Genomic DNA, 102,121 nt, shown 5'->3' with positions numbered 1-102,121 from the left:
ATGATGTCATGGCGGGTTTACCTCCTATATCCTTTATTTTGGTTGTTTGAGCAACACCAGTATAAAGGAGAGGTGCCCGCCTTTTTCATTATCTCTTTCACTTTACCTAAGTAAACGGAACGAAACTCTGGCCCATCTACAGGGCATAGTATGAAAGATATTGACATTATAAAATGTGTTCCAATTTTTAAATCTGTTACTGATATTGAATTACTGGTTTCTCAAGGTCAAATTAAAGTTAAAAAGTATGCAAAAGGTGAAACTTTATATAATCAAGGCTGTTTATGTAACTCTCTCGATATTGTCGTTACGGGCAGTCTTACAGCTTATTCTCTTACCGAGAGTGGTTCTTCAACAATAATGTTTGAATTTAAAAAGGATAGTATTATTGGCGCAAACCTTTTATTTGCCACTAATAATATCTACCCTCTTAACATATATTGTTCATCCGAATGTAAGCTTATCCATATAGAAAAAACAGTTGTAGAAAAATTACTTCACAATTATGATTTTGTAATGTCATACGTAAGATCATTATCTCAAAATGCTCTTGGGCTTAATCACAAAATCGCCATGTTTTCACGAAAAACACTTCGCCAGAATATTTATGAGTATTTATTACAACAATCGATTTCTCAACAATCGCAAACAGTGTATTTGCCTTTCAGCAAAAAGGAATTTGCCGATTATCTCGGAGTACAGCGCCCTTCGCTTTTTAGAGAATTAAAAAAAATGCAGTTTGACGGCATTATTAGCATTGATAACCGAAAAATAAAAATAGTAAAGCATATGTAAAATTATCTTCATCTTTAAGCACATACTTATAAAGCGAATATTGATTATTGCAAAAAATAATAAGTTTTGTTGCATTTGCAACATACTTTTGCAAAGATTAACAGTATAATAAATATAAATCGATTGGTAGTATTAATTGCTAAATATATTGAAATAATATTTGAGTTGGAGGTGTTAAATATTGATTGAACAAATATTTGAACTGGCTAGAGGCAATGAAAAAGCTGTTGAGAAAGTTGTATTTGACGAAAATGTAAATTATCTTCATATGATTTTTAATAAAGATGAAGGGCTTCCTGAGCATTTCTCAAATTCAAACGTTTATATGACAGTTATTAGAGGAAAGCTTTCAATAGGACTTAATGATCAGGAAATTCATGAGTATGAGGCGGGGACTTTATTAAAAATACCATTTCAAACGAAAATGAATGTAAAAAATTTATACCACGAAACATTGGAGCTTATTGTTGTAAAAGCACCAGCTCCCCAAAATTAAGGAGGAATCAAAATGAGTATGTTTTGTTATCAATGTCAAGAAACAGCAAAAAACACAGGTTGTACAGTGAAAGGTGTTTGCGGAAAGAATGAAGAAGTTGCAAAACTTCAGGATCTTCTGGTATACACGCTTAAAGGCATTTCAGATATTGTTGTAAAAGGAAAGGTTGATATTAATAATCTGGATAAGACTAATTATGAAGTTTTAAGCAGCTTATTTATGACTATTACCAACGCAAATTTTGACGACAGTCATATTGAAAATCAAATTAAGAAAATGATAGTGCTAAGAGATGAACTGAAAAATACTGTCAAAGTCAAAGATTTGCATGATGCATCAATATTCACAGTTGATTCCAGAGAAGCTATGCTTGAAAAAGCAGCATCTGTGGGTGTGCTTTCAACAGAGAATGAAGACATTCGTTCCTTGCGTGAAATGATTATTTATGGACTTAAGGGTATGGCGGCTTATGGCGAACACGCAAAGAATATTGGCAAAGAGGATTTAGACATTAATGCTTTTATTTACGAAGCATTGGCGGCAACACTAGACGATTCTCTTACAGCTGATGACCTTGTTGCATTAACACTCAAGACCGGAGAATACGGTGTTAAGGTAATGGCTTTGTTGGATGAGGCACATACAACGAGATTTGGAAATCCAGAGATTACCGAGGTAAATATCGGGGTAAGAAAAAATCCTGCCATTCTTATTTCGGGTCATGATTTAACTGATCTTGAGCAGCTTCTTGAGCAAACTAAGGGCACAGGTGTTGACGTATATACTCATAGTGAGATGCTTCCTGCACATTATTACCCTGCTTTCAAGAAATATGACAACTTTGCAGGAAATTACGGAAACGCATGGTGGAAACAGCTTGACGAATTCGTATCCTTCCGTGGCCCTATTCTTTTTACAACGAACTGTATTGTTCCGCCTAGAAGCGAAGAAGTAAGGGGCAGAATTTTTACTACTGGAGCTACCGGTTATCCTGGCTGCACACATATTGAAGCCGATGAAAATGGAAAAAAAGACTTTTCACAAATCATAGTACTTGCTAAGACACTGCCTTCGCCAGAAGAAATTGAGACGGGAAGCATTGTAGGCGGCTTTGCTCACAATCAGGTGATTGCACTTGCGGACAAAGTTGTTGAGGCTGTTAAATCTGGTGCAATTAAGAAGTTCTTTGTTATGGCAGGGTGCGATGGAAGAATGAAGTCAAGAGAGTATTATACAGAATTTGCTGAAAAGCTTCCAAAGGATACTATAATACTTACTGCGGGTTGTGCTAAATATCGTTATAACAAATTGAATTTAGGTGACATTGGCGGAATTCCAAGAGTACTTGATGCAGGTCAGTGTAATGACTCTTATTCACTAGCAGTTATAGCACTAAAACTTAAGGAAGTTTTCGGTCTGGACGATATCAATAAGTTACCAATTGCCTTTAATATAGCTTGGTATGAACAGAAAGCAGTTATTGTTCTATTGGCATTACTGTATCTAGGTGTGAAAAACATACATCTAGGACCAACACTACCTGGCTTCTTGTCTCCTAATGTGGCAAAGGTTTTGGTTGAGAAATTCGGTATTGCAGGTATTGGTACAGTTGAGGATGATATTAAGTTATTCATGTCATAAAATTAATAAATAAACAATATATAACTCCTGACAATTGATAGCCTTTGTCAGGAGTTGTTTTATAAACGGAGGGATACAGCATGGATAAAAAATCTGTTTTAATAAATGAAATGATTAAATATTATGCAAGTGATGTGAAAAGAATTAATCATTTTATGAAAGTATATAGCTTCGCAAAAACAATTGGAGAGATGGAGAAGGTAGATTGCTTAAACCAAGAAGTTTTAGAAATTGCAGCAATTGTTCATGATATTGGAATTAAATTAAGTGAGCAGAAATATAATTCGAGTTCAGGAAAGTATCAACAAATTGAAGGACCTGCTTTAGCAAAGGAATTACTTGAAAAGCTTGATTTTGAAGACACTATAATTTCAAGAGTGTGTTTTATTGTAGGACATCATCATACATATACAGCTATTGATGGCATAGATTTTCAAATTCTTGTTGAAGCAGATTTTTTAATCAATATATATGAAGATGAAATTTCGCAGGAAGAAATTTGTAAAATAAGAGACAATTATTATAAAACGGATGCAGGGATAAACTTTTTGAAACAAATGTATTTATCATAGTCTAAACTAAGAATTAAGAATACTTTTTGATATAGAAAAAATAAGAACACCCGCAAGATTTAGTGTCCTAGACTTTGCGGGTGTAAAGATATATAGTTTATGAATTATGATTCAAGAATTTTGCCATCAGTTGAAATTGTTATGACTTGCCAAGGAATGAGTTTTCCACTGTTTTGAAGGGCTGTCTTAACAGCATTTTCAATACCACCACAGCATGGAACTTCCATTCTTACTACTGTCAAAGATTTTATATTATTCATTTTTAGTATGGCAGTGAACTTTTCGCTGTAATCACCTTCATCCAGCTTTGGACAGCCTATAAGGGTTATTTTGTTTTTCATAAATTCATTGTGAAAATTGCCATATGCATATGCTGTACAGTCGGCTGCAATTAGTAGGTGAGCATTATTAAAGTAAGGTGCGTTTGGTGGAGCAAGTTTAATTTGTACTGGCCACTGGTTCAATTGGGTTTGTATTGTTGCAGATGTTTCTGCCTTGGTTTCACTAATAACATTACGCTTGAACGTTTTTGATTGAGTACCAGGACAACCACAAGCCAAATTTTCAGGTTGCTTATTTTCCATATTCATCTTTACCGCCGCCTCATCATATGCTACTGCTTCTCTTTCTTCAAAACTGATTGCATTGGTTGGGCAAGCCGGTAAACAGTCACCAAGTCCGTCACAATAATCATCACGAAGAAGCTTCGCTTTTCCGTTTACCATACCAATGGCTCCTTCGTGACAGGCTGTAACACATAATCCGCAACCATTACATTTATCTTCATCTATTTTTATTATTTTTCTAATCATTTTGAAGTCCTCCTTGTTTTTTATAGTATTAGTATAGTATAATGAACATAAGATGTCGGTTGCATTTGCAACATAAGAGGTGAGCTATGAAGAAATATCTTAAGCAACTACAAAATAATGAATTGTTCAATAATTTTAATTTGAATGATTTGGAAAGTATTTTAAATTGCCTATCTGCAAAGGTTAATTATTATAAAAAAAGGGATTTGATAATACAACAAGGTGCTCATGTTCACTATGTTGGAATAGTTTTGTCAGGTGGCATTCAAATAATAAAAGAAGATATCGAAGGTAATATCAATATTCTTTCTCATTTAGGTATTAATGATATTTTTGCAGAAGCATTTGCATATGCTGATATTTATGAATGTCCTATTACAGTGCAAGCCACTGAGAATTGCGAAATAATGTTTATTGATTGTAAACGAATCATCAAAACGTGTAATAATGCCTGTGTTTTTCATTGGAATCTGATAGAAAATATGCTTTCTATGATTGCAAGAAAAAATATAATGCTGAATCAAAAAATGGAGATATTATCAAAACGTACTACAAGAGAAAAGCTATTAGCATTTTTCAATACACAAGTTCAAATGAATCATTCAAAAAAATTTTCAATACCTTATAACCGAGAAGGACTTGCATTTTATCTTTGTGTAGATAGAAGTGCACTGTCACGTGAGCTATCTAATATGCGAGATGAAGGATTGTTAAAATTCAATAAGAATGAATTTGAAATTCTTTAAAATAAATTAGTTACTATTTTTTAAAAGATTATATTAAGAAGGAATTTTTTATGAAGGTTGGATTAATTAGATGTATGCAAACAGAGGATATGTGTCCTGGAACAACAGATTTTAAAGTCATTAAAGAAAAAAAGTGTGCATTCGAAGGAGTAGAAGGAGATATTGAGATTATAGGGTTTAATACTTGCGGAGGATGCCCTGGCAAAAAAGCAGTAACAAGAGCTGCAGAAATGGTTAAAAGAGGTGCTGATACAATAGTTTTGTGCTCTTGTATTACGAAAGGGAATCCCATTGGTTTTGCCTGTCCACACGCTAAGGAAATGAAAGAAGCAATTATTAAAAAACTAGGCGATAGTGTAACTATCATAGATTATACGCACTAAACGTAGCTTTTAATAAAATGATTACTTAATATTTCATCTATCCCCACAACCTTTAGGCTGTCAACAATATGTCTAAGGAACTTGCGTTATTTATTCTATAATATAGAAAAAATAAGGGTGAAACTCGGTCGAAGTTATTATAATATGTTACCTAAACGAAAGTGGGTTGAGTTGACATTATAAAAGTCCTCTCGAGCCATGTGGAGAGTGTTGCTTTATTACAAAAAAGATAACCTGCTCTAAAAACTCCTAGTTTTGCTAGGAGTTTTTTATGTGCGCCCAGCATGGGCGCAATCTAACGGGTGAAAGTCCCGAGTGCGGCCTGTAGCGGCAAGCACATAGCCAAGAGCAAGGGTGTCTATCGCGAGGTGGGATCTGAAGGAAGCTGGCGGCAAACCTCCGGTCTGACGAACAGGAATCACATCAGGCAATCTTCTGAGGGTAAGGCTGCATAACAAGTCAAAGCCCAATAGCTACACGAAATCAGAAGGTGTAAATGTGGCGGATATTTGGAAGCGTCGTATACCGAACGGTACGTACGGTGCTGTGGGAGGTCGGCTGACCAACTAGTTGCTTAGCCTCCTACCCGATTACCGCTTTTTGGATATAATTTAAGAAAATAAATATTAAACTAGAGATATTCTTAAGTTTTTAGTGAAAGGGGAGCTTTTTTGTGAATAGGATTAGTATTATTTGTCTCGGTGTAAAGGATATGGCCCAGTCAATTCGTTTCTACCGTGACGGGCTAGGTTTTTCTACTGATGTAACAGAAGATGAACCGAAAGTTATTTTCTTTAACACTACCGGAACAAAATTCGAATTATATCCATTGGAACTTCTAGCTGAAGATATCAATGAGATGAATCCGCCACAGATCGCTTCTGGTTTTGCAGGAATTACTTTAGCTTACAATGTGAAAAGTGAGGCTGAGGTACATGAAATTATGGATCTTGCAAAAAAAACAGGAGCAACTATAGCCAAAGAACCGCAAAGAGTTTTCTGGGGTGGTTATAGCGGTTATTTTATCGATCCAAATGGCTATTATTGGGAGGTTGCATATAATCCTTCTTGGTCATTTGACGAGAATGATATGCTTGTATTGTGAGTTTCTTTTAATATCTATTTCGAAGTTGCTCTAATCTCTACTTCGCTTTGAAAGGTTAATGAATGTACGAATATAAAAGTCATAATACAATGGCAATTATTGTGCTTCACGAAATATATGGTTTAAATAACTTCATTGAAGACGTGTGTGCAGAATTTCATGGGCAAGGATTTGATGTGTTTTGTCCAGATATGTTGAGACGCGATAATTTTTCATATGCAGAGACTCATGATGCGTATGAATATTTTGTTAGCAATGTAGGCTTTGACGTTTATAAAGAAATTGAAAGTTTAATAAAGCACTTAGCGCTCAATTATGAAAAAATTTTTATTATTGGATTCAGTATAGGAGCAACTATCGCATGGCGATGTTGTGAGAACGTGAAGTGTAACGGAATTATATGTTGTTACGGTTCTCGTATACGTGATTACCTTTTTCTGCAGCCATTTTGTCCGACTCTTTTGCTATTTGCAGAGCAAGATTCTTTTAATGTCGACAATATCGTCGGGGAGCTTCGAAAAAAGTCTAATGTAGAGATATTCAAATTGGAAGCATTGCATGGCTTCATGGATAAATATGCAGAGTGGTACAATTCAAAACAAACCCAAATATCAAATTTATATATTCATGATTTTATAAAAAGAAACATACAATAAGATCGCTTGTTGTTAAAAAAAGTTGATTTCAATAAACCTTTATTACTCTGGATTTCGTATTAACTTCAATATCGTTTTTGCATGTTACCCATACGGGAGATAATTTTTCAGCTTGTAATATAGCATTTTTAAGATCCAAATCACTAGCATCACTAGATTCTAAAATAGCTTCAAAATCAATCTTCTGAAGCGATAAAGGTTGAGCTCTATTTATCCCTATTGCTTTAATAGTGAATCCCGAGACATTTTTCCCCATTTTTCTCAATAAATACACAATAGTTGTACTTACACATCCGGCAAAACTCATAAGTAATAATTCGAGACCTTTATAGCCTTGTCCATCGCCTAAAGGGGGTAGGTAATCAAAAACAATCGGATGATTAGGGTTAGTTTTTGATACGCCGCTGAATTGAACTTTTTGATTTGTTAGTTTTACATTTACTTCCGACTGGTTATTATTCACATTAATCATCCTTTCATTATTAATTGCATTTGACTACCCAAATAAGATCTTTTGTAGAGATTTAAAAAATAACGATGGAGGTCAGAAAATGAATCTCGAAGAAAAATTCAAGATGTTACAGCTATGTTATGCTGCGGCCCTTGCTGATTCAACCTTACGATATAGCAACGAGGGGATATTAGAAAAAATCATGGGACAAAAGCGCAATGAACAAATGAAAAATGGAGCGATGTTGGCTAAGAAATTTAGTGTTCAAGATCCTAAACAAGCATTTGTAAATGTTCAAAATTTGTTTGGTTGTGCCAGTTGGAATTGTGAAGATATTGAAAATGGCTTTTTTGCAGTAAATATGAGCTGTATCTTGTGCTCTATGTGCAAAAAAACGGGAGCAAGTAGCCCATGTCAAATTTATTGCCTCTCACCGATAGAAGCGATGATTAAGGGCATTAAACCAAGTGCCACTTTTTCTGTTCGAAAAACGTTATGGAATGATGATAAGTGCTTTGTTACGGTAGAATTATAAATAATCAATTCAATTGTTTATTTTAAATTGAGTTACATTAAAGATTTTATGTTCGTTAAATTTAATATAGATATTATATTATCGCCTGAGACATTCGTCTAGGCGATTTTCTATTCTGGAACGATATAAAAAAATACATACTAAAATAAAAAGCTAGACGTATTTTTAACTTAGTTGTATATATTTAAAAATAAATAAACTTATGTCATTTCGTTAGGAGGCCTTCATGATAAGGCGAAGAGGGTACTGCTTGTTAGCTTTTTACGCGCTTTGGACATTGCTTATGGTACCTGGGATATCGAAGAGCTGGGCGGATACTGGGCCATTGCTTTTTGATGATGGGCAATCTCACATGGTTACTGACAATATTGTTACAAATACTGGCAGTGCACTCACAGTGAAGAATTCAAACACAACTGCTACGATGAGTGATTTGTCGATTACTGTATGGAGTACTGAAACAGGCATGGAACGAGGTCGTGGTGCATATGCTCGAGATAATGGCAGCATTATGCTTAACAACGTTGTTATTAAGAATTTGGGGCTTAATGGTCACGGCGTTGGTAGTTATTTTGGAGGCATGATTACTATGAACGGAGGCCGTCTCTATGTCACAAGTTTAGGGGGAGACGGAGCTCATGTGGAGAATGCCTCATCGTCGATTGTACTGAATGACGTTTCCATTGTTGTTAATAACAATTCATCGTCTAGTGAGGCTCTTTCCGTAATAGAAGGAACTATTACCATGAATAATGGAAACATTGTTACTACGGGAAGTGAAAATCATGCCGTGATGGTTACTTCTACGGGAGTAGCTTCCTTAAATAATGTTGCTATTCAGTCGGCAGGAATTGCTTTTTCATTATACGATGAGGGGCAGATTAGAGTTAGGGTTGATGGTCAATCTATTATTGGACGTGAGATGCTTTTCGACTCCTCTTATAGAAGAGGTATAATTAATATTGTTGCGGAAAATGGCAGTTGGCTTTATGGCATAACAAGAGTAGGTAGTGCATCGACAGGCAACATTACTCTCAACAGCAACGCCACATGGACAACCCCAGGCGACTCCAACCTTACAAATCTCATCTTCGGTTCCGGTCATTTCCGCTTTACTGCCCCAACCGGAGACACGTACCGAACACTGACAGTCCGCAACCTTTCCGGTAACAACGGCACCTTCCATCTCAACTCCGACCTACATGCCGGCACTTCTGACCGTGTCTATATTGAAAACAGTGCCAGTGGCAATCACTATGTGGCTGTGAACAATAGCGAGGGGAATAGTGGTGTTGTAAAGGTTGTCGACATCGGAGACAGTGCTACCAATACGGCTACCTTTGACGGAGGTAGTGATATCGGTATCTATCGTTTCGGTGTGGCACAAGGTTCGGCCTTGTCTTCTACTCATAGTGGGTTAGATGAGAGAGACTATTATCTCTACAATACCTATGCGCCATCGACGCCGGTTCGTGGCCTTATGAACGAAAGTGCGGCCATTCATTCTCTTTGGTACAGCGAAATGAATGACATCAAGAAGCGTATGGGTGAACTTCGCATGGGAAGTCAGAACAGCGGCGATATCTGGGCACGGACCTACGCAACGAAATACAGTGTAAGCCCATCTGGAGGAACAGACTACGATCAGAAGATTCATGGCATAGAAGTGGGGAAGGACCGTCCCCGAAGTTACAAAAATGGAAAGAGCTTTACCGGTTTTGTTTTGGGATATGCCGAAGCAGATAACAGCTTTACCAGCGGAGGTTCAGGAGATACAGAAAGCATCTATGCCGGGCTCTACCAGAGCTGGCTTCGAGATGACGGTTTCTATCTCGATATTATCGGCAAATACAACAGCTTCGATCATAGTTTTACCACCCCGGTACTTGGCGGCTCTTACGATAAAGGTTCTTTTAAGAACAGGGGATTCGGACTCTCAGCAGAAGTTGGCAGACACATCGATACGCGAGATGGTTACTTTGTGGAACCGCAGATGGAGGTCTCAGGCTTTTGGGCGGGAAGCGCCGATTACATCAGCGAGAATGGTCTTCATGTAGAGGCAGATCGAAGCCGTTCCCTTCAGCTTCGAGTTGGTGGCGTCTTCGGTAGACAGAGAGCCTGCGAATCAGGAGGCAGCCAGCAGCTATACGGGAAGGTGAGCTGGATACAGGAATTCGAGGGAGACAGCACGGTTCGGGTGGATGGCACAGGTTTTGAGACGACTCTTGAAGGAGACCAGGTGGTAGCGGGTTTTGGATTTGTAAAGGACACGCCGAATTACCAGATCTACCTCGATGCCGAAAGATCGTGGGGCGACACCACCAGTAAGGATTGGGGAGTCTCCCTAGGCTGTCGATGGAGGTTTTAGAGAAGTAGACTTAATCCGATAAAAGCAAACGTTATTTAAAGAGAGTTTATTACCTTGTTAAAGTCACTTAGATGTAACTCTAAGTGACTTTTTTTTGAATTTTATTATAAAATGGCATTTTGAATTTTTAATGTTTTTGGTAAAGAGAATTCTGAATGCATTAGGAGGTATTTTACGCGACATCTATATATCTTGATTACATCTAAATGACAACCACATTTCACTAATTATCATAAATTAAAGGGAGGAAGCTATGTATGTTTAAATCTATTCGCCATCAATTTATCCTCATAAATTGCACATTGGTAATCTTTGCAATAGTGTTGTCTCTTTCCGTTAGTTATTATTTGATATCTTCTGGATACGCAAAGAATATCCAACAGACTAATGCAATTTTAGCTGAAAGCTTAGCTGCGAATATAGCTCAGTTTATGCAGAATGCTTATAACCTTAATGCACAAGTTGCCATAAATGGAGACATGGTCAACGGCGATAAAGAAAATAAAAAAAGTATATTGGAACATATGGTGAAACGATATCCTTTTTTTCAGCTTCTTGCCAGTCATACTCTTAATGGGGATCAAACAGCTCGGTCGAGTGGTGTTTTAGCTAATCGAGCTGATCGTTGGTGGTTTAAAGAATTTATAAACAAAAAGAAATCCTATATTACAAAATCTTATTATTCTGTTGCTGGAAATATGGCCGTTACTACGGCTGTAAACGGAATGTATCGTGAAAATAAGCTAGTTGGCGTAATGATGGCAGATATTGAAACAAGTACACTTCAAAAAATGGTGGAGAAATATAACTTTGGAGCGGGTAGTTACGCATATCTTTTAGATGGTGAGGGTATTGTTGTGGCTCACCCAGATAAGGAGCAAGTTGCAGAGTTATTTAATTATAAAACACAGAAAAAAATAATATTAAAAAAAGACAGCCAAGGTCATATTCTAAGAGATATAAAAGGAAATGAATTGACAGAAGAAGTTGATTTTGCTATTTCTGCGACATTAAAAAACATTATTAACAAAGTTATTAACGGAGAAACGGGAGTAGGAGAGTATACAGATATTAATGGTGATGCCTATTTTTGTGCTTATAGAAGTGTTCCAATGCCAGGAAATTCTTCTCCTTGGAATTTAGTTATGGTTCAGAAAAAAAGCTCTGCATTAGCTTTTATAAATAATGTTGCGACAAAAAACATTATTATAGGAGTAGTTGTTATCTTGATTTCTGCTTTATTTTCATATTGGTTTTCTAAAAAAATCACTGGCCCTCTTTTTGTTTTACAACAAGAACTTTCAATACTTGCTCAAAAAGGTGGAGACTTAACGCAAGAGATTAAGATAGACAGTAAAAACGAACTTGGAGACTTGGCGAAAGCAGTGAATCAATTTTTAAGTAATCTTAGAATTATTATCTCAAAAGTGCGGCATCTATCAGGAGAGGTAGCTTGCGCATCTGAACGGCTATCGTTAAGTTCAGAGCAATCAGCTCAATCAGCCAATCAAGTAGCTGTATCAATTACAGAAATGGCACAAGGAGCTAAAGATCAGCGTGATGCAGCAAAAAATACTTTTGATGTCGTTCAAGAGATATCTGCGAGCATCCAACAAATAGCTATAGATGTAAATGAAGTATCTTCTCAATCAAAACAAGCGGTTAACAGTGCTGAGAATGGTGATAAAGCTGTCGAAAGAGCTGTTAGTCAAATGAATAGAATTGAAGAAACTGTTGATGTTTCCGCTAGAGTCATTTCAAAATTAGGTGATCGATCCAAGGAAATTGGACAGATTGTCAATACGATTCACAGCATTGCTGATCAGACAAACCTTTTAGCTCTTAATGCTGCTATTGAAGCTGCACGTGCAGGAGAGCATGGACGTGGTTTTGCTGTAGTAGCGGAAGAGGTTCGACAGTTGGCAGAACAGGCCCAAAAAGCGACCAAACAAATTTCTGATTTAATAGGCGAAATTCAGTCAGACACAGATGATGCCGTTCTTGCTATGAGTACTGGTACGAAGGAAGTCAGATTAGGTGCAGACGTTGTCTCTGCTACAGGAGAATCCTTTCGGGAAATCTCGCTTTTAGTAAGTGAAGTATCTCGCCAAGTTATAGAAATATCAAAGGCTATTGAACAAATGTCTGCGGGTAGTCAGCAAATTGTAGGTTCAGCTCAAGAGATTGATCAATTGAGCAAAACCGCGGCAAATGAAGCACAGAATGTCTCAGCGGCCACTGAAGAACAGTTGGCTTCTATGGAAGAAATAGCTTCGTCTAGTGAAGGATTATCTAAGTTGGCAGTAGAGATGCAAAGCGTCATTGAAAAATTTAAAGTTTAAGAGTCTTCTTCATGTCAACAAAGAACGTAGAAGCATTTTGTTTCTAAGTAAAGTATAATTATGGTTGATTAACACAAATTATTTAAAAGGGGAGATTTGTATTATTATGATGGATTCGGTTTGTTATGCGTAGCAAAGGCTATTGCATAAACAAATCGTAAACGTGGAATAGCCTTTGCTCAGTCCTAAATAGATAGAATAACGATTTGGGAGGGAGCATTGTGGGCTATATAAAGGCATCTGAGCGGTTGCCAAAAGGTTTACTAGATATTCTTCAAAACTATGTTGAAGGAGAATATATTTATATTCCTCGTAAAGAATGTAACTCTTGATGAAGAGAGCCATGAGATTAAATCTTGTGGCTCTCTTTTGTTTCAGAAACATGAAGGAGGTCTCTCTTTTACTCAATAGATGGTATAAAGAAACAACCCCACAGATAAGAGAGGAATGCAAAAATGAAAACCAAAAGAGAAGATTTGTTTACTAGGGAATTCTTGCTTCAAAACATGATGGGACCAAATTGTGTCAGAATTCTTGAAGAGCTTTTAGCTTCAGTAGAATTACATTCAGGGATGCGTGTTTTAGATTTGGGTTGCGGTATGGGTCTAACATCAATTTTTCTAGCAGGAATATACGATGTAGAAGTGTTTGCTACAGATCTATGGATTGATGCAACAGATAATTATGAACGGTTTAAATCTGTTCAGCTTGACCATAAAATTATTCCAATCCATGCAGATGCTCATGAATTACCCTATGCTAAAGGTTTCTTTGATGTAGTTATTAGTGTAGACGCATATCACTATTTTGGTGCAAAAAGGGGCTTCTTAGACGAGTATATAGTTCCTTTGACTAAGAAAGATGGCATTATAGCAGTTGCCATTCCTGGATTGAAAAAAGATTTTTTTAATGATGTTCCTGAGGTCTTAAAGCCTTATTGGCAAGAAGAAGATATGAATTTTTATTCAAGAAGTTGGTGGCATGCTTTATGGAGAGAGTCTATGAAGATAAAAATAGAACAAAGTCTGTCTTTATCTTGCCACAAAAAGGCATGGGAAGATTGGCTAGAGTGTGATAACCCATATGCCAAGAGGGATATAGAAATGATGAAAGCTGAAAATGGTCAATATTTTGACACAATAGGTTTAATAGCAACAGTAAAATAAGTAACGTATAGCTAACGATGTATATGAATAAAGTTAAAAGCCAAGGACAAGTTTTTTGTCTTTGGCTTTAATTTTTATTTAGAAACATATAGAATACAGTAAGATTAAATTCAGAGAAGATTGAGAGATTTCTATTTAATTTAAGGAGAGTATTGTTGTGTTCAAACGTTTGTGGACTTATTTTCTTTTTTGCATATTTTTGCCTCTATTTCTCCTGTTTTTTTATGTTTCTTTTGTTGAAGCTTCAACAGCTGATGATTTTAAAACATGGGAATATTGGAATAGCACCGGTTTGGATGCTATTCACGCTGCAGATGCCTATGCGCTTGGTTTTACAGGCAAAGGGATCACATTAGCGCTGGCTGATACCGGAGTTCTCTTTAGTCATCCGGAATTTTTTGGGAAAAATCCTCATTTGGAATACCCTATTTCGATGGATCCATGGGATTGGAATAAAAATGATCATGGAACGCATGTTGCGGGAATAATGGCTGCTAATAAAGATAATATAGGAATGCATGGATTGGCTTTTGATGCAGGGGTAGTCTCTTTACGCACTTCTTTTTCTGACAACGAATTAGGGTATCTGTATCCTAAAACGTATCTTATTGAAGACGCGAAGATTATAAATAATAGTTGGGGAACTTTTTCTGAATTCTATCTTGATGACGTTAAAACAGAGGAAGATAGAATAAATAATATAAATAAATATATTTCCATGAATCCTCTTTCTTCTGATTATTTTAGAAAAATGGTTTTGGATTACGATAAAGTGCTTGTTTTTGCTGCAGGAAATGATGGACACCTTGGTCCTTGTTATGAGGGGGGACTTGCATATTATTTTCCAGAACTAGCGGGAAACACCTTAAGTGTCGTAGCCTTTGATCCCAGTAAAAATACAAGTGATCCCGCTTTTGTTGCTAATTTTTCAAATCTGGCTCAAAAGGTTGAAGAAAATAGCATTGCTGCTCCAGGTGTAGATATCAATTCTGCTTATTCTGGTGGTACAGGTAGTGGATATATAAATATGAGTGGAACCTCGATGGCAGCTCCTTATGTAAGTGCAACTTTAGGTTTGGTGCAGCAGGCTTTTCCCTATATGAATGGAAAACAATTGGTTGATGTTGTTCTTTCCACTGCAAATAATCATTTTGATTTGCCGCGATATACACTCAGTCTTGTTACAAAATATGATGAAAACTATCGGCCTTTTATAGGAGGTGCAAATTTGCTCTATTTAGAAAATGTTCGTCCTTCCCCAGATCAAATAGAGCAGGATTTGCGCGATTACTATCAGGCGGCTGACTTTTTGAAACGCTATTTTCTGACAGCAGATGATTGGCTAGCTTGGGTAGAACCGCATATGAATATTTACGATAATGTTCAAAGAGAGGCAGTTTTTGGACAAGGCTTGCTAGATGTGGGGAAGGCTGTCCGTGGTCCTGGGCTTTTTAATGCCAGACGTCTATCTTCCCACGATATAAACATCCAATATGGTATTGCTCAAGCTCTCTACTCTATTGATACTCATGGGTATTATAGCGTGTGGAGCAATGACATAGGAGAAAAAAGGGCTATTACGGGGACATTAGCAGGGTTACCTGTCGGACTTAACAAAACTGGTAGAGGAACACTTGTTCTTACGGGAGATAATTCGTATATGGGAGTCAGTGTCGTTTCTGAAGGAGAGCTACAAATAGACGGTTCAGTTGTTGCTAATGTCTATAGCGAAGCAGAAGGAACCTTATCAGGAAGTGGTGTTCTTGAAAGTAATATGATTAACCATGGTACATTGCGCCCTGGGAAAATGAATCAGCCAGGTACTTTAACAATAAGAGGAAACCTAGAAAGCGATGGTGCTATAGAAGTAGTGGTAGATGCAGTGGAAAATGGACATCTCGTAGTTAATGGTTCTGCAGATATTGATGGGACTACTGTTCGTCCTTTAAGCCAATCAGCTTTACGTCCCAATAGCCGTTATCAATTTTTACGAGCAAGCAGCGGCATTTCCGGAGTTTTTGCTCCTAACCTTTTTTCCGCTTTTTTAGAGGCAGAAGCAGTTCACGATACACATGAGGCAGTGGTTTTTATTAATAAAATTGCCTCTCTTGATTCTTTGGCGCATTTAACACCTATTCAAAATGATGCAGCCTCTCGTTTGGAAGAGATGTTTATAACTTTCGAAGGTTCTTCTACTCAGAGGCAACTGGATCCTCTTTATAATTTATCAGATAAACAAGCTCGTCGAGCGTATGAGGAAATTTACGGGGGGGCACAAGCTTGTTTAATTACAATGACTCCCCTGAATGAAGTGTTGGGACAAACCTCCTTTTCATCACGGCGTATAAATTCTTCATGGTGGGGAGAACTGAGTAATGGTCGTAAGAAACTTGATAGTGATTCCAGGCTGGGATTAGGTGAATTGCGAACTAAAACCTTCAACGTTGTTGTGGGAAGAGATAACAAGGTTAATCAATATTGGCATGTTGGGAAGATGCTTGCTTACGGAGAAGGATCAGTAGACGGCTTATTCACATCTGGTGATGAAGAAGACTGGCGTTTGGGGTTATATGGAAGCTACCAAAAAGATTCTCTTCATCTACAGACATATATTGCTGGTGGAATGCAAAAGTATGATCTTTGCCGTAATATTTCAAGTTTAGGGCTTGAAGCTTTGAGTAATTATGACAGTAAAAATGCAGAGTTTGGAATTCATTCAAGATGGTCTTCTTCTAAAGGGGAATGCGAAGATTGGTATGTTCATCCATTTTTTTCATTCATCCTTTCTAAGTATTGGCAGGATGGATATGAAGAAAGTGGAGCAGGAATTTATTCGCAGAAGGTTAAAAGCTTAACAAATACGTATTCAACCGGTACTATAGGATTAGAATTCGCAAAGAGGACTAATGATAGCTATTGTCAATTTATTGCAGGTTATAAACGTGTATTATCTGGAGAAAATCCAGATCTTCTAGTTGCTTTTGCAGGCGCTCCTTCTGATTATTTTACTGTAAAGAGTAATGAACAAAGCAGAGACTGGCTTCTCCTATCTTTAAAAGGGGAAAAACAATTTGCGGATGATTGGATGATAGAAGGGAAAATTGAAACAGAGTTTTCTAATCGAGGTAATCAGAGAAAAATATCTCTTAAGATGGCTCATTTCTGGTAGATAGAGTGGTCCTTAAATAAAAAGTGAAATATATATAAAGATAAAAACGATTTTAAATATAAGAGTGTTATATTATTAACGATGATATCCATTCTTTTAGAATGTGGGGTAGGGCGTGTTGCAAAAAGAAGGTTCCACGTTTATAATGTGCTATCGGTGGCGCGGACATAGCTCAGCTGGTAGAGCATTAGCTTCCCAAGCTAAGGGTCGCGGGTTCGAATCCCGTTGTCCGCTCCATTTTTTGTGGAGCGGGCCTTCTTAGTAAAAAAAATCCCCTTTAAATGTAAATTTAATAGTTTAAATTATCATACTATAAACATTTTGATAATTTGTTAAGTTTGACACAAATTTTTATGGGTATTACAATAACTCAGGCTTTATGCTCAAATACAGCCTGCACTGATGAATACTTTGTTGAAGCAGGAAGGAGGTGGGTGGTATGGCGACGAACCTGGCTGATGAAATCAAAAAAGCAGAATCGGAAGCAAAGCAAATGGTTAAAGATGCAAAAAATGAAGCAGCTCGTTTAATCAGTGAAGCAAAGAATGAGGCTGAAATGCGAGTTAAAGAAACAAAACAAAAGGCCTTCAGACAATATCGAGACAATTTACAAAAAGTGGAGCAGGAGGCTGAAGCTAAAGCGGAGAAAATAGTCAAGACAGGTGAAGAAAGCGCGCAAGCTTTTCTAAATAGCCATCAGGGGCGAGTTAAAGAAACCGCTGCCTGGATTGCGGAAGAGGTGATGGCTAGATATGGCCGTGGCTAGATTTAACAAACTTGAACTTTACGTTCACAATTCAGTGATTGAGGATGTGCTGGCAGTCCTCCAAAAGTCAGGTTCCTGTGAAATTATTTCACGGCAGGAGCTTGATGATTCTGGGGATCATTTTTCATCTCGTTTGCAACATATTGATAACTTGCTCAGTGAAATACGTTTCCTTCTGCGTTTTTTAGAACCAAATTTTAATGATACGATTTCTCCTTTAGCTCGAGCGTTAGGAGAAAGACCGAATTATTCTGTTCAGGAGCTTATTAACCTTTCTGAAAAAACAGATATTCAAAAATGTGCAGAAGAAATGCGTACTCTTGAGCGTAGGCTTGTGGAAATTCATTCGGAAATTACTCAAATTGAGGGAACAAAATCTATTCTTTCAAACCTTACGGAGTTGCCGTATGCTCTTGATCTTCTTTCTAACGGAACCCAGTTTGTAAAAGGTTCTGTTGGGACAATGCCTGTTGACCATTTGGCCAGCTGGAAGCAGGCTGTTGGCGAAGTGTTAGGCGATAGCGGTGAATTTTTCATTGCTTCTTATGGGGAGAAAGAAAAGGAAACTTGGGTTGCTATTTTCTATCGAAGAGATTTAGAACAAAAAGTTCTGGATGTGTGTTCAAAATATTCATTTTCCCGCATTGATATTCCTGCTCATTTAAAACTCAGTGTTGGGGAAGAGTTAATCAGTCTTGATGCTCGCAAAGATGCTTTGGAGCGTGAAGAACAGGAAATTCAAGCTGTAGTAACAGAAAATGCTGAAAAGTGGGTTCCTACAATAAGAGCTCTCAGTGATTATTGGGGAATTCTCAAATCAAGACAGGAAGCGCTGATCAACGGTAGCTTTACGGATAAAACTGTTATCCTTAAGGCGTGGGTTCCTTCTTCTGCAGTTGAGCAATTGAAAAAGGACCTTGTTCCGTATCAGTCTGTTCTTGAGTTAGTTGTTTCCGATCCGGAACCAGAAGATGAACCTCCTACTCTTTTGGTTAATAAAGGGTTTTCCCTTCCTTTCGAAACCCTTACGAAACTTTATGGAGTACCACAATATGGCGAACTTGACCCCACCCCGTTTTTAGCACCATTTTTCTTCGTATTTTTTGGAATGTGTTTAGGGGATGGTGGGTATGGGCTCATAATGCTTGGATTTTTCGCATTTTTCATGAAAAAGTTTAAGCGCATGCCCCATGGAACTAAACAGTTCTTCAAATTGTTTATTTTCTCAGCCATTGCAACTATTCTTGTGGGATCTGTAACTGGTAGCTGGTTTGGAGATCTTATTGATGCTTTTGGTATGTTTAAGTTCTTACGTCCTCTCAAAAATATCCCAGTTTTGATTAATCCTATGGATGACCCGATGACAATACTTTTTGTATCACTGGCATTGGGTATTGTGCAGCTTTTCTTTGGGCTGTTTATTGCCTTTTACGATTGTCTGCGCAAAAAAGATTATATGGGAGCTTTTGCTGATCAGGGCGGATGGATAGTTTTCCTCACGGGACTCTTGCTCTTGGGAGGAGCTGCAAGCGGAAAATTATCTGGAGGTATAGGAGGAATCGGTAAAATCTTAGCAATTTTAGGTGCTGTAATTCTTGTGTCGACACAGGGTCGGGCAAAAAGCGGCATTGTACAAAAGGCCATTTCGGGTGTGCTCAGTCTTTACAATGTAACAGCTTACCTTGGAGATGTTTTGAGTTATAGCCGATTGCTAGCATTAGGTCTTGCTTCTGCAGCCATTGCGTCAATTATTAATATGTTGGCAGGTCTTGCTGGAGGTATCCCTTTTGTTGGTTGGATTTTAGCGTTGATTCTTCTTTTAGGTGGACATTTGTTCAGTGTTGCTGTTAACGTTTTGGGAGCGTTTGTCCATTCATTGCGTTTGCAGTACGTAGAGTTCTTCAGTAAGTTTTATTCAGGTGGTGGCAGAAGCTTTGCCCCGCTAGCGCTCAATACAAATTTTGTTTCTATTCCTGAGAAAAAAGAACCTTAGTTGCATATTAAGTTCAAAGAATGAGGGGAGTGTTTGTTAGTATGAATCTTCTCGGAATTATGTTGGCAGTTCTCGGTGCGGCATTGGCCGCTGGTTTTGCAGGTGCAGGTTCAGCTATAGGCGTTGGTATTGCAGGTGAAACAGGAGCCGGAGTTATGACAGAGGATCCTGGTAAATTCGGTCTTGTCCTTTTGCTTCAGGCATTGCCTGGAACACAGGGCATATACGGCCTTCTTATAGCGTTCTTTGCTATTTTAAAGGTAGGTCTTCTCGGTGGCGGGGCAAGCGTTAGCATTAACGTGTGGCAGGGCCTTGGCATTTTCTTTGCGTGCCTTCCCATCGCCATTGCAGGTTATTTTTCGGCGATTGCCCAGGGAAAAACATCTGCGGCTTGTATTCAGATGATAGCGAAAAGACCAGAAGAAACCGGTAAGGCTGTTATTTTACCGGCTATGGTTGAGACGTATGCTGTTCTTGCTCTTCTTATGAGCATCATCCTACTCAACGGCATTCAAATTTAGCCGTTGAGCCAGAGGTGAATAGTAATGTCTTTGGCAGATATAAAGGTAAAAATCGAGGCAGATGCAAAATTAGAAGCTGAAAAAATACTTGAAGTTGCAAAAGAAAAAGCAGACGAAGTCCGAAAAGCTGCTGAGGCAGAAGTTAGTAAGATTGAGTCTTCTTATAGTGATCGTTTTAGCGCTGAAAAACCCGAAGTCCTTAAACGCCGTGAAATCGTGGCTAACCTCGATGTGAAAAAAATAATGCTTGGGGCTCGGCAGGATCTTATATCTCATGCTTTTGATGGAGCTTGGCATGAAATGGCAAATCTTCCTGCGGAGAGGTATGTGGACTTTTGCGAGAAACTTCTTGAAAAGGCTGTAGACACTGGAAAAGAAACACTGTTTGTCTCAGCCAAAGAGAAGAATCTCAACGAAGAATGGCTGAATAAATATAACGAAAAACATAAGACTTCTCTTGCTTTTGACAAGGCAGCCTCCTTTATCTCTGGAGGATTTATCCTGAGAAAAGACGATATCGATACGAATTGTTCTTTCGATATGCTGATTAAATGGGTTAGAGAAGATATAGAGGCAGACGTTGCAAAACGGCTGTTCTCTGAGTAGACGGGAGGTGGGCAGCATGGCTACAGCAGTGCGGTATGGATATACAGTTGCTCGCCTGCGGGCTATGGAAAACCGCCTTCTCGATGATAGCGTGCTGCAGAGACTTATCGATAGTGGCGACTTGGATAGCGCAATGAAAGTTTTAGGTGAAACTGTTTATGCTTCCTGGTTTGCCGAGCTTAAGACAAACGCTGAATTTGACAAGGCAATAGAGTCAGAGCTTCTTTATGTTTACGATGAAGTTGCTAAATTTGCTCCTGACGCTAAATTAGTTGAGATATGCCGTTTGCCCTATGATTTTCATAACGTGAAAGTTCTTTTAAAAAGTCAAATTCTTCAACGTGAAGGAGAAGATCGCCGTTTTGAGCTTTTAACCCATTTAGGAAATATTCCTACTGACGACATGATTATGGCTGTAGAAAGTGAAGATTTCCGTTTGCTTCCTTATAATCTTCATTTGGCCTTTCCCAAGGCATTGGCCTTGTGGGAGCAGACACATAATGTGCTAGATGTAGAGTGTTTCTTAGACGGAGTCTTATTCCGAGAAATGTTGAAAATGGCCCGTGAACTGGATTATGAAACCCCGTTGTTGTGGGTACGCGGTAAGATTGACGCGGAAAATTTGCGGAATATGCTTCGTCTTAAAAGAATGGAAAAAGACACTACTGCTGTAGAACCGTATCTTCACGCTGGAGGCTTTGTTTCTGTTGAGAAACTTTTAGCTATGCTTTCTGAGCCAATAGAGAGCTGGACTAGGGTTCTTTCATATGCGGACATAGGGCAGGCACTTTCATTAATTCAGGATAGTTCTGATATGAATGCACTTCTTGTTGAGATGGAGAAGGTACTGGACGATTACATAACAGGGATTTTGAAAACAGCCAAATATGGTGCTTTTGCCCCAGAGAATGTCTTAAGTTATTTGTGGAATAAAGAAATTGAGGCTAAAAATCTAAGAATAGCCCTAGTTTCTGTAGCAAATGGCATGGATAAAGACCTGGCAAGGAGGTTGATGCGTCGTGGCTAATGAACTGAACCAACCAATGGCAGCCATTGGCGAATACGAAACAGTACTTCCTTTTCAGGCAGTGGGGGTTAAACCTTTCGTGATCTCTGAAGAAGATGATGAGAAGTTTGCAACTCTCCTTCTGAAATTAGCCAAAGAGAAGTATGCGGTTGTTTTTATACAGGAATTTCTTTTTGTGAAATATATGTCTGTTGTGGACAGTATTAATGAAGAATATCCTGTGAGCGTATTGCCTATTCCTGGCCTCAAGGGAGGTTCTGGAGCTGGGCTAGCATCCATCCGAAATAGCGTGGAACGAGCGGTTGGGATGGATATCTTTGCAGTGAAATAGACTTTTATGCTGGAGGCGATTTATTGTGGCCACGGAAAAGGTCATTAAAGGGACCATAGAAAAAATATCCGGACCGCTTGTTGTCGCAAAGGGTATGTATGGCGCCAGTATGTATGACGTTGTGCGAGTCGGTAATATAGGACTAGTAGGTGAGATAATCGAACTTAAGGGTGACCTTGCTTCGATCCAGGCCTACGAAGAAACATCAGGTCTTATGCCAGGCGAACCTGTTATCAGTACTGGGGCACCCTTGAGCGTCGAGTTAGGTCCAGGAATCATAGAGCAGTTTTACGATGGAGTTCAGCGTCCTTTGAACTTAATTGAAGAAGCGGCTAAAAGCCACTTTATATCTCGTGGTATCGATGTACCTGCAATCGATAGAAATAAAAAATGGAAATTTGAACCTCGCGTAAAAGCCGGAGACGCAGTTAAGGCTGGAGATGTTCTCGGTGTTGTTAGAGAAACAGTTCTTGTCGAGCATAGAATAATGGTTCCCTACGGTGTTGCAGGAACGGTTGCTGACATTAAAGATGGAGAATTTACTGTAGAAGAAACGGTAGCTGTCATTAAAAATAAAGACGGAAAGGAAACCAATGTTGCAATGTTGCAGCGTTGGCCTGTACGTAAACCTCGCCCAGTTGCGCGTCGTTTACCGCCCATTATTCCTCTTACCACCGGACAGCGTGTTGTAGACGCGTTTTTCCCCATAGCCAAAGGTGGAACAGCATGTGTCCCCGGTCCTTTCGGATCTGGAAAGACAGTTATTCAGCACCAATTGGCTAAGTGGGCAGAGTCGGATATCGTTGTTTACGTTGGTTGCGGCGAACGTGGTAACGAAATGACAGACGTTCTTCTTGAATTCCCTGAGTTGGAAGACCCTCGTTCTGGAGAACCATTGATGAAACGTACGGTTCTTATCGCTAATACATCGAATATGCCTGTTGCTGCCCGAGAAGCGAGCATTTATACAGCTATTACAATGGCTGAATATTATCGCGATATGGGATATTCAGTTGCTTTGATGGCAGACTCCACAAGCCGTTGGGCTGAGGCTCTTCGTGAAATGTCAGGACGTCTTGAAGAAATGCCAGGTGAAGAAGGGTATCCTGCATATTTGGGTACTCGACTTGCATCTTTCTATGAGAGAGCTGGTCGTGCTATTTGCTTAGGCTCAGACGGCAGAGAGGGGTCCGTAACAGCTATCGGAGCGGTTTCTCCTCCTGGTGGAGACCTTTCAGAGCCTGTTAGCCAGAATACATTACGAGTTACAAAGGTTTTCTGGGGACTTGATGCAAGCTTGGCTTATCAGCGACACTTCCCAGCCATAAACTGGCTTTTGAGCTATTCTCTTTATACGGATACTCTTGATAAGTATTGGGATACAAAGTTCGATGATGAGTGGAGTGGCTTACGAGTTGAAGGCATGTCTCTTCTTGAAGAAGAAGACCAGCTTAGGGAGATTGTACGACTTGTTGGAGTCGACGCTCTCTCTAAGGAAGAACGTATGGTTCTTGAGACTTCGAAATCTTTGAGAGAAGACTTCCTTCACCAGAATGCTTTCCATGAAATCGATACATATGCTTCTATGGAAAAACAGTTTAAGATGCTGAAGAACATACTGATATTCCATCATCTAGGCATGGATGCACTTAAACGAGGGGCGTCAATGGATGAGGTCTTCAACTTGCCTGTACGTGAGCAGATTGCACGTATGCGTTATGTTGATGAAAAAGAAATATCTCAGCTTGATTCTCTTGAAACGACAATGAAATCTGAGATAAACGCACTTATACCAGTGGGGGGCGATAGTGATGATGCTGCCTAAGGAGTATAGTACTATCACAGAACTGTCAGGCCCGCTCCTGGTTGTGGAAAAAACCAAGGATGTTCGTTACGACGAGCTCGTTGAGATAGAGCTAGCTAGCGGAGAAATTCGCCGTGGCCGTGTTCTCGAAATAACGTCTGATAGAGCTCTCGTTCAGGTATTTGAAGGAACAGATGGTATAGACATTAAGGAAACAAAACTTCGCTTCCTTGGAAAAGTACTTACCCTGCCAGTGAGCCGTGATATGTTGGGGCGCATTTTTAACGGACGAGGCGAACCTATAGATGGTGGAGCTCCGATTCTTCCAGATAAAAAGTTGGATATTAACGGTATGCCTATGAATCCGTTCTCTCGGGATTATCCTTCTGAATTTATTCAGACAGGAATTTCTACCATTGATGGAATGAACCCAATGGTTCGAGGACAGAAGCTTCCTATATTCTCTGGAAGCGGACTTCCTCACAACCGTATGGCTGCACAAATTGCTCGTCAGGCGACTGTTATCAGTGGACACGAAGATTTTGCCGTCGTTTTTGCCGCTATGGGTATTACATTTGAAGAAGCATCCTTCTTCATGGAAGATTTTAGAAGAACAGGTGCTATTCAGAGAACGGTTATGTTTGTTAACTTGGCAGATGACCCGGCAATCGAGCGTATTACAACACCTCGATTAGCGTTGACTGCTGCAGAGTACCTTGCTTTTGAGCAGGACATGCACGTCGTTGTTATTCTGACAGACTTGACGAACTACTGCGAAGCTCTTCGTGAAATTTCAGCAGCTCGTAAAGAGGTTCCTGGACGTAGAGGCTATCCTGGATATCTTTACACCGACCTTGCAACTATGTATGAGAGAGCCGGTCGTCTTAAAGGTAAGAAAGGGTCTATCACCCAGATTCCAATTTTGACAATGCCTGAAGATGATAAAACGCACCCGATTCCAGACCTCACTGGATATATTACAGAGGGGCAGATCATTTTGAGCCGTGGGCTTCACAGAAAGGGTATCTATCCGCCAGTAGACGTTATGCCTTCTCTTTCTCGTTTGAAAGATAAGGGCATTGGTAAGGAGAAAACACGGGAAGATCACGCTGACCTTATGAACCAGCTCTTTGCGGCATATGCACGAGGTAAAGAAGCAAAAGAACTTGCAGTTATTCTTGGTGAAGGTGCTTTAACTGAAGAAGATAAAGCTTTCGCAAGTTTTGCTGATAAGTTCGAGGATAAATACGTGCGCCAAGGGGAGTATGAAAATCGTACAGTGAAAGAGACTCTTGAATTAGGTTGGAATCTCTTAACGATGATCCCGGTGAAGGAACTCAAGCGTATTCGCGATGCTTACATTGAGAAGTATCTTAAACCGAGGCTGCACGAAGAGGAGACAAACAAAGAAGCAGTTTCTGCTACAGAGTAGGGGGTGACGAAGTATGGCTCGGTTGAACGTCAACCCCAACCGGATGGAGTTATCACGTTTAAAAAAGCGACTTGTTGTTGCGAAGCGCGGTCATAAGCTTCTTAAAGATAAACAGGATGCTTTGATTAAGGAGTTTCTTGAACGTGCACGTGAAGCCAAAGCTCTCCGCGAGGAGTTAGAGTCAGAATTGATGGCATGTTATCGCAGCTTCCTTCTTGCACGGGCACAGACATTACCAGTAATGTTGGAACAAGCTCTCATGATTTCTGGTACTCGCTGTAATTTGAGTGTTGCTAAGAAAAATGTTATGAGTGTTGTTGTTCCGGAATATGCTGTTGAACAGGAAGGAAATCCTTTTAGCTACGGTCTTGCCACAACGCAAGGAAGCCTTGATGTTGCTTTGGAACAGTTTTCAAAGTTGCTTCCGAGACTTATTACACTCGCAGCAAAAGAGAAAGCGATTCGTCTTATGGCTTCAGAAATTGAAAAAACAAGACGTCGTGTCAATGCTCTTGAACATGTTATGATTCCAAACTTCAACGAGACGATTCGTTATATAACGATGAAGCTCGATGAACAAGAGCGCTCGACTCTTAGCCGGTTGATGAAGATTAAAGATATCGTTCGCTCTCACTAGACCCAAGAAACAAAAGGAGCAGAGGTTATTATGCCTCTGCTCCTTTTTTATGCTTTTTACCTTATTTTATTGTGGTTTTCGATAAATAAAGGGGCCTGCAGATTCAAAACCTATGCTTCTATGTTCAAAAATCTGTTCTGTAGATCCGACTAATAAACAACCGCCAGGCCTTAGTGCCTTGAAGAATTTTTCATAAAGTTTTCTTTTAGTCTCAGCTTCAAAATAAATAACGACGTTTCTGCATAAAATTAAATCAAAATCATTCTTAAATCCATCTTCTATGAGATTGATACGTTCAAACGAAACACGCTTTTTAACGTCGTTTTTAATCTCTAATGTTTCACTGTCAATTGAAGTAAAATATTTTGTTATACGCTCTTGAAGGATATTAATGGTTTGCTTTTTTTGGTAAACTCCATTTTTAGCTATTTTTATAGCCCCTTCATCAATATCACTAGCCAGTACGTGTGGAGGACAACTTAATCCTGTTTCTGAAGACAAAATTGCAAGTGAATAAGGTTCTTCACCTGTAGCACATCCTGCACTCCATAGCTTTAATCGTTTTGACCCTCTCGTTTTTATAAGCTCTGGAATGATTTTTGTTTCTAAGTCTTGCCATCGTGGAAGATTTCTGAAAAACTCGGAGACGTTGATTGTTAAATAATCTAAAAATTCACGAAGTTTCTTGTCGTCTTTCTTTATGATTTCGTAGTATATTTCATACGATGTTACATCCCATCGCTGCATAAGCATGTGAACGCGCCGATGAATTTGATTTTTATAAGAATTAAGATCTAAACCTGTCATTGATTTTATTTTCTTTTTAAAGATGTCGTATTCAGGAGAGTCGTAATTTTTCTGTTCTGGCATAATGTCACCTCATAAGAATATTTGAGTTATATTAACAAATAATACTATATACCATAAACAGCATTCAAATAACAAAAAGAAGAAAAACATGCTAAAATAAGCCTTAAGGAGTATTTTAAATGGTCGCTATACTTTTATAGTGTAGAGGAAAGTCCGGGCTCCATAGGGCAAGGGCGCTGGATAACGTCCAGTTGGTGCAAACCAAAGGAAAGTGCCACAGAGAGATACCGCTTCTTTTTGAAGTAAGGGTGAAAAGGTGGGGTAAGAGCCCACCAGGTATCAGGCAACTGATATGCTTGGCAAACCCCGCCCGGAGCAAGACCGAATAGAGAGGGATGAGGCTGCCCGCTGACCTCTGGGTACGGTCGCTTGAGAAAAACCGCGAGGTTTTTACTAGATAAATGACCATTTTTCATACAGAACCCGGCTTATAAAGTGCTCCTTATTATTATAGTTTGATGAAAAATAAGCCCATAGAACCATTAAAAAGAGATTTTTATGGTTCTATGGGCTTATTTGTTATTTAGAAAGGGTGATAATGTGGGATAAAGTGGTAGAAAATGTCATAAAGTGGGAGGAATCCCCATGTTGGTGGGAACCTATGAACACAAGGTCGACTCAAAAGGTAGAACAGTTCTTCCTGCTAAATTCCGGCAGGAACTCGGCCAATGTGTGGTTGCCACTATAGGCATTGATCAGTGTGTATCTATTTATCCCATGTCAAATTGGTCAAGAGTTCTCGAAAAGTTGCAAGAACTTCCTTTCTCAAAAAGCAAATCGAGAGGACTTATGCGTGTAATGTTAGCAAGTGCCCACGAGCTTCCTATCGATAGTGCAGGCCGAATACTTATCCCACAGCTGCTTCGTGATCATGCATCTCTACAATCAGATGCTCTTTTTGTCGGAGTAAGTGATCATATAGAGTTATGGGATAAAGAACTTTGGAACACTTATAGCTTGCAGATCATGGAAGAGTTACCAGCAATAGCAGAAGAAATAGAGGGATTCTGATGATAGAGCATATTCCTGTTATGGTGAATGAAGTTATTGAAAAACTTAAAAATATAGAAGAACCGCACATTATTGTTGATGCTACGTTAGGGTTAGGTGGTTATGCCGAAGAGATATTAAAGGAATTTGCTGACGTTCAATTAATTGGTATCGACAGAGACAGAGAAGCACTTTCTTTGGCAAGGAAGAGACTAGAGCCTTTTTCTCACAGAGTTTCTACTCATAGATGCTCCTTTAGCTCTTTATCTACAGTGCTTATGGAAGAAAAAGTGAGGCCGGATGGAGTGGTTTTTGATCTTGGCGTTTCTAATTTGCAAATTAGCGTTCCTGAGCGTGGTTTTTCTTTTCAGAATGACGGCCCACTTGATATGAGGATGGAAGGAGTGCAGGAAGAAAGGGTGCTTTCTGCTGCTCATATTATTAATACTTTCTCAGAAAAAGATCTTGCAGATATCTTTTGGAAGTACGGAGAGGAGCGTTATTCAAGGCGTATCGCTTCTGGTATAGCTAGATTTCGGGATAAAAATGGACCAATAGAACGAACATTTCAACTCGTTGATGCTATCAGAGCTTCTTTACCAGCACCGGTGCAAAGAAAAATGGGTGGACATCCTGCACGTAAGGTCTTTCAGGCGTTGAGAATTTATGTGAACGATGAATTGCATGAATTAGAAGAGGGCCTTTCATCTGCTATAGATAATATTGCTCCAGGAGGAGTTATTGTCGTAGTCAGTTATCATTCTTTAGAAGACCGCATCGTTAAATACGCCATGAGAGAGTGGGCTAGTTCAGGTTTGGGAATACTTTTAAACCGCAGACCCTTAAAACCTACTGATGAAGAAGTTGAGAGAAATTACAAAGCGAGAAGTGCAAAGTTGCGAGCGTTCCAAAAAGTAGAGAAGGAGAGTTCTATTTAGGGGGAGGTGGACAGATCGTGTACGATACTCAAGCGTGTCAGCAGTTTTGTGAGTCGAGACGAAAAGTAAGTCCTTACTTTGTTTCTTTCATGTTCGTTATGGTTTTTTCTTTTGTGGGATTAGGCGTTTTAAGGCTTTATGCTACTCGTCTCGAAGGCCGTCTTCATGATATTAACCTTCAAATAGAAAATTATGAGATGCAAGAAGTGGATATGCGTCGTGATCTTTCCTCTCTTACGTCTCCAGAAGCTATCTATGGATATTCGCAGCAACATCTTGGCATGGTTGCAAATAATAAAACGGAAAAAGTGCTTGTTGCCATGACTAATCCTCTACACGGACAGGAGAAAAATGTTGCTTTTTCCCCTTCGCATAGAGGGCGTTTAGACTTTCTTTTTTCGCTATTCTCTTCACAAGCTACAGCGAAAGAGTAATTTAATTATACGAAAGTTTGGATAATAGCATGGACATAACGCGATGAAAAAAAACTTTTTTAAAGGACCTTGGCCTTGGGTTTTTCTGTTATTTATTGTTGTAATTATTCGTCTTTTTTATGTACATTGTTTACCTGATAAAAGAGTTGTACGCCAAGCTCAAAGACAATATTGGAGTGAAATACCGGTAAGTACAACTCGTGGCTCTATTGTCGATACACAAGGGAACCCCTTAGCATTGTCAGTGCCTGCTTACAGTTTCTTTATCGATCCTGCCTTCTGGGCCCCTTCTAACGCACAGGCACTAAAAAAACATCTTCCAACTAGCGTAATAAAAAAAATATCTTCACCTCTATCTGGACGCTTTCATTGGGTAGCAAGAAAGGTAAACCAGCAAGAAGCAGATGCTATGAGTGCTTTGAATTTGCCTGGCCTTTACAGAATTCAAGAAAAGAAGCGTATTTATCCACAAAATGTTCTTCTATCTCACGTTTTAGGCTTTTGCGATATTGATGATAAAGGCCTTAGTGGAACAGAATTTGTTTGGGATCAGTTTTTATATTCACCTCCAGGAATTCGATTTTTTATTAAAGATGCTTCTGGTCAGGCAATAGATGTGACAACAACACTATCGGACCTTGACAAAATAGAGCATAAGGGAAAGGTTGGCCTGACAGTCGACATGCGAATTCAATATGTAGTTGAACGTCGTTTGGAAGAGACAGTGAATATGCATAAAGCACGATGGGGAGCTGCTCTTTGTATGAATCCTCAAACAGGTGAAATATTAGCAATGGCAAGCGTCCCTAGCTTTAACCCTAACAACAGAAAGGACCTTCTTGATACCAAAAAACTTTTTAACAGTGTTATAGGTAGGGTCTATGAGCCTGGCTCGACTCTTAAGCCTGTTATAGTGGCGATTGCTCTTGAAAAGGGAGTAACTTATCCTTCTGAAATATTTAAAACTCCTCACAGAATCAAAGTAGCAGACGGTTCAATTTCTGAAGCAGGATATCATAATTGGGGAAAACTTTCTTTAGGGGATATCGTGGTAAAATCTTCAAATGTCGGAATGGCGCAGCTAGGGTTACGCATTCCTCCTTTTAATATGTATAACAGTCTTAGAGAGTGGGGATTTGGTCAACCTATAGGTGTAGAACTTAATGGCGTTGAATCTGGCCTTTTACCATCGCCGGAACAATGGAGGGGAGTTGTGCCTGCTAATATAGCGATAGGGCAGGGAATAGGTATGACTCCTTTGCATCTTTTAACTGCGACAAGTGCTATCGTAAATGGTGGAGACCTTTTGCGCCCATACATTGTTGCAGAAGTAACAGATAGCAAGGGGCGAGTTATATATAAGGGGCAAAAAGAGGTTATTCGGACGGTAGTTAGCCCTTCTATTGCAGCATGGGTAAGAAAAGTAATGAGAGATGTTGTTATTAATGGAACAGGCAAAAGGGCAGATACACAGGTGACGACATTGGCTGGAAAAACAGGTACAGCGCAGGTAGCGGAAAAAGGAGTTTATGCAAAAAATAAATGGGTGGCTTCCTTTATTGGATTCTGGCCCTATGAATCTCCTCAATACGCTATGCTCGTAGTTATAGGAGAGCCATCAAAAGGACGTTATTATGGTGGAGATGTAGCCGGCCCACTTTTTAAATCTATTGTTGAAGATATGGCTTTACTTAATCTATAGGAACTAGAATGAGTACGAAAGAGAGGCAGTATGTCCATGTCGAATTTGCAGCTTGTCCTTGAGACGTTAAAAGAAAAAAAACTTTTGAAAGAAACTCATAATGTGTCAGATTCATCAGTTGCTCTGCACGATGTATTTAATAAAGGGCAAGAATGTAAGGATGGCAGCCTTTTCTGTTGCATTAGAGGAGAAAAACATGATGGACACCAATATGCTGCAGATGCAGTACAAAGAGGTGCAGTTGCTTTACTTTGTGAATATCCCTTACCTTTATCAGTTCCTCAGATTATCGTGGAAGATGCTCGCTGGGCAATGGGATATGCAGCGGCAGCTGTCTATGGATTCCCCTCCAGGGAAATTTCTCTTTATGGCATAACAGGAACCAATGGCAAAAGTACATCCTCATATATGGTCCGTAGTATTTTAGAAACGGCGGGAGAAAAGTGCGGGCTTATCGGAACAATTCTATATTCAGATGGTAAAAGAGATCTTGAAGCAGACAGAACAACGCCAGAAAGTTGTGAAATACAACGTCTTCTTTCACGTATGGTAAAAAATGGATGTACAAGTGTTGTTATGGAGGCTTCTTCTCATGGGGCTATTCAGGGACGTTTGAACGGGTGTCTTTTTAAGAGCTTGCTTTTTACCAATTTAACCCCAGAACATCTTGATTATCATAAAGATATGGAGCATTATTTCGCTGCTAAGAAAAAAATTTTTGATGAATATGTCATAGACGATTGGTGTGGAGCTATAAATATAGACGATAAATACGGAGAGGCTTTGTTCTCAGCATTCCAAGAACGGTGTCTTTCTTTTGGTCTTAATGAAAATAAATGTCATGATATTACTCTCAACTCTTTTGAAATGTCTCTTTCTGGAATACATATGAATGTAGCTCTTCCTAACGATGAACATATAGTTTTGGGCTTGCCCCTTACAGGACGTTTCAACATATATAATGCTTTAGGTGCTATTACTATGTGCTATAAAATGGGATTTCCTCCTGATGTTATACAAAAGGGATTGGAAACAATGCCCCAAGTTCCAGGGCGATTGGAAAAGTACTTTTTTAGCAATAAAGTTTGTGGAGTTGTCGATTATGCCCATACGCCAGATGCTTTGGAAAACGTACTCTCTACATTAAGAGAGGTATGTCAGGGAAAGATCATTTCTGTCTTTGGACATGGAGGAGAAAGATACAGTGCCAATAGGCCCCTCTTAGGACAGGTTGCAGCACGTTTTGCAGATGTTATTATTGTAACGATGGATAATCCTCGAAGTGAAGACCCGTCACAAATAGCTGAAGAAATAGAAGCGGGAATTACGAATGTACCCACAAATCCTCCTCATTATCGAATTCTTGACCGTAATGAGGCTGTGCGTACAGCTCTTTCCATGGCTAAAGCGGGAGATGTTGTCGTAATTACTGGGAAAGGACCTGAACGTTTTATACTTATGCATGATCAAAAAATAGAATATAGCGATTCAAAAGCTATTCAGCAATGGGCTTTAGATGTGGGATTGAGGTGGAATTAGATTGAAATGGTTGCTATGGAAAGTTTCTGATTTGGCAGAGTCTATAGGCGTTTCATGGTGGGGGGACGACTTAAATTTGCCTGATCTTTTTTGTGTTGATAGCAGAGAGGTTTGTCCTGGTTCTGCCTTTGTAGCTATTCGAGGAAATAATCAAGATGGTCATGATTACATACAAGATGCCTTTAAACGAGGGGCAGTTCTTGTTATAGCAGAAAAAGATCGTTTCTCAAAAAATAATCTAAAAGAAGGGCAAGCCCTTATTGAGGTGGAAAATACAACAACAGATTTGGCTCGAATGGCACAGACGTATCTTTCAGCCTGTTCGCCTGATGAAGTTGTAGCGATAACTGGAAGTGTCGGCAAAACGACAACAAGGGAGCTTCTTAAAAAATGTTTTGAGGGGGCTCCTTTAGTTTATGGAGCTGAAAAGAGTTTTAATACTCTTATAGGATGTTCTCTCACAATTTTAGGCATGCCTGCGGGCACGTCTGTCCTTATCCTCGAAATGGGGACAAACAAACCTGGCGAAATAGAAGAAATGGTACGTTATTTTCCTCCTACAAGGGCTATTATTACTGAGGCTACATCCGCACATCTTGAAGGACTCGGTTCAATAGATGGGGTTATATCTGCGAAAATGGAGATTGCGAAAACGCCAGCTTTGAAAACTCTTATTTACAATGCTGATAACGATAAGCTCGCACATGCTGTTTCTCTTTCTTCAGGGAAGTATCGAAAAATTGGAGTAGGACTTCAAAGGGGTGAAGTTAGAGTTTTAGAAACAACTTTTGACCTCGTTGAGAATTTGCCTCGCTTAAAAACAACGATATCCACTATAGATGGTCATGTAAGTGATATATATAGCGGCTTATGGGGATCGCATAATTCCTTACTCATTGCTTTTGCTTTCGCTGTCTATCTTGAAATGGGATACCCTCGGGAAGAGGCTATAAAAAATTTGGAGACGATGAGTTCTCTTCCTGGACGAGGATGCGTATTTGCAACTCATAGGGGTGCTCTTATTATTGATGATGCTTATAATGCGAATCCATTATCAATGAAGGCTTCTCTTTCTACTTTTGCTTCTCTCGCAGTTGTGGGACGAAAGATAGCTGTGCTTGGAAGCATGAAAGAACTAGGGCTTGACGAAGATCAATTGCACGAAGAAGTGCTGCGAGAGACGTCTTTTCTTGATGCTCTCTTTCTTATCGGAGAGGAATGGCGTTGGGGATGGGAAAAATTACCAGAAATTTTGAGGAATAAGATCGTACTTCTATCTGCTATTCAGCCCTTTGCCAAGGAACTGGCTCAAATGATTGGGAAAGGTGACGCTGTTTTGCTCAAAGGGTCTCATATCCACAACCTTGAAAAAGTTGTATTGATTCTTATGGAGGAAACAGAGTCGTGATGTCGCTATTTCTCTTTGTCATTATTTTGATAAGTAGTGTTATTTTGGAAAAGGATTGGATTCAACGGTCTAGACGTTGGCATATGACACAGGTTCAAAAAGAGTATGGACCTCAACTTCATGTCGAAACGAAAGGAAAAACACCTTCAATGGGTGGCGTTATGTTTCCTGTTGCTTCTTTAATAGCTATAGTTCTTATGACTTTTATGGGCTGGGGTACATGGGGAAATCTTTTAAAACTCTGGGTATTGCCTTGGGGTGCAGCTTTAATTGGTTTTGCTGATGACTGGCTTAAATTTAAAAGTCGATCAAGTGAAGGCCTTTCGAGCCTTTCTAAACTTGCAGCACAAATATTACTTGTTATCCCATGGTCTGCGTTGATTGTTTTAAAGCATGGTATCTTTCTTTGGCCTGGAATGGGGCTCTCTTGGTGGCTTGCTGTTCCATTATTAGCTTTTATAACTATAGGAATGCTTAATGCCGTAAATGTAACAGATGGTCTTGATGGCTTGGCTATCGGAGCAACTATTATCTCCATTATCGCCTTTTTGGTATGGATTTCAGGCGATAATTTGGTGCGTGGGTGTGCTTTAGCAACTCTTGCCATGTGTGTTGCTTTTCTTTGGTATAATGCCAACCCGGCATCTGTTTTTATGGGGGATGTAGGATCACATTTTCTTGCGGGTATTCTTGTAAGTCTTTGTGTATTTAGTAATTTTCTTATAGCCATTGTCCCCTTGGGATTTTTATTTGGTATAGAAATTCTTTCTGTATCCATACAACTTATTGCTATCCATAAGTTTAAGAGAAAAGTTTTCAGAATGAGCCCTTTACATCATCATTTCGAACTTTTGGGATGGAGCGAGAATCAGATTGTTACGCGCTTTTGGCTAATACATAGTATAGGTGCAGTTATATTGATTAGTTTAATCTCTTTGTTATAGATAGAAATTTTCATTGATTAGGTGAAAGAAGGCACAACGATGACAGAGAATATTCAGCCTGTTGAGGGAAAAAATATAACAATTCTTGGTGCTGGAGTGAGCGGAAAGGGACTAGCTCAATTGGCTAAAACTCTTGGCGCGAATGTTTTTGTTACAGAAAAAAAGGATTCACTTCCATTTGGAAGCGAAGAAGAGTTTAAAAGACAGGGAATTCAATGGGAAGTCGGTAAAAATAGTCCCCGAGCCTTGGAAGCAGATTGTATTGTTGTAAGTTCTGGTGTTTCACCAGAAGTTCCGATATTGAAGGAGGCTCGGCAACGTAATATTCCTATCATCGGCGAAATAGATTTTGTGGCGCCACATATTAGAGGGAAAATAATAGGTGTTACGGGAAGTAATGGCAAAAGCACGGTAACAATGCTTTCGGGACATCTCTTGAATAAATATGGTTATAAAACGGCTGTGGCTGGAAATATTGGGAACCCTCTTTCTTTGTATACGAATCAAGATTGGGACTTTGTTGTTGTTGAATTGAGCAGTTTCCAGCTGTATTGGGCTCACCTTTTAAAAAGCCACGTTGCTATTGTTACTAATCTTGCGCCGGATCATATTGATTGGCATGGTTCCTACGAGAAATATATTGAGGCGAAATCAAATCTACTTCATTTACAGAATGCAGGGTGTTGGGCTGTTGTACAGAATAGAGATATTAAGGCTCTTAATGTTCAAAATAGATTGAGTGTTGCTTCTTTATATTGGTATAAAGAAACACCTGTCTTCGAAACAAACGCTTTTATCAGAATGGAAGAAAAGGGTGCCTGGCTTTCTTATGAAAAAGAACAATTACTTTTCGAATATAAAGATGTGCCTCTTATAGGACGACACAATTTAGAAAATGTTGCAATGACAGTTTCTGCTCTTTCTCTTGGCGGGGTAGTTTGTGAGAAAATTCCTGACCAGCTTGTTGATTTTGTCCCTTTGCCTCATAGATGCACTTTTGTTGCAGAGATAAATAGCGTTAGATATATTGATGATTCGAAAGGGACAAATGTTGCAGCAAGCTCAACTGCGCTAGCCTCAATACATGGATCTAAAGTTGTTATTCTTGGAGGACAAGGTAAAGGAGAGGATTATGCACCTCTCGCAGAAGTAGTTAAAAAAGAAGCACGAGTTGCCATAGTGCTTGGAGCAGAAAAAAGAGCGATTGTTTCTGCTTTGGAGAACATTGGTTTTACACAGTGTGTTGAGGTGGAATCAATGGAAGATGCAGTTAAAAGGGCAATGGAGCTAGCTCGTCCCGGAGAGACTGTACTTCTTTCTCCGGCTTGCACAAGTTGGGATATGTACCCGAGTTATAAGAAACGGGGTGAACATTTCCAGCACCTTGTCAAAGCGTATGGAGGATTGTTGTGATCGAAAAAATACCACGCGTAGATCCTCTTTTATGGATCATTCCCCTTGTCCTTAATTGTTTAGGGCTGGTGATGATCGTTTCTCTCACTTCTCAGGAGTCTATGGAAGTGTGGGGATCTCCATTTATTATTGGTTTTAAGCAAGTCCAATGGAGCTTTCTTGGGCTATGTGCCATGTTTACCATGTATTTATTACCGATAAGTGTTTGGAAAAGGATGAGCGCCCCTCTTTGGATTTTAGCTTTTTTTCTTTGCTTTTTAACGCTCATTCCAGGACTAGGGATTGAGGCAGGTGGGGCGAAGCGATGGGTAAGTGTGGGACCTGTTCAGTTTCAGCCCATAGAACTGTTGTCGTTCGCTACAGTTATTCATTTGTCCAAATGTCTATCACGCTCGGAAGAGACGGCTTCTCGGAAATTTTGGTTTATAACTATGGCTATGATTGCTTTTTCTGCGCTTCCGTTGGTTATGCAGCCTGATATAGGCGGCATGCTTCTATTATCAATTATTTGCATGGGAGTGCATGTAGAAAGTCAGGGATGGGGATATCCTCTTATTGTCGGAACAGGGGGGCTGGCACTTCTTTTCCCCGTCATTATAAAAGAAAGTTATCGTTTCCGTAGATATGTTGCATTTTTAGATCCATGGAAAGAACCTTTAGATAGTGGATTTCAGGTTATACAGGGGCTTGTAGCTTTCGCTAATGGAGGGCTTATTGGTGTAGGTGTTGGGAAAGGACTACAAAAAATGAACTATCTTCCTGCTGCTCATACGGACTATATTTTTGCGGCAATAGGGGAAGAATTTGGCTTTATAGGAACGTTTCTAGTTGTTTTTCTTTTTGCGTTCTGGACGTGGAGATGTTATAGAGTCTATAGAAATACTTCTGACTTTTTTATGAGAACGCTTCTATGGGGGCTTGTAATTTCTGTTTTGTTGCCCTTTTTTATTAATGTCGGCGGTGTAACGAAGTTGATGCCATTAACCGGTATGCCGTTGCCATTTGTGAGCTATGGGGGAAGTTCCTTGCTCATGATGTGGGTGCGAGCAGGCCTTATTGTTCGCATAACGAAAGAGATAGTAGGTGTACAGTCATGAAAAAAGCAGTTTTTGTGGCAGGAGGAACAGGAGGACATATTTTCCCAGCTGTTTCATTAGGTAATTGGATGAAAGAAAATATCGATAACCCTGTCGATATTACGTATATATGTGGATCAAGACTTTTGGAAAGAGAAATATATAAAGGTTGCGGGATAACTCCTGAAATTTTGCCGGTTGAAGGTTCTCCTCTTGGAATATTAAAGATGAGAAAAATCATTCATCGCACGTTGAGCCTTTTTTCGGCCTTTTTTAAGATGTTGCGTTTTTTGAGAAAAGATCGGCCGGATGTGTGTGTTCTTTTTGGAGGATATGTTTCTTTTCCTCCGATGTTAGCATGTTTGCTTTGCAAAGTTCCTGTAATAATTCATGAACAAAATTCTATAGCTGGTAAAGTGACACGAATAGCGAAAAAGCTTGGAATTCCAATCCTTGCGGGATGGACAGAGTGCTATCCTCTGGGAAAAAGTAAATTTAATCACGTAGGAATTCCAATTCGAAGATTTAAAATAGTTGACCGTGAGGAAGCTTGGAGTAAACTAGATACAGGGGTAGCTTTTCCGAAAGGCCCTATCGTTGGTGTATTAAGTGGATCTCTTACAAGTACCCCTCTCTTTCAAACAATATGTGAATTAGCAAAAGAGTCTGATCTTAACGATGTAACTTTTCTTGTCGTAGGCGGTAAGGGACGTTGCTTTGGAACAGATACCATTGTGGCAGTTGAAAGACAGTGGGATATGTCTATAATCTATTCGGTTGTAGATACTGTCATAGCGAGAGCAGGGGCATCTACCCTTGCGGAATTAATGGTTCTCGGTGTTCCTTCTCTTATCGTTCCGTGGCGTGGCGCTTCTGATGGCCACCAAGAGAGGAATGCAGCCTTATTTGAACAAATGACTGGAAATATTGTGTGGGATGAACATGCGTCCAAGCATGAACTTAAACAACATCTCATAGACTGTATAACAAAAGCTCACGATTGCATGAGGCTTAACGGGAGACGACCAGATAGTTATGAGAGTAACAGCAGTAAAAGGATCTGGGACGTTTTAATCTCGTTGACGCGAAGGGAGAGTCTGTAATTGGACTTAATGATAACAAATCTGAAAGGTATTAATCGAATTCATCTCATGGGGATAGGCGGAGCTGGTATGAGCGGACTCGCCCTCTTGCTGAAAGATCTTGGGTACGATGTAAGCGGGTGTGATATGAATTGGACATCCTATGTTGATAAAGTTATTCGAGATAATATCGGTTTTATGCTCCGTCATGGGAAAGAACATTTAGACGAGTTTTCTCCCGATCTTGTTATCTATAGCAGCGCAATTCCAGAAGATAATGAGGAGCTTGTTGAGGCACGAAATAGAGGAATTCGTACAGCTAAGAGAGGCGAAGTTCTGAGTTGGATTTTTGATGCTCAGTATGGAATAGGAATAGCGGGGACCCACGGAAAAACAACTACTTCTTCCATGATTGCTCTTATATTAGAACAGTCAGGGTTAAGCCCGACGTTGGCTATTGGAGGAGAGCTTTGTGACATTGGGGTAAATGCGAAACTGGGAGAAGGCCCTTATATGGTAGCAGAGCTTGATGAAAGTGATGGATCTTTTGAAGGTTTCCACCCTAATATAGCGGTTTTAACAAATGCCGATTGGGATCATGTCAATCACTATCCTACCTTTGAGAGTGTAATAGAGGCCTTTGGCAGATTTTTAGTCAATCCTAAAGATGATGGTGTTGTTGTCCTCTGTGGAGAGGATGTTGGGTTATCGCGAATTTTGGACCAAAACCATCTTAAAAATGACGTAATAACATATGGATGGGGTAACGCCTGGGATTGGGGTGCATATAACGTAGAACATGTTCCAGGTGGTGGCGTTTCTTTTTCTGTTACCAAGAATGGTAAATTTGTCGATGAGGTAGAGTTATCTGTATCGGGAGATCACAATATTATGAATGCCTTGGCTGCTTGTGTTGTTGCAGATCGTCTTGAAGTTCCATTCCCGATGATAAAAAAGACATTAAAAACGTTTAGAGGTGCTAAACGTCGTTTGCAATATATAGGTTCTGCTAATGGACTTGATGTTTACGATGATTATGGGCATCATCCTCGTGAAGTGGCTGCAACTCTCAATGCCTTGTCGCAGATGTTCCCAGATAGACGACTTAATATTGTTTTTCAACCCCATCGCTTTACTCGAACAGCTGCAATGTATAAGCAATTTGCAGATGTCCTTTCTCAAACAGACAGACTCTTTTTACTTCCTGTCTATCCTGCAGATGAGGAACCTCTTGAAGGCGTAGATTCTAATCTTATTTATACGGAATTACAACTTAGAGAATATAAAAACTGTGTTCTCTGTTCGGATATGTATGATGCTGTGGCCTTATTGAAAGAATCAACACATGAAGGAGATGTTGTCGTAACTGTTGGAGCTGGAGATGTTCCAGCAGTAGGAGAAATGTTGCTAGAGGAACTTGAGAAGCGAGTGGTTTAAAAATGAATCAAAGGGGCGTTACGTTTTTAGAAAAGGAAGTAGCAGGACAGGTCAAAAGTAGCTTTCCCCTTTCATCCTTAACGACATTGGGAGTGGGGGGAATAGCGGAAGTTTGCGTCTGGCCTTCTTGTGTACGCGATCTTATAACGCTTTCATCCTTAAAAGAAGAGAGCCCTGTTCGTATTATAGGAGGGGGCAGCAATCTTATTATCCATGATGGAATAATAGGAGGAGTAGTTGTTTGTACAAAGTATCTTTCGTCTTTCTCAGTGATAAGAGAAACAGATAAAGCGTTAATAACAGTAGAAGCAGGGGTTCCTCTTGCGCAACTTGTTAACTTTGGATTGAAATATGGCTTTGCGGGTTTAGAGTTTGCCGTGGGTATACCAGGTACATTAGGAGGGGCTTTGATTGGCAATGCCGGTGCACAGGGAGAGGCAATCTCAGATCTTTTGCAGTGGGTTGAGGTTGTTGATGAGCACCATCAGATCAGACGCTTAGATAAAAATGATATTTCTTGGGGATATCGTTATTCTCAGTTTAAGGAGCTCCATCACACTATAGCTTCTTGTTGCCTTATTATGGAAGCTGTTCCCCTGACTATTATCAGGGCTAGAACAGACGAATTTTTAAAAATGCGAAGTGCCCAACCGCATGGCTATAAAAGTGCAGGGTGTATTTTTAAGAACCCAGAAGGAACAAGTGCCGGAAAACTTTTGGATCAATGTGGGTGCAAAGGGCTAAAGGTTGGTGGAGCAGTGGTCTCTGAGGCCCATGCTAACTTCATACTTAATACAGGGGACGCTACGGCAACAGACGTATTGGCCTTGATTGAAAAGTGCCGTAAAATAGTTTTTGAGGAAACGGGTTATCTTTTAGAGCTCGAAGTTCAGCTTTTTTCGAGCTTGGAGTAGTGGGCAAGGGTGTTACGAGTGAAGCGGCTGCTTTTACTCCTATCTCTTTTAATGGGAATAGTTTATTGCATAGAAACTAATTTCTTGCTGCTCTCAGCGAAACATATCAAGTTGGAGCTTCCTGATCCTTATTCAGAACAGGTTTTTTGGAGCCATTTTAATTCTGATAATTTGCGTTTTTTCCCTGTTGTCTTTTTTTCGAGGGATGAGGTTATAGAAAAGATAGAACGAGAGATTCCTGTATATTTTAATATTAATATATATTCATTGAAAGAGATATACGTTTCAGCACGTCCACTTAATGTTTGGATTGTGCTTGTTCAGAAGGGAACCCATTGGTATTTATCAGAAGATGGTCGTATATGGGATGGTAAAAGTGTAGCGAGCAACTTCATTTATGGCGATCTTGTCCAAGCAGGTGTTCCTGTATGGCATTTAAATGAAAACTTTCCAATTCCTATTGATGGCATAGAAGAAAAGGGACGCTCTGTTTTTCGAAGTGCTCTTCCTCTCGATTCTTTGAAACAGTGGGTTGATGAAATAGAAAAAAATAGCTGGGGCGCGCCTATTAATAAAGTTAAGTTTGGTAGAAAAGCGGGTAGCTACAGCTTTGTAATTGAAGTAAAATGGAAGAAACGTTTAGTAAGCATTCTTCTTGATGAAGATACACAGCGGTGGCCTATCATTTCCAGAGCGTTGCCTAAAGTAATGAAAGATTTACCAGAAGGAAATGAGATGGTAGAGATAGATACAACCTATGGAGATAAGATAGTAGTTCGAACATTATAAAAGCTGATTGATTGTACGAAGGGAGCGGGAATAAAATGTACACAGAGCCAGAAATAATAGTGGGGCTGGATCTAGGTACGAGTAAGATAGCTGTTGTTGTCGCGGAAAGGGATTCCCGTTTCCAGGATGCCCAAATTATAGGTGTTGGTTATGCTCCTTCTTTGGGTATTCGCAAGGGACTTATTGTAAATCTGGAACAAGCGGTGCAGGCTGTTCGTATGGCCGTTCAAGATGCTGAAAAAATGGTGGGTTTCGAAATAGATGAAGCTACTGTAGCTTTCAGTGGTATAGACGCAACAAGTGTTACATCGCGAGGAATGGTTTCTTTAGGTCGTGTTCCCCGACAAGTTGGCGTCCAAGACATAGAACGGGTTATTGAAGCTGCACAAAGTGAGCTCGCAGTTCCTTCCAATAGAGTGACACTCCATACGATTCCAGTAAAATATTCCCTTGACGGAAACAGCGGCATTGATGATCCTCTTGGTATGACGGGAATACGCTTAGAGATAGAGTTACAGTCTGTAATCGTTCCCACATCAGTATTACAGAATATAATTAATTGTGTTGAAAGTGCGGGAATTACTGTCAATGGTCTCGTTATTAAATCATTAGCAAGCGCTCTTGGTTCGCTTACTGATGAAGAGACACGAACTGGGGCTGTTTCTCTTTGTATCGGTGGAGGAACGACGGGAGTTGCGCTCTTTGCCGATGGGCGTCCTGTCCGGTTGGCGGTTATACCTATAGGTGGAGATCATATTACGAATGATTTAGCCTATGTTTTAAAGATACCTATTAGTAAAGCAGAAATGATAAAACAGCAGATTTCTCTTCTTTCTGACGAAAATGAAGACGCTATAGAAGTGGAAACGCGAGGAAGGACAAAAGTTCTCAATGTTCCCGATGCAATAGATGTTATTTCGTGTCGTTTAGAGGAACTTTTTACAGAACACGTTTCAAAAAGTTTGGCAGATCAGAGTGTTCATATGTTCCCGGCAGGTATTGTCCTTTCTGGCGGTGTTGCTAAAACAGGAGGAATTGAGATTTTTACGACAGAGGTGCTCAATCTTCCAGTTCGTATCGCTGAACCTCTTGATAGTTTTCAGATGCCTCCTGGACGTAATGATTGCGAGTACACAACTTCATCAGGAATCATTAGGTATATTATAAATAAAGAGCGTAATCCTTATAGGTATATCGAAGCGCCAATTGAGGTTCTTCGATCGGGAGGTGTATCCGCTTACGTGGCGGCTCAAAGAGGAGGACACCAGAGAAACACAAAAAGCGCGAACGGAGAAGGCTTTCGCCATTTCCTCGAGATGGTGAAGAAATCGATGAAAGAACTTTTCTGACTTATAGCGGGGTGGATACGGAATGGAGCATGTATTTCAGATAGACAATGCGACACGGCCTAATAGAGAAAACATTAAAGTTATCGGAGTTGGCGGTGGCGGTGGAAATGCATTAAATCATATTATACGAAGTGGAATAGATGGGGTCGAATTTATCGCTGCAAATACGGATATGGCTGCATTGGGCCTTTCTGAGACTAAAACTAGAGTTATTTTAGGTAGAGAACTTACTCGTGGATTAGGTGCAGGTGCAGATCCAGATGTAGGTTCAGGTGCTGCGAAAGAATCTATTGAAGAAATTCGTCAACTTGTAACAGGTGCCGATATGGTCTTCCTTACAGCTGGAATGGGTGGTGGAACAGGTACGGGAGCTACCCCTGTTATAGCGGAAGTAGCTAAAGAAACAGGAGCTCTTGTTGTTGCTGTTGTGACCAATCCATTTTCCTTTGAAGGACGAAAACGAAAAAGTCATGCAGAACAGGGTGTAAGTTTCTTAAAAGAAAAAGTAGATGCATTGCTGGTTGTTGAAAACGATAGACTTCTTGAAATAGCTGACAAAAAGACAGGGTTGACCGAGGCCTTTAAACTGGCTGATGAAGTTTTGCGTCAGGCAGTACAAGGTGTAACAGACCTTATCTTAAAACCCAGTCTTATAAACGTGGACTTCGCAGACGTAAGGACAGTTATGAAAAATGCGGGCTCTGCTATTATGGGGATAGGAGAAGGACACGGAGATAGTAGAGCAGAAATGGCAGCAAAAGCAGCTATTAATAGCCCTCTTATGTCGACTCCTATGGATGGAGCCAAAGGTATTCTCTTTAATATAACTGGCGGAAGCGATATTGGAATTCATGAAATTCAGCAAGCTGCAGAAGTTATAAAAGGAAAAGCTGACGAAGATGCCACCGTAATTTGGGGGCATACAATTGATGATACGATGGAAGATCGTCTGAGAATAACGGTTATCGCTACAGGTTTTTCTTCGGGAAAAGGACAAAAAAGCGTACCTAAATCTGTCAAAAGCGTGACCGCTAACAAAACAGTTTCTCGGTCAACAAATGTTGTTTTAGAAGAAGCAGAGGTAGTTTCTGCTCCCGAGGAAGATCTTTTTACAATGAGCGGTGTCCCTAAGAATACATACGATATCCCTTCTATCATTAGGAGGTCTCAACGGTCATCAAAATAGCCCTCGTCAAAAGGGATATGTGAGTTCATTAGAATTGCGGAACTATACAAAACGGGCGGGGGTCTCTTTCTGATGGCTCTTGCTCGTTTTCTTATTGAGATTTAAATATTAGGAGGTTTTTTCATGTCAGCACGAGAGAATCGCAGACAGAGAGATAAAAAGCCTATGTTGCCCTTTGGAGATTTAATGCTTCCTATAATTGGTCTCATAGCAGTGGGGCTTTTAATTGTAGGGGTAAAATTTTTCTTTTTATCTGAACCGGCACGGGAACCGCATAAGCCAGTTGTTGTTCAAGAAAGTCCGGCGCCTTCGCAGGAGAGCGTACCAGTTGCAGCTGCGCCTGTTGCTTCTTCTCCAGCACCTGCTGTGCCAGAGCAGGTAGCAGCTCCCGTTACGGCTCAGCCTAATTCTGAAGGAACGGCAAAGACAACTACAGCAGCTACAAGTATAGTGGCTACTACAACGGAGCAGACAGAAAAGGTTGCACCACCAACAGGTAATAGCAACTGGGGCGTTCAGATTGGTTCTTTCAAAAGTTCAGATGCGGCAAATCGATTGAAAACAAAAGTATCTAAAGAAGGGTATAATGCTTTTGTATCCAAAGCTGTTGTAAAGAATAGTACGTATTATAGAGTTACGGTATCGGCAGGTAATCAGCGGAATGAAGCCGATAAGTGTGCAGCTCAATTAAAACAAGCAGGGTACCCTATCTTGGTCGTGCGTTTGCAATAATTTAATGAAGTAATTAAAGGAGTGACGATATGTCAGGTTTTGTAACAGATCTATCGAATCGCTTCGAGAGTATTAGTAGAGTTTCAGAGGTCCTACGTTTTCCGTGGGACCTTTCTTTTAGCTACAAAGACGTTCAAACCTCTTTGGGAAATATCGTAGCCAAAGATATTTTTTCCACTGTTATCTCTCCTCCGTATACGCGAAGTTTAAGAGATGGTTACGCTGTACAAAGCGAAGATATTTCAGGCGCTTCTTCTTCCTCTCCCGTTTATTTAAAGCTTGTGGGAGAAATTCCTATGGGGCAACTTCCGTTTCGGCCCCTTCATGCTGGTGAGGCAATGATTATTCACACAGGTGGAATTCTTCCTGAGGGAGCTGATAGCGTTGTTATGCTTGAATATACGGCAGAGAGCGGACCATGGGTAGAAGTACGCAAGGCAGCACAGCAAGGAGAACATGTGATTTTTAAGGGAGAAGAACTACGGACGGGGGAAAAGGTTTTGTCTCGTGGAGACCTCGTATCCTTTAAAAATTTGGGTATATTGGCGACTATGGGGCAAATATCAGTACCTTGTCTTGAACTTAGAATAGGCATTTTAAGTACAGGTGACGAAATTGTAGATATTTCTTCACCCAATCTCCCTCCAGGATGCATTAGAGATGTTAACAGTTGGTCATTATGGGGGTTACTCTCCGTTCAGGGTTTTCATGTTTCGCGATTAGGAATAATAAAAGATAAAAAAGGCGACCTTGAAAAGGCTATCCATGAAGCCCTAAATTCATTTGAAGTCCTTCTTGTTAGCGGAGGTTCTTCTGTAAGTGTCAGAGATTATTGTTCGGAAATATTAGAAACACTCCCTGACCCAGGACTAATTGTGCGTGGCGTGCGGATGAGCCCTGGCAAACCAGTCTTGATAGCTGGGTCGCTTCAAGAGAGGAAACTGGTTATGGGGCTTCCTGGCCATCCCCTTTCTTGTATGGTTGCAGCAAAGGTCTTACTTCTTCCCCTTCTGAATCGACTTATAGGTACTCAGATACAGCAAAGCTCATTTCTTTTAGAAACGACAACCGATATTATAGGTTCTACCGGCATCGAAAAGTTTTATCCGGCTATTCTTACTAATTCTTCAGTAGCTCCTTTATCTGCAAAATCTGGCTATGTTGGAATCTTAAAGGAATCCAGCGGACTTATACGATTAGATGAAAGTGTAGAAACAGTACGGCGAGGAGAGAAGGTGGAATTTATACCATGGTAAAGGATTGGAAAGAGCACATCCCCATGGAAGAAGCATGGTCGATTCTAAAAGAAACTTTTTCTCGAATAAAGAGAAAGAGAGACTTATCTGTCGATGTTTGTACGAATTACATATTAGCCGAAGATATTTGTTCAAGAAGAAACGTTCCTCATTTCAGTGCTTCTGCTGTGGATGGTTATGCCCTGGCCACGAAAAAAACCGCTACCGCGAGTATAGCTACGCCCGTTCATCTCGCACAGAGTGAGTACGAATGGGTTAATACGGGTGCGGAAGTTCCTCTTCAATATGATGGAGTTCTCATGATTGAAGATTCGTCATTAGAAGATAAAAATCTAGTAGTCTACAAAACGCTCTCAACTGGAGATAACATACGTCCCGTTGGAGAAGATGTGGCTTCTGGACAGATTATTGCTCGAGAGGGAGATTATATCTCTCCGCCGTTAGCAGCGCTTTTTCTTGCTGCCGGGTATTCGTCTGTTCCCGTATGGGATGTGCCTAAAACTCTTTTTATTCCTACTGGAGATGAGATTGTCTCTGGTGTAGATTGGCTCAGAAAGGGTGCTGTCTCAGGTAAAGTTGTCGAAAGCAATTCAACAATGCTGAAAGGGTATTTTTATCGTTGGGGGTTTCCTCTTGATATTGTGGAACCTCTACCTGACGATCCGAAAATTATTCGTGACACTGTTCTTCAAAACGTTGAAAAGTACGATCTCATTCTTATTGGTGCAGGATCGGCAAAAGGAAAGAAAGATTACACGTCTCAAATTTTATCTGAAGAAGGAAAGATGCTTTTCCATTGGTTACTAATGAAACCTGGCAGACCGGCAATGGCTGCAAATGTGAAGGGGACACCTATTATTGATTTGCCAGGATTTCCCATGTCAACTGCAGTGGTTGCTTGGTCTCTTGTTTATCCTCTTCTTAAGCTCTTATCAGAGGGCGATTTTGATGAAAACATAGTGCTTAAAGAAGCCCTAAACGCAAAAGAAGAGATAATGGAACTCCTTGCGCCATGCTCATCTGTTCCAGGTCGTAACGAATGGCTTCGGGTCAAGGCTGTATCCTTGCATGGAAAGAAAAAATTTTTTCCTCTTTCTTCTGGATCGAGTACAATGTGGGCTATGTCTGAAGCTGATGGTTTTGTTTTATTATCTCGGTCTGTGGCAGAGTGTCCAATTGGAACTGAACTAGTAGTTTGGTTAACTCGCAAAATAGATTGGAATCGTCGTCTTCTCTTTCAAGGATCTAACGACCCAGCTTTCGAACGCTTGGGTTCATATATTCGAAGACGAGGGGGAGAACTTGTATATCGTTCTGTTGGTAGTCTCGGAGGGCTCTCCGCTTTATCGAGAGGGGAATGTCATATTGCTGCATGTCACCTTCTTGATCCTGAAAATGGAACATATAATGATTCATATATAGAAAAACTCTCTCAGGGGAAAACGTGGATACGACGTTTGCTCTTTTTCCGACAACAGGGGTTACTTGTGAAGAAGGGGAATCCACTTGAAATTTTTGATATCAAAGATATTGCAGAAAAACAGGCACGTTTTATTAATCGTCAGCCAGGTGCAGGAACTCGCGTCCTTCTCGATGCCCTCTTGAGGGAGAATGGAATGAAAACGAAGGAAATTAATGGATATACTATTCAAGCAACGACTCATTTTGATGCTGCAAATCGTATTGCAGCTGGAGTTGCTGATGTGGCTTTAGGGATAAAAGCTGCTGCTGATGCTTTGAACCTTGATTTTATCCCCATAACAGAAGAACCGTATGAATTAGTCTATCCTGCGGAATATGAAAATCACCCTTGTCTCTTGGCTCTCCTCGATGCTCTAAATGATTCCCAATGGAAACTGCAGGTAGAAGAGCTGGGAGGCTATCGATGGAACTCTTAAAAGATCCCTTTGGAAGGATCTTACATTATATTCGAATTTCTGTGACGGATCGTTGCAATTTCAGGTGTCAATATTGCATGCCTAAAGATGGAGTATCATGGATAGACCATGGGCGTATTCTTCGATACGAAGACTTACTCTTCTTATGCCATGTTTTGAAAGATATGGGAGCTCAAAAAATCAGATTTACTGGGGGGGAGCCTCTAGTTAGAAAAGATTTTACCCTTTTCCTTAAAAAAGTAAGAGAGATGTTCCCATCAATGACACTCTCTTTGACAACCAATGGATCATTATTAGCTCCTTTAGCAGAAGATTTACTTTCTTTAAATCTGGAGAGTATCAATATTAGTCTTGATACGTTAAATCCCGAACGATTCAAGATGATAACATGTACTGGAAGTCTTAGCGAGGTAATACAAGGAATACAATCTGTAGCTGGACGTTCTAAAACTAAAGTTAAACTCAATACTGTTTTAATGCGAGGGATAAATGATCATGAGATTACAGAGCTTCTGGCTTTTGCATTAAAAGAAAACCTTTTACTTCGCCTTATAGAGTTTATGCCTCTTGATGGTGGGGTATGGAGCAAGGAACGTTTTATATCAGCAGATGATATTATACAATCTCTTCCGGAATCTGAACTTTGGAGAGAGGAAGCGTCAGAAGAAGCTATTAACGCAGGGCCTGCCCGATATTTAATCAATGAAGCTACCGGACAACGTTTAGGTATTATTGCTGCCGTGTCTCATCATTTTTGTGCTTCTTGTAACCGTCTTCGCATTACATCGGAAGGAGAAGTTTTGCCGTGCCTTTTTAGTGGCAAAGGAGTTGAAATACGGGATGCATTGCGTTCCAGAGATGAAGAGAAGACACGACAAGGTATTATTAAAGCCATTCGGCAAAAACCTCGTCGTTGGCTTGATATAGAATCTGGAAAAGAGCATATGTTTAGGATTGGAGGGTAATGGATAATGAAGACTTTTTCTCATCTTGATGAATTTGGTCATCCTCGCATGGTTGACGTGGGAGGTAAAAAAGTCACATTGAGGGAAGCACGTGCAGAGGGAGTCGTTCTTTTACCTTCTACGATACGAGATGCTCTTATTGCTGGAACGACAGAAAAGGGAGACGTACTGAAAATAGCAGAAATTGCTGGTATTATGGCTGTTAAGAAAACGTCAGATCTTATTCCTCTTTGCCATAATATAAGTCTTAACAAGGTGGATGTTCATTGCGAACTGATCGCTGAAGAAAGTCAAGTAAAGATAACATCCGTTGTTGCTGCAAAAGAAGTAACGGGAGTAGAGATGGAAGCATTGACGGGAGTGATGGTGGCAGCTCTAACTGTTTACGATATGTGTAAGGGTATTGATAAAGGTATGATAATACATAATATTCGATTGCTTCGAAAAAGTGGAGGCAAAAGTGGCGATTATCACTCGCCAGAGGGGGAACATGAATGAAACTTCTTGGAATTCTTAACAAAGATGATCATAGAGAGTACGGGATATGCTATGTCAATATGCGTGCTGACGGCTCATCTTCAATAAATGGAAATATATCAGATATTCTCATAACAAAGCCTGGATTGCTTCCTGAGATTCAAGGAGCGGCCTTTGTCCTGAGGGCTTCTCTTGACCAGGATTTGGAAGTGGGTAACATTCTTGCTTTCTCGGAAAGTGACGTTATTTTGCGTGTAGATGCAGAAGAGGCTCCTTCTCTATGGAAGCTTTCTGTTCAGCAGGGAGGCTTTATCTCTGTCTCTTCAGATATCCAAATGTGGAAACCACTTCATGTTGGAATTTTGACAGTAAGCGATAAGGCTAGCCAGGGGTTGCGAGAAGATACTGCCGGTCCGGCTTTGGCAAAGGCTGTCTCTCGTATTGGGGGGATTGTTGAGAAACAATATATACTCCCTGACGAGCAGAGTGAAATTGAAAAATTGTTGTGTAAATGGGTGGACGAAGCAGATTTGCATGTCATTCTTGTCACTGGCGGAACAGGTCTTTCTAGTCGAGATGTTACTCCAGAAGCTCTGGAATCTATTGCTGATAAGATAATTCCAGGGATAGGTGAATTTATGAGAAGTCGCACTGTCTATTACACTCCTCGTTCTATCCTTTCTCGGGGACTGGCTGTTACGAGAAAGAAAAGCTTGATCATAGCTGTACCAGGAAGCCAAACGGGGGCAGAAGAGTGTTTCGAAGCTGTGGCGCCTGTAATACGGCATGGGGTTGAAATTCTTCGGGATTGGGAGAAAGAATGTGGACATAAAAAATAATAGCGTTCAGCGCTGTCTTATTATTACGGGAATGTCTGGGGCTGGAAAATCTACGGCCTTAAATATTCTTGAAGATCAGGGTTTTTTTGCGATTGATAATATTCCTCCGGCATTGCTTCCTCAGCTTATGGGGTTGTTGTCGCAACATCGTGGAGCAGTGCAAGAAGGACTAGTTGCTGTCGTGGATATTCGTGGAGAACGTCTTTTGAACGATCTATTTTCTATTGTGGATGCTTTAAAGAGATCTATCTCCTTAGTTCAGGTGCTTTTTTTGGATTCATCGAATGAGAGCCTTGTTCGCCGTTTCGAAACGACACGTCGTCGTCACCCATTGGGGGATCATATCCCTATATTAGAAGGAATTCAACGTGAACGTATTTTGTTGGCCCCTGTCAGAGAGTATGCTGATGTAGTTCTTGACACATCTGGACTCTCTATCCGAGAGCTTAAAGAACGACTTATTTCTGAATTTATTCGGACTGAAGCATCATCTTCTGTCGTTTTTTCTTCTTTTGGATTTAAATACGGAATTCCCCAAGATAGTGATTTTGTATTGGACGTTCGCTTTTTAGTCAATCCACACTATGTCCCCCATCTGCGTCCGCTCAACGGTAAAGATTTAAATGTACAAAGCTATATTTTATCTTCAGATGAAACACAGCTTTTTTTAACTCGTTGTTACGAGTTTTTTGATTTTCTTATTCCCGTTTATTTGGCTTCGGGAAAATCACCGTTTCATATAGCCGTGGGCTGTACTGGAGGGCAACATCGTTCAGTGGCGACGGTCGAATGGCTCGCAAAGCATTTTAAGGAACAGAATGTACGATGCACAATTCGTCATAGAGATATAAATCGGAGTCAGGTGCGAGAGTAATGGATTGGCGCGTAGCATATTTTTTAGGATTACTTACTGCTTTTTTAACGATTTTTGTTCTTTCTTGGAAGGATAGATGGCCAGGGTTTCTACGCTCATCCCCTGTCAAAACTGATGTTATGGCGAGGGTAGTAGAGTATCGACTTTCTATGGGACCTCATATTGTTGCTTTAGGAGGAGGAACTGGTCTTTCTACTCTTCTTAAAGGATTAAAATCTTTTACTCGTAATATCACAGCAGTAGTTACTGTAACTGATGAAGGCGGGAGTTCTGGGCGCTTACGCCAAGAATGGGGAGTTCTCCCTCCTGGTGATGTTCGAAACTGTATTGTCGCTTTAGCTGAAAACGATAATGCCCTTCGGAATATACTTGATTTCCGCTTTGATCGGGGCGATCTTTCCGGTCATAGCCTTGGAAACCTTATCTTGCTTGCTGTAACTGAAATATCGGGAGATTTTCGTCTTGCTGTCGAGGAAATGAACCATCTTCTTGCTATCAGAGGCAGAGTTTTACCTGTAACCACAGAAGCGGTCTCCCTTGTTGCAGAGATAGAAGATGGTCAACTTCTTCGAGGAGAATTAGAAATATCATCGTGCAGATGTGGTCAAAAGGTTAAACGAATATGGCTTGAACCCTCCGATCCCCAGCCATTACCTGATGTAATTAGAGCTATTGATGAAGGGGATCTTATCGTTTTAGGGCCAGGTAGTCTTTTCACAAGTGTTTTACCGAATCTGTTGCTTCCCAAAATAGCACAGAAAATACAAGAATCGCCTTTGCCCAGAGTGTATGTTGCTAATTTAATGTCTCAGCCTGGAGAAACCGATGGTATGAACGTAGTGGAACATGTGGAATGGATCGAAAAGATACTTGGAATCGCTCCTAATTTTATCGTTGTTAACAATGGTTCCATTCCTGCACCTTTTTTAGAGGCATATTTGAAAGAAGGGGCTATCCCGTTATATTTGGATGATTCTCAAAGAGAGATACTGCTTGAAAAAAACTGCCAGATAATAGAAAGCAATTACGTAAAGGTCTACGAGGGATCGGTTGTACGTCATGATAGTCAGGCGCTCTCCGAGACGCTGATGCGAATATGTAGAGATATGAAAGAAGTGTAATAATGCTATGAAAACCTTGAGTGAAATAATGTGGGATGAATGGGTTTTCTCTCCATTGTCTAGTACTGATATAGATTCTGAGACGGCAGGAATCCTTTGGGGGCTTTTGACGGTGTATCCCGAAACTATGTCGCAGGGCAGGTTTGTTCTTTCTGGACGAAGACTTTGGGTCTTTAGGCGGCTTAGAAGAATTTGGGCGTCATCACGTTGGGGAAAAAGACTTGATTTATCATCGATGCTTAATGTCCCTGCTAATTTTCGTGGAAGCGTAACACTTCGGATTCCTCAGCCTATTATGAAAGAAGTTATCTTTTGGGGAGAAAATGCAAGGAAAAAGAGCGATTGGCAATGGATGAGAGGTGTTTGGGGCAATTGTGGCTCTTTGTATGTTCCTAAGACAGGTTATTACTTAGCTTTTCGTTTCAGGTTTTATAAAATAATGGAATTGGTTTTGTCCATATTGAAAAATAATCAATTCCCTGTAGGAAAACGTATTGTAGATGGTCAGTATGAGCTACTTTTACGCGATCAGGAAAAGATCGTAACACTTTTAAGTCACTATAAGTTGTTTGATACCTCTCTGAAATTGGAAGAAAAGGCTATCGTTCGGGCAATGCGCGATAAAGCAAATAGACTCGTGAATTGTGACGCATCAAATATTCGGAAGACATTGGAAGCTGCGGAATGGCAACTTGAAATAGCAAAGGTTTTCCAGAATGAAAGAATTTTAAATACGTTGCCTGAAACATTGAGAGAGCTTATTGAAGTTCGCATGCAATATCCTAGCGCAACATTGACTGAATTGGGTCAGATGTTATCTAAACCAGTCAGTAAAAGTACTGTTAAATATCGTTGGCAAAAATTGAAGACAATGGCTGAACAATTACCGCTCGGTATATAATACTGTAAAGTGGAATATAACATTTAAATACAATGAATGTATAGAAAGGGTGCTGTAAGATGAAAAAGGTTCGAGTAGCAATTAATGGATTTGGCCGTATAGGGAGACTCGCCTTGCGGGCGATGTATCAATATGACAAGGAGGGTCTTTTTGAAATAGTTGCAACAAATAGCCGTACTACACCCGAGCAACGAGCCTATATGTTCAAATATGATTCTATCCATCGTCGTTTTCCTGGCGAAGTCGAGGTTGATGGAGATAACCTTATTGTTAACGGTGACACAGTTAAGGTTTTAGCAATTAAAGATCCTGCAGATTTTAATTGGGGAGATCTTGGCGTAGATATTGTTATCGAGTCTTCTGGAGTTTACAAAGATCTTGAAGGCGCTCAGAATCATATAAAAGCAGGAGCGAAAAAAGTTGTTATAACAGCTCCTGGCAGTGGCGATGGAATTCCAACATTTGTTATGGGTGTTAATGAAGAACAATATAACCCCGCAAAAGATCATGTCGTTTCTAACGCATCATGCACAACAAACTGCCTTGCTCCAGTGGCCAGAATATTGAACGAAGAGTTTGGTATAGAACGTGGCCTTATGACAACAACTCATTCTTATACAAACGATCAGAAGCTTATGGATTCTTCACATAAAAAATTACATCGAGGACGTGCAGCAGCTCTTTCTATGGTTCCTACATCAACAGGTGCAGCAAAGGCTATAGGGTTGGTTATTCCCGAACTCAAGGGGAAATTGAATGGCATTGCTTTGCGAGTGCCGACACCTGATGTATCAGTTGTTGACCTTGTTGCTGAGCTTAAGAAAGAAGCTTCAGCTCAGGAAATCAATGAAGCCGTTAAAAAACGCGCAACAAGTGATATGAAAAAATACGTTGTTTACGAAGAGGATGACCTTGTTTCCTCAGATTTTATCGGAGATGAACACTCTTCTATTTTTGCAGCTCGCCATACAATGTCTATAGGCAATATGGTTAAAATTTTAGCTTGGTATGATAACGAGTGGGGATATACGTGCCGTTGTATTGACCTTGTCAATTATATGATTAAGAAAGGGCTGTAAAAAATGAAGTTGCGAGAATTTTCTCGTCAGGATGTTGAGGGGAAAAATGTTCTTCTTCGTGTTGACTTCAATGTTCCCTTAAAAGAGGGAGTAGTTTCTGACACAACACGAATCAGGGCACACGTGAACACAATTCGACAGCTTTTTGAGTGGGGAGCAAAAGTAACGCTTGTCTCTCATTTAGGACGTCCTAAAGGCAAAAAAGTTGAAAGCCTGTCTCTTATGCATATAGTAAAGAATGTAAAAGAGATATTGAATTGTCCCGTTATCTTCGTTAATGATTCCATCGGAGAAAATGTGCAGAAAGCTATTGATTCTGCTCCTAAAGGCAGTGTCGTACTTTTGGAAAATATTAGATTTTATCCAGAAGAGGAAAAGAACAATCTCGATTTTGCAAAAGAGCTTGCTGCCCCCTTTGATGTCTTTGTTATGGATGCTTTTAGCGCATCGCATAGAGCACATGCTTCAACAAGAGGGGTAATGGAGTATCTTCCTTCATTTGCGGGCAATTTGATAACTCGTGAAATAGAGATGCTCAGTACAGTGAGCGAAACTCCTGAAAAACCTTTTGTCCTCATTTTGGGAGGAGCAAAAGTTTCTGACAAAATAGGAGTTATCGACCATCTTCTTGAAAAAGCTTCCGCAATTCTTATTGGTGGAGGAATGGCATATACTTTCTTGGCTGTTCAAGGCAAGGGGATTGGTAAATCCTTATACGAAGAAGATAAGGCTGATTTTGCACAGCAAATGCTCACAAAAGCAAAAGAGATGGGAGTCGACATCGTTTTGCCAGTTGACACAGCGGTGGCGGAGTCTTTAGAGAGTGAACTTCCGCGAAAAGAAGTTTCGGTAGACGATATTTCTTTTGCAGATATGGGGTTAGATATAGGAACAAAAACAGCTGCTCTTTTTGCTAGCTATATTGAAAAAGCCAAAACTGTTCTTTGGAATGGTCCTATGGGTGTTTTTGAAAATCCGACTTTGGCAGAGGGGACCCGCCTTGTGGCAAAAGCGGTTGAAAAGTGTACAGAAAATGGCGGAATTACCGTAGTAGGTGGAGGAGATACGGCGTCTGCCGTTAAAAAATTAGGTTTTGCAGAGAAGGTTACGCATGTATCTACTGGCGGTGGAGCTAGCTTAGAGTTTTGTGAAGGAAAAGTATTACCAGGCATTGAGCTACTTTTAATAAAATAGAGAAAAGTTGTGACGCTATAGTTTTATAGAGACGGGATGCGTAAGCTCCCGTCTTTTTTTGAAAGGAGGAACATTTTTCTGTGAAGAAAATATATCTTTATGGCAACTGGAAAATGAATAATACGATCATAGAAACGAAAAAGTTTTTTACGGAACTCTCTGAGAAAATTTGTGAGGATGCTGTTATTTGTGATCAAATACATAGAAATTTTCTTGAGATTTGTATTTTCCCTCCATTCACCTTGTTGCAAACAGGTGCAAGTGTTCTTACACAAGGAGAGAACGATGGGATATGCTTAGGCGGACAAAATGCCTTCTATGAAGAAAAGGGTGCCTTTACTGGTGAGATTTCTTTCCCCATGCTTAAGGAAGTAGGGTGCAGCCATGTCATTATTGGTCATAGTGAACGGCGACACATCATGGGAGAAACAGATGAGATTGTTCATAAAAAATTAAAAGCAGCTCTTGGTCATAATCTATGTCCTGTGCTTTGTTTCGGGGAAACCCTTAAAGAGAGAGAAAAAGATATGACTTTTGATGTATTCAGACGACAGATTCAGAGTGCAGCCGAAGGTCTATCTCCCGAAGAGATTAAAAAAACAATTTGGGCCTATGAACCTGTTTGGGCTATTGGAACAGGAAGAACGGCAAGTCCGGAAAATGCTGAAGAAGCTTGTCTTTTTGCAAGAGAGTTACTTGCAGAAATAAGTGGAATTGACGATGAAATGGAATGCCATAGGGATATTCATATTCTTTATGGTGGGAGTGTCAAAGCAGCAAATGTGGCTAATCTTTTAGATCAGCCAGATATTGATGGAGCCCTTATTGGTGGAGCATCTCTTTCTGCTTCATCAATGCTAGATATTATTCATCAATCCCTTCATAGAGGTTAAAACAAAGCTCATAAAATAAGATCAGCAATCAGGGAAGAAGCTCAGGGGAAACCCCGAGCTTCTTTTATTATCCCCATCCCCTTTATAAGTTTGACATATAAAACATATTAAAGTATAATCCCCATTGTTTGATATATAAAACATTAAGGAGATGTTTTAGTTGCCTCTTCCAAACATTACATGTTTGCCACAGTGTTATCAGGTAGATGAAATTTTTGCTCATCATCTCTATGAATATGTAAAAGGCTTGCGGGCTCTTATTCTTCATACAACGTCGAGAGGGTATGAACAAGAGATAGTGCGCCGTCTTCAGAATCAGAATATCCCATACGTTATATACCCCGTAAATGACCATAAAATTAATGTGTTTTTTGGTCACCAAGTATGTATCGATGTCGTGCGTAAGATCAATAAAGTTTCGTTGCGTGATTACACAGACGAAGAGGATTTTATTTTAGGAACGATGCTTGGATACGATAGAGTTCTTCAATGTAAAAGGTATTTACAGTTAAAAGAAGATCGAGACGAGCTTATAGGTTAGGAGGAGTAGGTTATGCGAATAGGCATTTTTTATGGAACTTCCACTGGGCATACAGAAGAAGTGGCGGAACAGATAGCTTCTTTGCTTAAGAGAAAAGATGATGTCGTCTTGAAAAATGTGGCTGAAGCCAGAAAGGAAGATATGGAAGAATACGATTTTCTTATTTTAGGCACTCCTACATGGGGATATGGAGACCTTCAAGATGATTGGCTTAGTTTTATTGATGAAATAGATACTTTTGATTTTAAAAATACCCCAGTGGCTCTATTCGGACTTGGTGATCAGTGTGGCTTTTCTGATACTTTTGTTGATGGTATGGGAACAATATACGAAAGACTTTCTAAGAAAGGGGTAGCTATTCTTTCTTCTGGATGTTCTGTTGAGAGTTATGGCTTTAATGTTTCTAAGGCTGCTATACAAGGTGAATTTGTAGGCTTGGCAATAGATGAAGATAATCAACCCGATCTTACAGAAAAGAGAATTCAAGAGTGGGTAGAGCATTTGTATCAGGTCTTGGTGGCATGATTACATTGGATGAGATGAAGCCTGGCGAGCATGGAGTAATTCATAAAAACAGAGCTCGTGGTGTAATAGGACAGCGATTAATGGATCTTGGCTTTTTTCCTGGTGTTGAAGTTTTTGTTATCCGTAATGCTCCTCTTGTTGATCCTGTGGAGATAAAAGTAGATGGACATCACGTAACTATTCGGCATGATGAGGCAAGGTTTGTGGAGGTAGAGAAATAATGGGTCATGAAAAGATGCATGTTGCTTTAGCAGGCCAGCCGAATAGTGGAAAATCAACAATTTTTAACATGCTTACAGGTGGAAGGCAGTTTGTTGCTAATTACCCAGGTGCAACTGTATCTATAAAAACGGGAGCATTTTCATGGCAAGAGAAAAAGATTTCACTTACAGACTTGCCCGGTACTTATAGCCTCTCTTCATATTCTGAAGAAGAGCGTATAACGAGAGATTTTATAATTGATCAGTCACCGTCTTTAGTCGTAAATGTTATGGATGCTTCAAATTTAAAACGGCATCTTTACCTTACTTTTCAATTGTTGGAACTGGGGGCCCCTCTTTTAATTGCTCTTAACATGGTGGATGTCGCTGAAAAAAGAGGACTCAAAGTTGATGCTGACGCCCTTTCAAAAACCTTGCATCTTCCAGTTATTACAACAGTAGGTAGTAAGGGGCGGGGAAAAAATGAACTAAAAGATGGCGTTATTAAAGCTTTTGATTCAAATTTGGATCATGAACATTTACATATTGTGGATTATGGAGACTTGGAATCATATATTACTGATTTGTCTGCGAAATTACTGCAATCACAAATTGAAGAGAGTAAGGTCCCTCTTCGATGGTTGTCAATAAAGCTATTTGAGGAAGATGAAGTAGCGCAAAAGTTAGTTTCGAGCAACTTTAAAAATCCAGAAGATGTAAGAAATTATGTTAGCAAAATTTGCTCTGAGTTTGAGAGGAAATATGATGACACACCTCGAGGATTTATTGCATTCAGACGCCATCTTGCTGCTCAAAAAATAGAGAAGCGATGTGTTGTAAAAACAAAAGAAGTTTCTGTAACGTTAACTGATCGTATTGACAGATTGGTTTGCAGCCGAATTTGGGGGCCTCTTATTTTGGCTGGCATTATTTATCTTCTATACGAGCTCTCCATTGTTGGAGGGTATGAATTGACTAACTATATGGTGCCCTTGTTGGAAGGATTCCGTAATGCTATAGAAAAGTTTCTTCCCATAGGAACATTCTTAAGGGAGCCATTAATTAGATCTCTTGTGTTGAATGTCATCACAAGTATTAATTCTGTGCTCATTTATATTCCTATATTTTTAATTCTTTTCGCATTGATAGCGATTCTTGAAGACGTAGGATATATGCCGAGAATGGCCTTTATTCTCGATAAGCTTTTCAGACGTTTTGGATTGCATGGGCAGTCTACGTTACCTCTTATCTTGGGGGGAGTATTTGTTGGAGGCTGTGCTGTTCCTGGAGTAATGGCAACACGTGTTATTGCCGATGAAAAGGCTCGTTTAGCCACAATCCTTATTGTTCCTCTGATGAATTGTTTAGCTAAAGTTCCTTTATATACGCTTCTGATTAGCATCTATTTTGCTAAAGAAAAAGCGTTAGCAATGTTTTTTATCTCGACAATAACAATTATATTGGCTCTTTCCGTTGCCAAAATATTGACATTGACGCTTTTAAAGAATAGACCAAGTTCTCCCTTCGTTCTGGAGATGCCCCCATATCATATTCCGACTATCCGCGGTGTTCTTATGCGTTCTATAGAAAGAACGTGGCTTTTTGTAAGGAAGGTTCTCACGATTATCATGATTGTTGCTGTTGCTGTCTTTTTCCTTACAAATTATCCCTCTGTTGGTGAAGAACGAATAAACACTTACCAGAAAAGAGCAGAACAGATAAAAAATGTTTTTACAAGTAAAATCCAAAATACTCCTTTTGCTTCTCAATTTAAGAGAGATAAAGATATAACTCGTTATCTTGTTATTGAGGAACGTTACAAAAATCAAAAACGAGCTCTCTTTAAGGCTTCTGACGAGAGAAGAGAAAAATTTGAACAGCGATTTGCAGAACGGTACAGTGATGTTTATCCCTTACTCAATGCAAAAGGTAAAGATGGCAGAGCCTTAAACAAAGCTTTTAAGGTTATGAAGCGAGAGAGAGCATTGTTGCTTATGGATTTGCGTGACGAGACATTACATGGAAGTTTCCTTGGTATGGCCGGAAAGTTTTTAGAACCTGTAACTCGATTTGCAGGATTTAACTGGAAAGTTAATGTAGCTCTTTTAAGTTCGTTGGCGGCGAAAGAGAGTAGTGTGGCAACGTTAGGTGTTCTCTACCAACAGAAAGAAGATGGTCAGACTCTCGCGCAGCGTATGAAAGAACAGGAAAAGGGATTTACCCCCCTTCACGCCCTAGCTTTAATGATTTTTATGGCCATGTATCCTCCGTGCATTGCAACATTAATTATGGTTAAGATAGAAGCTGGAGGCTGGAAATGGGCATTTATAGCCTTAGGATATCCTATCCTTCTTGGAATGACATTAGCGACTTTAGTTTATAGCGGTGGAACCTGGCTTGGGTTGTCTGGAACACAAGGGATGTTTGTCTTTTATGCACTTGCATTAGTTACTGCATTTTTGTTGGGCAAAGTAAAAGGATCTGTCGTTGAGACAGATATAGACGAAAAAACTTTAAAAGGAAAGGAGGTGGCCAACCTATGAAACGGAAATTAGTATTAGGCGTGCTTTTAGCAGTAAGTGTTTTTGTTCTCGGATCAGTAGCCTTTGCACATACCCCTCTATGTTATTGTTACCTCAATGGAGATGGAACTATTACATGTGAAGGTGGTTTTTCTGACGGATCATCTGCAGCTGGGGTCGAAATGGCTGTGAAGGATACCAATGATAAAGTTCTCGTTGAAGGAAAAATGGATGAACTCAGCGAGTTTACTTTTGAAAAACCAGAGGTCCCATTTATTGTTATCTTTAATGCAGGTCCTGGTCATGTTGTAGAAATAAAAGGTGAAGACATTAAAGAGTAACGAGAGTAACAAAAATACTACAATTACAATATCGAAACTTCCAACCTGCAGAATGAGGATTTCCTCGTTCCGTGGGAGGAGGGCGAGCAATAAATAGTAAGGAGAGGAATGGAATGATATTGAAAAGAGCAACAAAAGTTTTGTTGACGTCACTTATGGTTTGTCTTTTTGCCCTTCCGGCTTCTGCCCATTTTCAGATGTTATATACGCCAGAAAGTGCTCTTAACAAGGGAGGAAACTTAGATTTTAAGCTTGTTTTCACCCATCCCTTTGAGGCAGGACATACTATGACAATGGGGCAGCCTGAATCGTTGTACGTAGTTCATAAAGGCAATAAAACAGATCTTATCAAAGAGATTAACCCTATTATCTGGACAAGTCTTACTAATAGTGGAAAAGCTTATAATTTAAAATATCGTTTAAAAGGCATGGGGGATTATGTTTTTTGTTTCGTTCCATCACCATACTTTGAGGCTCAGGAAGATGCCTATATTCAACAAATGACTAAAGTTATAGTAAACGTTGCAGGTATTCCTACTGATTGGGATAGTGAAATGGGTCTTCCTGCTGAAATTGTTCCACTTGATAAGCCTTATGCCCTTTGGACTGGGAATGTATTCAGAGGCATTGTAAAAAGTGAAGGAAAATCAGTCCCTTATGCAGAGATAGAGGTAGAGTATTTGAACCATGAGCCAATTATGAATGAAAATAAATTTGCAAAAGAGGCTCATGTAGAAGCTCCTCAGGATGCATTTGTAACTATGACAATTAAAGCCGATGAAAAAGGATGCTTTACCTTTGGGATTCCTCGTTCCGGATGGTGGGGATTTGCTGCGCTAGGCGTTGGGCCAAAAACTACACATCAAGATAAAGAATTGAGTCAAGATGCTATTATTTGGGTTCAAGCGCGGGATATGAAATAAAACTTCAGTAAAAAGATAAAGTATGTTATGTGTTGTGTGTAATATTGTAAAGCAGGACATATCTGATATATATATCCTGCTTTACGTTCTTTATTTACTAGCTTAGTGTTGTGTATCAACGTATGTGAATTGTGTATTAGCCCGAAGAATAAAAAATGCAAGATAAAAGAGACATAATTACGAATAAATTCGAGGTAATTTGAGAAAAAAGAGAAAACCTAAATTAAGGCGTAGATTCTTATATTCTTCATGTTTTACGCAACATAAGATACATTATATGACACCATGTAAAAACAACTTCTCTCTTATTTTGCTCCCGTAGCTTCTCTTTAATAAGGACGTAGATTCTCCTATATTCTTGTATGAACTATATTCTTGTATGAACAAAAGAAAAGACCCAAGATATATTGATATTGCTCTTGGGTCTTTTCTAGTTGGTTTAAAATAAATAGAATTTACTAATCCAAATATTCGTAGGAATATGAAGGACAATCTCCCCATACCTTTTCTAAATGGTAAAATTCCCGTCCCTTACGGCTGAAGATATGTATTACGAGGTTTCCTGCATCTATAAGGCACCACTGAGTGCTATTCCGGCCTTCTATAATTGATGACATTCCTTTTTTATCAAGGGCTTCTTCTGCGGCATTACGCAATGTCCCCATGTGAATATCAGAGTTTGCTGTTACGATAATGAACGTATCAGCAATTGTGGCTTTTTCCTCTAGATCCATTAATGTAATATCCAGTCCTCTCTTATCGGCCAAAGCATCCAGGACGAACATATACTGATTCATGAGTTCATTCTTTTCGCTCATTCTGCTACTAATCCCTCCCTGATCGTTTCTTTTTTATTTATTGTCGACTGACTTTAAATTATTTAATACTGTATCCTTGTCGTGTCCGAGTATAAGTGTTACATAGACGATTGTTTCATCTCCTTGAACAAGCTTGTTGGAAATTCCACAAATTTCACTGAGCACAGAAGCATTTTCCTGCGCCTGCTGTCCCTTTTTAATAGGATACATTATATTGGAATAATGATAATCGTAATGTTTTGCGTTGCCAACATAGGCGACATCAATTCCTGCTTTTTGAAATAGCGACGAAGCCGATTTGCTAAGTCCGGCCTGCCCATCTCCATTGAGAATAGCGATAGGCATGTTAATCTTTTTTATAAGGCTAACAATGTTTTCGTCACTTGCTGTTGTGACTGAGGTTGCAGAAGCTTCTGTTGCTTCAGATGATTCTTTTAGAGCATCTTTACCGGGTAACGGACCTGTAAGCAATGTAGATGTTGCAGATAGATCTCCCAACCAATAGCTAATATTAGAAATGTAGGCAGCTTTCCCAGGCAAGGTAAAAAATGCCAGATTCTCATGGGAAATATCTCGCATATATGATGTAAGTTGAACTGCTTGTGTCATGCTCATATTTGTGTTGACTAGGCCTAGAATTTCTTTTGCAAAGTCTGGGAGTTTGGGTAACATTTCAGGCGATTGAATTTTCCCTAAAACAGCTTTGAGAAACTGCTGTTGACGGTTTATTCGCCCAATGTCTCCAAGAGCATCGTTTCTGAAGCGGACGTATTCTAACGCGGTCTTTCCGTCCATGTGTTGAAGACCTTTAGGTATGTTAATGAATAATTTTCCCGCCTTATCGTTATAGTGCAATTTCTTCTCTACGTTTATGTCTACTCCACCTATCATATCTACAATTTTAGGGAAGCTTTCGTAGTTGACAAGAACGTAGTAGTTTATAGGGAGTCCCAGATAGTTTATAACTGTTTGCTGTAACAGATTTACTCCGCCATATGCGTAGGCATGATTCAATTTCTGCCAGCCATGTCCGGGTATTTGTACTCGCGTATCTCTTGGAAGCGACATAAAGCGCACTGTTTTGTTATCAATATCTATTGCAGCGAGACCTAATGTGTCAGAACGATGGCCTCCTTCAACATCATCAATCCCGACAACGAGAATGTTTATGTTTCCTGTCTCCTGGTCATACGAGATACTTTCTTTTATATGTTCAGGCTCTGGGGCTACTATATTTTGCAGCCGAAAGAATATGCCAGCTCCAATAGATAGAATGGCTAGTACAGTTATAATCGCAATTTTGGTGATCTTCATTGTCCTCACCGCCCAATCCTTTTATATAACCCTTTTTTGTAAATATAGCGTTCCACAAGTTCTGGAACGAGATAACGGATATTTTTACCGTTTTCTATTCGTTGCCGAATATCCGTACTGGAAATAGACAGAAGCGGTATTTCCAAAGGAACGACATGCCCGTTAAATTCCTCTGGTAACAATTCAGTGATACGTTCCAGCTTCCCTGATTGGTTGTATCCAGGTCGGTTTATAGCCACTATTTGGCAAAGCGTTGGAAGAACTTTATATTCTTTCCATGTAGTAAGGTTTAAAACAGCATCAAGTCCAGTAATAAAGAAAAACTGAACACTATCTGGGGCATACCAATGGCCCATTTCTCTTAAGGTATCTACCGTATGACTTGATTCCTTACGATCGATTTCAATTCTCGAAACCTTAAAATGTGCGTTATCAAGTGTTGCAAGAAGAGTCATCGTATAGCGATCCTCAGCTGAGGAAACACGTTTCATTCTTTTGTGAGGGGGATCTCCCGTCGGAACGAAAATGACTTCGTCGAGGTCAAGTGCGAAAAAACTTTCTTCAGCAGCTAATAAATGGCCATAATGGATGGGGTCGAATGTCCCACCCATTATGCCTATCTTTTTTGTTCGGATTATATGTCTGCCAAAAGTCACGCCGTTAATCCTCCGCTTTACTCTTGGACTTGTTCCGGTTCATATTCGAATTCAATATCGCCTATGATAACCGTATCCCCTTCTTGAGCACCCTCTTGTTCCAGAAGTTCTTCTATGCGGTACTTTTTCAGTAACCGGGCGAAATGGAAGAGTGCGTCTTCCTGTTCAAAATCGTAACGTTTTAATATTCGTTCAAGGTTTGCGTGAACAACTCTGTAACCACTTCCGTCTTCCATCTTGATTATGGTTGCTTTTTCGACTTTTTTCCTGAACGGCGGCGTTTTGATTTCTTTTTCCGGTTCTATCGTTTCGAAGAGCCTCGTTTCGCTGTGAGGTCTCGGATTTTCACGACATAATTCGACAAGGGCATTCATGAAAACCGTAATTCCTTCTCCAGAAAGGGCACTTGTTGTGTAATAAGGAATTCCCTTGCTTTTCATGAAAGATTCTACCACAGGGGCGTTTTTTTGCCCTTTTTCAAGGTCTACTTTGTTACCCACAACCATATAGGGACGTTCCAGAAGATCTTCTTTATATTCTTTGAATTCATTGCAGATAACTTCCCATTGACGAAGAACTTCATCGGAGGTACCTGAACTAAGGTCTAAAACATGAACAAGCACACGCGTGCGTTCAATATGACGAAGGAAATATATTCCTAAGCCTTTGTTGTCGTGAGCTCCTTCAATAAGCCCTGGAACATCAGCTACAACAATTCTTTCATCATCTACAGCAAGAATTCCTAGATTGGGGGAAAGAGTCGTAAAGGGGTATCCTGCTATTTTGGGACGAGCGTTAGAGATAGCTGCCAATAGGCTTGATTTCCCTGCATTTGGGAAACCTACAAGTCCCACGTCTGCTATAAGCTTAAGCTCTAGCCTTAAGTTGCGCTCTTCTCCTTCTTCTCCTTTTTCAGCGAAGCGTGGAACACGGCGAACTGCCGATGCAAAGTGCATGTTTCCACGGCCGCCTCGTCCACCTTGAGCAACAACAACCTGATCACCAGCCTCAACAAGGTCAGCTAATGGTTCTCCTGTCTCTTCATCATAGACTATAGTGCCACACGGAACATTTACAATAAGGTCTTTACCGGTTTTCCCGACTTTTTTTTGTCCCTGACCAGGCTCGCCATGTTCTGCAGAGAATTTTTTCTCAAATTCAAAATCTGTCAACGTATGAATACCATCTACGGCCTGAAGAATAACGTTGCCTCCGTCTCCTCCATTAGCTCCATCAGGGCCACCTTTGGGAACAAATTTTTCACGGCGGAAGCTTAGACATCCATTGCCTCCTCGACCAGCTTTAACTTTTATACGAACTAAATCTACAAATTTCATAATGTACCACCATCCGGGGTATTAATGAAAAACAAGGGCCTTACTATCAGGGCCCTTGTTTTTTTATACACTATAACGTTGCCAACAAAGTTGTTAGTAATGAAAATTACATGTTTTCTATTGAAACGAATTTCCTATCACCTTTTGTAGTGTACTTTACAACTCCGGCAGAAAGGGCAAAAAGAGTATCATCTTTTCCTCGTCCGACATTCACTCCAGGATGTACTTTTGTTCCACGCTGACGAACGATAATGTTGCCGCATTTTACTACTTCACCCGCATACTTTTTAATACCAAGGCGTTTGCTTTTGCTGTCTCGGCCGTTGGTTGTACTTCCCTGTCCCTTTTTATGAGCAAAGAACTGCAAATCAAAGAAACTGATGCGCATTATTTTTGCACCTCCACAAAATTTACATAAACACCATAACTTTCTGCGATTGCTTTAAGAGAAAAAACAATTGTTTCTGTTAATATTCTAATCTCTTTTGAATGAGATCTTGGCCACCCGATCTTCATAGTTGTACTTTCAGGGTCAACTGATAACGATGCACTTTCAATATGAGCAACGTCACTTACGCCGGTAGCCAAAGCTTGAATGAGCGCAGATACTCCTGCGCATACAATGTCTTTTCCCGCTTCTGCATATCCAGAATGGCCACTCGCTTCAACTGAAACGATTTCCCCCTTTTCTCTTATTACAGTGACGGTAATCATCGCGGGGAAATCTCAACGCCAAAAACTAGGCGTTGATGGAATCAATCTTGATTTCAGTGAAATTCTGACGATGTCCCCGCATTCTCCTGTAATTCTTCTTGCTTTTATATTTAAAAACAAGAATTTTTGGAGCTCGTCCATGACGTACAACAGTAGCGTTTACAGCTGCACCGTCTACATAGGGGGTTCCTACCTGAACATCGCTGTCGTTCGATACCATAAGAATTTTGTCAAAAACGACAGATTCGCCTTCATCAATATGAAGGGTCTCAACTCGCACTACATCGCCAGGCTCTACTCTGTACTGCTTTCCACCTGTTTCAACAATAGCGTACATAAAGAAACTTCCTCCTCCCGCTGGGTTTTCATTAGGTAGCTTTCGCTTTAAAACCCAACCCAAGCGTTATTTATACATAAGCTTAAGCATTGTACGGTTGTTCGAATCAGAAGTCAACTCTTGTTCTATAAGTTTTCGTGCATGATCTTGTGCTTCAGGAAGATATGCATTTCCAGAAAGCATTCGAGCGATTTCCAATATTCGATCCTTGCCGTTTATTTCTTTTATATAACTTTGATTTTCATGACGAGTGACGACAAAATGTTGATCAGCTAGTGCAGCTATAGTAGCTTCATGAGTAATAAGAATTACTCGGCACTTACATGAGAGTTCTTTGAGCTGATATCCTGCTAGTACTGCTGCCTTTCCTCCCAGTCCAGCCTCAACCTCATCAAAAACAAGAGTTTCCGGTAGCTGGTCTTCAGGAAGTGCAAGTTGCAATGCTAGAAGCAATCTACTTAATTCTCCACCTGATGCAATTTTCATAACTGGTGCTGGGGGCATTGTCCCACTTGCCATAAGAAAGGAAACATCATCGGCGCCGGAGCTTTTCATTTTTCCAAGATCAGTTAGTTTTATAGAAAATGAAATATCTTCCATAGCCATCTCTTTAAGTGATGCATTAACTGTTTTTTCGAGCTGAGAAGCTGTCAATTCTCTCTTTTTACGTAATTCCAATGCCAATCTGCTTGCTTCTTTTCTCAACGTTTTTGCTTCTTGTGCAACTTTTTCATAGTCTGCATAACTTGCTTTCAGCCATGTAAGATTAGCATCGGCTTCTTTACAATATATGATAAGTTCTTCAAGGGTTGTTACTTGTGCAATCCTTTTCAACTTACGTAACGTACCCAGCTTATTTTCTATTTTTTCACGTTCGTCAATAAGATCTTCCAGCGGCAATTTGGAAAGATGATCTGCCAATTTTTGTGAAAGTTTTTGTAAGTAAATAAGGGCGTCATTTCCAAGATCTTGATAGGCGCGTCCATCTTGACTTTCAGTAGATATGATTTGAGCTAAGTCCAAACATAATGTTTCGATGGCGTCTGCTAACCCCTCACCTGTTTTTCCCCCTGTTACACGGGCAAGAATTTGTTCTAACTTAGAGCGTTCTTCAATGCTTTTAGAAATTTCTTCAAGACGATTTTCCCAAAGTTCTTCACTTTGGGATTCTGGTGCGAGATTTTTGAAGACCTGAAGAATCTTATCTGCATTTTGATAGCGGTTGATAATATCTTTTTGTTTTCTTTCGATATTTCTAAGTTCTTTTTCTTTAGATACGGCCAGAGAAAAAAGAGATTGTAAATTGCATTTAATAGTGGCGATCCCTTCTCCCCCACAGCTGTCAAGAATATCTCTCTGCCTTTCTGAATCAAGAAGTTCAAGTTGTGCGAATTGACTTTGTATACGCAAAAGAGGCCCTGTAATACTATTAAAAAAAGAGAGAGGATATAGCTTCCCCTGGATATATGTTTTTCCCCGCCCATTGCGAGAAAAAACTCGCTTTATAAATAAATTCCCCTCTTCCGGAACAACTTCTTCTGGAAAAGAGAGAGAATCAGAACAAATGAACAATGCCTGAACTTCTGCTTCTTCTTCTCCTGCCCTGATTAGTTCAGTTTGTGCTCGTTTCCCGCTGGCAAACTCTAGCCCTCGTACTATGCTGCTTTTCCCAGCACCGCTTTCGCCAGTAATCGCAATAAAACGGCCAGTTAAACGTAAACGGGCAGTTTCAAGCCCCCCTATATTTCGTAACGAAAGCTCTTCGAGCACCAAACTCACTCCTTGTCTTCATTTCGTACTATTCCCTGTCCCCACTGTAGTTTTTCGTGAAGAAGGTCAAAGTATGTTCTTTGAGGCAAGACTATAACATTAACGAATTTATCTTTTGAGAGAGAAAGTTCAATACGATCTCCAGGTAATATTTCATATCCTAATTGTCCATCTTGGGTCAACATCAGATCTCGGTGACTCCCCTTGGGGATGAGATTTATAATGTCGTTTTCCCCCACGATTACAGGACGGGCATAGAGAGTGTGTGCGCAGATAGGAGCTAATACCATACAAGGAACATGAGGCGGAACAATAGGACCTCCAGCTGAGAGTGCATATGCAGTAGATCCTGTTGGTGTGGAAACTATAACTCCATCTGCAGGTAACATGTTAAAGTAATGGTTGCCAATACGGATCTCTATTGAAATGACTCGAGCGAAGGCTCCTTTTGTCAGAACGAGGTCATTAAGCGCATAAAGGGTATGCTTACGCCGCCCTTCTCTCCATATAATTCCTTCAAGAATCCGATGTTGCTGAAGGGAATAATCTCCCCGAAAAATTTGTTCAAGGTCTGATTCTGCTTCTTCAGGTTTCCCAGAAGCTAAAAAACCAAGATGCCCAAGGTTAATGCCATATAGGGCAATAGAGTGATTTAAGACATATCTGCTTGCACGCAAAAAGGTGCCATCACCACCGATAACAACGGCCATAGTAATACTACTTTTCCATTCGTTGTCAGGTGTGGCTTCCACCCCAAGAATAGAGCCTTCGTGAGGGGGAAAAAGAAAAGTCACGCCATTTTTTTTCCCCCATTTAAGGAGTTTTCTGGCCATGTCAAGGGCACCTTTTTTTTGGGTGTTGACGAGCATACCTATTTTCTTATCCATATGGTGTCCCTTCCCTTTCTATCCCTTTCCTTTTATTCGTTTAAAATGTGATGGCTTTCTGTTACAAGACTTTCAAAGTTAATATCTCTATTATTTTCTCTTGTTTTTCTGAGATAGAACAAAAATTCTATATTCCCTTTAGGTCCTTTTATAGAAGACCATGTTGCGTCAATAAGATAAAGCTGTGTTTCTGTCTCAATAAAAGCTGCAACTTCCTCAAGTATCTCCTGATGTATTTCTGCTTTTCGCACAATTCCACCTTTACCAAGGCGCTCTTTACCTGCTTCAAACTGTGGTTTCACTAAACATATTATACTTCCTTCTTTTGCTAAAAGTTTCTCTACAACAGGCAAAAGCAGTTTTAAAGAAATAAAAGAAGCGTCTATAGTAATGATATCTAATGGCTCTTCAAAGTCTTTTGTCTCTAAATATCGAGCGTTGGTGCGTTCCATAACAATAACTCTGGAATCATTGCGCAATTTCCATGCCAACTGTCCGTATCCAACATCAACAGCGTATACTTTACGCGCCCCACGAGAGAGAAGCACGTCTGTAAAACCCCCTGTCGATGCACCAAGATCCATGCAGACTTTATTAAGAGGATTTTCAGGAAAAACCTCAAGTGCTCGCAAGAGTTTATAAGCACCTCTACTGACCCATTCCGTTTCTTTAATCTTTATTTCTAATGGAGCGTCTACAGGAAGCAGCGTTCCAGCTTTCTCAATTCTTTCGTGAGAAGAAAAGACTCTCCCTTCAAGAATGAGAGCTTGTGCTTTTGCTCGAGTTGAGGCGAGTTTTCTTTCAACTATAAGTTTATCGACTCGTTCTTTTTGCATTTTTTTTATACCAGTTCACCACTCTTTGCGCTGTAAGGCCACAAAATTCTCTTTGTAAATGTACTGTTCCATGTGGCACATATATATCAGGTATTCCTATAGGAGCTACTTTTGCTTTATATCCGTGTTCTGCAGCTCGTGAAGAAATTGCTTCACCTATGCCTCCGTTTTTATACCCTTCTTCCAAAATGACAACAAACGTATCATTCATAAGATGGGAATCGATAACAGGCCAATCCAGAGGTTTTATACTTCGTAAGTCTAATATAGCAGGAGTGGGGAGTCCTTCCTCAATTGCTTTTTGACGGCATTCAAAACATAACCCCACTGTTGACCCCATTCCGATAAGAGTCCATTCTCTTCCCTCTACAAGAAGTTCACTTCGGAACGGAGGAACGATGCTTTTCATATCTTCCTGACGATTGATTTCTTCTGGCGCTGTTCCTCTTGGATATCTGATAATAACTGGAGTATCTTGCGATAATCCATATTCGAACATTCTTTCCAAGTCTACTCTGTCTCGAGGTATAAACATTTGCATGTTAGGGATTGATCTACACCACGTAATATCGAAAAGTCCCTGATGTGTTTCTCCATCCTCCCCTACCAATCCGCCTCTATCAACAGCTAATACTACTGGAAGTTTTTGTAAGGCGACGTCATGTACCAGTTGATCCATGGCACGTTGCAAAAATGTCGAATATATAAAAACTACAGGACGAAGACCACCTGCTGCCATGCCTGCAGCCATGGTGAGCATATGTTCCTCAGCTATTCCTACATCAAAGAAACGATCAGGAAAACGAGATGCAAAATCTTCAAGTCGCGTACCATTTTTCATGGCAGCTGTAAGACAGACTATGCGAGAATCTTTTTCAGCCATAGCACAAAGTGTCTCAGTAGCAGACGCACTCCAACTTGTTCCAGACGATTTATTACCGAATCCGTTCACAGGAACGCCGTGATATGTGTCTGGATGTTCCTCTGCACATTGCAACCCTTTCCCTTTTTGGGTTACTACATGGATGAGAACAGATTTATGGTATCTTTTGGCCATTTCAAAAACGGTTTCCATTTCGTGAATATTGTGTCCATCGAAGGGACCCCAGTAATTAATATCGAGTTCGTCAAAAATGTTTTCAGGTTTGACTAGAGATTTTATTTGATCTTTTAACTTAGATAATACGTTTTCTATTGATTGCCCTTGAGGAATCGAAGCGCACGATTCCTTAATATATTTTTTAAGATTATTATATGCAGGGCTTGAGCTTAACTTGGCTAAATGAGAGGCAAATCCCCCTACTCGATGACTAATTGACATTTTATTGTCATTAAGTACATATATAACTTTTGTATGAGCATCTTTTGTGTAGTTTAACGCTTCAAAGGCCAACCCGTTTAGTAGGGCGCCATCTCCTATAACGGCAACGACATGATGGTCTTGATTCTGTATATCTCGAGCCTTAGCGTACCCTAGAGCAGCAGATAAAGAAGTACTACTATGTCCTACGTCGAAATGGTCACAAGGGCTTTCTTCTCTTTTGGGGAAGCCGCTTATCCCTCTCCACTCACGTAATGTGTGAAATGTGTTTTTTCTGCCGGTAAGAATTTTATATGCATATGTTTGATGACCAACATCAAAAACTATTTTATCGTCTAGAGGGTTAAACTGTCGAAGTAATGCAACTATAAGTTCAACTGTGCCAAGAGAAGAAGCGAGGTGCCCCCCGTTTTTAGAAACAACATTTATAATTTCTTCCCGTAAGTCTTGGCAAAGAATATCTAATGCCCCAGAGGACATATCTTTAAGGTCATGATAATCGTTTACTCTATCTAAAATATGCATCATTCTTGCAGAGAGAGCCTCCTTTTTCAGATCACCGGCTTCGTTCCGCAAGGGAAAGAGCAAGTTCTTGAAAAAACTTAGTATTTTTTCCTATAGAAGAAATAACGGCAGCAGCCTCTTCACTTTCTTGAAGTGCCATTTTTCGTGATTCTTCAATACCAAACTGTGTGACAAAAGTTGTTTTTTCTTGTTTTGCATCTTTCCCAGGGGTTTTCCCTAATTCTTCTGCCGTTGATGTTACATCTAGTATATCGTCAACAATCTGGAACGCCAAACCCAAATGATTGCCATAATTTTCAAAAGCAGAAATTTGTTTGGAAGATGCGCCTCCTAAAATAGCTCCTGTGACAACTGCTGATTTTATAAGTATCGCAGTTTTTTGGAGTGCTATTTTTTTTACGAACAATGGAGATGGTTCAAAACTTTCGGGATCAGTATCGAGTACCTGGCCTCCGCATATTCCGAAAGGTCCTATAGCTTCAGCAAAAACAGAGAGTGCATGGATTATGGAAGAAGAAAGAAATCCTTCTTCTGAAAGTTTGTTAAGAGGATATTGAAAAGCCCACGCTAAAAGAGCGTCACCAGCAAGTATTGCCAAGGCATCGCCAAAAATAATATGGTTAGTCGGTTTGCCTCTTCGAAGAGAGTCATTATCCATAGCAGGGAGGTCATCATGAATTAATGATGCGGTATGCACCATCTCAAGGGCTATAGCCATGGAAAGAACTTTTTCCCTTATTCCTCCTACCGATTCTGCTGCTTGTAGACAGAGTATGGGGCGAAGCCTTTTCCCCCCCGCAAGGAGAGAATACGTCATTGATTGCCAAAGACGTTCAGGAATAGCGTCAGGCTTGCAGCTACAGAAGGAGCGAAGCTGTTCTTCAAAATATAGTCGATTTTTTTCAAGTTCGTTTTTCACAAAATCATTCATTTTCGTTCTCCACATTTTCAATACTTAAAGGTTCTTCTTTCCCTGATTGGGTTAAAAGAACTATTTTTTGTTCCGCCTCTGTTAAGTACTTTTGGCACTCTTTGACTAAAGCAACTCCATGCTCAAAGAGCTCTAAAGCGTCTTCAAGAGGCAGCTCATCCTTTTCAAGAGTATGAACGATTTTTTGAATTTCTTCCAGTTTCTGACTAAAATTCATAATTGCTCCCCCTTTTTTTACATAGAACAATTGCTCTATTCACCTAACCTGTGATAAAATCCACCTGTTCGAACACTATTTCCTTCGGAGGAGGCGGAAAATCAATGGCTAGAGTTTGTGAATGTTGCGGCCGCGGTCCTGTTACAGGAAACGCAGTCAGCCATTCCAATCGTCATACAAGAAGACGTTGGCTTGTCAATCTGCAGAATGTGAAGGTTGACTTGGGCGCAGGCGAGACGCGACGTATGAAAATTTGTACAAAGTGCCTTAAATCTGGCAAAGTCAAGCGGGCTGTGTAATTCAGCCCGCTTTTTTTATTCTGCCCAGTAAAGATACACTGCGAGTCTTCCTTTGTCTACGTCAACTTGCAGATAGTCTTTTTTAAGTCTGTTGCTAATGGCGTAAGGGTGAGTTATTTTTAGTAAAACATTTTGTAACTCCCAATGAGTTCCTCGAATAAACACACCTTCTGCTTTTTCATCCAGAGCAAATAAAGAAACAATGTTCGGATATGGCAATTCAAAATGGAACGTTGCTTTATCTGGGCCGTTCAACAAAAAGAGCGCTTCTTTATGGTCGCAAAGGCTCACTACATGAACGTTCCATTCTTGCGCCCAAAGAGCAGAATAAATATTGCTCCATGTGTGATCTAGACGCCCACCCCAACAACCTGTAATAACAACTTTGGCATCAGGGTATGTTTCTCCTATTCTTTTGAGTGTAAGTTGTAAATCCGTGTAATCTTTATCAACAGGGTATGTCTCAATACGAACCCCATTTTCTTCTGCCCATGCTCTACCTTCCAGGGAACTGCTATCACTATCTCCTATAAGACGATGAGGAATAATCTGCGCCTTCTTGCATATTTCAATGCCAGAGTCGGCGCACCATATTTCTTGGAATAGTGGAGATATTTGAGCAAGCCATTCAACTGAAGGTGCTTGACCCCCTGCAATCAAGAGAATTGACGGATTTCCCCAAAGGTTGTTAGCAGTCAACTGCCAGCGACCTAAGTGAAAAGATAAAACATCTGAATTAGAGGTTCTCATCCATAATCTCCTTTGCTCGTTGTTCATCTACAAGTATTTCGCGCGGTTTTGACCCGTCAGGTGGCCCCACGATGCCAAGCTGTTCCATCGTATCTATAAGTCGAGCTGCGCGAGTGAATCCTATGCGAAGCTGTCTTTGAAGACGACTGGCCGAAGCAATTCCTGTATCGAGAATAATTTGCATTGCTTCTTCAAGTAATGGATCGTCCGTAAAAGCTGAATCTACTCCATTGCCGCCGTTATCTCCCTGCTCCTCTATCTTTATATATTCGGGATCGCCGAAAAGATTTCTCATATAGTTGATCAAGTCGAGTGATTTCGCATCTTCAATAAAGGGCGATTGCAAGCGCACAGGTCGCGGATATCGGGGACTGACAAACAGCATATCGCCTTTTCCTAAGAGCTTTTCTGCTCCTGAGACATCAATTATTGTTCTAGAATCTGCCTGTGATGGCAGTGTAAAAGCAACACGAGCAGGAATATTAGCTTTGATTAGTCCCGTAACGACGTTAACAGAAGGACGTTGTGTTGCGAGTAAAAGATGAATTCCAGTGGCACGAGCCATTTGCGCAAGGCGGCAGATGTAATCTTCTACATCCTTTTGAGCAGTAAACATCAGGTCTGCCAATTCATCTACAACTATAACGATATGAGGAAGTTTATCTTTAGGTAAAACTTTCCCATTATATCCTGCCAGATTTCGTACTCGCGCCTTAGCAAAAATATCATATCGCTGCTCCATTTCACGTACTGCCCATGCTAAAGCGTGGATAGCCTTTTTAGGCGATGTTACAGGTTTAGCTAACATGTGTGGTAAGTGTTCATATATACTTAATTCTACTCGTTTGGGGTCAATCATGAGGAATCTCAAATCCTCTGGTTTCCTGCAATAACAGAGTCCAGCTATGCAACTATTAACAAATACACTCTTTCCTGAGCCTGTTGTCCCGGCGACAAGAAGGTGAGGCAGATCTTCTAAACCAATAATGAGAGGTCTTGAGTCTACTCGTACCCCCATAGGTAAGGGAAGATTAAAGTCAGCTTGCGCAAAAGCTTGGGATTCGAGAATTCGACGCAGTGTTACTCCTTTTCTTTTAGGATTAGGGATTTCCACTCCTACATATGGTTTGCCGGGAATTGGTGCTTCCACGCGCAATGCAGGAACTGCTAATGCAACAGCAAGGTCATTAGCTAATCCTGCTATTTTACTGACTTTAATGCCAGGAGCTAGCTGGATCTGAAATTGAATGACTGTGGGGCCAATTACAATTTCAGCCAACTCTGCCTGTACGTCAAAATCAGCTAAGGTAGAAATAATAGATTCTGCCTGCTCTTTAGCCTTTTGTTCGCCGCCATCCTGTATATGAGGTTCTGGGGCTCCAAAAAGATCAATAGGAGGAGGAAATTTCCCTTCCGCAATAGAAGGCTCTTTCCCTTCTTCATTTTCCATACTAATCTCTGGAAGAGCCTCTCCTTCTACAGGTGCAGAATCTTCTTCTTTGACGATCAGGCGTGCCTGAAAAGAAGGTTCAGCGACTTCGCTTTCTTGGATTGTGTCTTCTTCTGTCTCTGAAGTATTTATCTCTAAATCATCAAATCCTAGTTCGTCTTTTTCTTTATCATCTATTGGGTCTGTAGTGGCAGTTAGAGACGTAGGATCTGCCAAAGGCGTTTGTTCCTCCAAAGGTATTTGATCCGCTACAACTGTTTCTTCGTTGTTTAATATAAGTTCTGAAGGCTGTTCTTCTGTTACAGATTTGTCTGTTTTTTCATGAAAGAAGAGTTTCTTTATTTCTCTCATAAAGAAGGCTCCAAAAGCCAACACCATCTTTGTCTTTATGAAGCCATAGAGTACTGTAGAAGTAAAAAGAGAGGCGAAACAAAACAGAAGGGTTCCAAAGAAACCGCCGTTGACTAAAAAGAATTGAGTCAAATTATGTCCAAAAAAGCCGGGGTTAAGAATAGCCCATTGTTGGGCGCTCCCATATTTATTTAAAAGCCCTAACAAGAGAGCCCCTGAGATAAAAAGGAAAAGCGTTGCTAATGTTTGAGATGCTAGCTGATGTATCTTTTTTCGAAGCAGAACAGAAAGACAAACATAGGCTCCGAAGATGAGAAGAATAAGAATTGCCCCGCCCGTTCTAGTCATAAGTGTTTGTCGTATATATTGACCGAATTCTCCAGTCCAGAAAGAAAAAAGAGATGCCATTACATAAATATCACCAACGAGCAAGAAAAAGAATATCAGGCGAATAAACGTATGTAGCCGGCGGATTCTTTCTTCCTTGATCCGTCGGATTTCATCAGTTTTTTGCTTTGGACGTCCGCGTTTTTTTTTCTTTTTAAAGAGCGTCATGGTTCGTCGTGTTGCCTCCAACTGTTAACTTTTTAATTAAAAGAGATGGTTGCCCATCTGTTACTGGCACCGCTTGCCCTGCCTTACCGCATGTACCAGGAAGAAAATGTAAATTATTTCCAACGGCAATAATATCCATAAGAGCTTCCGGCCCATTACCAGTAAGAAGGGCTCCTTTTACAGGGTGAAGTATTTGACCGTTTTTAATGAGATAGCCTTCGTTAACCTGAAAGACAAAATCTCCAGAAGTAGGGTTAACTTCTCCTCCGCCCATCTTTTTCACATAAAGACCATAGTTTATTTTCTGCAACATTTCTTCAAAATTGCTTTCTCCAGCCACAATAAATGTGTTACTCATACGAGGGATTGGTGGCTGTCTGTATGAACTTCGTCTTCCGTTTCCAGTAAGAGGTAAATTCTCTTTTAAAGCTGAAAGTTTATCTGTGAGATACATTTTTAAAATACCTTTATCTATTAAAACTGTTCGTTGAGATGGAACACCTTCATCATCAACAGAATAGCTTCCAAACAAGCCTATAATAGTTCCATCGTCAACCATTGTAACAAGAGGGCTGGCTACATACTCACCAATTTTCCCCCGAAAAACGGAGTAATCTTTTTGTATAATATCTGCTTCTAGGCTGTGCCCGCATGCTTCGTGAACCAGAGTTCCTCCAGCTTCTCCAGAAAGCAGAACAGGCATTGTTCCAGCAGGACAATCTGGGGCATCTAGCATTAGAAGAGCTTCATCAAGTGCTCTTTGTGACAGAATGTAAGGGTCATTTTGCTGCCAGAACTCTAAAGTTGGCGTAGCTTGAGCCGCACTTTCATATCCCGTCTGTATTTGTTCATTCTTTTCAACGACTACTTCCACGCTAAAACTTGTATACCATCTTTCTTCTTTTTGAAGAATTCCACCTTCCGTTACAATAGCAATTTGACGTTTAGAAAAACTGTAATTCATAGAAACTTGTGTAACTAAGGCACTTTTCCCACGTATTTTTTGATCAATATCATGAAAAAAATCTGGATTTTCCGGTTTTAGTAGTGATGATTGCTCAATAACTCTCTTCTCGTATTCTTCTTCAGGTGACGGTAATGTAAAGCGAATCCCCATGTTTTGGGCGGCCTTTTGAAGAGCATCAAGTCCGTCTTTTATTGTAACTCCTGGTGTGTGTGAAAAGGAAGTTAAATCATCAAAAAAAATTCGCGCACCTACTCCTTCGCGAAGGGAAGAGCTAGTTTCTTCTATTACACCATCTTCAAAAGAACAACTGTGACTTGAAGAAGATTCAAAATATATGTCCGAGTAATCTATTTTTGAACGATATAGTGTTTCGAATGCTTCCTTTAATGGGGTGATGATCATTCCTCTTGATCTTCCTCTCTTTTCTCGTATTCGACTATTTCTTCTATCTTAACAGGAATTCCTTCTTCAGAAAGTTTTTTCACGAGCAAATGCGCTTCCTTTGTTCGTTCTTGAGGAGAAAAGAGAGAGATGATCCCCTTTTGCGGATCATCCGTTCGAATAAATCCTATACCGTCATATTCAGAAACAATCCAGCTTATGAGAACAATAGAAGCTGGTTCAGTAGAAAGAACGAATTGTGTCATATCTTTAGGATCAATCACTTGTTTCACCGCCGTTTTCTCTTAATACGTCTAATATTTGCAAGATGCTCTTTATAGGTTTTAGCAAAGGCATGTCGCCCATCCTTTTCAACGACATAATATAGATATTCATTTTTTTCAGGGGTAAATGCAGCTTCCCATGAGGCGGCAGAAGGCACACAAATTGCTGTAGGAGGCAACCCCAAGTTCTTATAGGTATTATATGGTGATTCTAATTCAAGATGCTTGTATAGCACGCGTTGTAACGTCTCTCCCTTCCTTTTCCAGGCGTAGACAATGCTAGCGTCGATTTGGAGGGGCATTTTTTTCTCTAATCTGTTATATATCACTCCAGCTATTATCGCACGTTCATCATCTTGTTTAGCTTCTCTCTCAATAAGTGAAGCTATTATAGCTAATGAAGTGATATCTTTATCGTTGAACTTTTTTCCCCTTACTACTTTACCGAAATGACTCCACCAAAGTGAACTTCCTGATTTAATTAAGGCTGTAGGAGTCTTTTCTGCAACATAGTATGTGTCTGGTAGTAATAGGGCAACCCGTGTCTCTGCATCTGCGGGGAGATATTTTTCTAGAGTACTATCAAAAATGTTATCTTGTAAAAGAAGATTGGCTATATCCTTTGTCGTAATCTTTTCAAATTGTTCCGCTAACGAAAAGATATCTGATCCTGGTATGAGTGTTACTTTTTCATGAAAGGGGGTCGCTTCTCCCAATTGTTTGGCGACTTCCCAAGGCGAACCTTTTCGTATCATATAAATGCCCGTTTTTATTTTTCGGTCAATACCAAGTGTGGTCATCCATTTAGAGAGTTCTTTGGCATTCTCCACGACCCCTTCTTTTTCAAAATGTCGTGCAATTTCTTGTGCAGTCTGATTGGGAAGGACGAGTATTGAAATTGCTTCCCCTTCTCCTAAAGGAAATTCCTTATCCCACCACTGAGGAGATCGGGTGCATATAAAAAGAAGAAACGTTACGACAATTAGAAAGAACAGGGCATCAAAGATTTTACGCATGTTTGAACTCTCCTTTTATTCTGTAAGAGTGACTATATGATTTCCGCAATGGGCACAGTTACCTTTTTTATCAAGACCGAAAAGAAGGGTGTTGTATCCTCGACGTTCCATGATCATCGATCCACAAAGGGGACAAAAAGTTATAGCTGAAGATTGAACATTGCCAAGATAGACAAAGGACAAATGTTTCTTGGCCCGTTCCTGAGCCTCTTCTAAAAGATCAAGAGGCGTCGGAGCTTCATGCCATTTGTAGCAGGGAAAATATCTTGAGATATGCAAAACTATATTGGGAGATAGAGATGAAGCCCACTCTGAGAGAGGGTCTAGCCACTGAACATCCTTATGAATGCCAGGAACAATAAGGCTTGTAAGCTCTACATGCACATGGGCTTTAACCATAGATTCAACAGTATTTTTAACAGTAGTCAAATCACCACCGAGTAAAGAATATGTCGGAGCGTCAAAAGCTTTTACGTCAATATTGGCTGCATCTATGTAAGGAAGTAGCTCGTTTAATGGCTCTTCGCTAACCATTCCATTTGAAACAAGAACTACTGAAAATCCTTCTTTTTTCAATGCGCGCGCACTGTCGAGAATATATTCGTACCAGACAAAAGGTTCATTATATGTAAAGGAAACAGCTTGTAGATGCTTTCTTCTGGCAATATCTACTATTTCAGAAGGAGAGATATAGGTTAGGGGTATAGATTTGGAACATGTGGATATTTGCCAATTCTGACAAAAGGGACAATACATATTGCAACCTATGCTCCCTAGAGAAAGGATTGATGTTCCAGGATTCCAATGATAAAGAGGCTTCTTTTCTACTGGATCTATGGCTATAGATGATACAAGGCCGTAATTCAAAGAGACAAGGCCTGCATCTTTCTGATGCATTCGTACCCCGCAAATGCCTTTCTGCCCTTCTTCGAGAGTACAGTGATGAAAGCAAAGATCGCACGTAACAGAAGAGTTGTTACGGTGCCACCATGATGCTCTATAAGCCATAATTATTCTCCTCTCTCAAGATAACGGTCAACAGTAAAACGGTATATAGTGATATTATCATGAGAAGATATTCCGGCTTTTTGTAAAGCTATGTGAATCTGCTGCTCTACAGTATCCACACCATCAAGATCGGGAAGCAACACACCTTTTCTTACTCCATTAGAGACTATAATTCCGTAGATTTTTACGTCAAGTTCGTCTATCGAATGTACTTCCTCAGGCTCTGAAAGAATGTCGACAGAGACAACTATATTTTTTAGTTCATCTGGTTGCACAGGGAGAAAACGGGGGTCTTCCGTCGCAGCAGCTATAGCATTTGCAACTAACTCTTCACTAAGTGTCTGATGTACAGGTAGAATTGTTCCGATACAGCCTCTAAGATGGCCGTCCTTTGTTTTCAAAGAGACAAAACAGGCTCCCTTTTTATGTAAAGCTTCTAAAGGAGACCATAATTCAATTTCTCGTTGCGCTGGTTGTCTATCGTTCTGTATATATTCTTCAATAACGTTACGCGCAAACAACGGATACTCTTTTTTTTGAGGCGTAGCAATAGCTACAGCGTACCCTACTCCAAATGGAGCTTCATAAGAAATCATTTTTGAATGTGGTTCAGCAATACCGAGATAAATCAAGACAGAACGAAGTCCACACTCCCCTGCTTCTTCTATAGTGCTTTCAGGTAAATTTAAAAGAAGTTGAGCGTCAGAGGTTTTTAAGGCTCTGACGACTTGTTCATCGAAAAAGGCTCCTAAAGGTGAATATCCTGCAGGTGCTCCAGGTATTACTCTATGAGAGAGATCGCCACTTGCAATAAGTCCCCACTGAAGGGTGTCTTGAAATTGGCGAAGTTCTTTTCCCATCTTGCTAGCCTCTTCCAATGTTAATCCAATAGGATTAGCAAGAATAATATCGGGTAGATTCCCCCATTGTTTATGAAAGAAATACAAAGGAACGATAGAGGCATGATCTAATGAGCCCGTTGCTTTTTTCATAACTTCTACAGGTACTATTTCTTTTAAAAAGTTGTAAATAGCCTCAAATTTTTCATGATTTCCTTTAGCATGCAACGATACTTCAGGTACCCCAAAAAGTGAGAGGTCTCCTTTGTACTCTGAAGACTCTACGAACAAAAGGCCCCGTGAGTATGGTGCATGTGGAGAAAGTATAAATAGAACGTCTGGTTTTTTCTCCTCAAGCTGTTGTGTTAGAGAAGTCATTCCCTGAATAGTTCGTATAGCTTCTTTTTCTTTGCCGCGCCCTACTTCTGGAACAATAATAGGTGGATGAGGAACGAGACAAGCCCATTTCCACATAATACCATCACCCTCCTTAACTTTTATTGAATCAGCATGGCGTCCCCAAAAGAAAAGAATCTATAATTCATTTTAACAGCTGTTTTGTAAGCTTCCATTACGTTGTCATATCCTGCTAACGCTGCTACAAGCATAAGCAGCGTACTTCGAGGAAGGTGAAAATTAGTAATAAGCCCGTCAATAACCGAAAAGTTATAGCCAGGGTAGATAAAGAGAGATGTATTTTTCTTCCCCTCATGAATGACGCTTTCGTCATGAGTCGCCATACTCTCTAACGTTCTTGCCACTGTTGTTCCAGAGGCAAGAATTCGCCGTCCTTCTCTTTTTGCTTTTCGAATAAAATCAGCTGTTTCTTTAGGAATTTCGCAATATTCCTCGTGAATAATATGTTTGCGTATATCTTCTACCTGAACTGGACGAAAAGTCCCGAGTCCTACATGAAGTGTAACCCAAGCAAAAGATATGCCATAATCTTTGGACAATTCACGAAGCTGTTCTTCTGTAAAATGCAAGCTGGCAGTAGGAGCAGCACACGATCCGTTGCGTTTGGCAAATACCGTCTGATAATCGGAAGCAGTAGCGTTTGTTTCTTTTATATATGGAGGAAAGGGAACTTCTCCAACATGTTCCAATAAAGAAAGTACATCGCAATTAGCTGGAAATTCAACTATTCTGATGCCATCTCTTAATATGTCTTGTATGCTGACAACTGTAGTATCATTAACAAACACCGTGCTACCTGGTTTTAATCTTCTGCCTGGCCGAAGCAACGCTTCCCAACGCTTCCAGTTCTTATCAAGCGGTTTGAGCAATAATATTTCTACATGCGCACTTCCCTTTTCTTTTATTCCGTGAAGCCGAGCTGGGATAACGCGAGTATCATTTAAAATAATGACATCCCCTTCTTTTAAAAACTTATTGAGTTCATAAAAGTGTGAGTGTGTCATTTTTCCTGTCTCTTTATCGAGCACTAAAAGTTTTGAATGATTCCTTGGTGAAACAGGATTTTGAGCTATACGTTCTTCAGGAAGATCGTATGCATAAGATTCTATATCATAAAGATTCGGAGCCATAAAACGTCATCGCCTTCTTATTTTCGAGTTAGAGTTGTACCTGGATAATAATGCTGCAGTATTTTAGCATATTTCCATCCTTGATCAGCAAGGTTTTTGGCTCCCCATTGAGACAGCCCCACACCGTGTCCCCATCCCTTCCCTGAAAAGACAAAAACTCCAGCAGATGATTTGTTAGCTTTCCTCTGCATAGGACGGTTTGTGACTGTTGACGTGTTCTTTTGAGGGATAGCTTTTTTGAGAGCTTTAAAGAGATATGTTTTTTTCTTTTCAGGATGCATCAGCATATCGATCATTTCATCGGCTGAAAAAGCTCCTTGTTGAGTAAGTGTAATCAATGTTTGCTCTTCTTCTGAAGATAGTGGAGCATTCGCATCTCCCAGATTATTGCGTTGTGGTTGTTGAACAACAGGTCTAGTTTCGCCATTGATCGTAAAGAATGTGCTTCGCAACACAGAAGGACCAACAGCCATCCTGAATTGATGAGTTTTTATTTCCCGTGTTCCCTGGCTCCCTTGAACTAAAAGCGTTACAGGGCGTCCAAAGGCATCTCTTGAGCCCACTCCTACATTAAGAACGTTTCCAACATTTATTCCTAATTTACTAAGGGCTGCCCGCACTTGTTGAGCGGAGAGCGTAAGATTCCATGACGAATAGGGAGATGTATACGGAATAGCTTCTTTTACTCCGCATAAGTATGGTATGGAACTACTCCATACTTCAGAAACATTGGCTGTCGCTCCTCCACTATCTGAATGGAAGGGAGTAAGAGCAAGCTGGGAACCGTATGCGACAACGACACCAGCTGTCTCTTTAACAGCTCTATCTGTTCGCGAAGTTTCTGCATTAACACCTCGATAAACCTGGCAATCTGGCGTGGCCGTAAGATCGAACCCCTTCTTTCCATACTTGCCCAAATTCTTGAGAGCATACGTTCGGGAAATAACTGCCTGAGCTTTCAGCGCTTCCAAATGCCATGCAGGGTTCGTTTCCATTTTTAAAACCCCACGCACATAGTCCTCTATATTGACAACGTTAATAATGTTGACAGAATTCCCGTTGTCAACAGCGCGAATAGCCCCCCTGTATTGGACCTTCTTAAAGTTTAAAAGGCCTTTTGAGGTTATTTCTAATGGTAATTTGAGAGTATGTTTTCCTATCGAGATTCTATTCTTCCCTGCATATCGCAAAGAAATAGCCTTATTAGCTTTGAATCTCTTCCCCTGACCATCTTTAAGGATTAAGGCTGAAGAAGAAGAAATAGTGGCTTGTGATACTCCAATACCAACTCCTATTCGAACAGTTTGTGCCGCAGCTTCTGCAATGAAAGAGTCGCCGATTGCAAAAGAAAGAACGAATATAGCAGCAAGGATGAGAGATCTACAGATTTTTTTCATAAGAACGTACGTTCCTCCTTCTCTCGATTTCTTTTTTTGAATTTATTATTTCATCCAACGTCCAATAATGTTCAAAACTACAGTTAACACGATACTCACAATAATCATTGTGGTGATAGGTGCAAAAACTGTAACATTTTTTCGCGTATACGTAATGTCTCCAGGCAATTTCCCAAAGGGGATATTTAACTTTGAAAAAACAAGGAAGAGGCTTCCCGCAATAATGAGAATTATCCCCGTGAAAATAAGACCTTTTCCTATTCCTTGCATGAGTCTGATTCCTCCTCTTGGTAGAATTCTAATTGCTTAGTAATATCCTCTGGAGGGTTCTTTCCAAGATATAAATATCCATTTTTAGTTGCCTTTCTACCTCGAGGTGTTCTTTCTATGAGACCTTTTTGAATAAGATATGGTTCGTATATGTCTTCTATGGTTTGTCCTTCTTCGTTTAATGCTGCCGCAATCGTTGAAAGTCCTACTGGTCCTCCATCAAAAAGTTCTACAATCACATGTAAAATTCTGCGGTCACCATCATCTAGCCCCAAAGAGTCGAGCCCAAGCATGTTAAGAGCAATCGATGCAATCGATGAGGTTATGGAGGATGATTGACGAACTTCAGCAACATCCCGAACCCTTTTAAGTAAACGTATAGCCACACGTGGTGTACCTCGGGAACGACGTGCTATTTCGTATGCAGCCTCTTCTTCTATTTTGACTCCAAGAACATGGGCGCCCCTTTGGACTATATCTGAAATCTCTTTTTCCTCATAAAGCTTGAGCTGTTCTACTATTCCGAATCGTGCACGAAGAGGGGATGTCAAGAGGCCAAGGCGCGTCGTTGCCCCAACAAGGGTAAAGGGAGGAAGGCTGAGACAGATATTGTTGGCAAGCGGGCCTTTTCCCACAATAATATGCAGACTAAAATCTTCCATACTCGGATAAAGAATCTCTTCGACATTTGCAGGTAAGCGGTGAATTTCATCAATAAAAAGAACGTCGTAAGGTTCGAGATTTGACAAAATAGCAGCAAGATCTCCTGCTTTTTCTAGCGCAGGACCAGTGGTTACACGAAGCTGACCACCCATTTCATGAGCAATAATCCCGGCAAGAGTTGTCTTACCAAGACCGGGAGGGCCGTAAAAAAGAATATGATCAAGCGCTTCTTTTCTTTGACGAGCAGCTTGTACAAATATTGAAAGTTTATCTTTAAGTTGTTGTTGCCCAACAAAATCTTGCAATGTTGAAGGGCGGAGTGTTATTTCTTCTTCGAAGGTTTTATTCTGAAGGTCGAAAAAGCTAGCCTTTTCTTCCGACACGTTTTTCACCTCAGTTTCTTTTTAGTTCACGAAGAGCTTGTTTAAGCAGTACTTCTTCCTTTGCTGTTTCAAACTCAGCGCCCATCTCTCTTTTAAGACGATTCATAACAGTGTAAACTTCGTTTTGAGTAAATCCCAGAGAACGAAGAGCAGCTGCAACCGTATTCTTAGCGGGCATTGTAGGTATAATCTCTTCTTCCTCTGCAAATTCTGCAATCATCTCTTCTGATAAGTGGCGTTTCAACTCGAAACACAAGCGTTCGGCAGTCTTTTTCCCTACTCCTGGAACCTGAAGAAAAGTATCAATATCAGAAGCGACGATCGAACGAACAACCTGAGATGGAGATAATGTGCGAAGTATAGCCAACCCTACTCTACCCCCAACTCCTTTTACAGTTATTAATTTTAAAAAGACGTCTCGTTCCAGCTCGCTTGAGAAGCCAAAAAGAGTTATTCCGCTTTCTGATACTTGTAAATATGTTGTCAATCGTACACTTTCACACTCTTCGCATAGCCGAAGCGCACTTCCTGAACAGAGAATATCTAAACCAAAGCCATTTACATCAAGTATAACGTTCTCTTGTGTTATCTGAAGAATTTTTCCCTCAACACTTCTTAGCAAGAAAAACCACCTGCTTTCGTTTTTCTACTAAAAGAATGAAGTGCGATACCTGTTAAAGCTATAGCAATGGCATCAGCTGCATCATCTGGTTGTGGAATCTCTTTTAAATTTAATAGCCGTTGCACCATCTTTTGAACTTGTTTTTTGTCGGCAGATCCAGAGCCGCAAACAGCTACTTTTATTTGTGAAGGTTTAGGTTCATACACAGGTAATTTATATTGAGAAGCCAGTAAAAGAATAATGCCCCGAGCTTGCCAAACGTATTCAGCAGTTGTTATATTACGTCCGAAGAAAAGTTTCTCTACTGACATAAAATCTGGGGAGCAGTTTTGAATCCGCTCCCCAAGTTTGTTGTAAATCATCTCAAGCCGCAAAGGCACGTCTGTTTTGGGTGGAGTTTCAATGCATCCATAATCTTCTGCAGAAAAACAATGTCCATCCTTCCGGACAAGGGCAAATCCTAAACGGCCTAACCCTGGATCTATTCCAATACAAGTTATAATTTGCTTTTTATTCAACTTGGGCCATAATTTCGTCCGGAATATCAAAGTTGGCATAGACATTCTGGATATCATCATGATCTTCAAGAGTCTCAAGCAATCTCAAGATTTTTTGTGCCTGCTCTATTGTTTCTATAGCAACTGTGTTATTGGGGATCATTTCAGCCTCTGCGCGTTCGACAGCGTATCCGGCATCTTCCAATGCTTTCTGGACGTCAGTTAAGGCTGAAGGAGTTGTAAATATAGTGTATCCCTCATCTGTTGCTTCAAAGTCTTCTGCTCCTGCATCAAGACAGGCAAGCATGATTGTTTCTTCGTCTATATTCTCACCCTTTACTTCAATGACACCTTTTCGTTCAAACATCCAGGCAACACAGCCGGATTCACCAAGGGCGCCACCACCACGGGTAAGTATAGCTCGCATATCTGCTGCTGTTCTGTTTCTATTGTCAGTGAGTGCTTCTATCATAAGTGCTACACCGTTAGAGCCATAACCTTCATATGTAATTTCCTCGTACATGGCTCCTTCAATTTCTCCAGTTCCTCTCTTTATTGCTCTAGTGATATTCTCATTGGGAACACTTGCAGCTTTAGCTCTATCTATTGCTGTTTTAAGACGAACGTTCATTCCTGGATCGCCGCCACCTTCTTTGGCTGCAACAATAATCGCTCGTACTAGTTTCTGAAATAGATTTCCTCTCTTTGCATCTTGGGCTGCCTTTCTATGCTTTATGTTCGCCCACTTTGAATGTCCTGACACGAACAATCACCTCTTCTATAAAAATCGTTCCATTAATCTTTCGGTATTATGCAGACAGGTGGTAATTCCCGTTTATGCACAGATTGACGATATCTCTCTTCAATTCGTTGCCTAACACTTTCCTTGACGTTTCCTGTCGCTATATATTTATCAATATCGTCATATGTAAGTCCCATTTCATTCTCATCAGTTTGTCCTTTCCAAAGGCCTGCCGATGGCGGCTTTTGGATGATGTCTTCTGGTACCCTTAAATAGGCAGATGTCTCGCGTACTTCTTCTTTTAAAAGATCACCTAAGGGCCAGATGTCTGCTCCGGAATCACCATGTTTGGTGAAATAACCGGCAATAATTTCAGCCTTATTGCTTGTTCCGCATACAAGATATCCTTTGGATTGTGCAATAGCATAGAGTGTTGTCATTCGTAACCTGGGTTTTATGTTTGCCAGTGCGATGTGTCGAAGAGGCACAGAAGATTCTTCCAGCCCCTTAACGAGAGAATCGTACGTTGCGGAAAGATCGACTAAGGTAGAAGGAATAGAAAAAACATCTATAAGTTTTTCCGCATCTTGTTGATCCTCAGGCAAACTATGGCAGGGCATCATCACTCCCAGCATATTGCTTCCAAAGGTTCTTCGCAGTAATACGGCTACAAGGGCAGAATCAATACCGCCGCTTAACCCGACCACACATCCGTGGGCACCTGCTGATGAAACCTTATCTGCTAACCATTTTTCTATAGTCGCTACTATTTTTTTCGGAGAGCGAACGTATATTTGCATGATAGATTCCCTTTCCTTCCTTCTCCGTTTTGTCTCACTTATTCTAGCATATAGCTGAAATTTCGCCGAGATTATCAATTCTATCACGAAATCATGTTTCAACTGCAAAATTTGTTAGGTTTAGAATAACATCCAATTAAATAAACGGGGGAATGTATTAAAATCATTTATAATGAAGTAACTATTAGAGAGAGGAGGCTGTCTTGCGTTGGAAAAACTCGTTCGATTCGGAGTTGCAGTACCGGAATCCTTGCTAGAGGAATTTGATCACTGGATAAAGAGATCAGGAATACCTAACCGCTCAGGTGCAATACGACAGCTTATCAGACAGTCTATTTCCAGAAATCGTTGGGAAGAAGGATCGGGATCTGTTTTTGGAACACTGACGATTCTTTATGATCACCATTCCCATGACACTTCTGCAGAACTGACTCAAGTTCAACATGATTTTGGCGATGTGATTGTTTGTACAAGTCATGTACATCTTGACCATGACCATTGCCTTGAAGCTATTGTTTTAAGAGGGTCTGCTGAAAAAATACGTAAGCTCGTAAAAGCTGTTTCATCTATTAAAGGAATCAACACAGCAGATCCAGTTGTTACAACTACAATATAAAATATAAAAGGGCGGCAAACTGCCGCCCTTAACATTAAACTCCTCAACCCGATGAGCAGGAACCGCAAGAACCTCCGCATCCTTTTTTACCTAGAGACTCTCCTTCAAGGAGAATCAGAATTTTACTTCGGCATTTAGGACATTTTATGGAGGATCCATTTCCTTCCTGTTCAAAAATTTCTCCACAGGAAGCACATCGAAAGGTTCGTTTCGATTGTGTCAAAAGTTATCCCCCCTGCTATTTATTTCAGTCTATAATACCCCCTCAAGGTTTATGAGGCAAGTATATTTTTACTAGAGATTTCCTATTGTGGCCACCATTATGGCTTTGATTGTATGAAGACGGTTTTCTGCCTCATCAAATACCTTTGAAGCCCGTGATTCAAAAAGATCTTCCGTAACCTCTTTCCCTTTATACGCAGGAAGGCAGTGTAGGAAAATCGTCTTATCATTTCCGGTTGCTTTCATAAGTTTGAAGTTGACTTGATATGGGCGTAAAAGGGCTTCTCTCTCTTGCATCTGGGCTTCCTCACCCATTGATGCCCAAACATCAGTATAAATGGCATGAGCGCCTTTTACTGCTTTTATAGGATCTTCCTCAAAAGTAATTGTTCCTCCTGTTTTGTCTGCCATAGCGAGACATTCTTCGTATAATCCTTTGTCAGGAAATAGAGATGAAGGGGCTGCAATTACAAAATGGAGACCCAGTTTTGCCGAGCCTATCATCAATGAGTTAGCCATGTTGTTGCGCCCATCTCCAGCATAAACAAGTCGAATTCCCTCTAAATGGGCTCCAAAATTTTCTTGGAGAGTCAAGAAGTCCGCTAAAATTTGGGTTGGATGGTATGTATCAGTAAGACCGTTCCATACGGGTACACCGGCGTAGGCGGCCAGTTCGTCTACTGTTGCCTGCTTGAATCCACGAAATTCAATGCCATCAAACATTCTTCCGAGGACTCTAGCTGTGTCCTTTACATCTTCCTTCCCTCCAAAATGAATATCATTTTTCCCGAGATATTCAGCATGACCCCCCTCGTCAATACATGCCACTGTAAAAGCACAGCGAGTACGAGTTGAGGCTTTTTCAAATAACAAGGCAATGTTTTTCCCTTGAAGCAAATTCCCTCGAAGTCCGGCTCTTTTTTTGGCTTTCAACTGAGCCGCCAAGTCGAGAAGGTAGTAAATTTCTTGTTCTGTAAAATCTTTCAATGTCAAAAAATGTCTTCCCTTGAGACTTATAGGCATGCCTGTCTCTCCTCTCTTTATTCCTTATTATTTGAGTTTCTTTCTTTTCGAAGCATATCGACAAGTAAGGCTATTTTTTCTGGGATTTCATCGATAGAACATTCTCCTATAATATGGCCTTTCGTAAAAACCACCATGCCTGCAGGGGAGCCTGCAAAACCGATATCTGCATTCTTAGCTTCTCGTGGGCCATTAACTTCGCAGCCCATAACAGCTACAGTTAGTCCATCGGGTACATCTTTCAAATACGGTTTTATACGTTCTACTATTGACGCCACATCTATTCGTCGCCGGCCACATGTAGGACAGGAGATAAGATGAAATCCATGTTCCCTGAGTTCAAGAGAACGTAGAATTTCGTATCCCGCTTCAACTTCCTTGACTGGATCAGAGGTAAGACTGACTCTGAGCGTATCTCCAATCCCTTGAGCAAGCATAAGCGCAATTCCCGAAGCGCTGCGAACAAGCCCGGTGAGCCCAGGGCCAGCTTCAGTAATTCCAATGTGAAGAGGAAAATCTGGATATCGTTCACTTAATATTTTGTTGGCTCTCACCGTTTCTTTTACGCTTGTCGATTTAGCAGAAAGAATAATACGATTAAAGTTTTCTTTTAGCAATAATTGAAGTTGTTCCTCTACAGCTAAAACAAGAGCACAGGCTTTATCACCATGAGATTGCGCAAGTTGCCTTCCATTAATAGAGCCGCTATTGGCTCCTATTCGTATAACGACAGAACGTTCAGACGCTATATGAATAAGTTTTTGCAACTTGTGAAGCGGCATATTTCCAGGATTAATACGAATAGCTGGGCACCCAGCATCCATTGCTTCAATAGCTAAATCGGGATCAAAGTGTATATCAGCCATAAGTGGTATATCAATATCACTATTTAAGCGAGAAAGTTCGGTCTTCAAATCTTTGTGTGGAAAGGCCACCCTTACGAGCTCGCAACCTGCCTTTTGCAAGGCTTGACATTGTTCTAGAACACGATCATAACTTGATAGAGATTCTTTAAGCATACTTTCTATCCGTATAGGTGCTTTATGACCAATCACAAGTTTCTTTATAGTTACATTTCTTTCTGTCATTGCTATCCCTCTATATTACAAACTAAAGATTCGACTAATATCTTTCCATGTTATGAAAAGAATCAATGTAATGAGAAGTACAAAACCCGCAAAATGAATATAATTTTCTATCCGTTCAGGAAGACGCTTTCTCGTTATCATTTCGCCAAGGATAAAAACAAGGCGTCCTCCATCAAGTGCCGGGAACGGAAACAAGTTTATGAGACCAAGGTTAAGGTTAATAAGAGCCAGGAATGATAGAAAGGCCCATATTCCTTGTCTTGCTGCTTGTCCTGCCATAGTTGCTATTCCTATGGGGCCAGAGACTTCTACATCCTGAGTATGCAAAGCCCATCTGACTATACCTCGAATCATTTCTATGCTCATATTGATAGTATAAGAGAAGGCATTTCTCAAAGCAGAGAAAAAGCCGTATCGAACAATAGGTGGACGTATTCCAAGAAGCGGAGCGCCATATTTAGGGTCAAAAGATATCTCTACTCTTTTTTGAAAAACTTCGCCCTTTCTTTCTATCTCAAGAGTTAGCGGACCTTCTTTTGAACTATCCCTGATGGTTTTTGCCATATCTGGCCAATCTGAAACAGTAACTCCATTAATAGACCTGATTATATCGCCAGATTCCAGCCCGATTTCTTGGGCGGGCAAGTTGGGCATTATTTCTCCTACGACTGGAGCACTCATATCAAGAACGCCGTGGCCGGAGAGGAAAAGAGCAGTAAGGATCATAGCTAATAAAATATTAACCAACGGTCCATTAAGAAGAATGAGAAAACGTTGCCATGGTTTTTTGTCGTTAAAACCTTTTCCCTCATCTACTTTCTCGCCAGGCTGTTCTTCATCCATTCCTGCAAGGCGAACAAATCCGCCAATGGGAAAAGCTCGAACTGACCATAAGGTTTCGTCTTTACCCTTCTTCTGCCATATAACAGGACCCATTCCGAAAGCAAACTCATGAACATGTACTCCGCAGGCTTTTGCTGTTTTATAGTGTCCGTATTCATGGGAAACAACACAAATTCCTATGACTAAAATGAACGATAACAAACTAATCATGAAGTATTCTCTCCTTACTCTATTTCTCCAATGTCCGTACTATTGACTGTGCGGTTACTTTCCCCCATTGGAGAATCTGCAGACTCTCCTCAAGCGTTTCAGGCGCTTTCCCATTATAACTCGATAGAACTTTCTCTATCACTACGGGAATTTGCGTAAAATTTATTTTCTTTTTCATGAAAGCATCGACGGCAATTTCATCAGCTCCCACAAGAATAGCTGGGAAAGGACCTTTCTTACAGGCGACTTCTTTGGCAAGTGCAAGACTTGGAAAAAGACTTTCGTCTGGAGAATAAAAACTGATAGAAAGGGGGTCAAATGCTAAGGGAGCGACAAGTGGCATTGTGGGCAGACGTTCTGGATAGGCAAGAGCTGTTGCAGCAGCCATGCGCATATCAGGTGTTGATGCGACCATTTTTACAGTTCCATCTGAAAAATGTACAATGCCATGCACTATAGAGCCTGGACAAATTATTGCATGAACTTGCGTGTTGTCCAGGTTGAAAAGATACATAGCTTCTATTATTTCTATGCCTTTATTCATAAGAGTTGCGCTGTCAACAGTGACTTTATAGCCCATATTCCATACGGGATGAGATAAAGCCATCTCAGGAGTGACATACGAAAGCTTTTCTCGTGTATATGTTCTGAATGGGCCTCCAGAGGCTGTTAGAAATATCTCTTTGACATTTCGCACATTTTCTCCGATGAGACATTGCCATATAGCATTATGCTCGCTATCAAGAGGACGAAGCTGGTCTCTCCGTTTTACGAGAGGCATAACCCATGGTGCGGCAACAACGATACTTTCTTTATTGGCAAGAGAAACATTTTTGTCTGCATCGAGTGCTTTTTGCAAACTTCTAATGGCGTCTGTTCCAGATGAGGCAAAAACGACGTGATCAACATCTGGGTGAGTAACAATATATTCAAGATCTTCTTCTGACTCATAAATAGGCAGATCAGGATGGAGTTCCCGCAAAGAATGGGCAGCTTCATGATCTGTTAAAGCGACTCCAACCGGATGGAATTCGTTAATAAGCGAACTCATTTTTTTAATATTTTGATGAGCTACGAGAAAAGCAACTTTAAATTTTTCAGGATAGGTTCTGCATATGTCAAGAACAGATTTTCCAACACTTCCAGTAGCTCCAATAATAGCTAGTCGAGAAAGATTGTTTGTCAAAGGAGAATCACTCCAAACAGGAAAAATGTCAAAGTACCACTAATTAGAATACTGTCAAATCGGTCAAGAACTCCCCCATGTCCAGGGATAAGCCGCCCACTGTCTTTGACTTCGACTTCTCTCTTTATTAAAGATTCTGCCAAATCACCAAGCTGTCCAGCTAAACCGCAGATAATTCCTATATAAAGAAAAGGTAAAGGAGGCATTGCTGCGTAGTAGGCGATAAGTACAGAAAAGAGAATACTAGCGCCTGCCCCTCCAACAAAACCTTCCCAGGTTTTCTTAGGGCTTACCGCTTCACAAAATTTATTTTTTCCCCAACGTGTTCCTACAAGATAAGCTGCTACATCGCAGCTCCATGTGCATATAAACAGGGTGAAAAGCAAAAGCTTCCCTAAGGGGTGAAATCGTAAAAGGATCATATAACTCCAAGGGAAGATAATGTAGACAAGACCTGATAAAGTTCCTCCCAGATTCCAAATAGCATAGCTTGAATGGGAGAATTGACGGCGTAATATTTCAATGAAAAGAAGAATAAACGCGCAAAGAGTTAGCACGATTAGTACGGATACGGGGCGAATACGTTCTGTGGATGCAATGAGCACGAGAGCTCCAGATAATATTCCTATCCCCTTAGATACTCGAAACTTCTTCGATAGGAGTTGGTAAAACTCCCATAGCGAGAGTAAGGCAAGTGTTGAAGCGACTAGAAACCAAAGACGTCCTCCTACGAAAATAGATGAGAGAAGAATAGATGCTAGAACAATTCCGCTTAAAGAACGTAAGACAAGTTCTTTAGCTTTATCGTTTAATGCCACCATAACGGCGATCCCTCTTTTCATAGGAAAGTAATGCTTCTTTCAGAGCTTCTTCGTTGAAATCTGGCCAATATAGGGGAGAAAAATAAAGTTCACTATAACAGCCCTGCCATAGCCAAAAATTGCTGAGACGACATTCACCGCTTGTTCGTATAATGAGGTCAGGATCTGGTATATCGGGCAAATAAAGGTGAGACCGTATAGTTTCTTCTGTTATTTCTCCTGTGTAGCCCTCTCGTGTTATTTCTTGAACGGCATCTATTAGTTCCTGTCTTCCACCATAGTTTAGGCAAACAATAAGTTGAAGACGTTGAAAATCTTTAGTCTTTTCTTCTGCTTCGTGAATAATTTCTTGTATATCTTGAGGTAGATCCTGAATTCTGCCAGCAAAACGCAGACGAACATTTTCTTGAACAAGTTCTAGAATCTTTTTGCGAATATAATAACGGAAGAGAGACATAAGCCCCTTTACTTCTGTTTGAGGCCTTCTCCAATTTTCTGTAGAGAAAGCATACAAAGAAATATAAGGAATGCCCAAATTAGCAGCAGCCCTCACAGTTTTTTCAACAGCTTTTACTCCTGCCCTATGACCTAATAGTCGCGGAAGATGACGTTTTTGAGCCCATCTGCCATTGCCATCCATAATAATAGCTACATGCTGAAGCGACATCCTAGATTGTACCTCCCTGAGAGGAAGTGATGAGATCAAGCTTTTCCTTTACAGTGCGTATATCTTGCCACGTCAAGTCTTTAGGACTTCCTTTTTTTCTTGAATCATTTCTCAGGAGATAGCTTGGGTGGAACATTGGCATTAAATGTATGCCGCGCCATGTAAACCATCTTCCTCTAAGAGATGTTATTCCATCTGTAGTTTTGAGAAACCACTTTGTTGGGGTATTCCCAAGACTTACTATAATAGATGGACGTATAAGCGCTATTTGTGCTTCTAAATATGTATTACATGTCATCATTTCCTCTATGGAGGGAACTCTATTCTGTGGTGGACGACATTTCACTACATTTGTGATGTATACGTCTTTCCGCGAAATGTTTGCAGCTTTCAATATTTTTGTGAGCAACTGTCCTGCTTTGCCAACAAAGGGGCGACCTTGCGTATCTTCGTCGGCTCCTGGCCCTTCTCCAACAAACATAAGAGATGTATGAACAGATCCTTCTCCAAGAACAGCATTTGTTCTTGCCTGATGTAAGCCGCATTTAGAACAAGAAGCTACTTGGTGTAATAATTCTTGCCAGGCACTTTCTTGATGTTGTCTAATTTCCTCTTCAGTTGGTATGTAACATTCTTTTTCTGTCATTCTTGATACACTCCGTTTATCAATACGTTCACTTGTTTTATATCCATACCAGTAAAGTATCGGATTGCCCGAGCACTTTTCCAACATATTTTTTCGCCAATATTGAGGAAAGAGTTTTTTCCTAACGTTAATTTAACGATAACTGTTATTTCGAGAGATTCATCAACAGGGCGAACTTTAATTTCTTGAACAGTATGTACTTGCGCAGTACGTTCCGTCAAATATTTAACTATATCAATAATTGCTTGAGCATCAATACTTAGTTCACCGTAAAAATTAAATGGAGGACGCACGATTGTTCGTTCGCCCTCTTCCTTATCCACTGTTTTAAAGAGGTCTCTGAGATGGCCTACAAGTTTCCCCGCAAAATTTCGTCGTATCTGTGCACGAGAAACCGGAATAACGTGTTGTCCTTTTGTGAGACGTTCTTTTCGGGCATTTTTGATATCCTCTTCTGTTGCAACATCAGTTATTTTTATAAATTTTTCAGGTTGTGAAAGCGTTAAGGCTCGTATAATTTTTAGCGCCATAGCTGATGAGGTTGCAATGATCATAACCTTACAGGGAGCATGACTTTCTAAAAAGGAAAGAACCTCTTTGCGATGATCAGGAAATTCGAAAAGTGCACGACGAATGGCTCTAACAAGATTCTTTTCTGATTTTGCGCTTTTTCCCGTCATAATTCGTCCTTTTGAAATAACAAGGCCATCGTCAATAATGTAATCAACGTTATTGCTCTTCGCCACAAATTGGGCCCGCTGACTTTTTCCTGTTCCGGCAGGTCCTACAAAAGCAATAACACGAATAGATTTAATTAAGGCACTTTTTTTATCCCTGATAGTCGAATCCAATTTTCTTCATCACCTTATTTAATGCCGATAAAAATAATTCGTTTTGATGAGGTTGGCACACCGATATCTTCAAATGATCGGGAATGCCAAAATCTGAGCCGTTTGTAATGCGTATGCCTTCTTCAAGAAGCAAATAGTAAATAAGCTCTGCGTGAGGTGTCTGGAATGTAATGACATCGGTGTCACTCCCTCGTGTTTCAAGACCTAATTCACGCAACCCCTCTATCAACCGACTTTTAGATGCATTTATATTTTCTCTGAGTTTCCCATACCACTCTTTCTCTCTGAGAGCTGCTACAGTAGCTTCTTCAGCAAGCATGCTAATAGTGGAAACATCAGCGTAATAACTAAATTGCTTAGCAAGAGGACGAGAAAGTAATCCATATGAGATGTCTAGATTTTTCAGACCATAAAATGCAGAGAAATTACGTAAGATCAGAGCTTTCCCTGTTTGATGGAATACTCCACTGCCTCCTGAGAACAATAAAGAAGGAACCATGTCTGCGCTACGTTCATCGCAGATAAGAAATGCTCCGGCCCTCTCTAAACAAAAAAATAATTCCCGAAGCTCACTTTGAGATAAAGTATGTCCTGTAAAGCAATTAGGATTACTCACGACAACAATTTTTCCAGTTCCAGGACATGATTCGGAAAAAATATTTAAGTTTTGCTCTAGAGCTTTCCCGTAAGAAATTTCAATGATATTAAACCCGCGTTCTTTGAAACATTCTGAAATAATGCCATTTTTTTCGTAAGGGCATAAGAAATATGCTTCTGTAGCGCCCTTATTTTCTAGCATACGTAAAACGGGATGAAGAATCCCTTTCATCCCGTAACTTAATACTATTTCTTGTGGAGAAACACCCAACAGCTCTGAAAGAGTCTTTTTAAGAGAGACTTTTTTCCCCTTTTCCTCGCTATTAGTTGCGTCCAGGGTTTTTATAATAGCCTCCCGTACGGTCGGGGAAATTCCCCATTTTCCAGATACGAAATCCTCCACGCCTTAGGACTCCTCCTTCCTAACGGCACCATTAACTTTAGGCCCTAGTTGTTCTGTTGGAATAACTTCTACTCGCCCACCAAGTTGCTGGAGTTTTGTATCCATCTCTTCGTAACCACGCCAGACATGACCTATGTGATAGACACACGTTTCGTCTTGAGCTGCTAATCCTGCTAATATAAGGGCTGCACCAGCTCGCAGATCTGTGGCATTGACATCAGCTCCAACAAGATGATCGACGCCAGTCACAACAGCAGTGTTTCCTTGGAGTTCAATTTTTGCACCCATCCTGTTAAGTTCGTTAACATGTAAAAATCGAGCTTGGAAAACTCCTTCTTGAATAACACTGGCTCCATCAGCTAAGGCTAGTGTAGCCATAATCTGTGGCTGCAAGTCTGTAGGGAATCCAGGATATGGCATGGTTTTCAATGAAACGCCCTTAAGCCTTTCAATTGGATGCACAAGAACAGAGTCTTCTCTTACTGTAAAAGACGCTCCTCCCTCTTCTAATTTAGCTATGAGAGAATCTATGTGTTGCGGGATGATATCGTTAATTTTTATTTCTCCCCCGGTTATAATTCCGGCTAAAATATATGTGCATGTTTCAATCCTGTCAGGAATGACTGTGGTTTCAGAGTTTTGTAGTTCATCTACTCCCTTAATACGAACTACGCCTGTTCCATCCTCTTCTATTTGGGCACCCATCCTTTTTAAAGTTTGAACCAAATTAGTAATCTCCGGTTCGCGAGCTGTGTTTTCAAGTATAGTTTCTCCTTCTGCGAAAACAGCAGCCATTATTAAATTTTCTGTGGCTCCTACAGATGGGAAATCAAGATAAATACGGCATCCTTTCAGGCCATTGGCAGTTGCGTGTACAGCTCCGTGAATCAAGTCAATAGAGGCCCCCATTCGGGACAATCCCTTCAAGTGAAGGTCTATCGGTCTACTACCAATGGAACATCCTCCAGGTAAGGGAAGAACAGCACGACCGCAACGAGCAAGCAGCGGCCCTAAAACGAGAGAGGATGCTCTCATTTTGCGTACGAGATTTGTAGGTGTTTCCCAAGAGAGATCTTCGGGAACGGCAATAAACATTTCATCTTTTTCATACTGGATTTCAGCACCTAAATTTCGCAAAAGATCGGCCATTGTAAGAACATCATGTAGCCGGGGTGCTTTGTGAATATGAAGGGTGCCTCCTTTCAGAAGGAGAGAGGCAGCCATAATAGGTAAAGCAGCATTTTTGGCTCCTTGTGCAGATATTTCCCCCTTAAGAGGAATTCCACCTGAAATTTTCATTTTATAATCCACGATGATCACTCCTGATTTCCTAAGTTCATTTTAAAAAGCAGACGTTTGGTTAAAAAAATTACTTACATAGCATTCTATTTTTTTTGCAGCGGTTCCGTCTCCAAATGGGCTTTCACTTCTTTTTATAAGATTATCATATTCTGTCCCATTCGAAAAAAGACGGAGTGTTTCTTTTACTATTCGTTCCTTATCCGTACCTACAAGAATTCCAGTTCCATGGTCTATTGCTTCTGGACGTTCTGATATATTTCTCATGATAAGTACAGGTTTTTTGAGATAAGAAGCTTCTTCTTGCACTCCACCACTGTCACTAAGAATAAGATAGCTTCGTTTCATAGCCTGAACAAAATCAGGGTAATCAAGGGGTTCTGTAAAAATAACGCGATCCATATTCCCTAAGAATTTTTTGATAACCTCTCTTACTGTTGGATTTTTATGAAGAGGAATCAGAAAATATACATCAGGAAGTTTTTCTAAAAGTACCTGTATCGCCTCGCATATGTTTTCTAAGGGCTTCCCCCATGATTCACGACGATGTGCAGTCATGAGGATAAGAGGTGCCTGAGAAGGTATGGAATACATCCTTTCAGGAGAGTTTCCCCGTTTTTCATTGACGGTCCATGCCAAAGCGTCTATTACAGTATTTCCTGTAACAAAAATCTGAGTTTCTGCTACTTTTTCTGACAGTAAATTGTCCTTCGCATTATTAGTAGGGGCAAAGAAAAGAGTAGTTAGTCGATCAGTAAGTATTCGATTTGCTTCTTCTGGAAATGGTTGGTCTAAATTTCCACTTCGCAATCCGGCTTCAACATGCCCAACGGGGATTTTTCGATAAAAAGCAGACATAGAAGCCCCTAAAGTTGTCGTTGTATCTCCATGTACCAAAACGAGATCCGGTTTTTCCTTATCATAAATTTCCCCTGTTCCGACGAGTACTCGAGAAGTAATATGATCTAATGTTTGTCGGTCTTTCATAATATGTAGATTGACATCAGCTTTAATGTCGAAGAAAGAAAGAGCTTGGTCGAGCATATCAGTATGCTGACCTGTGGCAAGAACAAATGTTCTGAAAGCGGGATTTTCCTTCAAAGCTAAAATGACTGGAGCCATTTTTATAGCTTCCGGTCGGGTTCCTATTACACATATGATTGTACGTTTCATTTTTTCCTCCTTGTTTTTACTGGGCAAACTGAGTGAAACAGAACAATCCCAGCATAAGCAAGGCTCCTTGAAGAAGAGCCATAATACAGAGGGTCGAAATTGGCGAAAAACCACGATCAAGCAGTTGATAATGTAAATGCCCTCTATCTGGCAAAAAAGGTGAACTTCGACGAATTAGACGACGAAGAATCGATGTAAGGGTATCCAAAACAGGAACCCCTCCCCATAAAAGTAGCAAAACTATAAGTTCTGCAGCGTTAAAGTGTGCGTATCTCCCTTGCTGGTAAAAAGTATAAAGAAGCTGAGAAGCAAAAATATAGCCTAAAAGAGTACTGCCTCCATCCCCAAGAAAGGTTCTGGCTCGGGGAAAATTCCAATGTAATACTCCGATTGCTGTCGCTGCTATAGGCCACCACATATCTGGAATACCAATTTGAGAAGCTATCAATGCCGCAATAACAAACATAAAGAGACAAAGTCCGTTCAAACCATCAATTATATTATAAGCGCTTGTTACACCGGCGATCCAAATAATAAGTAATATTCTATAGGGAAAATATATATCTAAAGGCAACAATACGATGCTTGCTGCAAAAAAATGCAAAAACAGTCTGATTGTTGGATTTAAAGATTTAATATCATCCCAGTATCCACAAAGGAAAACAATAGTTGCTCCTGTGGAAGAAAGCTTAAGGAACAAACTATCAGGTGCTCCGAGGAGACCCCATAGTAGATATCCCATCCACAATACTATACCAGCACCGCGAGGAATAATCCCTAAATGGTGTTTTCTTCCGCCAGGAGTATCTATTATTCTGTATCTGTTAGATAACTTCATTGAGAGAGGAGTCATTCCAACTCCCCATCCCAACATCAGAATACAAATAAAAAGAAGTCGAATCACAGCGGCACTCTATACTATTTCGTTCCGAAAAGTCGATCCCCGGCATCACCTAAACCTGGGACAATATATCCGTGATCATTAAGGTGATCATCTAAGGCTGCAGCATATACGTCCACATCCGGATGGGTGCTGTGGACTTTTTCAACTCCCTCCGGAGCAGCGATAAGGCAAACAAGAGATACTTTGCGTGCTCCCTTGGCTTTAACAAGGCTGATTGCTGCAGTAGCAGATCCACCTGTTGCAAGCATGGGATCGAGGATAAAAATATCACGATCATCGATGTCATTAGGAAGTTTGCAATAATATTCAACTGGCTCAAGAGTTTCAGGATCTCTATATAATCCGATATGTCCCACTTTGGCGTTAGGAATAATCTGAAGAATTCCATCGACCATACCGAGTCCAGCTCGTAAAACTGGGACGATAGCAAGTTTTTTACCTTCGAGGGTATAACCGATTGTTTTTTCGATGGGTGTTTCAACTTCTACTTTTACAAGCGGTAAATCACGTGTAATCTCATAAACCATAAGTCCGGCTATTTCCTGAACAAGTTCTCTGAATTCTTTGACTGATGTGTTTTTGTTTCTGATAATACTTACTTTGTGTTGAACAAGAGGATGGTCAAATATTACAATTCGACCTTCTCCTTCATGAGAGCGGCTTGGGACTAACTTATTTTCAAAACGACGAATTTTCTCTATGCGTTTTTCGTGGCGATCTCCTTCAAATTCAGTTTCAAGCCAAGTGTCAGCAATATCAAAAGCTTGTTTTTCACTGATGATCCGACCACCCATTGAAAGTATATTCGAATTATTGTGGAGCCTACTTAAACGAGCTAATTCAGTAGTGTCACATAAAGCGGCGTAAGCGCCAGGTACTTTATTTGCGGCTATTGTCATGCCTATTCCGCTTCCACATACAAGAATTCCTCTATCAGTTTCATTTCCAGCGACGCTTTCCGCCACAGCGAATGCGATATCGGGATAATCGCAAGAAACAGAGTCAGTATCTGTACCATAATCAATAACAGTATGCCCATTCATTTCTAAATGTTTTTTAAGCGCAGATTTAACACAAAAACCAGCATGATCTGAGCCTAGAGCTATTTTCATTTCTTTACCCCCTGAGAGCCATAATTTTTTGATCCGCAATATAATAACACGTAAAAAGGAGTCTTTGCCGTATTTTAAACGGAAAAGACTCCTTTATTTTATACCCTTCCTTTTTCAGAATAAAACATTTTTAGCTCAAGAGGGTAAGCATAACGGACGCAGCGACGGCAGTGCCGATAACACCAGCCACGTTGGGTCCCATAGCGTGCATAAGCAGGAAGTTGCCAGGATTCTCTTTCTGACACATTCGCTGTACCACTCGTGCCGCCA

The 102,121-nt window shown here is 40.3% G+C and carries 102 protein-coding genes, 1 tRNA gene and 1 other RNA gene; 59 read left to right on the top strand and 45 right to left on the bottom strand.

Annotated features, from left to right (window positions below; genetic code table 11):
* The first annotated feature begins 150 nt into the window (after window positions 1-150).
* The 4 genes from VB083_RS00520 (at window position 151) to VB083_RS00505 (ending at window position 3,504) form a co-directional block, all read left to right on the top strand.
* On the top strand, window positions 151-795 hold the full coding sequence (locus VB083_RS00520) for a Crp/Fnr family transcriptional regulator (protein WP_213692008.1): 645 nt from the start codon (window positions 151-153) through the stop codon (window positions 793-795).
* A gap of 181 nt (window positions 796-976) precedes the next feature.
* The gene (locus tag VB083_RS00515; protein ID WP_195509941.1) at window positions 977-1,291 is read left to right on the top strand and encodes a cupin domain-containing protein; all 315 of its coding nucleotides are present in this window, start codon (window positions 977-979) and stop codon (window positions 1,289-1,291) included.
* A gap of 12 nt (window positions 1,292-1,303) precedes the next feature.
* The gene (gene hcp, locus VB083_RS00510; RefSeq protein WP_323401580.1) at window positions 1,304-2,932 is read left to right on the top strand and encodes a hydroxylamine reductase; all 1,629 of its coding nucleotides are present in this window, start codon (window positions 1,304-1,306) and stop codon (window positions 2,930-2,932) included.
* A gap of 80 nt (window positions 2,933-3,012) precedes the next feature.
* A complete protein-coding gene (locus VB083_RS00505; RefSeq protein ID WP_213692009.1) occupies window positions 3,013-3,504 on the top strand; it encodes an HD domain-containing protein in 492 nt (163 codons plus the stop codon).
* Between the two features lie 104 nt (window positions 3,505-3,608).
* On the opposite strand, the gene VB083_RS00500 is transcribed toward VB083_RS00505, so the two are convergent.
* Window positions 3,609-4,316: an ATP-binding protein gene (locus VB083_RS00500; RefSeq protein ID WP_213692010.1), complete on the bottom strand. Its 708-nt coding sequence runs from the start codon at window positions 4,314-4,316 to the stop codon at window positions 3,609-3,611.
* Window positions 4,317-4,402: 86 nt separating this feature from the next.
* Between VB083_RS00500 and VB083_RS00495 the strand changes: the two genes are divergently transcribed.
* The 4 genes from VB083_RS00495 (at window position 4,403) to VB083_RS00480 (ending at window position 7,206) form a co-directional block, all read left to right on the top strand.
* Window positions 4,403-5,062, top strand: a complete 660-nt coding sequence (locus VB083_RS00495) for a Crp/Fnr family transcriptional regulator (protein WP_213692011.1) — start codon at window positions 4,403-4,405, stop codon at window positions 5,060-5,062.
* Between the two features lie 50 nt (window positions 5,063-5,112).
* Window positions 5,113-5,445: a CGGC domain-containing protein gene (locus VB083_RS00490; protein ID WP_138205290.1), complete on the top strand. Its 333-nt coding sequence runs from the start codon at window positions 5,113-5,115 to the stop codon at window positions 5,443-5,445.
* A gap of 673 nt (window positions 5,446-6,118) precedes the next feature.
* Window positions 6,119-6,550: a VOC family protein gene (locus tag VB083_RS00485; RefSeq protein ID WP_213691257.1), complete on the top strand. Its 432-nt coding sequence runs from the start codon at window positions 6,119-6,121 to the stop codon at window positions 6,548-6,550.
* A gap of 89 nt (window positions 6,551-6,639) precedes the next feature.
* Complete coding sequence (locus VB083_RS00480; RefSeq protein WP_213691258.1) at window positions 6,640-7,206, top strand: dienelactone hydrolase family protein; 567 nt, start codon at window positions 6,640-6,642, stop codon at window positions 7,204-7,206.
* A 28-nt stretch (window positions 7,207-7,234) separates the two neighbouring features.
* Here VB083_RS00480 and VB083_RS00475 read toward each other — a convergent pair whose 3' ends face one another.
* Entirely contained in the window at window positions 7,235-7,669 is a 435-nt protein-coding gene (locus VB083_RS00475; protein WP_213691259.1) for an OsmC family protein, read from the bottom strand.
* Window positions 7,670-7,757: 88 nt separating this feature from the next.
* Here VB083_RS00475 and VB083_RS00470 point away from each other — a divergent pair, with 88 nt between their 5' ends.
* From VB083_RS00470 to VB083_RS00400, 15 genes are all read left to right on the top strand, one after another.
* Window positions 7,758-8,192: an L-2-amino-thiazoline-4-carboxylic acid hydrolase gene (locus tag VB083_RS00470; protein WP_323401579.1), complete on the top strand. Its 435-nt coding sequence runs from the start codon at window positions 7,758-7,760 to the stop codon at window positions 8,190-8,192.
* 226 nt (window positions 8,193-8,418) lie between these two features.
* Window positions 8,419-10,560 carry an autotransporter outer membrane beta-barrel domain-containing protein gene (locus VB083_RS00465; protein WP_323401578.1) on the top strand — a complete coding sequence of 714 codons (2,142 nt, stop codon included), beginning with the start codon at window positions 8,419-8,421 and terminating at the stop codon, window positions 10,558-10,560.
* A gap of 257 nt (window positions 10,561-10,817) precedes the next feature.
* Window positions 10,818-12,902 (top strand): methyl-accepting chemotaxis protein, encoded by a 2,085-nt coding sequence (locus VB083_RS00460; RefSeq protein ID WP_323401577.1) that lies wholly within the window; start codon window positions 10,818-10,820, stop codon window positions 12,900-12,902.
* Window positions 12,903-13,357: 455 nt separating this feature from the next.
* Window positions 13,358-14,068 carry an SAM-dependent methyltransferase gene (locus tag VB083_RS00455; protein ID WP_213691931.1) on the top strand — a complete coding sequence of 237 codons (711 nt, stop codon included), beginning with the start codon at window positions 13,358-13,360 and terminating at the stop codon, window positions 14,066-14,068.
* 157 nt (window positions 14,069-14,225) lie between these two features.
* The gene (locus tag VB083_RS00450; RefSeq protein WP_323401576.1) at window positions 14,226-17,237 is read left to right on the top strand and encodes a S8 family serine peptidase; all 3,012 of its coding nucleotides are present in this window, start codon (window positions 14,226-14,228) and stop codon (window positions 17,235-17,237) included.
* A 161-nt stretch (window positions 17,238-17,398) separates the two neighbouring features.
* A tRNA-Gly gene (locus tag VB083_RS00445) sits at window positions 17,399-17,474 on the top strand.
* Window positions 17,475-17,676: 202 nt separating this feature from the next.
* On the top strand, window positions 17,677-18,003 hold the full coding sequence (locus VB083_RS00440) for a cell envelope biogenesis protein TolA (protein ID WP_213690406.1): 327 nt from the start codon (window positions 17,677-17,679) through the stop codon (window positions 18,001-18,003).
* Entirely contained in the window at window positions 17,990-19,996 is a 2,007-nt protein-coding gene (locus VB083_RS00435; RefSeq protein ID WP_323401575.1) for a V-type ATP synthase subunit I, read from the top strand. Before VB083_RS00440 ends, VB083_RS00435 begins: the two co-directional genes overlap by 14 nt.
* A 41-nt stretch (window positions 19,997-20,037) precedes the next feature.
* Window positions 20,038-20,517: a V-type ATP synthase subunit K gene (locus tag VB083_RS00430; RefSeq protein ID WP_213690404.1), complete on the top strand. Its 480-nt coding sequence runs from the start codon at window positions 20,038-20,040 to the stop codon at window positions 20,515-20,517.
* Window positions 20,518-20,541: 24 nt separating this feature from the next.
* A complete protein-coding gene (locus VB083_RS00425; RefSeq protein ID WP_213690403.1) occupies window positions 20,542-21,123 on the top strand; it encodes a V-type ATP synthase subunit E in 582 nt (193 codons plus the stop codon).
* A gap of 16 nt (window positions 21,124-21,139) precedes the next feature.
* Entirely contained in the window at window positions 21,140-22,150 is a 1,011-nt protein-coding gene (locus VB083_RS00420) for a V-type ATPase subunit (RefSeq protein ID WP_213695285.1), read from the top strand.
* A complete protein-coding gene (locus VB083_RS00415) occupies window positions 22,143-22,481 on the top strand; it encodes a V-type ATP synthase subunit F (RefSeq protein WP_213692055.1) in 339 nt (112 codons plus the stop codon). The genes VB083_RS00420 and VB083_RS00415 overlap by 8 nt, the downstream gene beginning before the upstream one ends.
* Window positions 22,482-22,506: 25 nt before the next feature.
* Complete coding sequence (locus tag VB083_RS00410) at window positions 22,507-24,306, top strand: V-type ATP synthase subunit A (protein ID WP_213692056.1); 1,800 nt, start codon at window positions 22,507-22,509, stop codon at window positions 24,304-24,306.
* Window positions 24,296-25,717 (top strand): V-type ATP synthase subunit B, encoded by a 1,422-nt coding sequence (locus tag VB083_RS00405; protein ID WP_213692061.1) that lies wholly within the window; start codon window positions 24,296-24,298, stop codon window positions 25,715-25,717. Before VB083_RS00410 ends, VB083_RS00405 begins: the two co-directional genes overlap by 11 nt.
* A 13-nt stretch (window positions 25,718-25,730) precedes the next feature.
* Entirely contained in the window at window positions 25,731-26,354 is a 624-nt protein-coding gene (locus VB083_RS00400; RefSeq protein ID WP_213692057.1) for a V-type ATP synthase subunit D, read from the top strand.
* A gap of 66 nt (window positions 26,355-26,420) precedes the next feature.
* Here the strand turns inward: VB083_RS00400 and VB083_RS00395 are convergent, their stop codons facing one another.
* Window positions 26,421-27,224 (bottom strand): protein-glutamate O-methyltransferase CheR, encoded by an 804-nt coding sequence (locus tag VB083_RS00395; RefSeq protein WP_323401574.1) that lies wholly within the window; start codon window positions 27,222-27,224, stop codon window positions 26,421-26,423.
* Window positions 27,225-27,331: 107 nt separating this feature from the next.
* On the opposite strand from VB083_RS00395, the gene rnpB reads away from it, so the two are divergent.
* The 34 genes from rnpB to VB083_RS00225 all read left to right on the top strand — a co-directional run bounded on the left by rnpB (window position 27,332) and on the right by VB083_RS00225 (window position 61,706).
* An RNA gene (rnpB, locus tag VB083_RS00390) (RNase P RNA component class A) lies at window positions 27,332-27,670 on the top strand.
* A gap of 139 nt (window positions 27,671-27,809) precedes the next feature.
* Complete coding sequence (gene mraZ, locus VB083_RS00385; protein ID WP_213692059.1) at window positions 27,810-28,235, top strand: division/cell wall cluster transcriptional repressor MraZ; 426 nt, start codon at window positions 27,810-27,812, stop codon at window positions 28,233-28,235.
* Window positions 28,235-29,152, top strand: a complete 918-nt coding sequence (rsmH, locus tag VB083_RS00380) for a 16S rRNA (cytosine(1402)-N(4))-methyltransferase RsmH (protein WP_213695289.1) — start codon at window positions 28,235-28,237, stop codon at window positions 29,150-29,152. The genes mraZ and rsmH overlap by 1 nt, the downstream gene beginning before the upstream one ends.
* Before the next feature lie 17 nt (window positions 29,153-29,169).
* Window positions 29,170-29,586: a hypothetical protein gene (locus VB083_RS00375; protein WP_323401573.1), complete on the top strand. Its 417-nt coding sequence runs from the start codon at window positions 29,170-29,172 to the stop codon at window positions 29,584-29,586.
* Between the two features lie 43 nt (window positions 29,587-29,629).
* On the top strand, window positions 29,630-31,288 hold the full coding sequence (locus tag VB083_RS00370; RefSeq protein WP_323401572.1) for a penicillin-binding protein 2: 1,659 nt from the start codon (window positions 29,630-29,632) through the stop codon (window positions 31,286-31,288).
* A gap of 36 nt (window positions 31,289-31,324) precedes the next feature.
* Window positions 31,325-32,827 carry a UDP-N-acetylmuramoyl-L-alanyl-D-glutamate--2,6-diaminopimelate ligase gene (locus tag VB083_RS00365; protein ID WP_323401571.1) on the top strand — a complete coding sequence of 501 codons (1,503 nt, stop codon included), beginning with the start codon at window positions 31,325-31,327 and terminating at the stop codon, window positions 32,825-32,827.
* 1 nt (window position 32,828) lies between these two features.
* Window positions 32,829-34,235 carry a UDP-N-acetylmuramoyl-tripeptide--D-alanyl-D-alanine ligase gene (locus tag VB083_RS00360; protein WP_323401570.1) on the top strand — a complete coding sequence of 469 codons (1,407 nt, stop codon included), beginning with the start codon at window positions 32,829-32,831 and terminating at the stop codon, window positions 34,233-34,235.
* Entirely contained in the window at window positions 34,235-35,179 is a 945-nt protein-coding gene (gene mraY / locus VB083_RS00355) for a phospho-N-acetylmuramoyl-pentapeptide-transferase (RefSeq protein ID WP_323401582.1), read from the top strand. Before VB083_RS00360 ends, mraY begins: the two co-directional genes overlap by 1 nt.
* A 39-nt stretch (window positions 35,180-35,218) precedes the next feature.
* Complete coding sequence (gene murD, locus VB083_RS00350; RefSeq protein WP_213695294.1) at window positions 35,219-36,592, top strand: UDP-N-acetylmuramoyl-L-alanine--D-glutamate ligase; 1,374 nt, start codon at window positions 35,219-35,221, stop codon at window positions 36,590-36,592.
* Window positions 36,589-37,689, top strand: a complete 1,101-nt coding sequence (locus tag VB083_RS00345; protein WP_213695295.1) for an FtsW/RodA/SpoVE family cell cycle protein — start codon at window positions 36,589-36,591, stop codon at window positions 37,687-37,689. The genes murD and VB083_RS00345 overlap by 4 nt, the downstream gene beginning before the upstream one ends.
* On the top strand, window positions 37,686-38,771 hold the full coding sequence (locus tag VB083_RS00340; protein ID WP_213701510.1) for a UDP-N-acetylglucosamine--N-acetylmuramyl-(pentapeptide) pyrophosphoryl-undecaprenol N-acetylglucosamine transferase: 1,086 nt from the start codon (window positions 37,686-37,688) through the stop codon (window positions 38,769-38,771). The genes VB083_RS00345 and VB083_RS00340 overlap by 4 nt, the downstream gene beginning before the upstream one ends.
* Window positions 38,772-38,780: 9 nt before the next feature.
* Entirely contained in the window at window positions 38,781-40,187 is a 1,407-nt protein-coding gene (gene murC, locus VB083_RS00335; protein ID WP_323401581.1) for a UDP-N-acetylmuramate--L-alanine ligase, read from the top strand.
* A gap of 2 nt (window positions 40,188-40,189) precedes the next feature.
* Window positions 40,190-41,101 carry a UDP-N-acetylmuramate dehydrogenase gene (gene murB / locus VB083_RS00330; RefSeq protein ID WP_213701511.1) on the top strand — a complete coding sequence of 304 codons (912 nt, stop codon included), beginning with the start codon at window positions 40,190-40,192 and terminating at the stop codon, window positions 41,099-41,101.
* Window positions 41,102-41,119: 18 nt separating this feature from the next.
* Complete coding sequence (locus VB083_RS00325; protein ID WP_323401569.1) at window positions 41,120-41,890, top strand: hypothetical protein; 771 nt, start codon at window positions 41,120-41,122, stop codon at window positions 41,888-41,890.
* Window positions 41,891-41,925: 35 nt separating this feature from the next.
* Window positions 41,926-43,239 carry a cell division protein FtsA gene (gene ftsA, locus VB083_RS00320; RefSeq protein WP_323401568.1) on the top strand — a complete coding sequence of 438 codons (1,314 nt, stop codon included), beginning with the start codon at window positions 41,926-41,928 and terminating at the stop codon, window positions 43,237-43,239.
* Between the two features lie 22 nt (window positions 43,240-43,261).
* Window positions 43,262-44,425: a cell division protein FtsZ gene (gene ftsZ / locus VB083_RS00315; protein WP_213695300.1), complete on the top strand. Its 1,164-nt coding sequence runs from the start codon at window positions 43,262-43,264 to the stop codon at window positions 44,423-44,425.
* 123 nt (window positions 44,426-44,548) lie between these two features.
* Entirely contained in the window at window positions 44,549-45,157 is a 609-nt protein-coding gene (locus VB083_RS00310; RefSeq protein WP_213701514.1) for an SPOR domain-containing protein, read from the top strand.
* A gap of 29 nt (window positions 45,158-45,186) precedes the next feature.
* On the top strand, window positions 45,187-46,413 hold the full coding sequence (locus VB083_RS00305; RefSeq protein WP_323401567.1) for a molybdopterin molybdotransferase MoeA: 1,227 nt from the start codon (window positions 45,187-45,189) through the stop codon (window positions 46,411-46,413).
* Window positions 46,407-48,311, top strand: coding sequence for a substrate-binding domain-containing protein (locus VB083_RS00300; RefSeq protein ID WP_323401566.1), 1,905 nt, complete (start codon window positions 46,407-46,409; stop codon window positions 48,309-48,311). The genes VB083_RS00305 and VB083_RS00300 overlap by 7 nt, the downstream gene beginning before the upstream one ends.
* Window positions 48,299-49,276, top strand: a complete 978-nt coding sequence (moaA, locus tag VB083_RS00295; protein WP_213701517.1) for a GTP 3',8-cyclase MoaA — start codon at window positions 48,299-48,301, stop codon at window positions 49,274-49,276. The genes VB083_RS00300 and moaA overlap by 13 nt, the downstream gene beginning before the upstream one ends.
* Before the next feature lie 6 nt (window positions 49,277-49,282).
* Window positions 49,283-49,774, top strand: a complete 492-nt coding sequence (gene moaC / locus VB083_RS00290) for a cyclic pyranopterin monophosphate synthase MoaC (protein ID WP_213691484.1) — start codon at window positions 49,283-49,285, stop codon at window positions 49,772-49,774.
* Window positions 49,771-50,592 (top strand): MogA/MoaB family molybdenum cofactor biosynthesis protein, encoded by an 822-nt coding sequence (locus VB083_RS00285; protein WP_213699186.1) that lies wholly within the window; start codon window positions 49,771-49,773, stop codon window positions 50,590-50,592. Before moaC ends, VB083_RS00285 begins: the two co-directional genes overlap by 4 nt.
* Window positions 50,576-51,466, top strand: coding sequence for an RNase adapter RapZ (rapZ, locus tag VB083_RS00280; RefSeq protein WP_213691486.1), 891 nt, complete (start codon window positions 50,576-50,578; stop codon window positions 51,464-51,466). The genes VB083_RS00285 and rapZ overlap by 17 nt, the downstream gene beginning before the upstream one ends.
* On the top strand, window positions 51,466-52,587 hold the full coding sequence (locus VB083_RS00275; RefSeq protein ID WP_213691487.1) for a gluconeogenesis factor YvcK family protein: 1,122 nt from the start codon (window positions 51,466-51,468) through the stop codon (window positions 52,585-52,587). Before rapZ ends, VB083_RS00275 begins: the two co-directional genes overlap by 1 nt.
* Window positions 52,588-52,594: 7 nt before the next feature.
* Complete coding sequence (gene whiA, locus VB083_RS00270; RefSeq protein WP_323401565.1) at window positions 52,595-53,488, top strand: DNA-binding protein WhiA; 894 nt, start codon at window positions 52,595-52,597, stop codon at window positions 53,486-53,488.
* Between the two features lie 59 nt (window positions 53,489-53,547).
* The gene (gap, locus tag VB083_RS00265) at window positions 53,548-54,567 is read left to right on the top strand and encodes a type I glyceraldehyde-3-phosphate dehydrogenase (RefSeq protein ID WP_213691489.1); all 1,020 of its coding nucleotides are present in this window, start codon (window positions 53,548-53,550) and stop codon (window positions 54,565-54,567) included.
* A 3-nt stretch (window positions 54,568-54,570) separates the two neighbouring features.
* Entirely contained in the window at window positions 54,571-55,761 is a 1,191-nt protein-coding gene (locus VB083_RS00260; RefSeq protein ID WP_213691490.1) for a phosphoglycerate kinase, read from the top strand.
* A gap of 80 nt (window positions 55,762-55,841) precedes the next feature.
* On the top strand, window positions 55,842-56,654 hold the full coding sequence (gene tpiA, locus VB083_RS00255; protein WP_213691491.1) for a triose-phosphate isomerase: 813 nt from the start codon (window positions 55,842-55,844) through the stop codon (window positions 56,652-56,654).
* Window positions 56,655-56,814: 160 nt separating this feature from the next.
* Window positions 56,815-57,195, top strand: coding sequence for a DUF2023 family protein (locus VB083_RS00250; RefSeq protein ID WP_323401564.1), 381 nt, complete (start codon window positions 56,815-56,817; stop codon window positions 57,193-57,195).
* Window positions 57,196-57,207: 12 nt separating this feature from the next.
* On the top strand, window positions 57,208-57,720 hold the full coding sequence (locus VB083_RS00245; RefSeq protein ID WP_213691492.1) for a flavodoxin: 513 nt from the start codon (window positions 57,208-57,210) through the stop codon (window positions 57,718-57,720).
* Window positions 57,684-57,941 carry a FeoA family protein gene (locus VB083_RS00240; protein WP_307879436.1) on the top strand — a complete coding sequence of 86 codons (258 nt, stop codon included), beginning with the start codon at window positions 57,684-57,686 and terminating at the stop codon, window positions 57,939-57,941. The genes VB083_RS00245 and VB083_RS00240 overlap by 37 nt, the downstream gene beginning before the upstream one ends.
* Complete coding sequence (gene feoB / locus VB083_RS00235; protein WP_323401563.1) at window positions 57,941-60,463, top strand: ferrous iron transport protein B; 2,523 nt, start codon at window positions 57,941-57,943, stop codon at window positions 60,461-60,463. Before VB083_RS00240 ends, feoB begins: the two co-directional genes overlap by 1 nt.
* Window positions 60,460-60,783: a hypothetical protein gene (locus VB083_RS00230; protein ID WP_213701520.1), complete on the top strand. Its 324-nt coding sequence runs from the start codon at window positions 60,460-60,462 to the stop codon at window positions 60,781-60,783. The genes feoB and VB083_RS00230 overlap by 4 nt, the downstream gene beginning before the upstream one ends.
* A 113-nt stretch (window positions 60,784-60,896) precedes the next feature.
* Window positions 60,897-61,706, top strand: coding sequence for a DUF4198 domain-containing protein (locus VB083_RS00225; RefSeq protein WP_323401562.1), 810 nt, complete (start codon window positions 60,897-60,899; stop codon window positions 61,704-61,706).
* Window positions 61,707-62,164: 458 nt separating this feature from the next.
* Here the strand turns inward: VB083_RS00225 and rsfS are convergent, their stop codons facing one another.
* From rsfS to xseB, 13 genes are all read right to left on the bottom strand, one after another.
* Window positions 62,165-62,524 (bottom strand): ribosome silencing factor, encoded by a 360-nt coding sequence (rsfS, locus tag VB083_RS00220; RefSeq protein WP_213691496.1) that lies wholly within the window; start codon window positions 62,522-62,524, stop codon window positions 62,165-62,167.
* Window positions 62,525-62,557: 33 nt separating this feature from the next.
* Window positions 62,558-63,838, bottom strand: a complete 1,281-nt coding sequence (locus tag VB083_RS00215) for an LCP family protein (RefSeq protein WP_213691497.1) — start codon at window positions 63,836-63,838, stop codon at window positions 62,558-62,560.
* Window positions 63,839-63,843: 5 nt separating this feature from the next.
* Window positions 63,844-64,494 carry a nicotinate-nucleotide adenylyltransferase gene (gene nadD / locus VB083_RS00210; RefSeq protein ID WP_307879435.1) on the bottom strand — a complete coding sequence of 217 codons (651 nt, stop codon included), beginning with the start codon at window positions 64,492-64,494 and terminating at the stop codon, window positions 63,844-63,846.
* 17 nt (window positions 64,495-64,511) lie between these two features.
* Window positions 64,512-65,831, bottom strand: coding sequence for a GTPase ObgE (gene obgE / locus VB083_RS00205; protein WP_213691498.1), 1,320 nt, complete (start codon window positions 65,829-65,831; stop codon window positions 64,512-64,514).
* Window positions 65,832-65,937: 106 nt separating this feature from the next.
* Window positions 65,938-66,219 carry a 50S ribosomal protein L27 gene (gene rpmA, locus VB083_RS00200; RefSeq protein ID WP_307879433.1) on the bottom strand — a complete coding sequence of 94 codons (282 nt, stop codon included), beginning with the start codon at window positions 66,217-66,219 and terminating at the stop codon, window positions 65,938-65,940.
* Window positions 66,219-66,545, bottom strand: a complete 327-nt coding sequence (locus VB083_RS00195; RefSeq protein WP_213691499.1) for a ribosomal-processing cysteine protease Prp — start codon at window positions 66,543-66,545, stop codon at window positions 66,219-66,221. The genes rpmA and VB083_RS00195 overlap by 1 nt, the downstream gene beginning before the upstream one ends.
* Window positions 66,546-66,570: 25 nt before the next feature.
* Entirely contained in the window at window positions 66,571-66,882 is a 312-nt protein-coding gene (gene rplU / locus VB083_RS00190; RefSeq protein WP_213691500.1) for a 50S ribosomal protein L21, read from the bottom strand.
* A gap of 66 nt (window positions 66,883-66,948) precedes the next feature.
* Window positions 66,949-68,652: an AAA family ATPase gene (locus VB083_RS00185; protein ID WP_213691501.1), complete on the bottom strand. Its 1,704-nt coding sequence runs from the start codon at window positions 68,650-68,652 to the stop codon at window positions 66,949-66,951.
* Window positions 68,653-68,657: 5 nt separating this feature from the next.
* On the bottom strand, window positions 68,658-69,539 hold the full coding sequence (locus tag VB083_RS00180; protein WP_213691502.1) for an NAD(+)/NADH kinase: 882 nt from the start codon (window positions 69,537-69,539) through the stop codon (window positions 68,658-68,660).
* Window positions 69,540-69,571: 32 nt separating this feature from the next.
* Window positions 69,572-70,375, bottom strand: coding sequence for a TlyA family RNA methyltransferase (locus VB083_RS00175; RefSeq protein ID WP_307880067.1), 804 nt, complete (start codon window positions 70,373-70,375; stop codon window positions 69,572-69,574).
* Window positions 70,353-72,224, bottom strand: a complete 1,872-nt coding sequence (gene dxs, locus VB083_RS00170) for a 1-deoxy-D-xylulose-5-phosphate synthase (protein WP_323401561.1) — start codon at window positions 72,222-72,224, stop codon at window positions 70,353-70,355. The genes VB083_RS00175 and dxs overlap by 23 nt, the downstream gene beginning before the upstream one ends.
* Before the next feature lie 28 nt (window positions 72,225-72,252).
* The gene (locus VB083_RS00165) at window positions 72,253-73,152 is read right to left on the bottom strand and encodes a polyprenyl synthetase family protein (protein ID WP_213691503.1); all 900 of its coding nucleotides are present in this window, start codon (window positions 73,150-73,152) and stop codon (window positions 72,253-72,255) included.
* Window positions 73,145-73,369 carry an exodeoxyribonuclease VII small subunit gene (xseB, locus tag VB083_RS00160; protein WP_213691504.1) on the bottom strand — a complete coding sequence of 75 codons (225 nt, stop codon included), beginning with the start codon at window positions 73,367-73,369 and terminating at the stop codon, window positions 73,145-73,147. Before xseB ends, VB083_RS00165 begins: the two co-directional genes overlap by 8 nt.
* 104 nt (window positions 73,370-73,473) lie before the next feature.
* Here xseB and rpmB point away from each other — a divergent pair, with 104 nt between their 5' ends.
* Window positions 73,474-73,668: a 50S ribosomal protein L28 gene (rpmB, locus tag VB083_RS00155; RefSeq protein WP_013048251.1), complete on the top strand. Its 195-nt coding sequence runs from the start codon at window positions 73,474-73,476 to the stop codon at window positions 73,666-73,668.
* A 15-nt stretch (window positions 73,669-73,683) separates the two neighbouring features.
* Here the strand turns inward: rpmB and VB083_RS00150 are convergent, their stop codons facing one another.
* The 15 genes from VB083_RS00150 to nadE are packed head-to-tail and all read right to left on the bottom strand — an operon-like array spanning window position 73,684 to window position 88,190.
* On the bottom strand, window positions 73,684-74,418 hold the full coding sequence (locus VB083_RS00150) for a thiamine diphosphokinase (protein ID WP_213691505.1): 735 nt from the start codon (window positions 74,416-74,418) through the stop codon (window positions 73,684-73,686).
* Entirely contained in the window at window positions 74,405-76,774 is a 2,370-nt protein-coding gene (locus VB083_RS00145; RefSeq protein ID WP_323401560.1) for an FtsK/SpoIIIE family DNA translocase, read from the bottom strand. The genes VB083_RS00150 and VB083_RS00145 overlap by 14 nt, the downstream gene beginning before the upstream one ends.
* Window positions 76,761-78,143 (bottom strand): TldD/PmbA family protein, encoded by a 1,383-nt coding sequence (locus tag VB083_RS00140; protein WP_213691507.1) that lies wholly within the window; start codon window positions 78,141-78,143, stop codon window positions 76,761-76,763. The genes VB083_RS00145 and VB083_RS00140 overlap by 14 nt, the downstream gene beginning before the upstream one ends.
* The gene (locus tag VB083_RS00135) at window positions 78,140-78,415 is read right to left on the bottom strand and encodes a hypothetical protein (protein WP_213691508.1); all 276 of its coding nucleotides are present in this window, start codon (window positions 78,413-78,415) and stop codon (window positions 78,140-78,142) included. The genes VB083_RS00140 and VB083_RS00135 overlap by 4 nt, the downstream gene beginning before the upstream one ends.
* Complete coding sequence (mltG, locus tag VB083_RS00130) at window positions 78,412-79,422, bottom strand: endolytic transglycosylase MltG (protein WP_213701521.1); 1,011 nt, start codon at window positions 79,420-79,422, stop codon at window positions 78,412-78,414. Before mltG ends, VB083_RS00135 begins: the two co-directional genes overlap by 4 nt.
* Before the next feature lie 15 nt (window positions 79,423-79,437).
* Window positions 79,438-80,430, bottom strand: coding sequence for an AmmeMemoRadiSam system radical SAM enzyme (gene amrS / locus VB083_RS00125; RefSeq protein ID WP_213701522.1), 993 nt, complete (start codon window positions 80,428-80,430; stop codon window positions 79,438-79,440).
* A 2-nt stretch (window positions 80,431-80,432) separates the two neighbouring features.
* A complete protein-coding gene (amrA, locus tag VB083_RS00120; protein ID WP_213699195.1) occupies window positions 80,433-81,743 on the bottom strand; it encodes an AmmeMemoRadiSam system protein A in 1,311 nt (436 codons plus the stop codon).
* Between the two features lie 23 nt (window positions 81,744-81,766).
* Window positions 81,767-82,816 (bottom strand): tRNA preQ1(34) S-adenosylmethionine ribosyltransferase-isomerase QueA, encoded by a 1,050-nt coding sequence (gene queA / locus VB083_RS00115; protein ID WP_213691512.1) that lies wholly within the window; start codon window positions 82,814-82,816, stop codon window positions 81,767-81,769.
* A 17-nt stretch (window positions 82,817-82,833) separates the two neighbouring features.
* Window positions 82,834-84,213, bottom strand: a complete 1,380-nt coding sequence (locus VB083_RS00110; protein ID WP_307880062.1) for a SpoIID/LytB domain-containing protein — start codon at window positions 84,211-84,213, stop codon at window positions 82,834-82,836.
* A 45-nt stretch (window positions 84,214-84,258) separates the two neighbouring features.
* Window positions 84,259-84,483 carry a DUF2905 domain-containing protein gene (locus tag VB083_RS00105; RefSeq protein ID WP_213691514.1) on the bottom strand — a complete coding sequence of 75 codons (225 nt, stop codon included), beginning with the start codon at window positions 84,481-84,483 and terminating at the stop codon, window positions 84,259-84,261.
* Window positions 84,471-85,529 (bottom strand): Holliday junction branch migration DNA helicase RuvB, encoded by a 1,059-nt coding sequence (gene ruvB / locus VB083_RS00100; RefSeq protein ID WP_213691515.1) that lies wholly within the window; start codon window positions 85,527-85,529, stop codon window positions 84,471-84,473. Before ruvB ends, VB083_RS00105 begins: the two co-directional genes overlap by 13 nt.
* Before the next feature lie 10 nt (window positions 85,530-85,539).
* Window positions 85,540-86,151: a Holliday junction branch migration protein RuvA gene (ruvA, locus tag VB083_RS00095; RefSeq protein ID WP_213691516.1), complete on the bottom strand. Its 612-nt coding sequence runs from the start codon at window positions 86,149-86,151 to the stop codon at window positions 85,540-85,542.
* Window positions 86,145-86,669, bottom strand: coding sequence for a crossover junction endodeoxyribonuclease RuvC (gene ruvC, locus VB083_RS00090; RefSeq protein ID WP_307880061.1), 525 nt, complete (start codon window positions 86,667-86,669; stop codon window positions 86,145-86,147). The genes ruvA and ruvC overlap by 7 nt, the downstream gene beginning before the upstream one ends.
* Window positions 86,662-87,411 carry a YebC/PmpR family DNA-binding transcriptional regulator gene (locus VB083_RS00085; RefSeq protein ID WP_213691517.1) on the bottom strand — a complete coding sequence of 250 codons (750 nt, stop codon included), beginning with the start codon at window positions 87,409-87,411 and terminating at the stop codon, window positions 86,662-86,664. The genes ruvC and VB083_RS00085 overlap by 8 nt, the downstream gene beginning before the upstream one ends.
* Before the next feature lie 32 nt (window positions 87,412-87,443).
* Complete coding sequence (nadE, locus tag VB083_RS00080; protein ID WP_213691518.1) at window positions 87,444-88,190, bottom strand: NAD(+) synthase; 747 nt, start codon at window positions 88,188-88,190, stop codon at window positions 87,444-87,446.
* Between the two features lie 208 nt (window positions 88,191-88,398).
* Here nadE and nikR point away from each other — a divergent pair, with 208 nt between their 5' ends.
* Window positions 88,399-88,806, top strand: a complete 408-nt coding sequence (gene nikR / locus VB083_RS00075; protein ID WP_213691519.1) for a nickel-responsive transcriptional regulator NikR — start codon at window positions 88,399-88,401, stop codon at window positions 88,804-88,806.
* 294 nt (window positions 88,807-89,100) lie between these two features.
* Here the strand turns inward: nikR and argF are convergent, their stop codons facing one another.
* The 14 genes from argF to VB083_RS00005 all read right to left on the bottom strand — a co-directional run.
* Window positions 89,101-90,051: an ornithine carbamoyltransferase gene (gene argF / locus VB083_RS00070; RefSeq protein WP_323401559.1), complete on the bottom strand. Its 951-nt coding sequence runs from the start codon at window positions 90,049-90,051 to the stop codon at window positions 89,101-89,103.
* A gap of 17 nt (window positions 90,052-90,068) precedes the next feature.
* Window positions 90,069-91,139: a flavodoxin-dependent (E)-4-hydroxy-3-methylbut-2-enyl-diphosphate synthase gene (gene ispG, locus VB083_RS00065; protein ID WP_213695508.1), complete on the bottom strand. Its 1,071-nt coding sequence runs from the start codon at window positions 91,137-91,139 to the stop codon at window positions 90,069-90,071.
* 15 nt (window positions 91,140-91,154) lie between these two features.
* Window positions 91,155-92,192 carry an RIP metalloprotease RseP gene (rseP, locus tag VB083_RS00060; RefSeq protein WP_213691522.1) on the bottom strand — a complete coding sequence of 346 codons (1,038 nt, stop codon included), beginning with the start codon at window positions 92,190-92,192 and terminating at the stop codon, window positions 91,155-91,157.
* 19 nt (window positions 92,193-92,211) lie between these two features.
* On the bottom strand, window positions 92,212-93,378 hold the full coding sequence (dxr, locus tag VB083_RS00055) for a 1-deoxy-D-xylulose-5-phosphate reductoisomerase (RefSeq protein WP_323401558.1): 1,167 nt from the start codon (window positions 93,376-93,378) through the stop codon (window positions 92,212-92,214).
* Complete coding sequence (locus VB083_RS00050) at window positions 93,375-94,199, bottom strand: phosphatidate cytidylyltransferase (protein WP_213691524.1); 825 nt, start codon at window positions 94,197-94,199, stop codon at window positions 93,375-93,377. The genes dxr and VB083_RS00050 overlap by 4 nt, the downstream gene beginning before the upstream one ends.
* On the bottom strand, window positions 94,180-94,866 hold the full coding sequence (locus tag VB083_RS00045) for an isoprenyl transferase (RefSeq protein ID WP_213699198.1): 687 nt from the start codon (window positions 94,864-94,866) through the stop codon (window positions 94,180-94,182). Before VB083_RS00045 ends, VB083_RS00050 begins: the two co-directional genes overlap by 20 nt.
* A gap of 1 nt (window position 94,867) precedes the next feature.
* Window positions 94,868-95,512, bottom strand: a complete 645-nt coding sequence (locus tag VB083_RS00040) for a uracil-DNA glycosylase (RefSeq protein WP_213691526.1) — start codon at window positions 95,510-95,512, stop codon at window positions 94,868-94,870.
* A complete protein-coding gene (locus tag VB083_RS00035; RefSeq protein WP_307880060.1) occupies window positions 95,509-96,363 on the bottom strand; it encodes a hypothetical protein in 855 nt (284 codons plus the stop codon). Before VB083_RS00035 ends, VB083_RS00040 begins: the two co-directional genes overlap by 4 nt.
* Window positions 96,341-97,363 carry an aminotransferase class I/II-fold pyridoxal phosphate-dependent enzyme gene (locus tag VB083_RS00030; protein ID WP_213691527.1) on the bottom strand — a complete coding sequence of 341 codons (1,023 nt, stop codon included), beginning with the start codon at window positions 97,361-97,363 and terminating at the stop codon, window positions 96,341-96,343. Before VB083_RS00030 ends, VB083_RS00035 begins: the two co-directional genes overlap by 23 nt.
* Window positions 97,364-97,366: 3 nt before the next feature.
* Window positions 97,367-98,674, bottom strand: coding sequence for a UDP-N-acetylglucosamine 1-carboxyvinyltransferase (gene murA, locus VB083_RS00025; RefSeq protein WP_307880059.1), 1,308 nt, complete (start codon window positions 98,672-98,674; stop codon window positions 97,367-97,369).
* 30 nt (window positions 98,675-98,704) lie between these two features.
* On the bottom strand, window positions 98,705-99,835 hold the full coding sequence (wecB, locus tag VB083_RS00020; RefSeq protein WP_213691528.1) for a non-hydrolyzing UDP-N-acetylglucosamine 2-epimerase: 1,131 nt from the start codon (window positions 99,833-99,835) through the stop codon (window positions 98,705-98,707).
* A gap of 16 nt (window positions 99,836-99,851) precedes the next feature.
* Window positions 99,852-100,739 carry an MraY family glycosyltransferase gene (locus VB083_RS00015; RefSeq protein ID WP_323401557.1) on the bottom strand — a complete coding sequence of 296 codons (888 nt, stop codon included), beginning with the start codon at window positions 100,737-100,739 and terminating at the stop codon, window positions 99,852-99,854.
* Between the two features lie 14 nt (window positions 100,740-100,753).
* The gene (gene upp, locus VB083_RS00010; protein ID WP_213699200.1) at window positions 100,754-101,851 is read right to left on the bottom strand and encodes a uracil phosphoribosyltransferase; all 1,098 of its coding nucleotides are present in this window, start codon (window positions 101,849-101,851) and stop codon (window positions 100,754-100,756) included.
* 130 nt (window positions 101,852-101,981) lie between these two features.
* On the bottom strand, window positions 101,982-102,121 hold a 140-nt coding region (locus VB083_RS00005), incomplete at its 5' end, for a sodium ion-translocating decarboxylase subunit beta (protein WP_213691540.1).

Source organism: Aminobacterium sp. (genome assembly GCF_034926885.1).
Lineage (GTDB): Bacteria > Synergistota > Synergistia > Synergistales > Aminobacteriaceae > Aminobacterium.
The sequence above is the reverse complement of the archived record's forward strand: the minus strand, read 5'-3'. Positions and strand labels throughout refer to the sequence as shown.

Bases quoted from the DNA above. Each gene is read 5' to 3' on its own strand.
- VB083_RS00490 (WP_138205290.1), top strand. From the start codon at position 5,113: ATGAAGGTTGGATTAATTAGATGTATGCAAACAGAGGATATGTGTCCT.
- VB083_RS00150 (WP_213691505.1), bottom strand. From the start codon at position 74,418: ATGAGAACCTCTAATTCAGATGTTTTATCTTTTCACTTAGGTCGCTGG.
- amrA (WP_213699195.1), bottom strand. From the start codon at position 81,743: ATGTGGAAATGGGCTTGTCTCGTTCCTCATCCACCTATTATTGTTCCA.
- dxs (WP_323401561.1), bottom strand. From the start codon at position 72,224: ATGATGCATATTTTAGATAGAGTAAACGATTATCATGACCTTAAAGAT.
- nadE (WP_213691518.1), bottom strand. From the start codon at position 88,190: ATGCAAATATACGTTCGCTCTCCGAAAAAAATAGTAGCGACTATAGAA.
- argF (WP_323401559.1), bottom strand. From the start codon at position 90,051: ATGCCTATAAGTCTCAAGGGAAGACATTTTTTGACATTGAAAGATTTT.
- VB083_RS00405 (WP_213692061.1), top strand. From the start codon at position 24,296: ATGCTGCCTAAGGAGTATAGTACTATCACAGAACTGTCAGGCCCGCTC.
- VB083_RS00045 (WP_213699198.1), bottom strand. From the start codon at position 94,866: ATGTCGCTTCAGCATGTAGCTATTATTATGGATGGCAATGGCAGATGG.
- VB083_RS00260 (WP_213691490.1), top strand. From the start codon at position 54,571: ATGAAGTTGCGAGAATTTTCTCGTCAGGATGTTGAGGGGAAAAATGTT.
- ftsZ (WP_213695300.1), top strand. From the start codon at position 43,262: ATGGAGCATGTATTTCAGATAGACAATGCGACACGGCCTAATAGAGAA.
- ftsA (WP_323401568.1), top strand. From the start codon at position 41,926: ATGTACACAGAGCCAGAAATAATAGTGGGGCTGGATCTAGGTACGAGT.
- rplU (WP_213691500.1), bottom strand. From the start codon at position 66,882: ATGTACGCTATTGTTGAAACAGGTGGAAAGCAGTACAGAGTAGAGCCT.
- moaC (WP_213691484.1), top strand. From the start codon at position 49,283: ATGAAGACTTTTTCTCATCTTGATGAATTTGGTCATCCTCGCATGGTT.
- rpmA (WP_307879433.1), bottom strand. From the start codon at position 66,219: ATGCGCATCAGTTTCTTTGATTTGCAGTTCTTTGCTCATAAAAAGGGA.
- ispG (WP_213695508.1), bottom strand. From the start codon at position 91,139: ATGACAGAAAGAAATGTAACTATAAAGAAACTTGTGATTGGTCATAAA.
- rpmB (WP_013048251.1), top strand. From the start codon at position 73,474: ATGGCTAGAGTTTGTGAATGTTGCGGCCGCGGTCCTGTTACAGGAAAC.
- VB083_RS00140 (WP_213691507.1), bottom strand. From the start codon at position 78,143: ATGATCATCACCCCATTAAAGGAAGCATTCGAAACACTATATCGTTCA.
- rsfS (WP_213691496.1), bottom strand. From the start codon at position 62,524: ATGAGCGAAAAGAATGAACTCATGAATCAGTATATGTTCGTCCTGGAT.
- moaA (WP_213701517.1), top strand. From the start codon at position 48,299: ATGGAACTCTTAAAAGATCCCTTTGGAAGGATCTTACATTATATTCGA.
- VB083_RS00340 (WP_213701510.1), top strand. From the start codon at position 37,686: ATGAAAAAAGCAGTTTTTGTGGCAGGAGGAACAGGAGGACATATTTTC.
- VB083_RS00395 (WP_323401574.1), bottom strand. From the start codon at position 27,224: ATGCCAGAACAGAAAAATTACGACTCTCCTGAATACGACATCTTTAAA.
- VB083_RS00110 (WP_307880062.1), bottom strand. From the start codon at position 84,213: ATGAAAAAAATCTGTAGATCTCTCATCCTTGCTGCTATATTCGTTCTT.
- murD (WP_213695294.1), top strand. From the start codon at position 35,219: ATGACAGAGAATATTCAGCCTGTTGAGGGAAAAAATATAACAATTCTT.
- VB083_RS00480 (WP_213691258.1), top strand. From the start codon at position 6,640: ATGGCAATTATTGTGCTTCACGAAATATATGGTTTAAATAACTTCATT.
- VB083_RS00285 (WP_213699186.1), top strand. From the start codon at position 49,771: ATGAAACTTCTTGGAATTCTTAACAAAGATGATCATAGAGAGTACGGG.
- murC (WP_323401581.1), top strand. From the start codon at position 38,781: ATGATAACAAATCTGAAAGGTATTAATCGAATTCATCTCATGGGGATA.
- VB083_RS00230 (WP_213701520.1), top strand. From the start codon at position 60,460: ATGAAACGGAAATTAGTATTAGGCGTGCTTTTAGCAGTAAGTGTTTTT.
- VB083_RS00370 (WP_323401572.1), top strand. From the start codon at position 29,630: ATGAAAAAAAACTTTTTTAAAGGACCTTGGCCTTGGGTTTTTCTGTTA.
- VB083_RS00460 (WP_323401577.1), top strand. From the start codon at position 10,818: ATGTTTAAATCTATTCGCCATCAATTTATCCTCATAAATTGCACATTG.
- VB083_RS00435 (WP_323401575.1), top strand. From the start codon at position 17,990: ATGGCCGTGGCTAGATTTAACAAACTTGAACTTTACGTTCACAATTCA.
- VB083_RS00495 (WP_213692011.1), top strand. From the start codon at position 4,403: ATGAAGAAATATCTTAAGCAACTACAAAATAATGAATTGTTCAATAAT.
- wecB (WP_213691528.1), bottom strand. From the start codon at position 99,835: ATGAAACGTACAATCATATGTGTAATAGGAACCCGACCGGAAGCTATA.
- VB083_RS00275 (WP_213691487.1), top strand. From the start codon at position 51,466: ATGGATTGGCGCGTAGCATATTTTTTAGGATTACTTACTGCTTTTTTA.
- VB083_RS00310 (WP_213701514.1), top strand. From the start codon at position 44,549: ATGTCAGCACGAGAGAATCGCAGACAGAGAGATAAAAAGCCTATGTTG.
- VB083_RS00105 (WP_213691514.1), bottom strand. From the start codon at position 84,483: ATGCAAGGAATAGGAAAAGGTCTTATTTTCACGGGGATAATTCTCATT.
- VB083_RS00470 (WP_323401579.1), top strand. From the start codon at position 7,758: ATGAATCTCGAAGAAAAATTCAAGATGTTACAGCTATGTTATGCTGCG.
- VB083_RS00520 (WP_213692008.1), top strand. From the start codon at position 151: ATGAAAGATATTGACATTATAAAATGTGTTCCAATTTTTAAATCTGTT.
- VB083_RS00440 (WP_213690406.1), top strand. From the start codon at position 17,677: ATGGCGACGAACCTGGCTGATGAAATCAAAAAAGCAGAATCGGAAGCA.
- VB083_RS00400 (WP_213692057.1), top strand. From the start codon at position 25,731: ATGGCTCGGTTGAACGTCAACCCCAACCGGATGGAGTTATCACGTTTA.
- VB083_RS00365 (WP_323401571.1), top strand. From the start codon at position 31,325: ATGTCGAATTTGCAGCTTGTCCTTGAGACGTTAAAAGAAAAAAAACTT.
- gap (WP_213691489.1), top strand. From the start codon at position 53,548: ATGAAAAAGGTTCGAGTAGCAATTAATGGATTTGGCCGTATAGGGAGA.
- xseB (WP_213691504.1), bottom strand. From the start codon at position 73,369: ATGAATTTTAGTCAGAAACTGGAAGAAATTCAAAAAATCGTTCATACT.
- VB083_RS00180 (WP_213691502.1), bottom strand. From the start codon at position 69,539: ATGGATAAGAAAATAGGTATGCTCGTCAACACCCAAAAAAAAGGTGCC.
- obgE (WP_213691498.1), bottom strand. From the start codon at position 65,831: ATGAAATTTGTAGATTTAGTTCGTATAAAAGTTAAAGCTGGTCGAGGA.
- rsmH (WP_213695289.1), top strand. From the start codon at position 28,235: ATGATAGAGCATATTCCTGTTATGGTGAATGAAGTTATTGAAAAACTT.
- VB083_RS00305 (WP_323401567.1), top strand. From the start codon at position 45,187: ATGTCAGGTTTTGTAACAGATCTATCGAATCGCTTCGAGAGTATTAGT.
- VB083_RS00050 (WP_213691524.1), bottom strand. From the start codon at position 94,199: ATGGTGGCATTAAACGATAAAGCTAAAGAACTTGTCTTACGTTCTTTA.
- feoB (WP_323401563.1), top strand. From the start codon at position 57,941: ATGGGTCATGAAAAGATGCATGTTGCTTTAGCAGGCCAGCCGAATAGT.
- VB083_RS00500 (WP_213692010.1), bottom strand. From the start codon at position 4,316: ATGATTAGAAAAATAATAAAAATAGATGAAGATAAATGTAATGGTTGC.
- amrS (WP_213701522.1), bottom strand. From the start codon at position 80,430: ATGGCTTATAGAGCATCATGGTGGCACCGTAACAACTCTTCTGTTACG.
- VB083_RS00145 (WP_323401560.1), bottom strand. From the start codon at position 76,774: ATGACGCTCTTTAAAAAGAAAAAAAAACGCGGACGTCCAAAGCAAAAA.
- mltG (WP_213701521.1), bottom strand. From the start codon at position 79,422: ATGCGTAAAATCTTTGATGCCCTGTTCTTTCTAATTGTCGTAACGTTT.
- VB083_RS00225 (WP_323401562.1), top strand. From the start codon at position 60,897: ATGATATTGAAAAGAGCAACAAAAGTTTTGTTGACGTCACTTATGGTT.
- VB083_RS00465 (WP_323401578.1), top strand. From the start codon at position 8,419: ATGATAAGGCGAAGAGGGTACTGCTTGTTAGCTTTTTACGCGCTTTGG.
- hcp (WP_323401580.1), top strand. From the start codon at position 1,304: ATGAGTATGTTTTGTTATCAATGTCAAGAAACAGCAAAAAACACAGGT.
- murB (WP_213701511.1), top strand. From the start codon at position 40,190: ATGAATCAAAGGGGCGTTACGTTTTTAGAAAAGGAAGTAGCAGGACAG.
- VB083_RS00215 (WP_213691497.1), bottom strand. From the start codon at position 63,838: ATGAAGATCACCAAAATTGCGATTATAACTGTACTAGCCATTCTATCT.
- VB083_RS00195 (WP_213691499.1), bottom strand. From the start codon at position 66,545: ATGATTACCGTCACTGTAATAAGAGAAAAGGGGGAAATCGTTTCAGTT.
- VB083_RS00040 (WP_213691526.1), bottom strand. From the start codon at position 95,512: ATGACAGAAAAAGAATGTTACATACCAACTGAAGAGGAAATTAGACAA.
- mraZ (WP_213692059.1), top strand. From the start codon at position 27,810: ATGTTGGTGGGAACCTATGAACACAAGGTCGACTCAAAAGGTAGAACA.
- rseP (WP_213691522.1), bottom strand. From the start codon at position 92,192: ATGATTAGTTTGTTATCGTTCATTTTAGTCATAGGAATTTGTGTTGTT.
- VB083_RS00300 (WP_323401566.1), top strand. From the start codon at position 46,407: ATGGTAAAGGATTGGAAAGAGCACATCCCCATGGAAGAAGCATGGTCG.
- mraY (WP_323401582.1), top strand. From the start codon at position 34,235: ATGTCGCTATTTCTCTTTGTCATTATTTTGATAAGTAGTGTTATTTTG.
- VB083_RS00430 (WP_213690404.1), top strand. From the start codon at position 20,038: ATGAATCTTCTCGGAATTATGTTGGCAGTTCTCGGTGCGGCATTGGCC.
- upp (WP_213699200.1), bottom strand. From the start codon at position 101,851: ATGAAAATAGCTCTAGGCTCAGATCATGCTGGTTTTTGTGTTAAATCT.
- VB083_RS00245 (WP_213691492.1), top strand. From the start codon at position 57,208: ATGCGAATAGGCATTTTTTATGGAACTTCCACTGGGCATACAGAAGAA.
- VB083_RS00505 (WP_213692009.1), top strand. From the start codon at position 3,013: ATGGATAAAAAATCTGTTTTAATAAATGAAATGATTAAATATTATGCA.
- VB083_RS00425 (WP_213690403.1), top strand. From the start codon at position 20,542: ATGTCTTTGGCAGATATAAAGGTAAAAATCGAGGCAGATGCAAAATTA.
- VB083_RS00420 (WP_213695285.1), top strand. From the start codon at position 21,140: ATGGCTACAGCAGTGCGGTATGGATATACAGTTGCTCGCCTGCGGGCT.
- whiA (WP_323401565.1), top strand. From the start codon at position 52,595: ATGAAAACCTTGAGTGAAATAATGTGGGATGAATGGGTTTTCTCTCCA.
- VB083_RS00165 (WP_213691503.1), bottom strand. From the start codon at position 73,152: ATGAATGATTTTGTGAAAAACGAACTTGAAAAAAATCGACTATATTTT.
- queA (WP_213691512.1), bottom strand. From the start codon at position 82,816: ATGGCTCCGAATCTTTATGATATAGAATCTTATGCATACGATCTTCCT.
- VB083_RS00175 (WP_307880067.1), bottom strand. From the start codon at position 70,375: ATGCAAAAAGAACGAGTCGATAAACTTATAGTTGAAAGAAAACTCGCC.
- VB083_RS00455 (WP_213691931.1), top strand. From the start codon at position 13,358: ATGAAAACCAAAAGAGAAGATTTGTTTACTAGGGAATTCTTGCTTCAA.